Raw genomic sequence first — 113390 nt, 5'->3', positions numbered from 1 at the left:
AGCCACGGGGCGACCGCCTCGACGCGCTCCTTGGGCGTGCGGTTGTACAGGATCCGGGACCCCTCGCCGATCGCGCCGGAGTACAGGATCTGCGGCTCGCCGAGCGCCACCGCGTACGCGGCCCGGTTGACCGGGCTGGAGAGGTTGACCCCGCTGTCGCCCTTGTAGCTGGTGGTCTTCTCGCCGTTGTCGTCGGAGTAGTCGATCTCCTTCTGGGGACCGCCGACGATCGAGTACGTGGTGGTCTTCTCGCCGTAGTAGACCCGCTGCTCGTACCTCGGGAGGTCACCCTCGGACGGCAGGTCGGACTCGGTGAAGACCGGGCGGCCCTGGGAGTCGGCGCTGGTGCCCTCGGCGGCGACGACGCCGTAGCCGTGGGTGTAGCGGAAGTGGTTGTTGATCCAGTTCTTCTTCGGGATGCCCGCCAGGTTCAGCTCGCGCAGGCCGATGACCGTGTCCTGCTCCTTGCCGTCCTTGGCGTAGCGGTCCACGTCCAGGTTGTTCGGGAACGCGTAGTAGTTCCTGATCTGCTGGAGCTGCTGGAACGTCGGCGAGACGATGTTCGGGTCCATGATCCGGATGCTCGCCGTGGCGTCGACGTCGTCGCGCAGCGTGGACTTGTCCTTGGTCGGGCTGGTGCCCGAGTACTCGGTGACCTTGGCCCCGTCGATGCCGTACGCATCACGCGTCGCCTTGAGGTTCTTCTCGACGTACGGCGCCTCCTTGGCCTGCTCGTTCGGCTGGACCTGGAACTTCTGCACGATCGCCGGGTACAGGCCGCCGATGAGGATCGCGGAGAGCACCATCAGGCCGAAGCCGATCACGGGCAGCTGCCAGGTGCGCCGCCACAGGGTGGCGAAGAACAGCAGCGCGCAGATGACGGCGATGCAGAACAGGATCGTCTTGGCCGGCAGGTAGGCATTGGCGTCGACGTACCTCAGGCCCGTCCAGTTGTCGGTCGCCTTGAAGTCGCTGGACTTGACCGCCAGTCCGTACCGGTCGAGCCAGTACGCGACCGCCTTCAGGGCGACGAAGATCCCTATGAGCACCGACAGGTGCCCGGTGGCCGCGGCCGTGGCGCGCGCGCCCGGGCTGGTGATGCGCAGCCCGCCGTACAGGTAGTGCGTGAGCGCGGCGGCGATCACGGACAGGATCACGGCGGCGAAGCCGAAGCCGAGCAGGAACCGGTACCAGGGCAGGTCGAAGGCGTAGAAGGAGACGTCGAGCTTGAACTGCGGGTCCTTCTGCCCGAAGGGCACGCCGTTGACCCACATCAGCCAGGTCCGCCACTGACCGGACGCGGAGGCGCCGGCGATCAGCCCCACCAAGGAGGTGATCCCGAGCAGCAGCCACTTCTTGTAGGGCGCGATGCCCATCCGGTAGCGGTCCAGGTTCTGCTGCTCCATCGACATGGCGCTCAGCGGCGGCCGCAGCCGGTGAGCCAGCCAGATGTTGAAGCCGACGGCCAGGGCCATCAGCAGACCGAAGACGAAGAAGAGCCCGATCTTCGTCCACAGGGTGGTGGTGAAGACCGACGAGTACTTCACCGACCGGTACCAGAGCCAGTCCGTCCAGAAGCCCGCGAACATGGTGAACGCCATGCCGAGGACGGCCAGGACGCCCAGCGTCATGAGCAGGGTCCGGACACGCCGGGACGGGCGGCCCACTCTCATCCGCGGCCCTGTCGGGCCTCCGCCGCGGTCCGGCATCTGGAAAGCCAAGGTGCGCACCTCGAAGTTCGCTGTCGATTCGTCAGGCCCGCGTCTTCGCGGACCCTCCGTGGCCCCCGGTGATCGTGGGCCCCCACCTATGCAACTTACTCACCGTTTACTCGGTTCCCGATTCCGGGCGGGAACGAGGCAGGATTGTGACCATGTCCAACACTCCCATGGCGGCGAGCCCGCTCACCCGGGCCGTGCTCGAGATCGACGAGTACGTCTCCGGCCTCGGCTGGGACCAGCCCGCACGCCTCTTCGCTCTCGTCGACACCGCACGGCTTCAGGCTGAGCAGCCCTCGCTCGCGGACCGGCTCGGTCTTGGCGAGTCCGAGATCTCCGGTCTCACCCCGATCGAGCAGGACGAAATTCCAACGGGCAAGCCGCTGGATGAGTTCCTGGCCACGATCGCCTGGCCCGACGCGGTGGCCGGCTGCGCGCTCACGGTGGAGCGGCTGATGCTCCCGCCGTCCGCGGAGGCCCAGGTTCCGCAGGATCTGGACGAGGCCGCGCTGACGAAGTGGGTGGCGGAGCACCCGGACCGCCAGGAGGTCCGCATGACGGTCGCGGTGCTGCGCGACGGCGCCCGCGAGTCGGCCCTGCGCCTGCGCGAGAAGGACTCCCCCACGGAGGTCCTCACCGGCTCCGACCTGGTGCCGGGGCTGGCCCAGGCGCTGGCGGCGACCTTCGAGGAGTAGCCCTCGGGGCTACCCGGCCGTGCACTTCGGCAGGTCGGCGGTGTCGCCGCTGCGGATGTCCTTGAGGGACTTCAGCGCGTCCTCGATGGTGTCGACCTTGACGAGGGTGAGGCCCTGGGGGGTGTCGCTCGCGGCGGCCGCGCAGTTGTCGGCGGGCGTCAGGAAGTACTGGGCGCCCCTGCTGCGCGCGCCGACGGTCTTCATCTCGATGCCGCCGATGGGGCCGACCTTGCCGCCGTCGTCGATCGTGCCGGTGCCGGCGACGAACTTGCCGCCGGTGAGGCTGCCCGGGGTGAGCTTGTCGTAGATGCCGAGCGCGAACATCAGGCCGGCGCTCGGCCCGCCGACATCGGCGAGCTTGATGTCGATGGTGAACGGGAAGGTGTGGTCGAGCCCGGCGGAGATCCCGACGATGGCCCGCTTCTCACCGCTGTCGTCGGAGGCCGCCGTGGTGATGGTGACGTCCTCGGTCCTGGTCGCCGTCCGCTTCTCCTTCTCGGCGGCGGCCTGCTCCTTGGCGGGCACGACCGTGAAGACGACGTTCTGGCCGGGCTTGTGCTCGGTGACCAGTTCGGCGACGTCGGCGGGCTCCTTCACCGCCTTGCCGTCGACGGCCTTGATCACGTCACCGGCGTGCAGCTTGCCCTCCGCCGGGGAACCCTTGACGACCGTCGAGACGATCACCCAGGACCGTACCGGGATGCCGAGCTCCTTCAGCGCCGCGACCTTGGCGCTCTCCTGGGACTGGCTGAACTCCTCGGCGTTCTCCTGGGTGGACTCCTCCTCGGTCTTGCCGTCCGGATAGAGGGTGTCGTGCGGCACGACCTTGTTGTCGTGCGCGAGCCATCCGTACACCGCCTCGACGAGGTTCATCCTGTAGTCGGCGCTGGTGACCCGCACGGTGGTCATGTTCAGATGCCCGCTGGTCGCATAGGTCTTCCGCCCTGAGATCTGCAGCACCGGCTCGCCGTCGTGGTCCCCGAGGGTGTTCACCGTCGGCCCCGGGGACATCTCCGCGTACGGCACGGGGATGAACACTCCCGCGCACAGGAGCGCGATCAGCATCAGGGTGGAGGCGAGCATCGTCGCAGTGCGGCGTGGCATGCATCGACAGTACGGGACGCTTCTGTCAGCGCACCGTCAGGGCCGCCCGTCCGGGGCGGCCCCATCGTCTTCTACGTCTCTGACCTGCTGTTTCCCCGGTGGTCAGCTACCCGGCCGGGACCTCTCCATGGCCTCGCGGAAGCGGGCGTAACCGATGAGCTCGGGGCCGTCGCTCCGCACCCCGCGGTTCCGGTTGGCCCAACTCCCCCACAGCCCCGCGCCGATCGCAGCCACTAGCGGAATCAGCAACCAGGCGAGCGCCGCCATGCTGACCTCCCAACCCCATTGAGCGTCCGCAACTGACTGATCAGCAGATTAACCATCCGCAGTGACAACGCTCACGCCAGGGGTGCGGTTACGCAACCGGAAGGCGGCTCCTGGCTGGTGCCCGGTCTTGCGGGCTCTAACAGGCCCCGACCCACTCCTCGGTGCCGTCGGAGAACTTCTGGTGTTTCCAGATGGGCACCTCGTGCTTGAGGTCGTCGATCAGCTTCCGGCAGGCCTCGAAGGCCTCCCCGCGGTGCGGACACGACACGCCGACGACGACGGCGAGGTCCCCGATCCTGAGATCCCCCACGCGGTGCACGGCGGCCAGCGCCCGTACCGGATACTCCGCGACGACCTTCTCGGCGATCCGCCGCATCTCGGCCTCGGCACTGGGGTGGCACGAATACCCCAGCTCGTCCACATCGGCACCCCCGTCGTGGTCGCGCACAGTCCCGACGAACAGCGCGGTCCCGCCGGCGGCGTCGTCCCCCACGGCCCGGAAGACCTCGTCCACGGACAGCGGCGTCTCCCGGATGCCGATCAGCTTGATGGGATCCTTCGCGGCCTGCTCACCGGGGTGGTCGTTCGTGGGTGCCATGGCTCCATCCTGCCCCACCCCACCGACAGCACGGAATAGCGTCATCACCCGGCACACGCGCGTGGAGGTTTGGAGTCTCCTACAGGATCTTCCGCTTCTCGGCCGCCCGCGTCGTAGGGCGGGTGGACCTGGGCCGGGAGCCACTCAGATCCGCCGCCGAGCCTTCCGCGCCCGCCGCACCACCGCCGCCGCGCCGAGCAGCGCCACCGTCGCCCCCGCGGCCCCGGCCGCCGTCGCGTCCTTGCGCCCGAGCCGCCGCCCGGCCACCGTGTGCCTCCCGGAGACCTCCTCCAGCAGCTCCGCGAGCACCTCCTCGTTCGTGTACTGCGGCCGCCACCCGGCATCGTGCAGCCGGCTCCCGCTCACCACCCAGGGGTACATCGTGTACGCCAGATCCCCGGCGGGAGACGGCGTCAGCCCGATCCGGTGCAGCCGGGCCGCCGCGCCCAGCGCGACCGCCGAGGGCAGCTCCATCCGCCGGATGCCGCTGAGCTCCTCGACCTCCTCCTGCTCCAGCCACCCGTCGCAGCCGACCGCCAGTTCCCCGTCGACCTTCTCCAGCACCGCGTACTCCAGGGCACTGCACAGGTCCTCGACATGGCAGAACTGCCACGCGGGCCGCGACCCGGCCACGACCAGCAGCCGAGGCGACTCGAAGTACCTGGTCAGCGCGGTGTCCGTGCCCCCGACCAGCACAGCGGGCCGTACGACGGTGACATTGAGGCCGGGATGCGCCCGCGGCGCCCTGCGCGCGAGCCGCTCGATCTCCAGCAGGTCCCCGACGCCCGTGGCCTCCGCCGTGGCCCGCAGCTCCGCGTCCTCGGACAGCGGCAGCTCGTTGTCCGGCAGCGCGCCGTAGACCATCGCCGAGGTGCACAGCACGACCCGGTGCACCCCGGCCGCGGCGGCCGCTGTCAGGACGGTCTGTGTCCCTCGTACGTTGTAGGCCGTTCGGGCGGCGGCGTCGGTCTCCAGGTCGAGATCGAGCGCCAGATGGACCACCGCATCGGCCCCGCGCAGCTTGTCCGCGATGGCCGGGTCCCGGACGTCCAGGATGTGCCACTGCGCCGCCGCGCACTCGCCACGCCGCTCGTCGATGGCGATGACCTGCTTGATCTCCTCGGACGCGGCGAGCCGCTCGGTGAGCAGCGCGCCGACTCCGGACGCGGCACCGGTGACCGCTACGACGGGCCCGCGCACGGTAGGACTCGCGGGACTGGTTGACTGGTTTCGCGCTGCGCGAACCTGCGGATCTGGGGAACTCACCGGGCGTCTCCAGCGGTTGTCTTCAGTACGGGCGCGAGTGACGCGTACGTACCAGGTGGCATCCATCCTGCCGCAGGCCGTCTGTCGGCGAAGCACCGAGGCCCGAACCGCCCCAGGTGTCTACGCTGGGTGGTGTTGTCGGGCAGCCAGTCCGCCGGAAAGAACCGGCGGCCCTACCAGCCGAGGAATCCCGTGAGTGACACCCCATTCGGATTCGGCCTTCCGCCGGAGGAGCCGGACGACGGCGACGAGGGCAAGAAGAAGGACCAGCAGAGCGGTGGTGGTCAGGGACCGGCCAACCCGTTCGGTTTCGGCGGCCTGCCCGGAGCCGGAGGCTTTGGTGGCGGCCCCGGTGGCCCCGGTGCGGACAATCCGTTCGCTGCCATGTTCGGTTCACTGAACCCCACTGACCTGGGCGCCGCGTTCCAGCAGCTGGGCCAGATGCTCTCCTACGAGGGCGGCCCGGTGAACTGGGACATGGCCAAGCAGATCGCCCGCCAGACGGTCTCCCAGGGCGCCCCGGACGGCTCGAAGGACGCGAGCGTCGGCCCCGCCGAGCGCAAGGCCGTCGAGGACGCCGTCCGCCTGGCCGACCTGTGGCTCGACGATGCCACGTCCCTGCCGTCCGGTGCCGCCTCCGCGGTGGCCTGGAGCCGCGCGGAGTGGGTCGAGGCGACCCTGCCCGCGTGGCAGGAGCTCGTCGACCCGGTCGCCGAGCGCGTCGGCACGGCCATGGGCGACGTCCTGCCGGAGGAGATGCAGGCCATGGCCGGCCCGCTGATCGGCATGATGCGCTCGATGGGCGGCGCCATGTTCGGCACGCAGATCGGGCAGGCCGTGGGCGTGCTCGCCGGCGAGGTGGTCGGCTCGTCCGACATCGGCCTGCCGCTCGGCCCGGCCGGCAAGGCCGCGCTGCTGCCGCTGAACGTCGATTCGTTCGGCAAGGACCTGAGCGTGCCGCAGGAGGAGGTGCGGCTGTATCTCGCCCTGCGCGAGGCCGCCCACCAGCGCCTGTTCGCACACGTGCCGTGGCTGCGCTCGCACCTGTTCGGCGCGGTCGACGGCTACGCGCGCGGGATCAAGGTCGACACGGCCAAGCTGGAGGACGTGGTCGGCCAGTTCGACCCGCAGAACCCGGAGCAGCTGCAGGAGGCCCTCCAGCAGGGCATGTTCCAGCCCGAGGACACGCCCGAGCAGAAGGCCGCCCTGGCCCGTCTGGAGACGGCTCTGGCGCTCGTCGAGGGCTGGGTGGACGCGGTGGTGCACGCGGCCGCGAAGCCCCGCCTGTCGTCCGCCGACGCACTGCGCGAGACGCTGCGTCGCCGACGCGCCTCGGGCGGCCCGGCGGAGCAGACGTTCGCCACGCTGATCGGCCTGGAGCTGCGCCCGCGCCGCCTGCGTGACGCCTCCCGTCTGTGGGCGTCCGTGACGGACGCGCGTGGTGTCGACGGCCGGGACGCCCTGTGGGCCCACCCGGACATGCTGCCGACGGCCACCGACCTGGACGACCCGGACGGCTTCGTGCACCGCGAGCAGATCGACTTCTCCGAGCTCGACAAGATGCTCGGCGAAGCGGCGGACAAGCCCGACCTGCGGAAGAAGAAGGACCAGGGCGACAGCGAGAAGGACCAGGGCGACAGCAAGGGCGACAACACCGAGTGAGCCTGTACGACGACGCGGTCCTCGTGCTGAAGAGCTACGAGGACCAGCCCGAGCTGCGCCAGGCCTACTTGGATCACCTGGCCGAGCACCCGGACGGCATGTGGAAGTCGTGTGACGCGGGCCACGTCACGGCGAGCGCCCTGGTGATCGACCCCGAGGGCGGCCGGGTGCTGCTGACCCTGCACAGGAAGCTGCGCATGTGGCTGCAGATGGGCGGCCACTGCGAGCCGGGCGACGCCTCCCTTGCGGCCACCGCCCTGCGGGAGGCGACGGAGGAGTCGGGCGTCGCCGGGCTGTCGCTGCTGCCGGGCGGCCCGGTGCGCCTGGACCGGCACCCGATCCCGCCGCCGTGCCACTGGCACTACGACGTCCAGTACGCGGTCCTGGCGCCGCCCGACGCCGCGCACGCGATCAGTGACGAGTCCCTCGACGTGCGATGGTTCGCGTACGGCGAGGTGGCGGACGTCGCGGACGAGTCGGTCGTACGGCTGCTGGAGGCGACCCGGGCGAGGCTCGGAGTCTGAGACATGGGTAAGGGGCGGCCGCCATGGCGGCTGCCCCTTACCTCTGTGCAGCCCTCGGCTGGTCAGCTCCAGGCGTTGCCCTGGTTCTGCCCCCGGGCCCCCTGCTGGCCCATGCCGTACTGCGCCGCGAGGCCCGAGCCGAGCTGGGCGTTCTGCGGCGGCAGCAGTTCGCTGGGCTGGACGAGCGCGAAGCCGGTGCCCATGAAGCTGAGCTCCCAGCCCTCGCCGGTGCTGCCGCGCCGTCGCCACACCCCTGAGGAGTGCGTCTGGGCCTGCATCTGCACGCGCAGGCTCGTGGACCAGGCGACGATCGCGTCGGCGTCGCAGTTGACGTACTTGTCGGGTGTCACCTGGAGCATCAGCGGCATGCCGGAGGTCATGAGGGCGACCTTGCCCCGGCCGGTGATGTTGAGCTGGTACTTTCCGGAGCCGGAGATGCCGTACAGGCTGTCGACGGCGATGACCTCGTGGTGCAGGGAGGAGTCCATCGCCAGGACGTAGCTGCTGTCGACGGTGAGGCCGTCCTGCTCCACGTCCACCAGGTGGATGTGCTGCTTGAGGTTGGCGAGATAGACCGTGCCCTGCCCGTGGCAGCGCATCAGGTCCAGGCCCTCGCCGGTGCGCGCACGCGCGCGTGCCTGGTCGTGGCTCTGGTACTCGGCGTCGAACTCGACGAGCCCCTGATAGGCGACCATCGTGCCCTTGCGGGCGAGGATGTCGTCGTGGCCCTCCAGGGCGACGCGCAGCATCTGCTTGTTCTGCAGGCTCCAGCGTTCCTGGGTCTGCTGCTCGTTGTAGGCGAAAATCGGGCTCTGCATGGCGTTTCTGGCTCCCCCTCAGCCCCGGACCCGGAGACGGTCGGTGCTGTCCTCGCTGGGCTGGACGACGACGATGCCCTGACCGGAGAAGGCCATCTGGTAGGCCTCGCCGCTGCCGCGGCCGATCAGCGACTGCGCCCGGAAGCTGCGCTTGCCCTTCACCTTGAGGTTCGGGGACCAGGCGACGAGCGCGTCCGGGTCGACGTACGTCTCGTCCTCGCCGCCGCCGCAGTCGACGACGATGGGCTTGCCCCGGGAGGTCAGCGCGACCCAGCCCTGCCCGGAGATCTTGGTGTTCCACAGGCCCTGCCCGGCGAACTTCGCCAGGCCCTTGACCCGCTCGACACCCCACGTGAGGTGGGCGTCGAAGGCGAGCAGGTTGGTGGCATTGACGGAGATGCCGTCGCCGTTGAGATTGATGACGACGACGTTCGCGCCGTAGTCGGCGAGGTAGAGCAGACCGTCGCCGGAGCACTTCATCAGGGGCGCGCCCTCGCCGGTCATCCAGTCCTTCGCGACCTGGCGCACGGCCGGCGGGTTGGGCTCGTACTGGACGAACCCCTCGTAGGCGACCATCGACCCCATGCGCGCGAGGAGGTCGTTTCCGGTCTGCATGGCGACCTTCAGCATGTGGTTGCCGTGGTTCTCCATGCGGGCGGTGACGGGTGCGGGGGCGTAGCCCGCGAGCTGCTGGGTCATGACGGGCTCCCTCAGACCTCGTACGGCTGGACGACGATGAAGTTGCCGGGGGCTCCCCGGAACTGGAGGTTGACGCTCTCTCCGGTGTCGCCGGGGTAGGCGTTGCGGCGCATCCGCACCTGGCTGGAGACGACCACCTGGGCAGCGGCCGACCAGGCGACGACGGCGTTGCAGTCGGCGAACGTGGTGGGCGTGACGGGCAGCACCACGGGCGTGCCGTGCGTCTTCACGACGAGCGTGCCGGTGCCCTGGAACTGCATCGTGAACAGCGCGCCGCCGGGGATGCCGTGCCCCTCGATGCGGCGGACCTCGTACTGGAGGGTCTCGTCGAAGGCGAGGACGTTCTCGGCGGAGACGCACACGGCGTCGCCCTGCAGCTCGATGGGGTGCAGCATCGTGGAGTTCTCGGCGAGGAACACCTGTCCCTGGCCCGTGCAGCGCATCAGCTGCAGCTCCTGGCCGGTCGCGTTGCCCACGATCCGGCCGGCGAAGCCGGCGCCCTTGTAGCTGAAGTCGACCTTGCCCTGGTAGAGCACCATGCTGCCCTGCCGGGCGAGGACCGGCTGTCCGCCGATGCCGAGGTCGACGCGGACCAGCTTCTTGTTCTGCTGCGTCCAGCGCTGTCCGGTGGGCGTCTCCTTGAACTGCTGGAGCGCGGCGGCGACACCAGGGCCCTGGGAACCTCCCTGAGGTGCGCCCTGCGGGGCTCCGTAGGGGGCCTGCTGACCCGGGATCTGCCCGAACGGCGGCTGCTGACCGTAGCCCGGGGGCGGGGGCGGCTGCTGTCCGTAGCCGGGCGGCGGGGTCGGTGCCTGCGGCTGGGGGTAGCCAGGGGGCGGGGTCGGTGCCTGTGGCTGGGGATAGCCGGGAGGTGGCGGGGCCGTCTGGCCGGCTGCCTGGCCGTACGGAGGCTGCGGCTGCCCGTAGGGCGCGGGCGCCGGGGCGGGGGGTGGCACGGTGCCGGCGGGCGGGGTGTTCATGGGCGCGACGATGGTCGGCGCGGCGTGCACCCCGGGCGCGGGCGCCGGGGGCGGGGTGGCACCTGGCGGAGGCGGAGTCGCGCCCGGCGGGGGCGCGAAGCCCTGCGCGGCGGGCTGCGGCGCGGGAGCAGGAGCCGGGGCGGGGGCAGGGGCGGGGGTGGGGGCGGAAGCAGGGGCGGGGGCGGGGGCGGGCTCCGGGGTGCCGGGGACGCCGAACGCGGGCGGGGCGGAGGCCTGCGCGGGCGGGGCGAAGCCCGGGGCGGCGCCGGACTGCGGCTGCTGCGGGGCGGCGGGAGCGGGAGTCTCCTCCTCCGCCACCTCACCGCCGAAGTTCTTCAGCAGCGCGTCGAGTCCGCCGTCGAAGCCCTGCCCGACCGCGGCGAACCGCCACACGTCCTTAAGGTAGAAGTCGCCCAGCATCACGGCCCGTTCGGTGGAGAACTCCGAGCCGTTGAAGGGGTACCGGGCCACCTCCTCACCGCCCGCGACGATACGGATGTATCCGGGGTCGATCTGCGACATCTGCCCGGCCCCGTCGATCGTCGCCGTGAAGGAAAGCTTCTGGATCTGCGGCGGGATCCTGTCCAGCGTCACCCGGAAGGACTCCGTGTCGCCCGCCTGGGCACCCAGCAGCTGAATGGCCTCCTCGGGAGACTTCGGCTGGTTGTAGAACACGAAGTACCGGTCGTCCGAGAGCCGTTCGTCGGCGTCGAGACCGAAACAGCTGATGTCGAAGGTCAGTCCCGGGCCGGAGATCTGCACGCCTACGTACAGATCCGTGCCCGCGGTGAGGTCACTGATCCTGGCCTTGTGGCCGCGTTGGAATTCCCTGGCCATGCGTAACGACCGTCCCCCATCCAGAACGTGAGTGCGTCGCGCCAGGCTAACGGCAAATTCGGACACCGGACGCGGTCGGTACAGAGCCGGTACAGAACCAGCGCTCAGCCGTATCTGCTGCTTGATCGCGGAAAGCGGTCACTCACCCCGAGCGCCGGGCACGTGCGGCAACCGCTCGGCGGCGACCACGCCCTCCAGGTAGCCCCGGGCCCGCTCGGTCCGCGGATACGCCTCCAGCAGCCGCCAGAAACGGGGCCCGTGTCCGGGCACCAGCAGGTGCGCCAACTCGTGGACGAGGACGTAGTCGATGACGTACTCGGGCATGCCCTGCAGACGGTGCGACAGGCGGATGCTGCCCTCGGACGGGGTGCACGAGCCCCAGCGCGTGTTCTGGTTGGTGACCCAGCGGACCGAGGTGGGCCGGGCACGGCCGTCGAAGTACTGCGCCGACAACCGCTCGGCGCGCTCGGCCAGTTCGGCGTCACCGAGTGCCCGCTTGCTCTCCTGGGCGGCCAGTTTGTCGAGCATGACGCTCACCCAGCGCTGCTCCTCCGCCTCGGACATCCGGGCGGGGATGAGCACGACGGTGCGATCGCCCTCTCGGTACGCGGAGACCGTTCTGCGTCGACGGGCGCTCCGGCGGACCTCGATCGCGCTCGCCCCCGAGCCGCTCGGCGGCTGGCTCGTCGTGCTGCGCTGTGGCTTTCCGGCGCGGTGCAGTGGGTCGGCGGGCACGCCCCGACGTTACCCGCTGTACCCGGGGAAGTCCCGGCTCCGGGACGGTTCGGTGCCGGGGCGCCCCACCGCGCGCCGGATTTGTACGACGAATTCCCCCGCCTGTGGACAACTTTCTGCAGCCAGCCTCGGATCCGGGCATGCTGGCTCTCGCCGGCTCGGCCGTGACCGGGCTCGGCCGTCGAACGGGGACGATCGAGGCAAACGGGGGCCTGTCATGCATCCGATGGTGAAACCCGCGCTCAGGCGCGGCTGGCGCGACCTCAACACCGTGCAGTTCGGGATGACTCCGGCACACGCGATGACACTCGGGCCGATGGACACCGCGACGGGCAGCTTCCTCGAGTTGCTCAACGGCACGCGGGGGCTGGAGCTGCTGCGCGAGGAGGGGCGCCGCATGAACCTGCCGGACGGTCATGTCGACGGGCTGGTGCGAGGGCTGGCGCGGGCGGGGTTGCTCGACGACGCGCGGGGCGGTGGCCCGGCCGCCGATGCCCTGCGGAAGAAGAAGGACGTCCTGGACCGGCTGCGCCCGGATCTGGCCTCCCTGTCCCTCGTCACGTCCGAGCCGGGCGACGCGATGAGGGTCCTGGCCGCCCGCCGCTCCCTGCGCGTGCAGGTGCGGGGCGCGGGCCGGGTGGGCGCGGTGCTGGCCTCGCTGCTGTCGGGTGCCGGGGTGGGCGAGGTCGATGTGCGTGACGGCGGCTGTGTCGAACCGTGGGACGTCGCGCCGGGCGGACTGCCCGCGGAGGCGGTCGGCGACCGCAGGGACGAGGCGGCCCGCCGTGCCGTGCGCCGCGCGGCCCCGGACCGGCCACCGCGCCGCGGGCCCGGCGCACCGCCCGAGGACGGTGACCCGGGTTTCGCGCTGGTGATCCTCGCCCCGCGGGACGACGTCGCCGTGCACGCGCCCGCCCCGTCCGCCGCCGAGGCCCTCATGGCCTCCGGCACACCCCATCTGTACGCCGGCGTCGTGGAGGGAACCGGTATGGTCGGCCCTCTCGTCCTGCCCGGGGAGACGGCCTGCGCGGGCTGTCTGCACGAGAACCGCACCGACCGGGACCCTACCTGGCCGCGCCTGGTCGCCCAGTGGCGTTCCGGAAGGCAGCGTCACGTGCGACCGTGTGACCTGACGCTGGCCACCACGGTGGCCGGGCTGGCGGCCGCTCATGCGCTCGCCTTCCTGGACGGCCAGGTACTGTCCAGCGCCGGCGCGCGCTGGGAGGTCTCGGTTCCCGGTCTCCACTGGCACGCGCGGCCGGTGTGGGCACACCACGCGTGCCCGTGCGGAGCCGTAGAGAAAGGTATGGGGGAACACACCTCCGAGGACGGGGAGTCACACGAGACAATGGCTGTGCAACGGCCGATGGAGCGGTTGTGTCGTAAGGCAGACGCGCAGCGGCTGGCTGGGACTTGGAGGGCGCATGTCTGATCTTCCCCGGAAGGCGGTCACCCGGACCGCCAAGCTCGCCGCGCTCCCGCTCGGCATCGCCGGGCGGGCCACCTGGGGACTCGGCAAGCGGATCGTCGGCGAGTCCGCGGAGATCGTCGGCCGCGAGCTGCAGCAGCGCACGGCGGAGCAGCTGTTCAAGGTGCTCGGCGAGCTCAAGGGCGGCGCGATGAAGTTCGGCCAGGCCCTGTCCGTCTTCGAGTCGGCGCTGCCCGAGGAGGTCGCCGGCCCCTACCGGGCTGCGCTGACGAAGCTCCAGGAAGCCGCGCCTCCGATGCCGACCCGCACCGTCCACGCGGTGCTCGGCGAGCGGCTCGGCGAGGACTGGCAGGAGCTGTTCCTCGAGTTCGAGGACAAGCCCGCCGCGGCGGCCTCGATCGGCCAGGTGCACCGGGGGGTGTGGCACGACGGCCGCGAGGTGGCGGTCAAGGTGCAGTACCCGGGCGCCGGCGAAGCCCTGCTGTCCGACCTGAACCAGCTGAGCCGCTTCGCCCGCCTGCTGGGGCCGCTGATCCCCGGCATGGACGTCAAGCCGCTGATCGCCGAGCTCAAGGACCGGGTGTCGGAGGAACTGGACTACGGCCTGGAGGCCCAGGCCCAGCGGGTTCACGCCGAAGAGTTCAGCGACGACCCGGACGTGGTGGTGCCGAACGTGGTCCACCAGTGCGAGCAGATCCTGGTCACCGAGTGGATCGACGGCATCCCGCTGTCGGAGATCATCTCGGCGGGCACACAGGAGCAGCGCGACCGGGCCGGCCAGCTCCTGGCCCGCTTCCTGTTCTCCGGCCCGGCCCGCACCGGCCTGCTGCACGCCGATCCGCACCCGGGCAACTTCCGTCTCCTGCCCGGCGGCCCGGACGGCGAGGACGACTGGCGCCTGGGCGTCCTGGACTTCGGTACGGTCGACCGCCTTCCGGGCGGCCTGCCGGTCACCATCGGCGAGTCCCTGCGCATGACCCTCGACGGCGAGGCGGAGGCCGTCTACGAACTGCTCTGCACGGAGGGGTTCATCAAGGAGTCCATAGAGCTGGACCCCGACGCCGTCCTCGACTACCTGCTGCCGATCATCGAACCGGCCCAGGTCGACGAGTTCACCTTCACCCGCGGCTGGATGCGCAGCCAGGCGGCCCGCATCGCCGACCCCCGCTCCCCCGCCTACCAGCTGGGCAAGCAGCTCAACCTGCCCCCGGCGTACCTGCTGATCCACCGGGTGACCCTGAGCACGATCGGCGTCCTGTGCCAGCTGGGCTCGACGGTGCGTCTGCGCGAGGAGTTGGAGGAGTGGCTGCCGGGGTTCGTGCCCGAGGAGCCGGAGGAGGAGTCGGTGGCGGAGGCGTGAGGACATCGGCCTTCAGCGGTCGCTCACCCACGCGGCATCGGCCGGCGGGTCGCCCGTGAGCAGAACCTGCCGGACGATCCGCAGGGCCTCGTCGAGCGGGACGGTGTCCTGGTCGGGGTACTCGTCGCACTGCCCGTTCGCCAGGACGTATCCGTCGCTCGTTCCGTCGGCGCCGGAGTCCATGGCATGTCCGCCCGGGTCGCCCTCGTGATCGAGGAGCATCACCATCGCGCGCTCGGTGTTGGTCACGACCGCGAGCGACCGGCCGGTGGCACTGCTCAGCCAGGTCTCCCGCTGGCCGGCTGCGATCCTGCCGCGGAGCAGCTCGGCTACCGCGTCGGGCGCCACCGGCACGCTGTTCTCCGCGACGACCCATGACTCAGCCACAGGCCGACCTTCTCACACCGCGGACCGCGAGTTACCACCACTCCGAGTCCAACCGGCCCTCGATCACCCTGAGGTTCTCCCGGGAGCAGGTCTCGCAGAAGTAATGGCGGGTGCCGTTCTCCACGGAGAAGGTCCAGGTGGGCTGAGGGTGCTCGGCCCGGGTACCGCAGCGGGCGCACACAAGGGGCCGGGGCTCGTCGGTGGAGCCGCCGTCGCCGTCGCCGGGGAGGCTCGTCATCCGGCGACGATAGCGCCGTGGCCGGTGGTTCGCGCCCGATGCCGTGCCCCAGCACCGGCTCCGGCACGCCCGGAAGCCCCGCGGCGAGCAGCGCGAGCATCGCCGAGGCGGGCCCTCCGGGCAGGTCGGCCCCGCGACCGGGCTGTTCGCCTGCGAGGCTCCGCGCGTCGAGAACCACCGGCCCCGCCTCGGCTTCGGACCGACCACCGCACCATCCACACGAGCGGGCGGACATGGCCCACCGCAGGGGCACAACGCCCGGCGGGGGCCGGTCCGTTCGGCACGGACCGGCCCCCGCGGGGAGAGCTTCGCCTCCCGGCCGGGAGGCCACCGCTTCAGGTGCGGACGGTTACTGCATGACCGCCATGGCGAGCGCCCTGCGGGCGCGCCGCGAGGCTCGCTCCGCCCGGCGCTGCATCCGGCGGGCGGTCGCCAGGCGCACGGCCTGGCGTTCCCGCTCCGCCTCCTGCAGTCGCTCGTGCATATGCGCACGAGCCATGGCTTCTGGGATGAGTTGCATCTCTCGGGTCCTGTTCTGACGCAAGTCGTTCGCGCCGCTGATGGTGAAGTCTTCGGTCGCGGAGCACGCGGGCTCGTGGGTGGACGGCTTCATCGGGGCCTGCTTCTGGGGGTCGTGCGTGAGGGGACGGTCGATCGTTCCTGCGGTGTTCATGCCGTGACCGGGTTCTTGCGCGGGCGGCCACGCGGCCGCTTCCGGGCGACGACAACACCCTGGACGAACAGCTCGCCACCCCAGACGCCCCAGGGCTCACGCCGCTCCTTCGCGCCGGCGAGGCAGGCCTCGATCAGCGGGCAGGTGCGGCAGAGGGACTTGGCGTACTCGACGTCCGCCGGCGACTCGGCGAAGAAGACCTCCGGGTCGTTGGAACGGCAGGGGACGGGTACGCCGAGGTTCTCGATGGCGTCGTCGAGCGCGGTGAGCGCGGTGAGCGGAGTCAAGGTGGAGTCCTCCGTGGGGCCGGGCTTGGGGATCGTTTCGGAAGGCGGTACGGACGGGGCGTGCGCTTCGAGTTGCACGGTTCGTCTTCCTCGTCTGGTCGTTCCGGCCGGTTGGCCGGGGGGCGGCTTGGTACCGGGTCTTTTCTTGTCCCGAGGCCCCTTCGCTCTGGTCTCCCCGCGTGAGGGAAAACAGAAGGGCCGCGGATCCCGGGTGGGGTTCCGCGGCCCTGAAGGCGCCGGCCTGATCGGCGATCAGGCTGGATCACTCCAGGGTTCTGGCCCACGGAAGGCCCACATCAGGTGGTGCTGCGCCGTCTGCTTCCGGAATCCGGCACCGGTCGCCGCAAAGGCATAGGCCTGCGCCTGTGCCGCTACTGCTGCCGCTTCCAGTGCCTTGGTCGGTCGCTCATTGCGCTCACGGACGACAAGGCCCGCAGGAGCAATGGAGGACGCCGGACGGACGGCACGAATGCCGGACAGACCGGTGCCCAGGTTCGAAACGCCGAGCATGCACAGGGAGACGGCCGAGCGATCGGTCATTTTCACGGTGCTGGAGCTGGTGTTGATGCTGATCACTGGACTCGCCTCCTCTCGGCGTCTCGGGGGACTGGGCTGAGCCAGTCCGACGGATATGCAAGTACAACACGAAGTCAGGGCCTCCGAGAAGGCCGCTGCTTTCGTGCCTAGAACCTATGGGGATTGCTGGGGCGTGCGCAAACTATTTTTTCGACGAGTTGGGATCAGTCTTCTTCATCGGCCCCGCTGACATGCTGGCCTGCGCAGATGGCCAGCACATCGGCTCCGTAGCGGTTGAGCTTGCGCCTCCCTACCCCGGGGATGCGGGCGAGCTCGTGCTCGTCCTCGGGGACGGCCTCGGCGATCGCCATCAGTGTCTTGTCGGTGAAGACGCAGAACGCGGGCTGTCCGCTGCGACCGGCCTGGTGGGCGCGCCAATCCCGCAGCCGCTCGTAGAGCCCCTCGTCCATGTCGGAGGGGCAGTCCTCGCAGCGCATCAGTTTCATCTCGCCCGCGTCGGTCAGGGTGCGGCCGCAGACCCGGCAGCGGGCGGGGGTGCGCTGCGTCCGTCGCGGGGCGGTTGCCCCGGTTCCGGTGGTGCCGCGCTCGACACCGGCCGAGCCGCCGGCAGCGGTACGCCCGGTGGTGGCCACCGAGCCGGGGCGCAGCCCGTCCAGGAAACGGCTGGGGCGCCGGTTCGGGCGGCCGCCGGGCGAGCGGGCGAGTGCCCAGGAGACGTGGAGGCGCTGGCGTGCGCGGGTGACGCCGACGTAGAGGAGGCGGCGCTCCTCCTCGATCTGCTCGTCGGTCTTCGCGTAGGTGATCGGCATCATGCCCTCGGCGACCCCGACCAGGAAGACGACGTCCCACTCCAGGCCCTTGGCCGAGTGCAGGGAGGCGAGGGTGACGCCCTGGACGGTCGGGGCGTGCTGGGCGCCCGCCCGCTCGTCGAGCTCGGCGACGAGGTCGGCCAGGGTGGCGCCGGGTTTGGCGGCGGCGAAGTCGTGGGCGAGGTTCACCAGGGCGGCCAGGGACTCCCAGCGCTCGCGCACGGCGCCGGACCCGGCCGGGGGCTGCGGTGTCCAGCCCTCTCCCGACAGTACGGCGCGCACCTGGGAGGGCAGGTCGACGGCGTCGTCGAGGAGGGAGTCGTTGCCACCGAAGCGGGCCGCGCCGCGCAGGGCGATGCCCGCCTTGCGTACCTCGGGCCGGTCGAAGAAGCGCTCGGCGCCGCGCAGTTGGTAGGGGATTCCGGCGTCGGCGAGGGCCTGTTCGTAGGTCTCGGACTGGGCGTTCATACGGAAGAGGATCGCGATCTCGCCGGCCGGGACTCCGGCGTCGACGAGTTCGCGGATACGGCGGGCGGCGCCCTCGGCCTCGGCGGGTTCGTCGGTGTACTCGCAGTAGACGGGCTCAGGGCCCGGGGGGCGCTGGGAGATCAGCTCCAGGCGGTGGTCGGCGGCGCGGCCCCGGGCCTGGGCGAGCAGGCCGTTGGCGAGGTGGACGATCTGGGGGGTGGAGCGGTAGTCGCGGACCAGCTTGACGACGGTGGCGCCGGGGTGGCGGAGGCGGAAGTCGAGCAGGTGGTCGGGGGTTGCTCCGGTGAAGGAGTAGATCGTCTGGCTGGCGTCGCCGACCACGCACAGGTTGTCCCGCTCGCCGAGCCAGAGATCGAGCAGCCGCTGCTGCAGGGGGCTGACGTCCTGGTACTCGTCGACGACGAAGTGCTGGTACTGGGCGCGGACCTGTTCGGCGATGTCGTGCCGGTCCTGGAGGATGGCCACGGTCAGCAGGAGCACGTCCTCGAAGTCGATGACGGCGCGCTCGCGCTTGAGGTCCTCGTAGGCGGAGTAGAGCTGGGCGATTTCGGCCGGGTCGCGGGGCGCGACCCGGCCGGCCTTGGCGGCCGCGAGCGCGTAGTCGGCGGGCACGGTCTGGGTGACCTTGGACCACTCGATCTCCGCGGTGACGTCCCGCAGCTCCCCCCGGTCGAGCCGGATGCGGCAGGCGGCGGCCGCGTCGGCGACGAGCTGGATCTTGCGGTCGACGAGCCGGGGCATGGAGCCGCCGATTGCTTTCGGCCAGAAGTACTGGAGCTGGCGCAGGGCCGCCGAGTGGAACGTACGGGCCTGGACGCCGACGGCGCCGAGCTGGCGCAGCCGGCCCCGCATCTCCCCGGCGGCACGGTTGGTGAAGGTGACGGCGAGCACGCTGGAGGGCTGGAGGATCCCGGCGCGCACCCCGTAGGCGATGCGGTGGGTGATCGCCCGGGTCTTGCCCGTGCCGGCGCCCGCCAGCACGCACACCGGGCCGTGCAGGGCGGTGGCCACCTCGCGCTGCTCGGGGTCGAGCCCTTCGAGCACCGCGTCGGCAGAGTCCGGTACCTGCGGGAAGAGGGTGGAGTGCGTTGCTGCTGTCACACGGCCATGCTGCCAGGTCGCCGGAGACGGGTGAGCCAGTTGTCCACAGGCAGGCACTGATAGTCGTACTAATGCGGCAGGCGTCACGTGCACCGGCACCGCCGACGGGAATGGTGACGCTTTCAAGTACGTTCCACCACTGCGAGCAACGCATCCCCGAGCCGCTGAAGGAGCACGAAAGACATGCCGGGCACTGTGACGATGTACAGCACGACGTGGTGCGGCTACTGCCGTCGGCTGAAGAGCCAGCTGGACCGCGAAGGTATCGCGTACACCGAGATCAACATCGAGCAGGACCCGGAGTCCGCGGCGTTCGTCGAGAAGGCGAACGGCGGAAACCAGACGGTGCCGACCGTGCTCTTCCCGGACGGTACGACGCTCACGAACCCGTCGCTGGCTCAGGTGAAGCAGAAGATCGGCGCGTAAGCGCCACCCGGCGGTACGGAAGCGGCCCCTGAGGTGTATCCCAGGGGCCGTCTTTCGTGGGCCGTCTCTCACACGGCCGGCTTGTCCCACTCCACGGTGTGACGCCATAGCGGCCGGCGGCGGAACCGGCAGCAGGCGGTGCGCGGCGCGCCGGACCTCGCCCCAGGACATGTCCGCGTCCTGGACCGGCATACCGGCCGGGCACCGCTTGCCGCCGCGCAGGCGGGTGAGCAACAGGCTCGCGGGCAGTCCGCAGCCGCTGATCACCCAGTCCAGGGGCGTCCGGTTGGCCGCCATGCCCACGATCATCAGGCGGCCGCCGGGCGCGACCAGCCGTACCAGGCGGCCGACCGCGTCCTCGAAGCCCGTGTGGTGGACGACGGCGACCGCGCTGACGAAGTCGTAGGCGCCCTCGGGCAGACAGCCGTCGTCCAGGTAGTCCGCCTCCAGGAACGTGACGTCGGCGGGCGCGTTCGCGCGCGCCAGCCGGATCATCTCCGGCGAGCGGTCCACGCCGACCACCGTTCCCGCCCGCGTGGCGAGCTTCCGGGCGAGCAGGCCGTCGCCGCAGCCGACGTCCAGGGCCGCGCGGTAGCCGTCGGGGACGGCGGCGAGGACCAGGCGGTGGTGGACGTTGTGGTTCCAGTACGGGTCGGGCATCGCCAGGCGGTGCGTCAGGCGACGCTCCGCGTCGGCAGCGGCTTGCCGTACCAGAGTTCGATCAGGCGGGCCGCGATCGATATGCCGTACGGCGGGAGGACCTCGCCGGACTCGAAGGCGGCGGTCAGTTCGTCGCGGGAGAACCAGCGGGCCTCGTGGATCTCGTCTCCGTCGACGTCGATGTCGGTCGAGGTCGCGCGGGCCATGAAGCCCAGCATGAGGCTGGACGGGAAGGGCCAGGGCTGGCTGGCGATGTACTCGACCTGGCCGACGGTGATGCCGACCTCCTCGTGGACCTCGCGGCGCACCGACTGCTCGATGGACTCGCCGGGCTCGACGAAACCGGCGAGGGTCGAGAAGCGGCCTTCGGGCCAGTGGACCTGGCGGCCCAGCAGGATGCGGTCGTCCTCGTCGGTGACGGCCATGATCACGGCGGGGTCGGTGCGGGGGTAGTGCTCGGCGCCGCAGGCGGGGCAGCGGCGGATGTGGCCGGCCGCGGCGATGACGGTGCGTTCGCCGCAGCGGGAGCAGAAGCGGTGGGTGCGCTGCCAGTTCTCCAGGCCCACCGCGTGCACCATCAGGCCCACGTCGCGCGGGGACAGCAGCAGTCCGGCCTCGCGCAGGCCCGCCGGGCGCGCGGAGTCGTCCATGCGGCCGGGCAGGGAGTCCTTCTGGAGGGCGAAGTAGCTGACGCCGTCCTCGTCGATGCCGAGGAAGTACCGGTGCGCCTCGGTGAGCGGGGCCTCGAAGGAGGGGGTCATGACGAGCTCGGTGCGCCCGTCCGGCGTCTCGTCGATGAGGACCTGGCCGCCGGAGACCACGAAGCAACGCGTCGACGGGTGGCTCCACGCCGCCGCGAGCCAGGCCTCGTCGAGCCTGTGGTGCGCGGCCCGGTCGATGCCGCTCGGGGCGGTCAGCGAGATGGGGCGGTCGGCGGTGTGGTCGGTCCAGGTGGTCACAGGTGCTTCCAACTCCCCCGGTGGATGGGTGGGTTTCGGCGGGCGGTTCAGCGGGACGTGCGGCGGGAGCCGACCGGGTGGGGCCGGGCTCGGCGGTGCGGGGCGGTTCCTCCAGTGTGCCCCGCCCGCGCTGCCGGTCCGGACGGCGCCAAGCGCTCAGGGCGCATGGCGCCAGTGCTCGGCGAGGTCGCCCCACAGGTGGGCGGTGGTCTCGACGCCCTTGAGGAGAAGGCCGAGCTCGACCTTCTCGTTCGGGGCGTGCCAGCCGTCGGACGGCACGGAGATGCCGAGGAAGAGCACCGGTGCGCCGAGGACGTCCTGAAGGTCGGCGGCCGGTCCGGAGCCGCCCTCGCGGGTGAAGCGGACCGGTTTGCCGAAGGCACGGCCCATGGCGCGGACCACCGACTGCAGGGCGGGGTGGTCCAGCGGTGTCAGGCACGGGCGCGTGGCCGCACCGAACGTGATCTCGCAGCGGATCCCGGTGGGCACCTGCTCCTCGGCCCAGGCGCGGACGGCCTTCTCCACGTGGTCGGGATCCTGGCCCGCGACCAGCCGGAAGGACAGCTTCACCAGGGCGGAGGAGGGGATGATCGTCTTGCTGCCAGGGCCCTGATAGCCACCGCCGATGCCGTTGACCTCGGCGGTGGGGCGGGCCCAGATCCGCTCCAGGGTGGTGAACCCGGCCTCGCCGTGGGTGGCGTACGACTTGGCGGTACGCAGCCACCGCTGCTCGTCGAAGGGCAGCTGGGCGAACAGCTCCCGCTCACGGTCGGTGAGCTCGACGACGCCGTCGTAGAAGCCGGGGATCGCCACGCGCGCGTGCTCGTCGTGCAGGGCGGCGACCAGGCGGGCGGCGGCCGTGGCCGGGTTGGGGACCGCGCCGCCGAAGGAGCCGGAGTGGATGTCCTGGTCGGGGCCGAACAGCCGGATCTCGCACTCGGCGAGGCCGCGCATGCCGGTGCACACGGTGGGGGTGTCCTCGGACCACATGCCGGTGTCGGAGACGATCACGGCGTCGGCGGCGAGCCGGTCGGCGTGCTTCTCGACGAGCGCCCGGAAGTGCGGCGAACCGGACTCCTCCTCGCCCTCGATCAGCAGCTTCAGATGCACGGCGGGGGTGGTGCGGCCGGTGGTGGCCAGGTGGGCGCGGACGCCGAGGGTGTGGAAGAACACCTGGCCCTTGTCGTCGGCCGCCCCGCGCGCGTACAGACGGTTTTCCCGGATCACCGGCTCGAAGGGCTCGCTGTCCCAGCCGTCCTCGCGGGCGGCGGGCTGCACGTCGTGGTGGCCGTAGACGAGGACCGTGGGCGCCCCGGGGTCGGCGGAGGGCCACTCGGCGAAGACGGCGGGGGCGCCCGGCGTCTCCCAGACCTCGGCGATCGGGAAGCCGGTCTCCTTCAGCTTGGCGGCGAGCCAGCCGGCGCTGCGCCGGACGTCGGCGGCGTGCTCGGGCTGCGCCGACACCGACGGGATGCGCAGCCACTCGGCGAGGTCGTCGAGGAAGGCGGCGCGGTGCTGCTCTATGTATGCACGGACGGCGCTGACGGCACTGTCAACGGGCTGGCTCATGTCCACGAGCCTATCGGCCCGCGATGACGTCCCGATCGTGCGGTTCGTCACCGGCCGGCTCCCCCAGCAGCAGCCGCTCCAGCGCCGCGCGGTCCGGCAGGTCGTCCGGCCGTACGACCTCGCCTGTGCGCACGTACAGGAACGCGGCCGTGACCGACTCCAGGGGCACGCCCTGCTGCTCGGCCCAGGCCAGCCGGTACACGGCGAGCTGGAGCGGGTCGGCGGTGCGGCTGCGGCCGGTCTTCCAGTCGACGATCTCGTACGTCGCCTCCTGCCCGTCGCCTTCCTTGTAGACGGCGTCGATACGGCCCCGTACGACGCGGCCGGCGAGCGTGAGCTGGAAGGGGGCCTCCACGCGGTAGGGCGTGCGATGCGCGTACTCGGTGCGCTCGAAGGCGTCCTTGAGGGCCTCCAGGTCGCGTTCGTCGGCGATCTCGGCCTCGCTGCCGGGCAGTTCCTCCGGCTCCAGCATGGGCAGGGTCAGCTCTTCGAAGCGGGCCTCGACCCAGGCGTGGAAGCGGGTGCCGCGGCGGGCGGCGGGCTGCGGCGGGCGGGGCATGGGGCGGGCCAGCTCCTGGGCGAAGCCGTCCGGGTCGGCGGCCAGGCGCAGCAGCTGGGAAGCGGTGAGGGAGGCGGGCAGGGGCACCTCGGTGACGCTCTCGCGGGCGCGCAGGAGCTCGCCGGTGAGGGCGTCCAGGTCGCGGTCCCAGGAGGCCACGGTCCGGGCCTCCTCGGGGGTGAGGGGCAGGTGATCGGGCTCCCTGGGGTGCGGGCGGGCGCTGGAGGGCTCCGACGGCGCCGCCTGGTGGGGGACGGTGGGGCGGTCCGCCGGCCCCGCGTCCCATTCGGCGGAGTCGTCCTCGAAGGCATCGAAGGGGTCGGGCTCGTCGTACAAAGGCTCGTCGTACGAAGGCTCGTCCTCGTCCGGGGGCGGCGGCCAGTCCGGGTCGTCGTAGGTGTCCGGGTCGTGAACGGCGGCAGGGTGGGAGGACTCGCGGGAGGCGAGGGCCTCCAAGTGGGCGAGCACGATCTCGGCGGCCGCGCGGCGTCGGGCCAGGGCCGCCTCGTCGAGGGGCAGGGGCCAGACCTGGTCGGCCGTCGCCCGGTGCAGGGCGGGGTTCTCCTCGTCCTCGGCGGGTTCGCCCGCCCAGGCCTCGATCTCGCCGTATCCGGCCGCGCAGTGGTCGTGGAGGGCCTGCAGGAACGCGGAGGGTCCGCGCGGCTTCTTCTGGGTGGGTCCCCACCAGTGGCCGGAGCCCAGGAGCAGGGAGCGGGGCCGGGTGAAGGTGACGTAGCCGAGGCGGAGTTCCTCGGTGTGCTGGTGCTCCTTCATGGCCTCGTGGAAGGCCTTCAGGCCCCGGGAGTCCCAGGACTCGACGTCGGGCAGGGTGTCGGCGTCGCCGCGCAGGTCGTGCGGCAGCACCTTGCCCTGCGCGGTCCATTTCTCGCGTCCCTGAGTGCTGGGGAACGTGCCGGTGACCAGGCCGGGGACGGCAACGACGTCCCACTCCAGGCCCTTGGACTTGTGCGCGGTGAGCACCTTGACGGTGTTCTCGCCGCCGGGGAGGGCGTTGTCGAGGCCCTTCTCGTACTGGGCGGCGGTGCGCAGGAAGCCGAGGAAGGCGAGGAGGGTCGCCTCGTTATCGCCGGCGGCGAAGGAGGCGGCGATGTCCAGGAAGTTGGAGAGGGTCTCGCGGCGGCGGGCGGCCAGGGCGTGCGGGGACGCCGACAGCTCGACCTCCAGGCCGGTGACGGCCAGGACGCGGTGCAGGACGTCCATCAGCGGGTCGGACAGGGAGCGGCGCAGCTCGCGCAGTTCGGCGGCGAGGCGGGCGAAGCGCACGCGCGCGTCGGGCGAGAAGGGCAGTCCGTCGTCGTCCCCGTGGCCGTCCAGCGGGGTCTCCAGGAACGTGTCGAGGGCGTCGGCGAGCGAGATCACCTCGGACGGGTCGACCCCCTCGACGGCCTCGGCGAGCCGGCGGTCCGGGTCGTCGTCGCCGTCCACGCGCGCGTGGGACACGAGCAGCCGGGCGCGCCGCCCCAGGAGGGCGAGGTCGCGCGGGCCGATGCGCCAGCGCGGGCCGGTCAGCAGGCGCACCAGGGAGGCGTTGGCGCCGGGGTCCTGGAGGACCTCGCAGACGGCGACGAGGTCGGCGATCTCGGGCAGGTGCAGGAGCCCGGACAGGCCCACGACCTCGACGGGGACGTCCCGGGCCACCAGGGCGCCCTGGATCTCGGCGAAGTCGGCGGCCGTGCGGCACAGGACGGCGATCTCTCCGGGTGCCTTGCCGGTGTTCACGAGGTGGGCGATGGAGTCGGCGACCCACTCGATCTCCTCGGCGTGGGTGCGCAGCAGGGCGCAGCGCACCAGGCCGTCGCGTTCGGCGCCGCGGGCCGGGCGGAGGGCCTCCACGCCCGCGTGCATGGCGCGCAGGGGCTCGGCGAGGCCGTTGGCGAGGTCCAGGAGGCGGCCGCCGCTGCGGCGGTTCTCGCTGAGCGCCTGGCGGGTGGCGGGGCGGCCGTCGGCGTGGGCGAAGTGCTCGGGGAAGTCGTCGAGGTTGGCGACGGAGGCGCCGCGCCAGCCGTAGATCGCCTGGCAGGGGTCGCCGACCGCGGTCACCGGGTGGCCCGTGCCGCCGCCGAACAGGCCGGCCAGGAGGACGCGCTGGGCGACCGAGGTGTCCTGGTACTCGTCGAGGAGGACCACGCGGAACTCGTCGCGCAGGATGCGGCCCACCTCGGGGATCGCGGCCAGCCGGGCCGACAGGGCGATCTGGTCGCCGAAGTCGAGCAGGTCGCGCTCGCGCTTGGCCGCCCGGTAGCGGATCACCAGCTCGGCGAGTTCCCGGCGGGCGGCGGCCGCCTCGGGGACCTTGCGCAGGTCGGCGTTGGTCAGCTTGGCGCCCTCAAGGGTGCGCAGCAGCTCGGCGTCGTACGCGCGCAGGTCCTCGGGTCGTACGAGGTGTTCGGCGAGCTCGGCGTCCAGGGTGAGGAGGTCCCCGACCAGGTCGGGGAAGGAGCGGGTGAGGGCCGGATAGGGCCCGGGTGCTTCGCGCAGTACGCGCGCGGCGAGCTGGTAGCGGGTGGCGTCGGCGAGCAGGCGGGACGTCGGTTCGAGGCCGATGCGCAGCCCGTGGTCGGTCAGCAGGCGGCCCGCGAACGCGTGGTACGTGGAGATCACCGGCTCGCCCGGCGGGTTGTCCGGGTCGAAGGCGTCCGGGTCGGTGACGCCTGCCTTGATCAGCGCCTTGCGGACGCGCTCGGCGAGCTCGCCGGCAGCCTTGTTGGTGAAGGTGAGGCCGAGCACCTGCTCGGGGGCGACCTGGCCGGTGCCGACCAGCCACACCACGCGCGCCGCCATCACCGTCGTCTTGCCCGATCCGGCTCCGGCCACGATCACCTGCGGGGCAGGCGGCGCCGTGATGCAGGCCGTCTGCTCCGGGGTGAAGGGGATGCCGAGGAGCTCCTTGAGCTGATCGGGATCGGTGATACGAGCAGGCACCCAAGAGAGGCTAGCGGCGGGCACTGACAGTCGGTGCCGGATCGGCCTCGGTGAGCAAAGAAGCGGAGGTCAGCACATGTGGTGCCGCTGATCACACCTGCTACTCGACCACATGCCGTCCCTCCGGCCGCGCGCTGCACGACGCCTGGAAGGCGCAGTGGGTGCAGTGCTGGCCGGCGGTGGGCGTGAACCGTTCGTCGAGGACCTTGCCCGCAGCCGTGGCGAGCAGTTCGCCGACCCACTCCCCCTCCAGCGGCTGCTGGGCCTGCACCTTGGGCACGGTCTCGCCGCCGTCCCGTTTGGCCGCGCCCTGGCGCAACTGCACGAGTTCGGCGCCGCCCGGCTCGGGACGCACGCCGTCGAAGACCTCGTCGACGGCGCCCTCCCGAACGGCGAGCTGGTAGACGGCAAGCTGCGGATGACGGGCCACCTCGGCGGCGCTCACCGGCTGCTTGCTCGTCTTGAAGTCGACGACGTAGGCGCGTCCCTCGCCGTCGGCCTCGACGCGGTCCATCTGGCCGCGGATGCGCACCTCGTAGTCGCCCGCCTCCAGGGTCACGTCGAAGTCGTGCTCGCTCGCCACCGGGGTACGTCCCGCGCGGTCCATGACGTGCCACTTCAGGAAGCGTTCGAGCGCCACGCGCGCGTGCTCCTTCTCCTGCGCCGACTTCCACGGCGCGTCGAAGGCCAGCGCGTTCCACACGGAGTCGAGGCGCTCCATGAGGACGGCGAGATCGGCCGGGGTGTGCCCGGAGGCGACCTCGTCGGCGAGGACGTGCACCACGTTGCCGAAGCCCTGGGCGGCGGTCGCCGGCGCGTCGGCCTTCACCTCGCGGCCCAGGAACCACTGCAGGGCGCAGGTGTTGGCGAGCTGGTCGAGGGCGCTGCCGGAGAGCACGACGGGCTGGTCGCGGTCGCGCAGCGGCACCTTGGACTCGGTCGGCTCGAACATGCCCCACCAGCGGTAGGGGTGCGCCGACGGCACCAGAGGGCGGCCGTCCTCGTCGGCGAGGGCGGCGAGCCGGGCCAGGCGGCGGGCGGCGGCCTCGCGCAGGGCGTCCGACACGCGCGGGTCGACCGTCGTGGCGCGCAGCTCCGCGACGAGCGCGGCGACGGACAGCGGGCGGCGCGGGCGGCCCGTGACGTCCTTCGGTTCGACGCCGAGCTCGGTCAGGAAGCGGGAGGGCTGGTCGCCGTCGTCGGCGGGGGCCTTCACGGCCGTGACGACGAGACGTTCACGCGCGCGCGTGGCCGCCACGTAGAACAGACGGCGCTCCTCGGCGAGCAGCGCTCCCGGGGTGAGCGGTTCGGCGAGTCCGTCACGGCCGATGCGGTCGGCCTCCAGCAGGGAACCGCGGCGGCGCAGGTCCGGCCACAGGCCCTCCTGGACACCCGCGACCACGACCAGGCGCCACTCCAGTCCCTTGGAGCGGTGCGCGGTCATCAGACGCACGGCGTCGGGGCGCACGGCATGCCGCGTGAGGGTGTCGGCGGCGATGTCCTCGGCCTCGATCTCCTCCAGGAAGTTCAGGGCGCCCCGGCCGCCGGTGCGTTCCTCCGCGCGCGCGGCCGTCGCGAACAGCGCGCACACCGCGTCCAGGTCCCGGTCGGCGTTGCGGCCCGCCGCGCCGCCGCGCCGGGCGGCCCGTTCCAGGCGCGCGGGCCACGGCGTGCCCTCCCACAGGTCCCACAGCGCCTCCTCGGCCGTGCCGCCGCCCGCCAGGCGCTCGCGGGCCTGGCGGAGCAGGGCGCCCAGGCGCTGGGCGCCACGCGCGTATGTGGGGTCGTGCACGGCCAGCCGCTCCGGCTCGGCCAGGGCCCGCGCGAGCAGTTCGTCCGAGGGCGGCGGCAGCGGGTTGCCCGCGGCCCGCTCCTCCTCGCGCAGCGCCCGGCCGAGGCGGCGCAGATCGGCGGCGTCCATGCCCGCGAGGGGGGAGGTGAGCAGGGTGAGGGCGGTTTCGGTGTCGAGCCAGCAGGTGTCCTCGTTTCCGGAAGGCACGTCGGTTCCCGCCGCCTCCGCGGTGCCCACCGCTTCTGTAGCGTCCTCGGTCCCGGTAGCGTCCGCGGTCCCCGGCGCCTCAGCCGCGCCCACCGCCTCCGTGGCCCCCGCCATCCCCGACGCCTCCGCAGTCGCCACCGCCCGCAGTGCCGTCAGCAGCGGTGCCACCGCCGGCTCGTGGCGCAGGGGCAGGTCGTCACCGTCGACGTCCAGGGGAACGCCCGCCGCCGTGAGGGCACGGCGGACCGTCGGGATGGTGCGGGAGCCCGCGCGCACCAGGACGGCCATCTCGCCCCAGGGGACGCCGTCCTCCAGGTGGGCCCTGCGGAGGATGTCGGCGATGTTGTCCAGCTCCGTGCCGGGCGTCGGGTACGTGAACACCTCGACGCGACCGCCGTCCCGGACCGCAGCGAGCTCCCGGTGGGCGCGGACCTTCTCGGCGGGCAGGCGGGGCAGTGGCATGCGCTGGGTCAGCAGCCGGGTGGCGGCCAGCAGGGCGGCGCCGGAGCGGCGGGAGACGCGCAGCACCTCGACGGGGGCCGGGCGGCCGTCCGCGCGCGGGAAGGCGTACGGGAACTCCAGGATGCCGTTCACGTCCGCGCCCCGGAACGCGTAGATCGACTGGTCGGGGTCGCCGAACGCGACGAGGGTGCGCCCGCCGCCCGCGAGGGCGTGCAGCAGCCGGACCTGGGCCGGGTCGGTGTCCTGGTACTCGTCGACGTAGACGGCGTCGTACCGGGCGGCCAGTCCTGCGGCAACCGGGCCGCGGTGGGCGAGGAGGACCGCGCGGTGGACCAGCTCCGCGTAGTCGATCACGCCCTGGAGGTCGAGCACGTCGAGGTACTCGGCGAGGAAGGCGGCCGCGGCGCGCCAGTCCGGGCGTCCGATGCGGCGGGCGAAGGCGTCCAGGGCGTCGGGGCCGAGGCCCAGTTCACGGCTGCGGGCGAGGACCGCGCGGACCTCGTCGGCGAAGCCGCGGGTGGTCAGGCAGGCGCGCAGCTCGTCCGGCCAGCGCACGTGCGCGAGACCGAGCCGCTCCAGGTCGGGCTGGCCCGCGAGCAGCTCCCGGACGGTGACGTCCTGCTCAGGGCCCGACAGCAGCCGCAGCGGCTCCACGAACAGGTCGCTGTCCTGGTGCGCGCGGACCAGGGCGTAGCAGAACGAGTGGAACGTGGTCGCCTGGGGGGCGCGTGCCGCTCCTATGCGCATTGCCATGCGGTCCCGCAGCTCGACTGCCGCCTTGCGGCTGAACGTCAGGACGAGGATCCGCTCGGGGTCCCCGCCCCGGGCGATGCGGGCGGCCACGGATTCGACGAGCGTGGTGGTCTTTCCGGTGCCCGGACCTGCGAGAACCAGCAGCGGCCCGGTCTCGTGGTCAACCGCGGAGCGCTGTGCGGCGTCCAGACGAGGGGGATCCACTCGGGCCGGCGGGGTACGTACCAGTCGGTAAGCGCCACGGTTCCCCCGTCGCACCTGGGGGTGCGACAGGCCGCTGGTGGAGGAAAAGGAGCTCACGTGGTTCGCCGGTCCTGGTGGATGTACTGGTTGGCCGACCACCTCGCGTGGAAGGTGGTGGCTGCGGGGTGAGGGGGACGGGTGCAGCCGACGCTACGCCGACGGACGGGACGGAAGCAGGGCTTCCGACTCTTCCCTCCAGGCACTCGTGGCACGCATGCCCCTCGACCCACGAACGTACGTCATGCCACGGATGTGCCCCGATTCCCCCAGAAGGATCACAGGTCACACCGCGATCCGCGCAATGGCGGAAGCTGTCAGGTGTGACGCTCCGCGTGTTCGCCGCCATCCCACCGCGCCCGCTTCAGATCGAGGCGCGGCAGGTGGCCCTCGGCGGCCCTGCTCGCCTCCTTCAGCGGTGTGCCCTCCGCGCGGTAGCGGTCGAGCGCCCTCAGCTCGTGGCCCGGGAGCAGGACGCCGTCCGCGCGCACGACGCGCCACCAGGGCACGCCGCCCCCGTAGAGGGACATCATTCGCCCGACCTGGCGGGGACCACCCTCCCCCAGCCACTCGGCCACGTCCCCGTACGTCATGACGCGGCCCGGCGGTATCAGTTCGGTGACTTCGAGGACCCGCTCGGCGTACTCGGGCAGGGCGTCGGCGTACTCCGCGCGGGCGTCGTCGGGAAGGCTCTCCTCGCTCATCCGTCCCATCCTGCCCCACCCCACCGACAATGTGACGCGCTCGCCACCGTGCGTATCCCTCGCCCGGGAGCAGCGCTTCGGGCAGACTGTCCGCCCCCGCATGTGCACCCTGATGCCCCCGTGTGTCGGTGCGGCATGCCACCATCGTGCGGGCGGTGACCGGTGATACGAGACCAAGAAGAGACGATGAAGCAGCAGGGTGCGCACCCCGAGGGCACGGAGAGCACCTCTGACGCTTCGTCGCGCCCGGACCCCGCGGAGGCCGGCCGCAAGGGCACCGGCGAGGAGGCGGCCGCGAAGAGGGCCGCAGTGGACGCCGACGGCCCCGACACGACGCACGTCGACGAGGTGGAGGGCGACGAACCGCTGCTCCCCGCGCGCGTGCACCGCCCCTCCGATCTCATGCGGCTCCTGGTGGGCGTGCTCGCCGTCATCGTGCTGCTCGCGATCGCCGCGTTCGCGCACGGCACCACCTCGGGCCTGGAAAAGGACATCAACAAGGGCACCGGTCAGGCACCCGACCTGTTCAGCAATCTCGCGGGCCTGGTGTCCAGCATCGCGATCCTCCTGGTGCCCGTCGCCTTCGCGATCGAGCGGCTGATCAAGCGGGACGGGCTGCGCATCGCCGACGGCGTGCTCGCGGCGGTCCTCGCGCACGGCGTGACGCTCGCCACCGACCTGTGGGTGGCGCGGGCCGCCCCGGACTCCATCCAGGACGCGCTCACCCAGCCCTCCCCCGGCGACATCGGCTCCCTCACCGACCCGGTGCACGGCTATCTCGCGCCGGTCATCGCGTACATGACGGCCGTGGGCATGTCCCGCAGACCACGCTGGCGCGCGGTGCTCTGGGCGGTCCTGCTGCTGTACGCCTTCTCCATGCTGGTCACCGGCTACACGACACCGTTCTCGATCATCCTGACGCTGCTGATCGGCTGGACCGTGGCGTACGGCACGCTGTACGCGGTGGGCTCCCCCAATGTCCGTCCCACCGGGCGAACCCTGATGGCGGGTCTGCGGACCGTCGGGTTCCGCCCGGTGACCGCGTCCCGTGAGGAGGCCTCGGACACGCCGGAGACCGGGGACCGCGGCCGGCGCTACTTCGTCACCCTGGAGGACGGGCCGCCGCTGGACGTGACGGTGGTCGACCGGGAGCAGCAGGCGCAGGGCTTCTTCTACCGCGCGTGGCGCAACCTGACGCTGCGCGGCTTCGCCACCCGCAGCAGCCTGCAGTCGCTGCGCCAGGCCCTGGAGCAGGAGGCCCTGCTGGCGTACGCGGCCATCGCGGCCGGCGCCAACGCCCCCAAGCTGATCGCCACCTCCGAACTCGGTCCCGACGCCGTGATGCTCGTCTACGAGCACAGCGGCGGGCGCTCCCTGGACGCGCTGCCGGACGAGGAGATCACCGACGAGCTGCTGCGGGACACCTGGCACCAGGTGAAGGCCCTGCAGTCCCGGCGTATCGCGCACCGCAGGCTGGTGGGCGACGCGATTCTGGTGGATCGTTCCGGCAACGTGATCCTCACCGATCTGCGCGTCGGCGAGATCGCGGCCGGCGATCTGTTGCTGCGCATGGACATCTCCCAGCTGCTGGTCACGCTCGGCCTGCGGGTGGGCGCCGAGCGCGCGGTGGCCTCGGCGGTGAGCGTGCTCGGCCCCGACGCCGTGGCGGACTGCCTGCCGATGCTGCAGCCCATCGCGCTCAGCCGCTCCACGCGCGCGACCCTGCGCAGGCTGGCCCGGGAACGTGCGGAGCGCGAACGTGAGGCGGTGCTGGAGGCGTCCCGGCACGCCAAGCAGGCCCGTCTGGAAGCGGCCGGTGAGGCCTCGGTGAGCGAGCTCGACAAGCCCGACAAGAAGGCCGTACGCGCGGAGCAGCGGGCCGAGAAGCGGGCCATAGACGAGGCACTGGAGGAGGCCCGCGAGGAGGACCTGCTCAGCCAGATCCGGCACGAGGTGCTGCGGATCAGGCCGCAGGCGCCCGTCGAGCCGGCCCGCCTGGAGCGGGTGCGGCCGCGCACACTGATCAGCTTCATCGCGGGCGCGATCGGCGCGTACTTCCTGCTGACGCAGCTCACGCACATCGAGTTCGGGCCGCTCATCGCCAACGCCGAGTGGGGCTGGGTCGCCGCGGCCGTGCTGTTCTCGGCGGGGAGCTACTTGGCTGCGACGCTGGCCCTGCTGGGGTTCGTGCCGGAGCGGGTGCCGTTCCTGCGGACCGTGGCGGCACAGGTCGCCGGGTCGTTCGTGAAGATCGTCGCCCCTGCGGCGGTGGGCGGTGTCGCCCTCAACACGCGCTTCCTGCAGCGCGCCGGGGTGCGGCCGGGGCTGGCGGTGGCGAGTGTCGGCGCGTCACAGCTGTTCGGGCTGGGCTGCCACATCCTGATGCTGCTGGCCTTCGGCTATCTGACCGGCACCGAGAAGACGCCGTCGCTGTCGCCGTCCCGGACGGTCATCGCCGGTCTGCTGACGGTGGCGGTGCTCGTGCTCGTGGTGACCTCGGTGCCGTTCCTGCGGAAATTCGTCGTCACGCGCGTGCGGTCGCTTTTCGCGGGTGTCGTGCCGCGCATGCTCGACGTGCTGCAGCGGCCGCAGAAGCTGATCACCGGCATCGGCGGCATGCTGCTGCTGACCGCGTGCTTCGTGATGTGCCTGGACGCCTCGATCCGGGCGTTCGGCGACGAGTCGACCTCGATCAGCCTCGCCAGCGTCGCCGTCGTCTTCCTCGCGGGCAACGCGCTGGGCTCCGCGGCACCGACGCCGGGCGGTGTGGGCGCGGTGGAGGCGACCCTGACGGTCGGCCTGATCGCCGTCGGGCTCCCCAAGGAGGTCGCCGCTCCCGCGGTGCTGCTGTTCCGGCTGCTGACGCTGTGGCTGCCGGTCCTGCCGGGCTGGCTGGCGTTCAACCACCTCACGCGCAAGGGGGCGCTGTAGTACGCGGTCGGCGTCGAGCGCTGTAGTGCGCGGTCTCCGCCGGCCGCTCCCCTATACGCAGGGTTAGGGCTACACGTAGGGCTGTACGTACGGCCGTACCTCGGACGGCCCGTGCCCCGCGCGTCCCGCCTCACGCGGCCGCAGGATGGGAGCATGCCCACCCCCTTCCGGAGGCGCGCCTCCGCCCTGTCCGTCACCGCCGTGCTGCTGTCCGCCCTGCTGGCGGGCTGCGGCGACGACGGCGAGGACGAGGACCTGACGGAGCAGAAGCTGAGCTGGGAGGACTGCCCGGAGCCGTCCGACGAGCAGGGCGGAGGCAACGCTCCCTCACCGCTGCCGAACGACGGCGAATGGCAGTGCGCCACCATGAAGGCGCCCCTCGACTGGGACAAGCCCAAGGGCGACACGATCAAGCTCGCGCTGATCCGGGCGAAGGCCAGCGGCGACGCGAGCGAACGCATCGGCTCGCTCGTCTTCAACTTCGGCGGCCCCGGAGGCTCGGGCGTCAAATCGTTGCCCGCCCTCGCAGAGGACTACGCGCAACTGCGCACCCGCTACGACCTGGTCAGCTTCGACCCGCGCGGGGTCGGCCGCAGCGCCCCCGTGGTCTGCCAGAACGACGAGCAACTCGACGCCTACTTCCAGCAGGACTCGACACCCGACGACGCAGCCGAGCGCACCGAGTACCTGGACGGCATTCAGGAGTTCAACGAGGCCTGCGAGAAGAACTCGGGGCGGATGCTGCCGCACGTGCGCACCACCGACGCGGCCCGCGACCTGGACCTGATGCGCCAGGTCCTCGGCGACGACGAGCTGCACTACTTCGGCATCTCCTACGGCACCGAACTCGGCGGCGTCTACGCCCACCTGTTCCCCGGAAACGTGGGGCGTGCCGTCTTCGACGCCGTCGTCAACCCGGCACAGACGCCCGAACAGGGCTCGCTCGCGCGGGCCAAGGCCTTCCAGCTCGCCCTCGACAACTTCGCCGAGGACTGCGTGTCCAAGGCCGAGGGCTGCCCCATCGGCGACAGTGCGCAGGACGTGAAGGACCGCATCGCCAGGCTGCTGAGGGACCTCGACAGCAAGCCGCTCCCGGGCGTCTTCCCCCGCGAGCTAACCCAGAGCGCGGCGGCCAGCGGCATCGTGCAGGCGCTGTACTCGCAGGACTTCTGGCAGTACCTCACCGACGGGCTGCAGCAGGCCTACGACGGTGACGGCAGGGTCTTGATGCTGCTGTCCGACTCCCTGAACGGGCGCAACGAAAACGGCGAGTACAGCAATCTCGCCGCAGCCAACATCGCCATCAACTGCGCCGACAGCAAGCCGCGTTACGACATCGCGTACGTGGATCGGAAACTGCCCGAGTTCCGGGCCGCCTCCCACCTGTTCGGCGACTACTTCGCCTGGGACATGATCAGCTGCACCGACTGGCCCGTGCAGGGCACCGCCGACCATCCCGACGTCAGGGCCCCCGGCGCGGCGCCGATCCTGGTCATCGGCAACACCGGCGACCCGGCCACCCCCTACGAGGGGGCGCGGAAGATGGCGCAGGAGCTGGGCAAGGGCGTGGGTGTCGAGCTGACGTACAGGGGGCAGGGGCACGGTGCGTACGGCAGCGAGAACAAGTGCGTGCAGGACGCGGTGAACGGCTACCTGCTGGAGGGCAAGGTGCCGCCGACCGGGACCGTGTGCACCTGACAACAGATCCGCTTCGGCGACAAATCAGCAGGCCAGAACGTTATCCACAGGCTCCCACGGTCGGCGTGCGATCTGTCTACCATGGCCTGACCGCCATCCGCGGCACGTGCGGGGGCATGCGAGGGGGGGAAGGACACATGACGCGTTTCGCACGCGGGGCGGCTCTGGCGGTCGCCACCGCGCTCCTGGCCGCGGGCTGCAGCGGCGGCTCGTCCGATGACGGCAAGGGAGGCGGGTCACCGACCTCCCAGAAGCTCGACTGGGGGCGCTGCAAGCCCACCGGGGACTCCCCCGCGCCGAGCAGCGACTGGCAGTGCGCGACGCTCAAGGTGCCGCTCGACTGGTCGAAGCCGGACGGCGAAACGATCGGGCTCGCGCTGATCCGCGCCAAGGCCCGCGGGGACGACCGCATCGGCTCGCTGCTGTTCAACTTCGGCGGCCCCGGTGGCTCGGGCGTGTCCATGATGCCGTCGTACGCCGCCACCGTCTCCGAGCTGCGCGAGCGGTACGACCTGGTGAGCTGGGACCCGCGCGGGGTGGGCGCCAGCGAGGGCATCCGCTGCCGCGACGACAAGGAGATCCAGTCCGCCGAGTCGGTCGTGGACACCACCCCGGACACCCCGGCCGAGGAGAGGGCCTACCTGCGCGACGCCGCCGACTTCGGCAAGGGCTGCCAGAAGGCCGCCGGCAAGCTGATGGCGCACGTCTCGACCACGGACACCGCCCGCGACATGGACCTGATGCGCCAGGTCCTCGGCGACGACAAAATGCACTACTTCGGCATCTCCTACGGCACCGAACTCGGCGGCGTCTACGCCCACCTGTTCCCCAAGAAGGTGGGCCGGATGGTCCTCGACGCGGTCGTCGACCCCGGCGCCGACACGGTGGGCCACGCCGAGAACCAGACCCGGGGCTTCCAGCGCGCGCTCAACGACTACCTCCAGTCCACCGGCCAGGACCCCGCGCAGGGCTCGCGCAGGATCGCGGACCTGCTGAAGCGGATCGACGCGCGGCCGCTGCCGACGTCGTCGCCCGGACGGAAGCTGACGCAGACCCTCGCGCTCACCGGGATCGTCCTGCCGCTGTACAGCAAGGACAGCTGGCCGACGCTGACCAGTGCCCTGCGGGCGGCGGAGCGGGGAGACGGCTCGGAGCTGCTCGCCCTCGCCGACGGCTACAACGAGCGCGACCCGGCTGGGCGCTACGGCACGACGACCCACTCGCAACGGGTCATATCGTGCCTGGACGACAGGCAGCGGCCGTCAGTGGAGGAGACGAGGAAGCTACTGCCGCGGTTCGAGAAGATCTCTCCGGTGTTCGGAGCCTTCCTCGGCTGGGACATGGCCGGCTGGTGCCACGACTGGCCGGTGCCCGGACAGCACGACACGCCGGAGGTGAGCGCGCCCGGAGCGGCACCGGTCCTGGTGGTCGGCAACACCGGCGACCCGGCCACCCCCTACGAGGGCGCGCGGAAGATGGCGGACGAGCTGGGCAAGGGCGTCGGAGTGATGCTCACCTGGCAGGGCGAGGGACACGGGGCGTACGGGAGCGGGAGCGACTGTGTCGACTCCACGGTGAACGCGTATCTGCTCAGCGGCTCGGTGCCGAAGGACGGCAAGGTCTGCTCATGACGACGGCGGGGCGCCCGGGCACCTGCGGTGCGCGAAGCCCCCGCCGTTCGACGAGCGGGACCGGGTGCTGCCCGGTGCCCTGCCCTGCGTGTTCGCCCTCACCCCTTCTGTGCCTTCGTGGGGCCATCGGTGTCCGAGCCGTCCGCGAAGGCGCGCTTCTCCTTTGCCATCACGCAGGGCGTAGCAAATGTTGCGGACGGTGATCAGCGGAGGTGAAGCTGAGCTGGATGCACCGGATCCCAGTGAGCGCGGACAGAACCGCGCAGGTCGCGGTGCGCGAGGAGAGCGTGCGATGCGGATGATGATGAAGGCCCGCATGGACACCCAGATGTCGAATCAGGTGACGAAGGGCGGAACGGTGCCCAACTCGGTGAAGTCAGCCATCGAGCGACTGAAGCCGGAGGCCGCCTACTTCACCCCTGAGGGCGGGCGCTGCATGATTCTCGTATTCGACATGCAGGACAGCTCAGAGTTGCCCTCCATCGCCGACCCGTTCTTCCAGGAGATGGGCGCGGAAGTCACATTTGAGCCGGTCATGAACCTCGACGAACTGCAGAGGGGCCTTGCTGCCCTGAAGTAGCAGAGCTGGCCAGCTGGCCTCAGCGACCGCAGAAGGTGGGACAGGCCGAGCGCGACGCGGTGCGTGTCCGACTGCGTGACAACGCCGACGCACTCCGACGCACAACGACAGAAGCCCACGGCATCCGACCTGGTCAGAGCCATGGGCTTCTTCAGTCCCGCTGGTCAGCGGAAGGGCCGATCAGTACACCGGCTTGTGCGGCTCGATCTGGTTCACCCAGCCGATCACGCCACCGCCGACGTGCACGGCGTCCGCGAAGCCCGCGGACTTCAGGACCGCGAGGACTTCCGCACTGCGGACACCCGTCTTGCAATGCAGGACGATCTTCTTGTCCTGCGGGAGGCCCTCCAGGGCGGTGCCCATGAGGAACTCGTTCTTCGGGATCAGGCGGGCGCCCGGGATGGAGACGATCTCGTACTCGTTCGGCTCGCGGACGTCGATGATCTCGATGCTCTCTCCGTCGTCGATCCACTCCTTGAGCTGCTTGGGAGTGATCGTGGAGTCGGCGGCCGCCGCCTGGGCCTCCTCGGAGACGACGCCGCAGAAGGCCTCGTAGTCGATGAGCTCGGTGACGGTCGGGTTCTCGCCGCAGACGGCGCAGTCGGGGTCCTTGCGGACCTTGACCTGGCGGTACTGCATCTCCAGGGCGTCGTAGATCATCAGGCGGCCGACCAGCGGCTCGCCGGTGCCGGTGAGGACCTTGATGGCCTCGGTGACCTGGATGGAGCCGATGGACGCGCACAGCACGCCGAGCACGCCGCCCTCGGCGCAGGAGGGGACCATGCCGGGGGGCGGGGGCTCCGGGTACAGGCAGCGGTAGCAGGGACCGTGCTCGGACCAGAAGACGGAGGCCTGGCCGTCGAAGCGGTAGATCGAGCCCCACACGTACGGCTTGTTCAGCAGCACGCAGGCGTCGTTGACCAGGTAGCGGGTCGCGAAGTTGTCCGTGCCGTCGACGATCAGGTCGTACTGGCTGAAGATGTCCATCACGTTGTCGGCCTCGAGCCGCTCCTCGTGAAGGATCACGTTCACGTACGGGTTGATGCCGAGGACGGAGTCACGCGCGGACTCGGCCTTGGAGCGGCCGATGTCGGCCTGGCTGTGGATGATCTGGCGCTGCAGGTTCGACTCGTCGACCTCGTCGAACTCCACGATGCCCAGCGTGCCCACGCCGGCGGCGGCCAGGTACATCAGCGCCGGCGAGCCCAGGCCGCCGGCGCCCACACACAGCACCTTGGCGTTCTTCAGCCGCTTCTGCCCGTCCATCCCGACGTCGGGGATGATCAGGTGGCGGGAGTACCTGCGGACCTCGTCTACGGTGAGCTCGGGGGCCGGCTCGACCAGGGGTGGCAGCGACACGGGGACTCCGTTGGTCGGTCAATCACTACAGTTGTTCTCCCCGTAACACTGCCACGGCCTTTTTCATTCCGAGACACCCATTCCGACACGCGAGACGAGATCGTCCCAGTAGCCGGGCATGGTCTCCCAGGGGTCGGCGCGGCCGCCGCGGTCCGTGCGGTCGGTGAGGTAGATCGTCGCCGCGCCCTGCCAGCGGGCGATGCGCAGCGCCTCCTCGAGGTGCGGACGGGGCACTCCGTGGACCAAGTGGCAGAAGCGCTCGGGCGGATGGTCGGCGGTCCACTCGGCCGCCTGCGACCAGCGGTAGTCGCTCCACGGGCCGGAGAAGGTGACCACCTGGTCGGCGACCTCCGCATAGCCGGGGTCCGGGTGGCTGCCGTGACCGAGGACGATGTGGGCCTCGTCACGGAGCGTGCGGAGCGCGGCGACCGTGCGGCGGACCTCGGGGAGCACGGCCCGGTCGGTCGGGCAGCGGTCCAGGAGGAAGCCGTCGACCCGGTACCACTCGAGGTGGCGGTGCGCGTCGGAGACCAGGTCGGCGAAGGCGCGGGCGCCGGAGGTGACGGCGAGGTGGCCGAGGACACGGATGCCCGCGTTGCGGAGGTGACCGGCCGCCTCCAGGCAGTGCGGGTCGGGGCGGGTGCCGGGGCCGTCGGCGACGTTGAGGACGACCCAGTCCAAGGGCGTGCGGGGGCGGGTGAGTTCGGCCCACTCGGTGCGGGCGAGGAGGGGGTGCGCGTAGCCGGGGATGCCGAGGGCGGTGCGGGTCCCGGTGCCGACGGTGGTGTCGGGGTACGCGGTGGGCGTCGCCGTGCCGGTCGGCCGGTGCGGGTGGCGGGTCAGGCGGTGGGTGAGTCTCCTGGTCAGATGCGGCATGCCGCCTCCATCCAGATGTCGGCGAGGGACTCTTCGAGGTTGATGCGGGGCCGCCAGCCGAGCCGGTCGCGTGCGGTGCGCACGTCGGCCTGCTGCCAGCTGCCGCAACCGTCCGGGTACGGGTACGCGACGGGCGCGACATGGTCCGGGTCCGGGCGGGGGTGGCCGATGACCGGGCGAAGGGCGCCGGGAGGCGCGTCGAGTTCGTGGAGGGCGCCGCCGTACCCGGCCACGCGGGCGAGGATCGCGGCGGCGTCGCGCAGGCGCACGGCGCGGCCCGAGCCGATGTTGATGACGCCCTGCGCGGCGGAGAGGGAGGCCGCGTGGACGGCGCGGGCCACGTCGCGGACGTCGACGAAGTCACGCTGGGCGCCGAGGCCGCCGAGTTTGAGCTCGCCGTCGCCGGACTGCATGGCGCGGCGCAGGGCTTCGGCGAGGCGGCCGAGCGGGGAACCGGCGGGGGTGCCGGGGCCGACGGGCGAGAACACGCGCAGGACGACGGCGTCCAGGCCGGAGCCGAGGACCAGTTCGGTGGCGGCGAGTTTGCTGACGCCGTACGGACCGCCGGGGCGGGGGACGGCGTCCTCCGCCGTGGAGGAGCCGGGCTGGCTGGGGCCGTACTCCGCGCTGCAGCCGATCTGCACGAGGCGGGCGCCGCACCCGCTGCGGCGCAGGGCCTCGCAGACCGTGGCGACGGCGACGGTGTTGTGGCGGGTGAGTTCGCGGGCACCGCCTCGGGTCGCGCCGGCGCAGTTGATGACGACGCCGGGGTGGACGGCGTCCAGGAAGCGGGTGAGGGCTCCGGGGCTGCCGGTCGCGAGGTCGAAGCGGACGTCGGCGTCGTCACCTCGGCCGAGTGCGGTGAGCTGGACGGCCGGGTCGGCGAGCAGGCGGTCGGCGACGAAGCGGCCGAGGTAGCCGTTTGCTCCGATCAGCAGGACTCTCATCGGGCGGCTCCGGTGATCGGGGTGCCTGGGTGGGCGATCATGTGGAGTTCTCCTTCGGATGGTCGGAGGGGGTGTGGTGTGAACGAGGTCGGTGGCGGACCGCCGGAGCACCGGTACCGCGGGCTCGCGGGGCGGACTGCCGGGGCACCGGCGCGGTCACCATGAGGGCTCCGCCGGTGCGTGGGCCGAGGCTCTGGTCAGCCTGCGGGTCGCGTGGACCAGGAGGGCCAGCGCCGCTGCTCCGCAGGTGAGGGCGGGGAGGCTGCCGGGGCCCCAGGTGGTGACGAGGGTGTCCGCGGGGATGGCCAGGGGGGCGCAGCCGGGGAGGCGGGCCGCGAAGACCGTGGCCAGGGCCGCCGCCTGCGCCGTGACTGTGGCGACGAGAACCATGGCCGGGGCATGGGTGAAGCCGTGGACCGTGAGGAGGCGGGCCAGGAACAACAGGGCGCCCAGGGTGAGGGTCTCGGCGTAGGCGGGCGGTTCGTCGAGGGCTGCGGCGCAGGCGGTGAGCAGGGCGGTCAGGGCGCCCAGGAACAGGGCGACCGTGCCGAGCAGGAGCGGTCGTACGGCGGCCGCGAACTCCTCCAGGCCACGGCTGGCCGCGAGTCTGCGGCGGGCGCGTGCGGCGAAGAGGTGGGCGGTCCAGGCGGCCGGGGCGCAGGACAGGGTGAGGGCCAGGACCGGGGCGGTGGTGACGGGCCAGGGGCCGTCGGCCGTGCCGGTGGGCAGGGCGTCGGGGCCGCCGGTGATCGCTGCGTGGAGCAGGCCGTTGCCGAGGAGGGCGTAGCCGACGAGCCAGTACGTCCAGGTGGCGGACGCGCCGTGTGGGGTGCGGGCCGTGGTGGCCAGCGGGCCTCGGCGCAGAGCCGCGCGTACGGACAGGGCCACGGCCAGGGCGCCGATCGCCGCCGCGATGAGGCGGGGCCGGCCGTCGGTGAGACGCAGGGCGGCCACTGTGGCGGCGCAGGCCGCACCGGGCAGCAGGGTGAGCAGGATCCAGTCGGCGCGTGGCCGGGAGGCCGTGGTGGGTGTGAGGCGCGGGGGTGTGTCCCCGTCACGGGGTACGCGCGCGTACATCTCCTCCGCGAGGGAGAAGACGTCCCGGTGGCGGAACCGGGCGGCGGTCCGGTCGGTGACGCCGTGGGCCTCCAGACCCGCCGCGATCTCCAACGGGTCCACCGCGCGTTCGCACAGCTCGCGATGACGGTGCATCAGCGCCTTGACGGGGTCGGCACCGCGGCGGGGAGTGTGGGGCCTGCGGTCGGCGGCCGTGTCCGGGACGGGCCTCTCGTCGTCCCGGATGCCGGCGGTGCGCGCCTCGCGCGCGTCCGTCTCCTCCGCCGGCCAGTCCTGCTCCTGTGCGTCCCACGGCCCCGGGCTGCTCGGGGTCCCGTGGCGGTCCAGTTCGCCGAGGCCGCTCATCGGACTCCCTCCGTCGCGGACACCGGAGGCGCCGGAGTCGTGGCCCGTACCGGCGTGTCCGTCGCCCAGCCGGGGCCGCCGTGAGGCCTCGGATCGGTCCCGCCGCGCGGCGTCGGTCCGGTCCCGCCGCGCGGCGTCGGCTCGGTCCAGTGGCCCGGGACGTGGGACTCGGCCGGAGTGGCGAACGGCAGGGGCTCTCCCGTCTCGTCGAGGACGACGCGACGGACCGGGCTCTGCGCGACGATCTCCAGGTAAATGCCGTGAAATGCCGCGATGTTCTGCTCGACGGTGAACAGTTCGAGTGCGCGGGCGCGTGCGGCGGCGCCCAGGCGCTCGCGGCGCTCGGGGTCGCGCAGCAGCGCCAGGCACGCCTCGGCGAGCGCCCGCGGGTTGCGCGGGGGTACGACGAGTCCCGTACCGCCGATGACCTCCACGACCGCGCCGACGTCCGTCGAGACCGTCGCGCACCCGCAGAACATGGCCTCGACCAGACCGATCGGGAAGCCCTCGACCACGCTGGACAGCACGGTCACGGCGCCCGAGGCGTACGCGTCGGCGAGCGTCGGGAGGTCCGGCCCACCGATCTCCTCGAAGGAGACCGGGTTGTCGCCGACGGCGTGCGGACCCTCGGCCTCGTCGGGGAAGAGCTGCGCGGCCAGCGCCCTGCAGTGGCCGAGGTAGGCCGCGCCCTCGGGGCCGGAGGGGGGGCCGATGATGCGCAGGCGCGTCCTCGGCTCCTCCTTGCGGATCTCCGCGAAGGCGTGCAGCAGCGAGACCAGGTCCTTGGCGGGCTCGACGCGGCCGACCCAGACGAGGGTGTCCGGGTCCGCGCGCTCGGGGGACTCGCCGGCCTCCGCGAAGGGCGAGGCGTCCATGCCGGGGTAGACCGTGCGGATCTTCGCGCGGTCGGCACCGCAGCGCTCCTGCCAGCGGCGGGCGTGCGTGTTGCCAGGTGTGACGAACGCGGCCCGGGCGTAGATCTCGGCGGCGAGTCTCCCATGGAAGGCGGCGATCAGGGACCGTACCGCCGGCGCGGACTCGGTGCGGGTCAGGTAGTGCGTCCGCAGCTGCACCCCGTACTCGGTGACCAGGAGCGGTACGCCGCAGAAGTGGCGGGCGAGCAGGCCCGGCAGGGCGGCCATGCCACCGGACGCGGCGTGGCACAGGTCGACCGCTCCGAGGCCGTCGTCCTCGTACCAGTCGAGCGAAAGGGGCCGCAGGGCGCGTTCGACGTAGGCGGCGACGGTGAGCAGCTCCGGTACACGCGCCTCACGCGCCGCGCGCAGGGCGCCGGGCGCACGACAGGCGCGCTCCAGGGCGCGTACGGCGGTCTCGGAGCGGAGTGCTCCCACCAGTCCGCCCTCCTCGCGGGCGAGGTCGGCGAGGCCGTACAGAGCGTTGCCGAAACGGTCCGCCTCAGGGACCGACGTGCCCTCCGAAGCGTCCGTCGGGCCTGCCGCGCACAGCGCGGCCGCCAGTTCGCCGTAGCACTGCGCGAACCGTCGGCGCGCGCGTCGCCCATAGACCACACCGTCGTCCTCCGCCATCCACAGGGGTGCGGTGCGCACGCGGCTGACCTGCGGTGGCAGCGGGACCCAGCCGTCGTCCTCCTGGCGTTCGCTCCGGCTGAGCGCGTAGACGTGGAACTCGTGCTGCCCGAGCCCGCGCACGAGCCGATCGCACCAGAGCCTGGCGTCACCGCTCACGTACGGATAGCCACCCTCCGTAAGCAGTCCTATGCGCACGAGTGCACCCCCGATCTCCCGTATGGGGAGCCGCCGTTGCCCCGGCGGCTCGCAGCGGAACGAACGTATGCGGACAAGGCGGTGGCGCGACGGACGGTTGTCCATCGCGCCACCAAAAGGGGTGAACGGTCGTAACTTTCCCGTGCGGGTCGCGTTCCGTCGCGCCAGGAGATCGAACGGATACGGATAGTCATGCTCTGGCCCGGTTCACGCGCCGGAAGGACGGTCTCCCGGACGGGTCCCGGTCCCGCCCGCGGCGCACCGCTGGACGCGACCCCGTCAGACCCGGTCAACTCCCGGGATAGGGCCAGGGGTTGGCGCGGCAGCGGATCCCGTCGTGGTCGAGGAACTTGGTCTGCTGCTGCATGACCGGGGCCAGGTCGCCGTCCTTGTCGCAGGTGACATGGCTGTAGCCCAGGCGGTGGCCGATCTCGTGGTTGATCAGCATCTGCCGGTAGGCGTGGATCTGGTCACCGTAGGTCTCCGACCCCTGCGCCCACCGGAAGGCGTTGATCATCACGCGCTCGGTCGCGGCCGAGTCGCAGGAGACGTTGTCCACGGTGGTGTCCAGACCCGACTTGGCACACCAGTCGGCGGTGGTGCCGGGGCTGGCGAGGGTGATCACGAAGTCGGGTCGGCCGGAGTACACGCGCTCGAAGGTGCGGGCGCCGTTGTGGGCCCAGCTGCGGTCGTCGTTGAGCGTCTTCTGCACGGCCTCGGCGAACAGTTCACCGTCGAGCCCGAGCCCCTGCTCCACGTCCACGCGGTAGGTGAACTTCTGCCCCGTGCCGGGTGCCCTGTCGATGCCGGGGATCGCGTCGAACTTCCCCGAGCCCTTGAGCGCGGCGCTGAGCGGGTACTTCTTGTCCATCTTCTGCTCGTACGTCAGCTGCTCGACGGCGGGCGCACCGGAGGGCGCCGCCCGCTCGTCCCCGCGCGAGGCGGAGTCGCGGGCGTCGCGGGCCTGGTCGGTGGCGGACTGCGACTGCACGGCGGCGTCGTCGCGGGCGTCGGCGACCTGTCCGGCGACGATGACGGCCAGCACGGTGGTGACGGCGGCGGCCGCGATCCCGGTGAACGTCCGCCCCTTGGCGCCCTTGACCGGCGCGGGCGCCCCGGTGGGCGGCGCGTCGTCGGCGTCGGTCGGGGTGCCGGTACCGGTCGCGGGGCGGGCGGTCCAGTCGGCGACGGAGGCGTAGGCGTCCGCGGGCGTACGGACCGTGGCGGTGCCGGTACGGCGGGGCGCGAAGACGTCGTCGTCCTCGGTGAAGGCGTCGAGGTAGTCCTGCCGCGGGCCCGGAGGCGCCTGCCGCTGCCGCGGTATGGGAGCGGCGGTCCCGGCGGGCGCGCCGTACCCGTCCCCGGGCCACCCTCTCAACTCACCCCAGCCGCCACCGGGTTCACGCTGCTCGGGGTGGCCACCGCGGGCCTGGGGGAAGCCGTGGGCGGGGGTGCCGTCGAGCAGGCGCGGGACACCACGCGCGGGCGTGCCGTCCGCCAGACGGGGCACACCGGGGGCGGGAGTGCCGTCCGCCGACGGTCCGCCCGGGAAGCCCGGCACACCATGAGCCGGCGTCGCGTCAGCAACCCTCGGTACGCCGCGCGCCGGCGTCCCACCCACAGGCCCGGACGCCGGCCGCTGCCCCTGCGGCGGCCCCGGCACCTCTCGGGGACCGGCCCCATGCGGCGACCAACTCCCCTGCCCCGTGACGGGGACCGCTTCCGGCACCGCCTGGCCTCCCCGCCCCTGCCCCGGCTCCGGCCGACCATCCCGTACTGCAGTTGTGTGCGCGGCATCGCCCTGGGGAGCGGGCCCGCGACGGCTGTGGCGTCCCACGTCGCGCCTCAGCCCCCCACGTTCTCGGCAGCGGCCCCGCCGCCGACGTCCCGGCCCGCACGGGCACTTGACTCACGAGCGCGCTGCACACCGTCGGAACCCGACTCCCCCACCTCCGCAAGGAGTTCACGAAAAGCCATGGCCACCGTCTCGGGGTACTCCATCATCGCCACGTGCCCGGCGTCCGGCAGGGTGAGCAGGCGGGAGTCGCGGAAGGCGCGGGCCGCCCTCTGGGCCATGCGGAAGCCGACGAGTTGGTCCCGGCCACCGTAGATGAGCAGGGTCGGGGCGAGAACGCGTTCGGCCTGGCGCCACAGCCCGTGCTGGCCGCCCAGCGTGTACGCGTTGACCAGCCCGCGCGCGGAGCGCGTCATCGCGTCCCAGAAGTACGGCAGCCGCAGCCGCCGCTCCATCTCCTGCACGGCGTTGCGGAAGGCTTCCGGCGAGACCCGTCCGGGATCTCCGTAACACAGCGTGAGGACGCCACGGACGCGCTGCTCCGCCGTCCATTCCTTGGTGATCCGGGTGAAGAGCGGAGCCACGCCGGGCACCGCCAGCAGCCCCGTCGGCACGGCGGTGCGCTGGACACGGATCTCCGGAAGCGCGGGTGACACGAGGGTGAGCGTACGCACGAGATCGGGCCGCACCGCGGCGACGCGCGTGGCGACCGCACCGCCCAGCGAGTTCCCGAACAGGTGCACGGGACCGCGTCCGGCGGCGTCGAGATAGCGGATCACGGCGCGCGCGTGCCCGGTGATCGAGTAGTTGCCGTCGTCCGGTGGCGGGGAGTCGCCGAAGCCGGGCAGATCGACGGCCTCGCAGTCGACCACGTCGTCCAGCTGCTCCATCAGCGACGACCAGTTCTGCGAGGAACCGCCGAGTCCATGGACGTACAGCGCGGGCGGCAGCCCTTCACGCGCGGGTCTCGACCGCACCGTGAGCGTGACGCCGGGCAGTTCCACCGACCTGAGCCGCTCACCCTCCGCCACCCTGACGGCCGCCACCTTGGGGAGGACGGTTGCGGGCGGCACGGACGGCAGCTCGGTCGAAGACATGCGGCAATGTTACGAGACGATCACGCAGTGGTTCATGTGTTCGCCGTCACAGGTACCTGTCAAGTTTCAGGAGACGGTTTCAAGGTCACCGCAGGGGAACACAGCATCCCGCGCCACCCGCCCGGTGTGCGCACCCGGTCACGTCCCGGACGCGGATCGCATAGCGTCCGGATCGGGTGTCTCCTAGGCTCGTACAGAGGGCACCCGCGTGTGGCCCCTGCATGCTTCAGGGACGTTCGTAGGAAGGGAGCCCAGCATGGCCGTAGACCCCACCGACCCCGAGACGTTCGAGGACGAGGACGCCCAGGAGGCCCAGGAGTTCGGCGTCGAGGCTCCGGAGGTGGACGCGGCCGAGCAGCACGCGGACATCAGGCCGGACCGCGACGATCCGCTGACCCGCGTGGACCCGGACCGCGCCAACGAGGCCGACTTGGCGGAACAGGCCCGGATCGTCGAACTCGACGAGGACGACTACCGGTGACGCGTGGCGACGGGCGGCGGCGCGGGGCGCCGCTGAGCAGGAGAGAGGCCGCGCCTTGCCCGCCTTGATCCCATTTGAAACCTTCTGTGCCGCTTCGTTCACCGTCCGGTCCGTGAAATTCTGCGCTCGCACCGCGCACACCACGGTTACCGAAAAGTACGATGGCGACGCGGCCCAGACCGCACGTGGACGACTATGGGAGGCGGCGTGACAGCCATCGAGCAGACAGAGGCGGTACGCCCGCGGGGCACGCGCCTGCCGCGCCGTGCCCGACGGAACCAGCTGCTGGGAGCCGCCCAGGAAGTCTTCGTGGCCCAGGGCTACCACGCGGCCGCGATGGACGACATCGCCGAGCGCGCGGGCGTCAGCAAGCCGGTGCTCTACCAGCACTTCCCGGGCAAGCTCGACCTCTACCTCGCACTGCTGGACCAGCACTGCGAGTCGCTCATCCAGGCCGTACGGAACGCGCTGGCGTCGACGACCGACAACAAGCAGCGCGTCCGGGCGACGATGGACGCCTATTTCGCGTACGTCGAGGACGACGGCGGAGCGTTCCGCCTGGTCTTCGAGTCGGACCTGACGAACGAGCCCGCCGTGCGCGAGCGCGTCGACAAGGTCACCAACGAGTGCGCGGAGGCGATCTGCGACGTCATCGCCGAGGACACGGGCCTGTCCCGCGCCGAGTCGATGCTCCTGGCCTCCGGCCTGGGCGGCCTCGCCCAGGTGGTGGCGCGGTCCTGGCTGCACAGCGACCGCAGCGTGCCGCGCGACCAGGCGGTACAGTTGCTGACCTCGCTGGCGTGGCGCGGCATCGCGGGCTTCCCGCTGCACGGGAGCGAACAGCAGCACCACTGAGGCGCGACCGAGGCGCGTTTGTTCCCGCCCGTTGTTCGCTCGTGGCGTTCTCGTGCGGAGCGTGCACGTCCCCTCACCGGGCTAATGTGTGCTGGTACGGCGCGGAAGGTCGCGCACTTCACTGACCGTCGGAGGGACATAGCCGTGGAGGTCAAGATCGGCGTGCAGCACGCGCCGCGCGAGATCGTTCTGGAGAGCGGTCAGAGCCCCGAGGAAGTCGAGCGCGTGGTGGCCGAGGCACTGGCCGGCAAGGCACAGCTGCTGAGCCTCGTGGACGAGCACGGCCGCAAGGTCCTGGTCCCGGCCGACCGCCTCGCCTACGTCGAGATCGGCGAGCCGGCCCCGCGCAAGGTGGGTTTCGGCGCGCTGTAAGCGACGCGGGCGCGGTGGCTTCAGCGCGCTGTGCGCAGACGCGGGAATGCCAGAAGGGCCCGGCGGTTCGAGACCGCCGGGCCCTTCCGCGTTCCCGCGTCCTTGGCGCCCTTCCGCGTTCCCGCGTCCTTGGCGCCCTTCCGCGTTCCCGCGTCCTTGGCGCCCTTCCGCCCCTCCGCGTTCCCGCGGCCTTCGCGACCTTCCGCGCTGCCGCCTCCGTCGCACCCTTCCGCGTTCCCCCAAGCGTCGCGGCCTTCCGCGTCCCCGCGCCCTCGCACACTTCCGCACTGCCGCGTCCGTCGCGCCCTTCCGCACTGCCGCGTCCGTCGCGCCCTTCCGCACTGCCGCGTCCGTCGCGCCCTTCCGCACTGCCGCGTCCGTCGCGCCCTTCCGCGTTCCCGCAGCCGTCGCGGCCTTCCGCGCTGTCGCGTCCGTCGCGCCCTTCCGCACTGCCGCGTCCGTCGCGGCCTTCCGCGTTCCCGCAGCCGTCGCGGTTTTCCGCGCTCCCGCGCCGTCCACGACCTTCCGCCCCTCCACCCCTTCCGCGTTCACGCATCCTCGCGCCCTTCCGCGTTCCTGCGGCCTTCGCGGCCTTCCGCGTTCCCGCAGCCGTCACGGCCTCCGCTTTCCCGCAAGCGTCGCGTGCCGTTTCCCCGCCGTACGCCCGCCCGTTTCTCCCGGTTCCCCCAGTCCTCTCGCCGCTCTCCGTTCACAGGTGGAGCACAAGTCACCCACAGGGGAGGATTGGATTCCGCAGGTCAGGGGTAAACCGGGCTACGACCGTTGTGGGCAGGCCGGCCATGTGGGAGGGACCCCTGACATGCTCTTGGAAGCGCTCAGCTCCGCGATCCTCGGCCTCGCTCTGGCGTGGGCGGCCGCGCACCGGCTGCCGCACCGTCTCCCGGCCCGTGCGCTGGTCCTGCCGACGGGTGTCGCCGGAGCCCTCTTCGGCGCGTTCGTCATGCACAGCGCGCTGGACGCCGGGAGCCTGCTGCTGATCCTGCTCGGCGCGGCGATCGTCTCGGTGGCCTCGCTGTCGCTGCTGCTGCGCCCCTCGGGAAGACTCCGCCGCCGATCGGCGACGGCGTGAACCGCCGCCGACGCCGGCGGAGCCGCTGACCTGATCAGGCCGCGAGTCCCAGCGCTGCCATCCGCTTGGTGTGGGCCTCGGTGATCCGGGAGAACATCTTGCCGACCTCGGCGAGGTCGAAGCCGTCCGCGACACCGCCCACCAGCATCGTCGACAGCGCGTCCCGGTCCGCGACCACCCGCTGGGACTGCGACAGGGCCTCGCCCATCAGCCGCCGCGCCCACAGCGCGAGCCGTCCGCCCACGCGCGGGTCGGCGTCGATCGCGGCGCGCACCCGGTCGACGGCGAAGCCGGCGTGGCCGGTGTCGTCGAGCACCGCCAGCACCAGGCCGCGGGTGTCGGAGTCCAGCCGGGCCGCGACCTCGCGGTAGAAGTCGCTGGCGATGGAGTCGCCGACGTACGCCTTGACGAGCCCTTCCAGCCAGTCCGAGGGCGCCGTCTGCTTGTGGAAGCCGTCGAGCGCGGCGACGAACGGCTCCATCGCCCGGGTCGGCTCCTCGCCGATCTCCTTGAGCCGGTCGCGCAGCCGCTCGAAGTGGTGGAACTCGGCGGACGCCATCTTCGCCAGCTCCGCCTTGTCCTCCAGCGTCGGCGCCAGCTTGGCGTCCTCCGCGAGGCGCTCGAACGCCGCCAGCTCCCCGTACGCGAGCGCGCCGAGCAGGTCCACGACCGCGGCACGGTACTGCGGGTCGGCGGAGGCCGCCGCCCAGTCCCGGGCGGAGACTCCGGTGTGTTCGGCGGAAGTGTCGGGGGTGTCCGCGGCGTTCTCAGGCTTGTCAGAGCTCGTCATGCAGCGCACAATAGTCCGCTCGCCGCCGGGCGTAAGGCCCTGGTCAACCAGTGTGACGACGACTACGTGACCAAATCGGCCATCGCATGTGCGCGAATCCGGGGTATGGTGGTAATGCGCCTGCTGAGTACGGTCGTCCATGGAGACGATGTATTCGACGGGCCGCATGTATGAGGATGCCCGGTCGGTGGCCCGATCGGCTCCGACCCGACAGCCCTCCTCGTCCGTACGGCACAGTGCGTACGGAACCCGGAGGGGGACACCCTCAGCGGTACGAGCGCTAGAGCGTCGGCAGTGGTCCCGTGCCCTACGGCCCACCCGTAAGGCAGCCGACGTCCCCGGCACGGTCTGACACGACCCCCGCGCTCGCCTCGCGCCGCGCACACAGAAGAGGCAGCACCCTGACTACCACATTTCGAGCACTCGGGATCCTCCCCGAAACCGCCGAGGCTCTGGAAGCCGTCGGCATCACCACCCCCTTCCCCATCCAGGAGATGACGCTCCCCGTGGCCCTCTCGGGCTCGGACGTCATCGGCCAGGCCAAGACCGGCACCGGCAAGACGCTGGGCTTCGGCCTTCCGCTCCTCGAGCGCGTCACCGTCCCCGCCGACGTGGAGGCCGGACGCGCCCGGCCCGAGGACCTCACCGACGCCCCGCAGGCGCTTGTCGTCGTCCCCACGCGCGAGCTGTGCACACAGGTCACCAACGACCTGCTGACCGCGGGCAAGGTGCGCAACGTGCGCGTCCTCGCGATCTACGGCGGCCGGGCGTACGAGCCCCAGGTCGAGGCCCTGAAGAAGGGCATCGACGTGGTCGTCGGCACCCCGGGCCGGCTCCTCGACCTCGCCGGGCAGAAGAAGCTCAACCTGAGCCATGTGAAGTGCCTGGTCCTCGACGAGGCCGACGAGATGCTCGACCTGGGCTTCCTGCCCGACGTCGAGAAGATCATCAACATGCTTCCGGCCCGCCGCCAGACCATGCTGTTCTCGGCGACCATGCCGGGCGCGGTCATCGGCCTGGCCCGCCGCTACATGTCGCAGCCCACGCACATCCGCGCCACCGCGCCGGACGACGAGGGCGCGACGGTCGCGAACATCAAGCAGTTCGTCTACCGCGCGCACAACATGGACAAGCCCGAGATGGTCGCGCGGATACTGCAGGCCGAAGGCCGAGGACTGGTCATGGTCTTCTGCCGCACCAAGCGCACGGCGGCCGACCTCGCCGACCAGCTCAAGCAGCGCGGCTTCGCCTCCGGCGCGGTCCACGGCGACCTCGGCCAGGGCGCCCGTGAGCAGGCCCTGCGCGCCTTCCGCAACGGCAAGGTGGACGTCCTCGTCTGCACCGACGTCGCCGCCCGCGGCATCGATGTCGAGGGCGTGACGCACGTCATCAACTACCAGACGCCCGAGGACGAGAAGACGTACCTGCACCGCGTCGGCCGTACGGGCCGCGCGGGCGCCAAGGGCATCGCGATCACCCTCGTCGACTGGGACGACATCCCGCGCTGGCAGCTGATCAACAAGGCGCTGGACCTGGGCCTCAGCGACCCGCCGGAGACGTACTCCACCTCCCCGCACCTCTTCGCCGACCTCGACATCCCCGAGGGCACGAAGGGCGTCCTGCCGCGCGCGGAGCGCACGCGCGCCGGGCTGGACGCGGAGGAGCTGGAGGACCTGGGCGAGCCGGGCGGCCGGGGGCCGCGCGGCCGGGGCGGCCGGAACGACCGGGACGATTCCCGGTCCGCCGACCGCGAGCGCCCGGCCCGTACGCCGCGACGCCGCCGCCGTACGCGCGGTGGGACGCCGCTGGACGGAGCGCCGGAGTCCGCGGGGACGGCCGCGCCGGAGACCACGGCCACGGAGGGCGCTGCCGGGACGGAGGCCGTCACGGCTCCCCGCACCCCGCGCCGCCGTCGCCGCATGCGCGGCGGCGTCCCGGCCGAGTCGGCGCCGGCCACGGCAGCGGCCGTCGAGTCCGCGGTCCCCGAGGCCGCGGGGACCGCCGTGGCAACGGCGGAGGGCACGACGCCGGAGGCCCCCGAGGCGGCCCCGGCCACGTCGCGCCGCCGCCGCACCCGCCGGTCCGCGGAGACGGCCGCTGAGGCCGTCGAGGCGGGGGCCGCGGTCGTCCCCGACGCCGCGACCACGCCGTCGACCGAGGAGACCCGACCGGCCGCGGACACCTCCTCGGCCACGGTCGCCACGAACGCCCCGTCGATCGCGGACGCCGCGGTGGCCACGGAGCCCGAGGCTCCCGCCGCCAAGCCGCGCCGCCGCACCCGCAAGGCCGCATCCGCCGCCGAGACGGCGGTCGACACGGCCGAGGGCACGAGCGCGTCCGCCCCGGAGGCGACGGAGACCAAGCCGCGCCGCACCCGCAAGGCAGCGGTGCGGGCCGAGGCCCCCGCCGAGCCGACCGAGGAGACCGCGCCCACGCCGCGCCGCACGCGCAAGGCCACCGCCAAGGCGGAGGACAGCGTCGACACGGCCGAGGCAGCGGAAGCCAAGCCGCGCCGCGCCCGCAAGGCGACGGCCAAGGCAGCGGAGGCGGCCGCCGAAGCCGCCGTCGACACGGCCGAAGCCGCCGAGGCCAAGCCGCGCCGTCGCACCCGCAAGGCCACCGAGCCCGCCGCCGTCGCCGCCGAGATCCCGGCCCAGACGGCTCAGGAGCCGGAGGCCGCCGAGACCAAGCCGCGCCGCACCCGCAAGACCGCCGCCACCGCCAAGGCGGAGGACAGCGTCGACACGGCCGAGGCGACGGAAGCCAAGCCGCGCCGGACGCGCAACGCGGCTGCCGCCGTCCAGGAGCCGGAAGCCGCCGAGGCCAAGCCCCGCCGGACCCGGAAGACCGCCGCCGCGGCCGAAGCCGCCGTGGACACGGCCGAGGCGGCGGAAGCCAAGCCGCGCCGCCGCACCCGCAAGGTCACCGACCCCGCGGGCATCCCGGCGCAGTCCGCACCGGAGCCGGAGGCCGCCGAGGCCAAGCCGCGCCGCCGCACCCGCAAGGCCACGGCCAAGACCGAGCCGAGCGCCGACACAGCGGAGGCGACGGAGGCGAAGCCCAGGGCCCGCCGCACCCGCAAGGCCACGGTCGCCGCGGAATCCACACAGGGCTGACGACCCACCCGACGGCCCGGACCCACCCCGCGTGGGCCCGGGCCGTCGGCATTCCCGGGGCCATTCCCGCCCTCCGCCCATTCCGCGTCGGCCCGGGCCAACCCGTACGGCGAAAGCGCGCCTCCCACCGAACCCGTACGGCGAAAAGCCCCCGTCGCCCCATCGAGCCCCGTACGGCGAAAGCCCCCCTCGCCCCTCGCCCCATAGAACCCGTACGGCGAAAGCACGCCCGCCCCATCGAAAGTCACCCCGCCCCATCTCCAGGCCACCTCGCCCCCGTACGGCGAAAATCCCCCTGCCCCGACACCACCCCCCACCCGCTACCCTCGCCCCGTGACCAGCCACCCCACGCCCTCCCCCTCCCCCACGCCGCCTCCCCACGCCCGCGCCCACCCCCTGCACACCCCCCGCGGCGACTTCGCCGTCGTCGACTGTCCCGCAGCCCCCGGCACAGAGCCGAAAGGCGTCGCTCTCCTGCTCCCCGGTTTCACCGGCAGCAAGGAGGACTTCACGCTGATGCACGAGCCGCTCGCGGCGCGCGGGTATCGCAGCGTCGCCGTGGACGGGCGGGGGCAGCACGAGTCGGACGGGCCCGAGGACGACGAATCCGCCTACGCGCAGAGGGAACTGGCACGGGACGCACTCGCGCAGGCCGAGGCGCTCGGCACCCCCGTGCACCTGGTCGGGCACTCCCTCGGCGGGCAGATCGCCCGTGCCGCCGTTCTGATCGACCACTCCCCCTTCCGCTCGCTCACCCTCATCGCGTCGGGCCCGGCGGAGATCTCCGTCTCCCAGCAACAGCGCGTGAAGCTGCTGCGGGACGCGCTCGCGGTGATGTCGATGGCGGAGGTCTGGGAGGTCATCGAGGCCATGGGACCGCCCGAGGAGGTCGGCGGCCCGGCCCGCGGCATCGGCGGCCAGGACTATCTGCGCCGCCGCTGGCTGGGCACCAAGCCCGCCCAACTCCTCGCCACGGGACGCCAGTTGTGCACCGAGCCGGACCGCGTCGCCGAACTGGCCGCCGTACCGCTGCCGTTCCACGTGCTGTCGGGCGCGCACGACGACACATGGCCGGTGGCGGTCCTGGACGAGATGGCCGTACGCCTGAACGCGCGCCGCACGGTCATCGAGGGGGCCGAGCACTCCCCCAACATGGACCAGCCCCTGCCGACCGCCCACGCCCTCGCCGACTTCTGGGACGCCGCGGCCCCGCACAAGGACGGCACACCCGCATAAGCGGCCTGGTACTCCGCCCTAGTACTGCGTCTGCAAGTGATCCCAGAAGCCGTCCCGCAGCGCCCGGCGCAGATCCGCCTGCCCGCGCAGCGAATACTGCAGCAGGCCCTCCGCCTCCACCAGGAGGTCCTGGTCCACCGAGCCGGGCAGATAGGGGTGCCCGGGCAGCAGTTCCACCAGCGTGTCCCGGCCGCGCGCCGCCAGCCACTTCGCGGCGATCTGGGCACCGACGAAACGGACGTCCTCGCGGGTGGGCCGGCCCGCCGCCGGCTCGTAGGCGGGGGCCGTGCGCCGGGAGACGTACGGCTTGAAGAAGTCGAGGTCGAAGGTGCGCTGGCTGTCGACCTCCCACAGCAGTGGCTCGGCCTGGTTGCGGCCCTCGGGCGCCTCGATGCCCCAGAGGTGGACCCGGGCGCCGTACCCCTGCGCCGCCTCCACTGCCGACACCAGGTCCTCGTCGCCGCCGAGCAGCGCCGCGTCGCTGATGGCGCGGTGCCGGGCGAGTGACTCGAGGTCCGTACGGATCAACGAGTCGACGCCCTTCTGCTGGTTGTTGGCGTTGAGGTTGCCGAGGCGGACCTTGACGTCCGGCAGTTCCGCGATGGACTGCTGCTCCGCCGTGTGGATGCGGCGCCGGGCGCCGTCGTACCAGTAGACCCGCAGCAGCCGGCTGTCCGCGAAGATCGTGCGGGCCCGGTCGATGAGCGCGTCGATCAGCCCCTCGGCGTCGAGGTCGAACGCCCGCCGGTCCTCCGTCCCGGCCACGAGCCGCCCCGCCGCCGCGTACAGGTAGCCCGCGTCGACGAAGATCGCATGCGTCGAAGGCGTCTTCGCCACCTCGGCGAGCATGCGCTGCAGCAGCTCGTTGGTGCGGTCGATGCGGGCACTCAGCGCCGCGAGGTCGTCGTTCATCGCCCTCCATTGTCCCGGCGGTCACGCTGCGAACACAACCGGTCCCGGTCGGTCCCGCTCCGGACACTACCGGTCAGTAATTAGACGTTCGAAAAATTTCGTTAGCGTAGGGAATGTTTGTAACGCGCAGCTCGTTGAATACGAACGGAACCGGGGGCACCGCTGCCCCTGGGGCCATCCACCAGTAGTTCTCCTCAGGGAGGATGACCAGACGAAGGGAGAAGCCATGCGCTTCGAAATCATGCGACTCGACGACGTCGACGGCACGCCCGTGGACACCACCGTCGTGGACGCCGCCTCCGTCAACCGTATCGTTCAGCAGGCCGCCGCCATCGGGCAGCGCCTGTGGATCCGCCCGGCCGAGACCTCGGCGTCGTAACCCGCGGAGCCCTCTTTTCACGCTTGAGCGCCATACGTTTGGGAGCCCCTGTACGGAAGTGCCGTACAGGGGCTCTGTGGTGTCCGGGGGCGGCCGTCAGCTGCCCTGGACGACCTGCGTGACCCCGTTGATGATCTGCTGCACGGCGATCGCGGAGAGCATCATGCCCGCGAGCCTGGTCACCAGGACCACGCCGCCGTCCTTGATGACCCGGATGATCAGCAGCGAGTACCGCATGACCAGCCACAGCACGATGTGGATGGCGAGGATCGCGGACCACACCGACACCTGCGTGGCGACGCTGTCGGCCTTCTGCACGGCGAGGATGACCGACACGATCGCGCCCGGCCCGGCCAGCAGCGGCATGCCGAGCGGCACGAGGGCGACGTTGACGTCCTTGGTCTGCTTCGGCTCGTCCGTCTTGCCGGTGAGCAGGTCGAGCGCGATCAGCAGGAGCAGCAGCCCGCCCGCGATCATCAGCGCCGGGACGGAGACGTGCAGGTAGTTCAGGATCTGGTGGCCCAGCAGGCCGAAGACGGTGATCACGCCACCGGCCACACACACGGCCTGCAACGCCATCCGCTTCTGCACCCTGGCCGGGCGTCCGCCGGTCAGCGCGAGGAAGATCGGGGTGATCCCAGGGGGATCCATGATGACAAAAAGGGTCAGAAAGAGAGAGCCGAAGACGGCGACGTCGAACATGATTGCCTTGCAGAGAAAGGAACGGAGACGGGCGTGAGCGGCGTACGGGCCTCAGGCCCCGCCGGCCCCCGGAACGGGAAACGCCCCGAACGCCCGGCGCGTGATCTCCCCGTACACCTCGGGATCCGTCGTGAACTCCCCGAGCGCGCAGGTCTTCCGGCTGCCGTGGTAGTCGCTGGAGCCGGTCACGAGCAGCCCCAGCTCCTTCGCGAGGCCGCGCAGCCGCGCCCGGGTGTCGGCGTCGTGGTCCATGTGATCGACCTCGATGCCGTCGAGCCCGGCGGCGGCCATCTCCGCGATCGCGGACTCCGGGACCGTACGGCCCCGCTTGCTCGCGGCCGGGTGCGCGAACACCGCGACCCCGCCAGCGGCCTTGATCAGCCGGATCGCCTCGAAGGGATCGGTCTCGTGCTTCTCGACGAAGGCCCGCCCGCCGTCGGCCAGCCAGTCCCGTGTGAACGCGTCGCTCACGGACGGCACGACGCCCAGCTCGACGAGCGCGGTCGCCACGTGCGGGCGCCCGACGGAACCGTCCCCGGCGATACGCGCCACCTGCTCCCAGGTCACGGGCACACCCAGGTCCCGCAGCTTGGCGATCATGCCCTTGGCCCGCGGCACCCGGTCGTCCCGGACCAGCTCCCGCTCGGCGAGCAGGGCGGGCTCCTCGGGGTCGAAGAGGTAGGCCAGCATGTGCATGCTGATGCCGTCGATACGGCAGGAGAGCTCGGCGCCGGTGACCAGCGTGAGCCCCTCGGGCAGCGCGGCGATGGCCTCGGCGTGCCCGCGGGTGGTGTCGTGGTCGGTCAGCGCGACGACGTCCAGGCCGGCCGCGGCGGCCTTGCGCACCAGGTCGGCCGGGGTGTCCGTGCCGTCGGAGGCGGTGGAGTGGGTGTGCAGGTCGATGCGCACGACGCGGACTCCAGGCGGTGACGGAAGGGACGGGGACGCTCAAGGATAACCGGATTTTCGGCCACCGCTGTCACACCCGAAACCGCACAGCGCCCCCTACAGATCCTCAGCCGGCACTCAGGGCCGAGACCCGTCGGGCGCCAGCAACCGCGGCGACAGCGCCCCGCACGGCACCAGCTCCACCTCGGCCCCGGCATCCCGCAGGTCGGTCAGCACCAGCTCGTCGTACAGCAGCAGCCCGGACTGTTCGGGCCACACCACCGCCCACAGCCACATGCCGAGCGCCTCGCCCGCGAAGACGGCTCGGTCGTCCGGGGTGCCGGAGACCAGCCACAGGGGGGTCGGGCGGCCGGCGGCCAGCACCTTGGTCTGGGCCGGTTTCTCGACGTCCAGGTACGGTCCCGGGTCCGGGCCGTCGATGCCCGCGTAGCGCGCGCCGAGACCCACGCCGAGTTCCTCGGCCACCAGGATCAGCTCACCCGCACCGCCGAGCGGCCCGGGCCCCGAGCAGGCCACGGCCGTCGCGCGGCCACCGCTGCGGTCGTCGCCCGCGCAGGCCACGCCCGTGAACAGCCAGCCGACCGGCAGCGGCCACGGCATCCAGACCGGCACCCGCGTGCGGTGCACCACGACGGTGAGGGCGTCGACACTGGGCGGTATCACGGGCTGCACCGGATGCACGGTGCCGTGCAGGTCGCACTGCCACGAATCGGAGAAGAGGCCGGGAGCCCTGACCCGGCCACCACACTTCGGGCAACTGGGTTCGCCCCTCATAGGCCCCCACGGTCCTACCCCTACTCCGTCACGTCAAGGACGATCACCCATCCGGGCGGAACCGGCCGACCAGAACGTGCCCGCGAGCCGGCGAAGACCACGACGAACGCGAGGCCGAGCAGCAGGGTCCCGCGCCCGCCGATCCGGCTGGAGACGAAGCCGGTCACCGGCATCGCGACCGCGGTGATCAGGAAGTACGACGTGAAGAGCAGGGAGACCTGGCCGGCCCTGGCGTGCAGGTCGGGGACGCCAGCTGGCGCTACCCCTTCTTCGGCACCGCGTTCCTGATGGCGGTCGGCTTCCTGTGCATCGCGGCGTTCCTGAAGGAGCAGCCGAAGCCGGCCCGCAGGACCTCGCTGCTGGACCCGGTCACTGGTGCTCGGCTACGGCGACCACACCACGGCCGTCGTCTGCACGGTCCTGTCCGCGCCTTCATCGGCGTGAACAACACCGTCTACACCGAGCTGGCGCTCGGCGTCTCGGACGCCCCGCGCCCCGTGGCGAGCGCGGGCTACAACTTCGTGCGCTGGTTCGCGGCGGCCGCCGCGCCCTGCTTCGCGCCGAAGATCGAGGAGTGGAGTGACATCCGCATCCCGTTCGTGGTCGCGGCGGTCACGGCGGTGGCGGTCGCGCTCGTGGTCGTCGTCCGGCGAAAGGCGCTGACGCACGAGGCCGAGGAGCCGGCGACGAAGCACGCGACCGAGGACGGTGTCGCCGTCTTCGTCAACTGATGGCTTTCAGCCACGCGTTGGTGAGATCGGTCACCCCGTCTCAGTCCAGCGGGACGGACGTGCGGGCCGGATCCCTGAGGTCCGTCCCGTGTGTCAGCCAGCGCTCCTGGAGGGCCTGGGCGCCGTGCACCCGCTTCCAGGCGGCCTCGTTGGGGGTCATGGGAAGCAGCGGCAGGAACCGTACGGGGTCCAGGGGCGCGTCGAGTTCGAGGTCCTCGACCAGGCCACCCGGCTCGGCGACCAGGACCGAGGTGAAGGGGGCACCGGGCCACAGGGGCTCCCCGACGTCGAGGGAGGCGCCGGGGGCCACGACCACGCCCTCGACCTGCGGAGACGCGGCGAGCACGGCGAGCGGGCGGAGCACCTTGTCAGTGTCCGCGAGGCCCGCCCGGACGGAGAGGACCAGCTCGGCGCGCGGGCCCTTGACCGGGTCGGCGAGCACTGCCGTGGGGTCCGCCATGGGCTGCGCGGACATGCCGAGGGTGGCGTAGCGGACGATGTCGCCCTCGTGGAAGCGGAGCACCTCGATGCGGTCGGTGCCGAGGAAGGTGACCGCCGCGCGCGCGTCCGGTTCGCCCAGCGCGGTGCGCAACCGGGCCTCGACCAGAGGAAGAACATCTGCCATGCGGCGAGCATAGAACTCGTCAGTACCGGGCAAAGCAGCGCCTTGACACCATGGTCGGCTGATACTCTTGCCCGGTGGTTCGGGGCAGCACGCAGAAGCGTCGCGATCGAGTCCCGACGCCGATGTGACACTCCCCCTACGGGGGAACCCCCCAGGGGATAGGAACGTCCCTTACGAGGGACCGGCCGGAGGAGGTGGGGCTGTTATGGATCGAAGTCGACCGTGCAGTACCACCCGCTCTTCCGGCCGCTGATGTCGCTGCTCTGGCTCTAGCTGGCTGCCACCTCTCGCATTCGCGTCTCCGTGTCGCGTCTTCGTACGGAAGAGCACTTCGTTTCGTTCTGCCTGATCTGCCTCAGTAGCCGAATCAGTAACGAAGCCCGCCACCGCGACGGTGCGGTGCTCCCCGCTTTGTGGACGCGCCAAACATCCGCATCCAGGACGTCCCCATTCCGGGTAGTTCCACCCGTCGCCGGCGCCTTTCGTTGCTCGTTGCGAAGGAGCCCTGCCCATGTCGATGATCCGCGACCTGCGCGCCGTGGTCCGTCCCTCCCGTGTGTCGCTGCGCAAGGAGAGCGGCACGTACGACACCACGCGCGACCCCGCGACGACCTCCGCGGTCGTCGACTGCGCCGTCTACCGCGACGGCCGGCGCCTCGTCACCGACACGCCGCTCAGCCCGCAGGAGGCGATGCGGCTGGTGCGCCGCGACGGAGGGTTCGTGTGGATCGGTCTGCACGAGCCGACCGAGGGCGAGTTCGCCGGTATCGCCCGGGAGTTCGGGCTGCACCCGCTGGCCGTCGAGGACGCCGTCCAGGCCCACCAGCGCCCCAAGCTGGAGCGCTACGACGACTCCCTCTTCACCGTCTTCAAGACCATCCACTACATCGACCACGACCGGCTCACCTCCACCAGCGAGGTCGTCGAGACCGGCGAGGTGATGTGCTTCACCGGCCGGGACTTCTTCATCACCGTCCGGCACGGCGGGCAGGGCTCGCTGCGGGCCCTCAGGCACCGCCTGCAGGACGACCCCGAGCTGCTGTCCAAGGGCCCCTCGGCCGTGCTGCACGCCATCGCCGACCACGTCGTCGACGGTTACATCGCGGTCGCCGACGCCGTGCAGGACGACATCGACGAGGTGGAGACGGAGGTTTTCTCGCCGGGCCGCAAGGGCACACCGCGCGGCACGGACGCCAGCCGGATCTACCAACTCAAGCGCGAGGTACTGGAGTTCAAGCGGGCGGTCTCGCCACTGCTGCGCCCCATGCAGCTGCTGAGCGAGCGGCCGATGCGGCTGATCGACCCGGACATCCAGAAGTACTTCCGGGACGTCGCCGACCACCTGGCCCGGGTGCAGGAGCAGGTCATCGGCTTCGACGAACTGCTGAACTCCATCCTCCAGGCCAACCTCGCCCAGGCGTCCGTCGCGCAGAACGAGGACATGCGGAAGATCACGTCATGGGCCGCGATCATCGCCGTACCGACGATGGTGTGCGGGGTCTACGGCATGAACTTCGACCACATGCCCGAGCTGCACTGGCGCTACGGCTACCCGCTGATCATGGGCATCACGGTGACCATCTGTGTCGGCATCCACCGCACGCTGAAGCGCAACGGCTGGCTGTGAGAGCGCCCGGATCCCGCCTGGTTAGGCTGGCCCCATGACTAGCGAGCTGCTCGACCGGGCCCTGATCGAGGAGGCCACGAAGAAGTCCGGCCTCATCTGGGTCAAGGGGGCCGGGGCCCCCGCCCGCGCGCTGTGGCACGTGTGGCACGAGGGTGCGGCGTGCGTGATCGGCGACGGGCCGGGCGAGCAGCCGCTGCCGGGGCTGGCCGACGGGGCCGAGGCCGAGGTGACGGTCCGCAGCAAGGACAAGGGCGGCCGGCTGGTGTCCTGGACCGCGAAGGTCGTGGAACCGGCGCCCGGGTCCGAGGCGTGGGAGGCGGCGGTCGCCGAGCTGAAGGGCAAGCGGCTGAACGCCCCCGACGGCGAGGCGATGACGGAGCGCTGGGCCCGCGAGTGCCGGGTGCTCCGCCTGGAGCCGACGGGTGCGACGGCAGCGCTGCCGGACGGCTCCCTGGCCGAGGCACCGCGGCCGACGCCGGCGACGACGCGGCAGCCGATTCCCGCGGGGCTGCCCCGTCTGCTGCTGAAGAAGCGCAAGCGGCGGTAGCGGGGGCTCTGAGCCCTAGGACGTCGGCAGCTGCTTGCCGTAGTCCACGGTCTCGTTCTTCGCCGGCCTCTCCAGGGCGAAGTCCTTGCCCCAGGCCGTGAAGCGCAGCGTGCCCGCCCCGCCGCCGCGCACCAGGACCAGGGGATACGGCTTGCCCTGCAGGGACACGTCCAGCGTGCCGCCGGAGCCCTTGTCGCCGGTGATGCGGATCGTGCGGACGCCCGCCTGCTCGTGGTGGCCGTCCGTCTCCACCGTGCCGTGCAGGGTCAGCAGACCGTCGAGGAGGACGTCCTTGTGTGTGAAACCGCTGAACTTCTTGTAGGAAGGGTCGCCCTGCGGCACCTTCACGTACTTCCCGTCGAGCTTGCCGGCGGCCGCCGCGTCCGCCTTGCCCTGGCCGTCCCCGTCACTCCAGAACTCGGCGTCGGCCTTGAGGTAGAGCTGCTCGCCGATCCGCAGCAGCTGGAAGGTCGCGCCCTTCGCGGTGACCGTCCCGGTGGCGCCGTCGGACTTCAGCCGCATGTCGAGCGTGTACGTACGCCCGCTGCTGACCACGGTGCCGTGCAGGCGGACCGCGGCGGCGGACTCGGCGGCCGCACGGGTGCGGCTCTGGATCTGGTCCGCGGGGAGTCTGCCGACGCCGTTGGTGCCCTCGTTGGGGTCCTCGGCGCACCCCGCGAGCCCCGTCCCCGCCACGAGCAGCGCGCACATCGCGCGCACCAGCGCGGCCCTGCGATTACGGCCCTGGGGAATCGGAGTCACAGGTGGGGCTGCCTCTCTGACGGGGATCCTCGACGGCGTACCGCAGAGTACCGGGGCCTCACCGGCCGGGCGGAGCCAGTCCGTCCGGACCGCTCACCAGCGCACATCCGATCGGGACGGGCTAGCCTGAAGCCCATCCGAGCGGGCAATTCGGAAAACAGGCACAGGACACCACACACCACGAACCCCGCACGTAAAGGAAGCACAGCCATGGCAGCGGGCGCCCCCCGGATCTTCGTCTCGCACCTCTCCGGTGTCGCCGTCTTCGACCCGGCCGGCGACCAGGTGGGGCGCGTGCGCGATCTGGTCGTCATGCTGCGGGTCGCCCGGAAGCCGCCGAGGCTGCTCGGTCTGGTCGTCGAACTCGCCACCCGCCGCCGCATCTTCCTGCCCATGACCCGGGTGACGGCCATCCAGTCCGGCCAGGTCATCACCACCGGCGTGCTCAACGTCCGGCGCTTCGAGCAGCGGCCCACGGAGCGGCTCGTCTTCGGCGAGCTCCTGGACCGGCGCGTCACGCTGGTGGAGACCAACGAGGAGGTCACCGTCCTGGACCTGTCGGTGCATCAGCTGCCGGCCCGCCGGGAGTGGGAGATCGACCGGGTCTTCGTACGCAAGGGCAAGAAGGGCGGCGCCTTCCGCCGCGCCAAGGGCGAGGCGCTGACCGTCGAGTGGTCCGCCGTCACCGGCTTCTCCCTGGAGGAGCACGGACAGGGCGCCGAGAACCTGCTCGCCACCTTCGAGCAGCTGCGCGCCGCCGACCTGGCGAACGTCCTGCACCACCTCTCCGCCAAGCGCCGCGCCGAGGTCGCCGCCGCCCTCGACGACGACCGTCTCGCCGACGTGTTGGAGGAACTGCCGGAGGACGACCAGATCGAGATCCTCGGCAAGCTGAAGGAGGAGCGCGCCGCCGACGTCCTGGAGGCCATGGACCCGGACGACGCGGCCGACCTGCTCGCCGAGCTCCCGGAGGACGACAAGGAACGGCTGCTGAGCCTGATGCAGCCCGCCGACGCGGCCGACATGCGGCGCCTGATGTCGTACGAGGAGCACACCGCCGGCGGTCTGATGACGACCGAGCCGGTCGTGCTGCGGCCGGACGCCACCGTCGCCGACGCCCTCGCCCGCGTCCGCAACCCCGACCTGTCCCCGGCCCTCGCCGCCCAGGTGTACGTCTGCCGACCACCGGACGAGACCCCGACCGGCAAGTACCTCGGCACGGTCCACTTCCAGCGCCTGCTGCGCGAGCCGCCCTACGCCCTGGTCAGCTCGATCGTCGACAGCGACCTGCAACCGCTCGACCCCGACGCGGCGCTGCCCGCCATCGCCGGGTTCTTCGCCACGTACGACATGGTCGCGGCGCCCGTGGTCGACGAGTCCGGGTCGCTGCTGGGCGCGGTGACCGTGGACGACGTGCTGGACCACATGCTGCCCGAGGACTGGCGGGAGACGGAGTTCGAGATGGACGAGGGGGTGCCGACCGATGGTTCCTGAGCGCGAGACCGTACGCGAGCGCGTCCCGGCCGGTGCCACGGCCGCGACCCGCCACCGTCCCCGGCTCGACCAGCCGCGCCCGCAGCGGCGCAGGCTGCTGCCGGAGTACGACCCGGAGGCCTTCGGACGGATGTCGGAGCGGATCGCCCGCTTCATCGGCACCGGGCGGTTCCTGGTCTGGATGACGGTGATCGTCATCGTCTGGATCGGCTGGAACACTCTCGCGCCGCGCCACCTGCGGTGGGACGAGTACCCGTTCATCTTCCTGACCCTCGCCCTTTCCCTGCAGGCCTCGTACGCGGCCCCGCTGATTCTGCTCGCGCAGAACCGGCAGGACGACCGCGACCGGGTCAATCTCGAACAGGACCGCAAGCAGAACGAGCGGTCGATGGCGGACACCGAGTACCTGATGCGCGAGGTCGCCGCGCTGCGCATCGGCCTCGGCGAGGTCGCCACCCGCGACTGGATCCGCTCGGAGCTTCAGGACGTGGTCAAGGAGCTGGAGGACCGGCAGAACGGCCACCACCAGCACAGCGCATTCCACGCAGTCCGGGCGGAACGGCCGCGGGGACGTGACGCAGACGACCGCTGACAGGCTTACCGGGCGCCACCGGGAGCGCCGTACCATCGTCCTTATGGCTACGGAAGACGCGGTGCGCGAGGCACTGGCGACGGTGAACGACCCCGAGATCAACCGGCCCATCACGGAACTCGGGATGGTCAAGTCGGTGGAGATCGGCGCGGACGGGGCGGTCGCGGTCACCGTGTACCTGACGGTCTCCGGCTGCCCCATGCGCGAGACGATCACGCAGCGCGTGACCGAGGCGGTCTCGCGGGTGGAGGGCGTCACCCGCGTCGACGTCACGCTCGACGTCATGAGCGACGAACAGCGCAAGGAACTGGCGGCGGCCCTGCGCGGCGGCCAGGCCGAGCGCGAGGTCCCCTTCGCCAAGCCGGGCAACCTGACCCGCGTCTACGCGGTCGCCTCCGGCAAGGGCGGCGTCGGCAAGTCCTCTGTGACGGTGAACCTGGCAGCGGCGATGGCGGCCGACGGCCTGAAGGTCGGTGTCGTCGACGCCGACATCTACGGCCACTCCGTCCCGCGCATGCTGGGCGCGGACGGCCGTCCCACCCAGGTCGAGAACATGATCATGCCACCGTCCGCCAACGGCGTGAAGGTCATCTCCATCGGCATGTTCACCCCGGGCAACGCCCCGGTCGTCTGGCGCGGCCCGATGCTCCACCGCGCCCTCCAGCAGTTCCTGGCGGACGTCTACTGGGGCGACCTGGACGTGCTGCTGCTGGACCTGCCGCCGGGCACGGGTGACATCGCGATCTCGGTCGCCCAGCTGGTCCCGAACGCCGAGATCCTGGTCGTGACGACCCCGCAGCAGGCCGCCGCCGAGGTGGCCGAGCGCGCGGGCTCCATCGCCGTCCAGACCCACCAGAAGATCGTCGGCGTGGTCGAGAACATGTCCGGCCTGCCCTGCCCGCACTGCGGCGAGATGGTCGACGTGTTCGGCACGGGCGGCGGCCAGGTCGTCGCCGACGGCCTGACCAGGACCACGGGCACGAACGTCCCGGTCCTCGGCAACATCCCGATCGACGTCCGCCTGCGCGAGGGCGGCGACGAGGGCAAGCCGGTGGTCCTGACGGACCCGGAGTCTCCGGCGGGCGCGGCGCTGCGCGCGATCGCGGGGAAGCTGGGCGGTCGGCAGCGGGGTCTTTCGGGGCTGTCCCTGGGGATCACTCCGAAGAACAAGTTCTGACGTTTCACGCCGTCGGGGGCAGCGTCCCCCGGGGCGCGGGGCTGTGGCGAAGGGGCGCCGAATCTACCGGCGCCCCTTCCGTCATGCGTAAGCCGCGATGTCCTTCACCACGGCAAAGCCCAACCCGTACGCACTCATGCCCCTCCCATAAGCCCCGAGGTGCACACCCTCCGGCGCGGACCCCGCAAGGACCCACCCGAACTCGGACTCCCGGTAGTGGAACGACGTCGGCACCCCGTCCACGGGAAGCGACAGCGTCGACCAGTCCGGCCCGTCGAGATCATCCGCGAGCACCCACGCCGTCTCCGTCTGCTGCTCCAGCCAGTCGTCCCGCAGCGAGTGGTCCATCTGCCAGGGCCAGGTGAAGGACAGCAGCCCCACACCCGCCAGCCAGGCGGCCGAGGACACCGAGGTGGCCTCCAGCACCCCCGTGCCGTCCGGACTGCGACGCACGGGATGGGACGCCACGGTCACCACGACCGCGAACTTCTCCTTGGCGTCTTGCTCGCCCCCGGCCGCGTACTCGCTGCGCACCGAGGGTTCGTCACCGTGGCCGATCGATCCGTGTTCCACGGCGCCGTCGGCCGCCGTTCCGACCTGCATCAGCCAGCGCGGCCCCGTGAAGGCCTCGTCGAGGCCGTACCACGGGAAGGGCGCACGCAGGTAGCCGTCGACCGTACGCCGGGCGGAGGGAACCTGCTGCTGTCCCTCCGCGGCCGGCGCCTGCGCGACTGCCCGACTCGTCGTCTCCATGTGCCCGGACGCCTCCTCGCTCTCGTCGGACCGGACGGCCCGCCCCCCTTCGGGCGGCGTTGCTCGTTCGAGTACGGTCCGCACAACAACTCGGCAGCATAGCCACACCGCTCCGAGCAGCAGGGAATCCGCCCGGCGCGTGGGTCGCTCAGGAGCCCGGTTCAGGCCGTACGCAGCCCGTGCGGGGTATGAAACGCGTCACGCGCGCCGGGGGGCGTACGCCGCCTGACGTGCGGATGAAGTGGCCCTGCCGTGCGGGTCAGGTGGCGTCCGCGTCGAAGGGCGGGCGCTCGTCGAGGCTCGGAGTGTCGGGCTTCTTGACCATGTCGACGCGCCCGCCGGAGGAACCGGAGGCGGCGGAGACGGACGGCTCCGGGTCGCGGCCGTGGACGGCGTCCGTGACCTCGGCCATCTCCTTCTTCAGGTCGAAGCCGTTGCGGATCTCCTTCAGCCCCAGGTCGTCGTTGTCCAGCTGCTTGCGGATGAACGTCTTGGGGTTGAGGTCCTCGAACTCGAAGTCCTTGAACTCCGGCCCGAGTTCCTGCCGGATGTCCTGCTTGGCGCTCTCCGAGAACTCACGGATCTTCCGGACCGTGCGCATCACGTCCTGGATGACCTTCGGGAGCTTTTCCGGACCGAAGACGAGCACGGCGAGGACAATGAGCGTCACCAGCTCGAGCGGTCCTATGTCATTGAACACCTGAAGCTCCTTGGCTGTCCTCGGTCCTCGGCCCTCGGTGGTCTGTGCGGGTCTTGCCGTGGTCCGGGCCGGGTCCACGGTACCCGGCGATCCCGTACGACCGGTACTGTCCCGAGACCTCCGGGCGCGTGGATGTGAGCGCTTTCCCGTTTGTTTGCCTGCTGGGTCCCTGGTGACGCGGGGCGCGGGGGCGGTGCCGTGGGCCCTCTGTGAGGTCCCTGTGCGTCTCAGTCGCCATCGGAGGAGCCGAGCGACAGCGAGACCTTCCGTTCCTTCCCGTCGCGCTTCAGGGTCAGTTCCAGGCGGTCGCCGGGGCGGTGGGCGCGGGTCTTGACGATGAGTTCCTCGCCGGAGTGGATGCGCTGGCCGTCGACCTCCGTGATGACGTCGCCCGCCCTGATCCCGGCCCTGGCGCCGGGGCCGCCCGGGGTGACCGGGGGTCCGCCGTCGCTGCTCTTCGTGCCGACGCGGGCGCCGTCGCCGGTGTAGTCCATGTCCAGGGTGATGCCGATCACGGGGTGGGTCGCCTTGCCCGTGTTGATCAGTTCCTCGGCGACGCGCTTGCCCTGGTTGATCGGTATGGCGAACCCGAGCCCTATCGAGCCGGACTGGCCGCCGTCCAGGTCGGTGCCGCTGTCCGCGGAGCGGATGGCGGAGTTGATGCCGATGACCCGGGCCCGGGAGTCGAGCAGCGGGCCGCCGGAGTTGCCGGGGTTGATGGGCGCGTCGGTCTGCAGGGCGTCGACGTACGACACATCGCTCCCGTCGCCCTTCTCGCCGCCCGCCGTGATGGGCCGTTCCTTGGCGCTGATGATGCCGGAGGTGACGGTGCCCGCCAGGTCGAAGGGCGCGCCGATCGCGACGACGGGGTCACCGACCCGCACGTTGTCGGAGTTGCCGAGGGGCAGGGGCGTGAGCCCGCGTACGCCCTTGACCTTCACGACGGCGAGGTCGTAGCCGCTGTCACGGCCGACGACGGTGGCCTCGGCGGTGTCTCCGCTGTGGAAGGTCACGGTGATCTCACCGCCGGTCCCGGCGGGATCCACGACGTGGTTGTTGGTGAGGATGTGGCCGCGCGTGTCGAGCACGAAGCCGGTGCCGGTGCCCTGCTCGCCGGAACCGCTCACGTGCAGCGTGACCACGCTGGGCAGGGCCTGGGCGGCGATCCCGGCCACGCTGCCCGCGGCCCGCCCGGCGGGCTCCCTCCCGGCCTGCGGCAGCTCGACGGTCCCCACTCCGCCGTTCCGCTCCAGATACGCACCTACGACGCCGCCGACGCCCCCGGAGACGAGCGCGAGGAGTGCGGCACCGACGAGGAGCACCCTCCTGGTCCGCCGGCGCCGCTGCTCCGTGGTGACCACGGCCGCCCCGTTCTGCTGCCACGGTGCTGCGGCTGTGGAGGCCGCCCAGGGGTCGTAGCGGTGCCAGGGGTCGGTGGTGGGGGGCGGAGCGTCGGCGTAGGGGGGTGTGGGGGCGTTGGGGGGCGTGGGTCCTGCCGGAGCGGGGACGGCCGCGGCGGTCGGTGTGGTGGGCGGTGTGGTGGGTGGAGGCACGGGAAGGGGCGTGCCCGGTGCCGGAGGCTGTGCCGGCGTCGCCGTCCCGTGCGCGGGTGTCGCCGCCGGGTGCCGGACGGGCGGCGCGGGTGCCCAGGGGCCCGGTTCGCCGTACGGCGGAGTGCTGTACGGGTCGGGGGCGTGCAGCGGCTTGGGACGCTCGGCGTCGCCGCCGGGCGCGGCGGTCACAGCGTCCGCGCCGACCGGTGTTCCGGACACGGCTTCGGGAGCATGGCCCAGCCCGGCCGCAGGGGTCGTCATGGAGCCACCCGGCTCTGCCTCACCGCCGGCAGGAATGGCTCCCCTGCCGCCCTCGGCCGCAGCGGGCCGCTCCAACTCGTAGTCCGCGTCACCGCCCTGAGGCACCGCGGGCCGCGCCAGCTCGAAGTCGCCCTCGTCACGGTCCTTGCCGCGAGCCGCCCCGGGCCGCGCCAGCTCGAAGTCACCGTCGGTGTCCTGCGAGCGGCCCGGTCCCCTCTCGGCGGTTGCGGGTGCCGCGTCCTGGACTTCACGCGGCATCACGTCACCGGGCACCGACGCCATCTCCTCCGGCTCCCCCGAAGCCCCCTGCGTCCGAGGACGGCTCCACCACTTCGCCTTCGTGGGCTTCCCCTCGTTCATGCTCTCCCCACAGCTGGCCGCGGCACGGCTCGTCGGCGGTGGCCGCAGTTGATCGACTCCGCACCCGGCCGACCGCCTGGCCGTGGGCGCATCCCGGATTCAATCAGGTTCCCGAGCCGGTGCGCAGAGGGCCGGTCAGGGGCCCGGGCGGATGGAGGCGGAGGGAGAGGGGGACGAGGCCGGGCCGGGGACCGGTGCGCCGAACAGGTCGGGGCCCTTGATGCCGGGGGTCGTGGACCACGCGGACAGGGCGAGCGGCTCGGTCGCGGTCAGCGGACGTATGAGCGGGGACATGGCTGCGGCGCCCGCCACCACCGGGGCCGTCAGGGCATGCAGAGTGCTCTGGTGGTGCCGGGCGGCGGGATGCGGCAGTCCCGGCAGCAGCGGGGCGGAGACCCCGGTCGGGGCGAGGGGGGTGTCGCCGAGCGTGCCCTGGCCCTGCAGCTGCCCGAGCAGCGGTCCGACGCCGCGGCGTCGCTGGGACTCGGGTGCCGTCGCGGCTCCCGTGCCCTGCGTGCGCATCGGCGTGACGTTACTCCCGGTTCCGGAGCCGCCGCGTGCCTCCGTGTCGGTCGGTGTTCCGGCGGTGACTCCGCCCAGCGCGATCGCGGCCAGCGACACCGCCCCGGCGGCCACGAACGCGAAGCGCAGCCGCGAGGACGACCGGTCCGTCTCGTGACGGCCGGCGTCGTGGATACGGAGGCCCCGGTTCTCCGAGGAGGACGGCAGGACGGGGGCGTGCCGGCGGGTCGGGACGTAATCGAACTCGAACCGCTCGCCGCGCTTCACCCCGAAGACTCCCGAGGATCCGGACTGCCCGAAGCGTCCGGACAGTCCGCCGGGGAGTCCTCCCCCGCCCAGCGGCGTGCCGTCGCCGTCCGGGTCACCTCCCGCGGGAAGGCCCTGGAGGCGGGCCAGGAAGCTCTCGGAGGGCGGTGGAGGGGCCGCCTCCGCGAAGACGTTCTTCAGACGGCGCTGCGCGTCCACCTCCGCCTTGCACTTCGCGCAGGTGGCCACATGCGCCAGCACGCGCTCACGCGCGTCATGACCGAGCTCTCCGTCCACCAGGGCGGAGAGTCGGTCTCCCAGGTGCTGCTCTGCGAGGTGTCCCTCGGATTTCGGCCGTGAACCGCTCACGCGCTCGCGCCCCCTCCTCCCAGTGCGGGAACACGGGGCACGAAGGTGCGGCGCTCGGCGCGCGCCTCCGGGGAGCGGTGCGCGAGGGCCTTGCGCAGCTGGGAGCGGCCGCGGTGGATCCGCGAGCGGACCGTCCCGAGCTTGACGCCGAGGGTCGCGGCGATCTCCTCGTACGACAGCCCCTCGATGTCGCACAGGACGACGGCGGCCCGGAACTCCGGGGCGAGGGTGTCGAGGGCCTGCTGGACGTCCGCGTCGAAGTGCGCGTCGTTGAAGACCTGCTGCGGTGTGGGCTCCTTGCTGGGCAGCCGCTCGGCCGCGTCCTCGCCGAGCGCGTCGAAGCGGATGCGCTGCTTGCGGCGGACCATGTCCAGGAACAGGTTCGTGGTGATGCGGTGCAGCCAGCCCTCGAAGGTGCCCGGCGTATAGGTCGACAGGGAGCGGAAGACGCGGACGAAGACCTCCTGGGTGAGGTCCTCGGCGTCGTGCTGGTTACCGGTGAGACGGTAGGCGAGCCGGTAGACCCGGCCGCTGTGCATGCTGACGATCTCCTCCCAGGTGGGCGGAGTCCACGCCTGCCCGTCCGCGTCGGTGGAGAAGGTCGCGGTCTGGGCGTGGTCAGCGGCGTGACTGTGGTCAGCAGCGGTGTCGTTCACGGATCTCGGCCTGCCCGCCGATCCGAGGAAGCGCCGCAGCACTCCTCTCCGATCCACAGGTGCGGCCGCACCTCCCCTGTCAGCTCTGGTGGTGTCCAGTGGAGCCCCTACCATAGCCACCTCGCCCGTTAGCACCGGATAAGCGGTTTTACGAGAATTTGATCTGGGCTGATACGGCTCGTGCGGCTGCGTCAGCATGTGCTCGGCGTCCCGATCCATCCACTGTCCCCCGTCACGGCCCGCGCCTCTCGCTCATCCCCTTAAACGACCGGTCCCATCTGCGGGTTCCCGCCGCCAACGGATACAGTCACGCCCAGGCAACCACGGGGACAGGAGAGGGTCATTACCGGCAACCGGCAGACGAGCTGGGCGTTCGCCGACGCCTATGTCGCCGAGGACGAAGCGCTGCGCTGGGCTCGCGACCGGGCCCGTGAGGCAGGGCTGCGCTCGGTGTCGCCCGGCACGGGCGCCGCGCTGCGTTTGCTGGCCGCCTCCGTGGACGCCAAGGCGGTCGCGGAGATCGGCACCGGCTGCGGTGTCTCCGGGATCCATCTGCTGCACGGCATGCGGCCCGACGGGGTCCTCACCACGGTCGACCCGGAGCCGGAACACCAGCAGTTCGCCCGCCAGGCCTTTCGCGCCTCCGGCTTCGCCAGCAACCGGGCCCGCTTCATCCCGGGCCGCGCCCTGGACGTCCTGCCCCGGCTCGCGGACGCCGGCTACGACCTGGTCTTCTGCGACGGCGATCGCCTGGAATATCTCGACTATCTCGCTGAATCGTTGCGCCTTCTGCGCCCCGGAGGGCTGGTCGCCTTCGAGGGTGTCTTCGCGCACGGCCGGACCGTGGACTCCGGTCCGCAGCCCACGGAGGTGTTGCGGCTGCGGGAGCTGCTGCGCGCGGTGCGCGAGAGCCAGGAGCTGGTGCCGTCGCTGCTGCCGGTGGGGGACGGGTTGCTGTGCGCGGTGAAGCGGTAGCCACGGCTTCCTGCCGCTGAAGGGCCCGCCACTGAAGGCGGGAAGCTGCGGAGTCCCCGCCGAAAAGGTGGGAAAACAGCTGCCCCGGCACCGCGTGCGATGCCGGGGCAGCTGAAAGGGTATGGTCGCGCTTGCGCGTCAGCCGACGACCTTCTTGAGGGCGTCGCCCAGGGCGTCGGCCTCGTCCGGGGTCAGCTCGACGACGAGACGACCGCCGCCTTCGAGCGGAACGCGCATGACGATGCCCCGCCCCTCCTTGGTCACCTCGAGCGGGCCATCACCCGTCCGCGGCTTCATGGCCGCCATGCTCGTTCCCCTTCCTGAAACCCAGCTCAACCGTCAAAGCCGACGGCCCACTGAAGGGCACGCGTGGTCCCTTGAGCAGGACACGCGTCACCGGCATCGAACACATTGCTTCCAAGCCATTATCCCGCATCTCACGACCCGATGACCAACATCAGTCGGCATCGCTTGAGCAACGCGCGCGAGCAAAACCGCTCAATTCGGCGATGTGACTGCGATACTGCGCCGCCGCGCACAGTTCCACCGAACGGAAACAGGCGGGAATTCTTTGACGCAGGTCACACGTCCCCTCCGGTCCGTGACCGGCGATCTCCGTCATGCTGTCCTCCAGACCCGGGACGTACCAGCCGGTACGTCCCCGAGCCGCGACACGGAGGGGATACGCCATGGCCGACACCGTGCTCTACGAGGTGAGCGACGGACTCGCGACCATCACGCTGAACCGCCCGGAGGCGATGAACGCGCTGAACATCGAGACCAAGGTCGCCCTCCGGGACGCGGTCCGGTCCGCCGCGGACGACGCCGCCGTACGGGCCGTGCTGCTGACCGCGGCCGGTGACCGGGCGTTCTGCGTCGGGCAGGACCTCAAGGAGCACATCGGGCTGCTGGCCACCGACCGGGAGACCGGCTCGGGGCAGACCATGAGCACCGTACGTGAGCACTACAACCCGATCGTGCGGGCGCTGGCCGGGGCGGCGAAGCCCGTGGTCGCCGCCGTGAACGGGGTGGCGGCCGGGGCGGGCTTCGGTTTCGCGCTCGCGGCGGACTACCGGATCGTGGCGGACACGGCGGCGTTCAACACCTCGTTCGCGGGCGTCGCGCTGACCGCGGACTCCGGCATCTCCTGGACGCTGCCGCGGGTCGTCGGCCCCGGCCGGGCCGCCGACCTGCTGCTCTTCCCGCGGAACATCAAGGCCCAGGAGGCGTACGAGCTGGGGATCGCGAACCGCGTCGTGCCGGCCGCCGAGCTGCGCGCCGAGGCCGAGAAGGTGGCGCGGGCGCTGGCCGAGGGTCCGACGGTGGCGTACGCGGCGCTGAAGGAGGCGGTGGCGTACGGGCTGACGCACTCGCTGGAGGAGACGCTGGAGAAGGAGGACGAGCTGCAGACGCGGGCGGGGTCGTCGGAGGACCACGCGATCGCCGTCCAGGCCTTCGTCAACAAGGAGAAGCCGAGGTACCTCGGTCGCTGACCGGCTCCGGGGACGTCAGGCGCGGCGCGCTGTGCAGGCCTGAAGGTGGTCGTCGACCAGGCCGCAGGCCTGCATCAGCGCGTACGCCGTCGTCGGGCCGACGAAGCACAGGCCCCGTTTCTTCAGCGCCTTGGACAGGGCCGTCGACTCCGGGGTGACCGCGGGGACGTCGGCCAGGGTCTTCGGGGCCGGGCGGGTGGCCGGGTCGGGTGCGTACGACCAGATCAGTTCGTCCAGCTCGCCCGGCGCCCACTCGGCCAGCACGCGCGCGTTGGCGAGGGTCGCGTCGATCTTGGCGCGGTTGCGGATGATGCCGGCGTCGGCGAGGAGCCGCTCGCGGTCCTCGTCGGTGAAGGCCGCGACGGCGGCGATCTTGAAGTCGGCGAAGGCGGCGCGGAAGCCGGGGCGGCGGCGCAGGATGGTGATCCAGGACAGGCCGGACTGGAAGGCCTCCAGGCTCAGGCGTTCGTAGAGCGCGTCGTCGCCGTGGACCGGGCGGCCCCACTCCTCGTCGTGATACGTCACGTACTCCGCGGCGGACAGGGCCCAGGGGCAGCGCAGGGCGCCGTCCGGACCCGGGAGGGCGGTGCCGTCGCTCACCGCTGGTCCTCCTGCTCCCGGTCGGGCTTGTCCATGGAGACGTGGGACGCGGCGGCGCGGGCGCCCGCCAGCGCGGACTCCAGGTCGGCGATGCGTGCGTCGCGCTCGGCGAGTTCGGCGCCCAGGCGGTTGAGGGCGTCGTCGACGTCCGCCATGCGGTAGCCGCGGGCGGCGAGGGGGAAGCGGAGGCGCTCCACGTCCGCGCGCCCCACCGGGCGGTCCGGCGGCAGGTGGTCCTCCAGCCGCTCGGGGGCCGCCTCGGGCAGCGGGCCGTTCTCGCCGCCGCCCACCACGGCGAGGGTCACCGCGGCGACCACGACGGCGAGCGCGACGACCAGGAACAAGAACATAACCATCGCTGGGGTCCCCACGGTCGGTGCCGGCGCGCTGGGCGCCGACGCGGATGTCTCGAGTCGGATGTGTCAGGCTCCGATCGTGCCATGCGACTGTGACAGTTAGGGTCGCAGGCGGCCGAGGACCGGAGGTAACCCGGGACGTACCGGGACGCACAAGGAGAGGTCACAGGGGATGCTCAGGCTGGGCAGGCGGGAATTCGAGCCGCACGAGCCGGTGATCATGGCGATCGTGAACCGGACCCCGGACTCCTTCTACGACCAGGGCGCGACCTTCCACGACGAGCCCGCCCTCGCGCGCGTGGAGCAGGCGGTCGCCGAGGGCGCCGCGATCATCGACATCGGCGGGGTCAAGGCCGGGCCGGGGGAAGAGGTGACGGCCGAGGAGGAGGCGCGGCGCACGGTCGGGTTCGTGGCGGAGGTGCGGCGGCGGTTCCCGGACGTCGTGATCAGCGTGGACACCTGGCGGGCCGAGGTCGGCGAGGCCGTGTGCGAGGCGGGGGCGGACCTGCTGAACGACGCGTGGGGCGGGGTCGACCCGCGGCTGGCGGAGGTCGCCGCGCGGTACGGGGTGGGGCTGGTGTGCACGCACGCGGGCGGCGCCGAGCCGCGGACCCGGCCGCACCGGGTCGAGTACGACGACGTCATGGCCGACATCCTGAAGGTCACGGTCGGGCTGGCCGAGCGGGCGCTGGCGCTGGGCGTGCCGAGGGAGTCGATCCTGATCGACCCCGGGCACGACTTCGGCAAGAACACGCGGCACAGCCTGGAGGCGACGCGGCGGCTGGACGAGATGGTCGCCACGGGGTGGCCGGTGCTGGTGTCGCTGTCCAACAAGGACTTCGTGGGAGAGACCCTGGACAGGCCCGTGAAGGAGCGGGTGGTGGGGACGCTGGCGACCACAGCTGTGTCGGCGTGGCTCGGGGCGCAGGTGTACCGGGTGCACGAGGTCGGCGAGACGCGGCAGGTGCTGGAGATGGTGGCGGCGATCGCGGGGCACCGGGAACCCGCGGTGGCCCGGCGTGGACTGGCCTAGGGCGCTGCCCTGAGGTACCAGGGGGGGGGCCGCCCCTGGCCCCCGGCCTCGCCCGCCACCACCCCAAGCGGTCGGCCAGGTGGTGTGCCCCCTACCGCCCCGCCTCCTTCGACACCAGCGCCACCGCCTCGTCCACGTCGTCCGTCACGTGGAACAGCAGCAGGTCCTTCTCCGCGGCCTTGCCCTGGGCGATCACCGTCTTGCGGAGCCAGTCGACCAGGCCGCCCCAGTACTCGCTGCCGAAGAGGACGATGGGGAAGCGGGTGACCTTCTGGGTCTGGACCAGCGTGAGGGCCTCGAAGAGCTCGTCCAGGGTGCCGAGGCCGCCGGGCAGCACGACGAAACCCTGCGCGTACTTGACGAACATCATCTTCCGGACGAAGAAGTAGCGGAAGTTGAGGCCGATGTCGACGTACGGGTTCAGGCCCTGCTCGAAGGGCAGCTCGATGCCGAGGCCCACCGAGATGCCGCCCGCCTCGCAGGCGCCCTTGTTGGCGGCCTCCATGGCGCCCGGGCCGCCGCCCGTGATCACCGCGAAGCCCGCCTCCACCAGGCCCCGGCCCAGCCGCACGCCCGCCTTGTACTCCGACGAGTCCACCGGCGTACGGGCCGAGCCGAACACGCTGATCGCGGGCGGGAGTTCCGCCAGCGTGCCGAAGCCCTCGATGAACTCCGACTGGATGCGCAGAACGCGCCAGGGGTCCGTGTGGACCCAGTCCGACGGGCCGCCGGCGTCGAGCAGACGCTGGTCGGTCGTGCTCGCCGTCACCTGGCTCCGCCGCCGGAGGACCGGGCCCAGGCGCTGTTCCTCCGGCGGCTGCTTCTTCCCCTCGGGGTTGCCGGTAGCCATGTGAGTTCCCTCCGTTGGCAGTGGTTCCAGCTCAGCGTAGATCTACGCGGGTTACGGACGGGGGACGTGAGCATGTCCGCCTTGAAGCGCCGTAAAACACGGTCGCCCGCGCCGCCGCTCCGGCGCACGTCAGGCCGTCAGCCACGTCCTCAGGCGTTCCTCCCCCGCGAGGATCTTCGCCACCTCCACGCGCTCGTCCCGCTTGTGCGCCAAGTGCGGGTTGCCGGGGCCGTAGTTGACCGCCGGGATGCCCAGCGCCGAGAAGCGCGAGACGTCCGTCCAGCCGTACTTGGGCGCCGGGGTGCCGCCCACCGCCTCGATGAAGGCGGCCGCCGCCGGGTGCGACAGGCCCGGCAGGGCTGCGCCGCTGTGGTCGTCCACCACGAACTCCGCCACCCCGCAGTCCGCGAAGACCTCCATGACGTGGGCCACCGCCTCCTCGGGCGTACGGTCCGGCGCGTAACGGAAGTTGACCGTCACCACGCACTCGTCGGGGATGACGTTGCCCGCCACCCCGCCCGAGATGCCGACCGCGTTCAGGCCCTCCCGGTACTCCAGGCCGTCGATCACCGGGTAGCGCGGTTCGTACGCCGCCAGGCGCGCCAGGATCGGGGCCGCCGCGTGGATCGCGTTCGAGCCCATCCAGCCACGCGCCGAGTGGGCCCGCTCGCCCTTGGTCTTCAGCAGCACCCGCAGCGTGCCCTGGCAGCCGCCCTCGACCTGGCCGTCCGACGGCTCCAGCAGCACCGCGAAGTCGCCCTGGAGCCACTCGGGGTGCGCCTCGGCGATGTGCTTGAGGCCGTTCAGCTCGGCGGCGACCTCCTCGTTGTCGTAGAAGACGAAGGTCAGGTCGCGGTTGGGGGCCGGGACGGTGGCCGCGATACGCAGCTGCACCGCCACGCCCGCCTTCATGTCGCAGGTGCCGCAGCCCCACAGCACGCCGTCCTCGTCCAGCCTCGACGGGACGTTGTCCGCGATCGGGACCGTGTCGATGTGGCCGGCGAGGATCACCCGCTCCGCGCGGCCCAGGTTCGTCCGGGCCACGACGTTGTTGCCGTACCGGTCGACCGTCAGGTGGGGCAGCGCACGCAGCGCGGTCTCGATCGCGTCCGCCAGCGGCTTCTCGGTGCCGCTCTCGGAAGGGAAGTCGACGAGCTGTGCGGTGAGCCGCGCGGCGTCCAGCGTGAGGTCAAGCGGGGTATCGGCCATGCCGTCGACCCTAACGCGCCAGGGCCGCACACATTGTCCACACCGGGCTCAAGCACCCCACTACTCTCCAGTACCTTGTTGTGCGTGCCAGAGCCGTCCCCTTCTTCCAAGCGTCGTGGCCGCCTCTTCCGTATCGGGGCGGCCTTCGTGGTCCTGCTCGCGGTCGCCGGTTACCTCGCGGTGCAGTACGTCACCGGAGGCACGGGCGGGCCGGGCTGCAAGGTCGTCTCCGGCAAGGGCGACGGAGCGACGTACGAGTTCACGCCCGAGCAGGCGGTGAACGCCGCGACGATCACCGCCGTGGGCACCGCGCGCGGCCTGCCCGAGCGGGCCGTGACCATCGCGCTGGCGACCGCCCTGCAGGAGTCGAGCCTGCGCAACATCGACTACGGCGACCGGGACTCGCTGGGCCTGTTCCAGCAGCGGCCCTCGCAGGGCTGGGGCACGCCGAAGGAGATCATGGACCCGGCCTACGCGTCGGAGCAGTTCTACGAGCACCTGGTCAAGGTGCCCGGCTACACCCGGCTGCCGCTCACCGTGGCCGCCCAGCGCGTGCAGCGCAGCGGCTTCCCGCAGGCGTACGCCAAGCACGAACCGGACGCCACGCTGCTCGCCGCCGCCCTCACCGGGCGCTCGGCGGCGACGCTGACCTGCGAGGGGCGCCCGGCCGCGACGCGGGCGGCGGGTCCGGACGCGGTGCGTGCGGCGCTCGTGCGGGACTTCGGGCGCGATGTCGTGGAGCCGGCCGGGGCGGAGGTGAGCGGCGCAGAGGCGGGCGCCGCGACGGCCACGCCTGCCCCGAGCGGCCCGGACGGGGCCGACGGGCGGACCGTGACCCTGCCCGTCACCGCCGACACCGGCTCCGCCACCCAAGGCGGCCTCCGGCAGCGCGGCTGGCAGCTGGCGCACTGGGCCGTGGCCAACGCCTCCGAGCTGCACATCGCACGGGTCTCGTACGCGGGCCGGGAGTGGACCGCCGGGAACACCGACAGTCAGTGGCGGCCGATCGAGGGCGAGGGGGCCGCGGGTGCGGAGCGGGACGCGGGCGCGGTCCGTATCGTGACCGCGCAGTAGTGCGGGGACCCACTCGCGCGGGTTACCCGGATCACGTACCGGTGACGGTGTGCGCAGGTTTTCGCGTCCTCACCCCGGCACAGTGAAAACTCTTGGGGACAAAGGGCTGTAAGGATTCGGCGGACTTTCGCGCCGGGCACTCTTTGCCCGTTTTCATCCGCAGCCGATCATGCGGCCCATTGCCAACTCTTTACGTTGCGCCGCCGCAACCTTCCCGGGCTTCGAGCGGTAGTCACTGCGTCCGAGCCCGGACGATCAACGGCGAGTCGACCGTCGGCCGATCACCGCCGGGCCCGGCTGGACACTTCACCGTTCTCTCCCGTCGAAGGAGCACCATGTCCCTCCCCCTGACCCGCCGGATCGCCCGTGCCGCGCTGCTCGTCGCTGCGGGAGCGGCTGCCGGGGTCAGTGCGGCCGGCTCCGCCAGCGCGGCTCCCGAGCTGCCGGCCACCCCGAACCTCGGTGGGCTGACCGCCCTGGACGGGGCCGACGCCGTCGACACGGTCGACGGCACCGCGCAGAAGGTCACCAAGTCCACGGGTGTCACCGGCGGCAAGGCGGTCAAGAAGGCGGTGCCGGCCGCGGGCAAGACCGGCAAGACCGGCAAGGCCGTCAAGAAGGCCACGCCGGCCGCGCAGAAGGCCGCCGGTGACACGGCGGGGTCCGCCGGGGAGCTCCTCGAGGACACCGCCGGCACGGCGACCAAGGGCGGGCTGCCGACGGACTCTCTCACCAAGGGCGGGGTGCCTGCTGCGGACACCCTGCCGGCGAAGGGGCTGCCGCTCGGCTGAGCACCGGTTTCTCGGCCGGCTGACAGGGTCCAGGGTTTTCCTGGGCCCCGTCGCTTTGTGTGCCGGTGCCGGTGCCGGGGTCGGCGGAGGAGGCCGATTTCGTTACTCGCCCAGCCGTGCCACGGCCGCCCGTACCCGCTCGTCCGTCGCGGTCAGGGCCACGCGTACGAACCTCTCGCCCGCCGGGCCGTAGAAGTCGCCCGGTGCGACGAGGATGCCCCGGTCGGCCAGGTGGGCCACCGTGTCCCAGCAGGACTCGTCCCTCGTGGCCCAGAGGTAGAGGCTGGCCTCGCTGTGCTCGATGCGGAAGCCGTGGCCGAGCAGGGCCCCGCGCAGGGCCTCGCGCCGGGCCGCGTACCGCTCCCGCTGCTCGCGGACGTGCGTGTCGTCGCCCAGGGCCGCCACGACGGCTGCCTGGGTCGGCGCGGGCGTCATCATGCCGCCGTGCTTGCGGATCTCCAGCAGGGGGCCCAGGACGGCCGGGTCGCCCGCCAGGAAGGCCGCGCGGTAGCCCGCGAGGTTGGAGCGCTTGGACAGGGAGTGCACGGCGACCAGGCCGTCGTACGAGCCGCCGTTCACGTCCGGGTGCAGGACCGAGACCGGGTCGGCCTCCCAGCCCAGCTCGATGTAGCACTCGTCGGAGAAGACCAGGATGCCGTGGGAACGGGCCCAGGCGACGATCCGGGTCAGTTCCTCCTTGGAGAGGACCTTGCCCGTCGGGTTGGACGGGCTGTTCAGCCACAGGAGCTTGAGCCCCTGGGGGTCCAGCTCGGTCGGGTCGTCGTAGACCTCGTAGCCGGCGCGGGCCAGGCGGGCACCGACCTCGTACGTCGGGTAGGCCAGGCGCGGGTGGGCGACCTTGTCGCCGGGGCCCAGGCCCAGCTGGGTGGGGAGCCAGGCGACCAGTTCCTTGGAGCCGACCACCGGCAGGACGTGGCGGTGGGTGACGTCCCGGGCGCCGAGACGGCGCCGCACCCATCCCGTGATCGCGTCGCGCAGTTCCGGGGTGCCCCAGACCGTCGGGTACCCCGGGGAGTCCGCCGCGGCGATCAGGGCCTTCTGGATCAGCTCGGGGACCGGGTCGACGGGCGTGCCGACGGACAGGTCGACGATGCCGTCGGGGTGCGCTGCGGCCGTCTTCTTGTAGGGCTCCAGCTTGTCCCAGGGGAAGGTGGGCAGCCGGTCGGAGACTGCGGACACGGGTACTCGCTCACTTTCTGGTACGGCAAACGCCTCGGCCCCGTACGGCGATCACGGTGCTAGGGGCGATCAGGCCGTACGGGACCGAGGCGGCACGGATGTGCGGGCCGCTGACGGTTTTACTCGCCCTGCGGCGGCAGCGCGGCGACGAACGGGTGGTCGCGCTCGATCAGCCCCAGCTTGCTGGCGCCACCGGGCGAGCCGAGCTCGTCGAAGAACTCGACGTTCGCCTTGTAGTAGTCCTTCCACTCCTCCGGCACGTCGTCCTCGTAGAAGATGGCCTCGACCGGGCAGACCGGCTCGCAGGCCCCGCAGTCGACGCATTCGTCCGGGTGGATGTACAAGGACCGCTGGCCCTCGTAGATGCAGTCGACCGGGCACTCCTCGATGCACGCCTTGTCCTTGACGTCGACACAAGGCTGCGCGATGACGTAGGTCACGCTGTCGTTCCTCCTCGATAGGGCGCTGGCGGGCCTCCTCAGGCTCCGCCGCCTGGCGCGCGGGAGCGCGGCGTCGTCGATGCCCGCCCCTAGTATCTCCGTTCCTGGGCATGATCCGAACAGGAGGGGTGAACTGACCTGTGGAAATCTCTGCCGCCGGGCGCCTCGAGGTCCGTATCACCGCTGCTGACGTGGGAAAACGGGTCTCCGTACGGAGCTTGATCGAACACGCGGCTCCGGGTGAGAAGTTCACCGACACGGTCGGTGTTCTCACATCATGGGACAAGGGTGTGCTGCTGGTCACACGGAAGGACGGCGAGTCCGTCCGTATTCCGGAATCCGCGCTGGTCGCGGGCAAGGTGGTTCCCTCCGCTCCGGCGCGTCGCCGGGGTCCGGCCGCCTCGTACGAGGAGCTGGCCCGGGTCACGGCGCGGGCGTGGCGGCCCGTGGAGAGCGAGCGGCTGGGTGAGTGGGAGCTGCGGGCCGCCGGTGGCTTCACCCGGCGGGCCAACTCCGTGCTGCCCCTCGGCGACCCGGGTGTGCCGCTCGACGAGGCGCTGACCGCCGTGCGGCGCTGGTACGGCCGGCGCGGCCTGCCCGCCTACCTCCAGACCGCCACCGGGGCCGAGGGCACGCAGGAGCTGCTGTGCGCGGAGCTGGAGAAGCGGGGGTGGGTGCGGGAGGTGACCGCCGAGCTGTGGGTCGGGGCGCTCGCGCCCGTCGCCGACCGGGGTGAGCCGGATCCGGTCGTGTTGTCCCGGACCGCCGACGAGGCGTGGCTGGCGCGCTACCAGCGCAAGGGTGTGAGTGAGGTGGCGCTGCGGGTGCTGGGGAGCGGGCCGTCGGTGTGGTTCGCGACCGTGCCCGGACCGGGTGCTCCGGCCGCGATCGGGCGGTGTGTCGTCGACGGGCGGTGGGCCGGGTTCGCCGCAGTCGAGGTGGATCCGGCGCTGCGGCGGCGAGGGCTGGCCACCGCGGTGATGGCCGCGCTGGCACGGCAGGCCCTGGACGAGGGCGCGTCGGCCGCCTGGCTCCAGGTGGAGACCGACAACGCGGCGGCGCGGGAGCTCTACGCCGGGATGGGTTTCGCGGCGCATCACGCGTACCACCACTACCGTGCGCCGGACGGGCCGGAAGCACCGGGTCCGGCCTGACGTACCGATCGCCGTGAGAGGGCACCAGCCAGCTATGCGTCCCCCCTATCCCCCACCGCCGGAGCGGTCCGCCGAGCTGCGGCGGCGGTTCGCCGAAGAGGCCCGGTCCGAACGGCCCGATCTGTCGACGCTGTGCCTGCTGGTGGCCGCGGAGGCGGACGGGGCGCTGGACGAGGCGGGCCTGGACGCCGCGCAGGTCGAGCTGGACCGGCTGGCCGGGCAGGTGCCGTACCGGCCGGGCGGGCCGCGCGCCTGGGCGGTCGCGCTGCGGGAGCTGCTGGGCGAGCGGTACGGGTTCCACGGCACCCCCGCCGACTACCGGCGCCTGGAGTCCTCGCTGCTGCACGAGGTGCTGCGGCGGCGGCGCGGGCTGCCGATCCTGCTGTCGGTGGTGTGGATGGAGGTGGCCCGGCGGGCCGGGGCGCCGGTGTACGGGGTGGCTCTGCCGGGGCACTTCGTGGTGGGGTTCGGGGCCGCGGAGGAGCAGGTGCTGGCCGATCCGTTCGACGGAGGGCGGGTGCTGACGGGGGCCGACGCGGAGTTGCTGGTCGTGGGGGCCACGGGGGCGCCGCTGGATCCGTCCATGCTGAGGCCGGCCGATCCGCTCGATGTGGTGCTGCGGATCCTGAACAACGTCCGGGCGTGGGCGGCGGCGCGGCCGGAGCGGTCGGACGTGTCGTTGTGGGCGGTGGACCTGTCGCTGCTGCTGCCGTCGCATCCGGCCCGGTTGCGGTACGAGCGGGCGCAGTTGCTGGTGCAGCGGGGAGATTTCCTCGCGGGAGCCGCGGAATTGGAGGCGTACGCCGACGTGGTCGCGGCGGTGGACCTGCCGGCGGCCGAGCGGATGCGGGGGCAGGCTCGGGCGGCTCGGGCGATGCTCAACTAGGCCGGCGTGACGAGGGCGCCCGGGAAGCTCCGGGCGCCCTCGTCCTGCCGTGCCGTTCGGGCTAGTTGGGGTTCGTGTCGATCACGGCGACGCGGTCGGTCTTGCTCTTCAGCGCATCGCGCAGGGCGAGGTAGACGTCCTGGACCGTGACGGGCGTCTTCTTGCCGTTGCCCCGGGTGATCAGCACGCCTTCGAAGGTGCTGCCGTAGAGCTGCTTGAGCGCGGCCTCGTCGGGGCTGTCGACGAGCTTGCCGTCGACGGCCTTCACCCGGAGGAACTTCCACAGCGACTTCTCCGGGCTGAACGTGATCTCGGCCCCGGTGTCCGCCCGCACGATCACCTTCGCCGACATCGCCGGCTCGGCGAACTCCTTCATCATCCGGTCGACCTCGGAGTTCGGGACCGTCGGCTGCTGGGTCGTCGTCGGTACGGCCACCGGTGTGGACGAGCCGGTCTCGACCTGGGTGCGGTACGCCTCCTCGATCGCCTCGGTGGACTTGCCGACGTCGATACCCTTGCCGGCCTTGCCGTAGACGGGGACGGCCTTGCCGGGCTGGAACGTGATCGTGCCCTCGGTGACCGAGCCGGAGCCGCCCGCGAGGTTCCTCAGCGCGGCGTGCAGCTTCTCCTCGTCGACGGGCATGTCCGGGGCGACGACCCGGTGGTTGCCGAAGAGCGAGCCGACCACCGAGACCGGGTTGTAGTCGCTCTTCGCGGCCGCGTCGACCGTGGACTGCATGTCGAACTGGAGCCCCGCCTGCTCGGGCTCCAGCGTGACGGTCCTGCCGCCCACCGACAGCTTCAGCGGCTTGTTCACCCGGCCGTCGAAGGCGTCGTTGAGCTTCTTGACGGCCTCGTCGCGGGTGCTGCCGCCGATCTCGACGCCGAGCACCGCGGTGCCCTTGGGGACGTCGGTGCGGTTCATCAGCAGGCCCGCGCCGTAGGCACCGCCGGCGATGACGATCAGGCCGACGCCGAGCAGCACGAGCTTGTTGCGGCCCTTCTTCTTCGGCTTCGAGGAGCCGCTCGCCGGGGGCGGCGAGACCGGCTCGGGCAGCTTCGGGGGCGTGTGCGCCAGCGGTCCGTCGGCCGGGGCGCCCGGGCCGAACGGCGCGTTCGCGCCGGACGGAACGACCGGGATGCCGCTGGTGACGGTGTGTCCGGAGACGTTGTCGTGGCGGGGGCCGTAGCCGGTGCCGTCCGGTTCGGGGACCGGCTTCTGCGGGGTGAGGATCGCGGTGTCGTCGCTCATCCCGCCGCCGGGGCCGTGGCCGGGAGTGCCGTGAGCGGCAGGGGCGCCGGAGGCATGCATGCCGGGCGCGCCGGGGCCGCCGGGCCGGCCGGGCTCGTCGAAGCCGGCGGGAGCGCCGGGGCCACCCTGCTCGCCGAAGCCGCCGGGTGCCCCCGGGGCGTCGAACTCGTCGAAGCCGGAGCCGCCCGGCCCGCCGGGCCGACCCGGCCGGCTGAAGCCACCGGAGCCGCCGGGACCGCCCTGCTCCGGGTAGCCGCCGGGGCCCGCGGCCCCGCCGCCCATCGGCGGCGCCATCGGACCGTCCCCGGTGACCGGACCGGTCGTCGGGCCCGCCGGGCCGCCCTGCGGTCCGCCCTGGCCGTCGTATCCGCCGGACTCGTGGAACCCGCCGGGACCGCCCGGACCGCCGTAACCGCTCTGGCCGCCCTGCCCGTTCTGCGCGTGCCGCCCGTTCGGCGCGGCCTGTCCGCCACCGTTCTCCGAGAAGTACGGCAGGTCGTCGCGGCGCGGCTCGCCGGCACCGCCCGTACCCGTTCCCGGGCCCGGGCGCGAGCCGTTGCCCAGCGGGCCCGCCGCCAGCGCCTCGGTCACGTCGAAGGAGCCGGTGCCGCCGCCGTGCCCGGGCGCCACGGGACCGCCGGTCGCGCCGGGGAGACCGGCGCCGTTCGTGCCGCCGGGGCGGGAGGTGCCTCCGGCACCGCCGGGCCTGGCTCCGTTCGCGCCGCCGGGCCGGGAGCCGCCCGGCACGCTCATGGAGCCGACCACGCCTCCGGGACGCCCGGCGCCCGGACGCGCGCCACCTGCCGCACCGGAACCGGCACCGGACGCACCCGCACCGGAATTAGAAGCGCCCGCACCGGAACCGGATGCGCCCGAACCCGTGGACATCCCGGACCCGTTGGTGGAGCCGCCGCCCTGACCGCCTTTGCCGGCCGGGGACTTGCGGGGCGCGAACCAGTCGCTGGTCGCCTTGTCCTCGGCCGACTGGCCGGACTGGGAGGGCTGGCCGGGCTGGCCCGACTGCCCCGGCTGGCCGGACTGAGTGGACTGCGTGGGCTCGGCGGGAGGTTCGACGGTGCCCGTGGAGGTGGCGGCACCCGGCGCCGACGCCTCGGCGTCGGTGCCGCCCGCGCCGTCCTCGGCGTCCGCGACGGGCTTGCGCACGACGACCGGCGGAATGGGCCGCGATCCGGGGATGTTGATCCGGATCCGGGTCGTCAGCGTGGTCTCGGTCTTGCGCTCCTCCGGCCGCGTGCCCGAACGGCCCGCGTCCGTACCGTCGCCGGAAGCCGTCGGAGTCCCGTAGGGCGGCGTACCCGACGGGTAGGCGGCTCCGCCGCGCCCGTTGGGCCCGGAGGACGGAGTGTCAGTTTCACGACTCAAGGCAGGTTCTCCCGGTTGGCTCCGCCGCCCGTCACGATCTCACGATGGGGGTGCCCCCTGCACGAGCGAAGTCGAGCGCTTGGGGGAAGCTCGGCGGCGCGCACCACCATACTGGCCACTTCTCGCCCGTATCCCAGGACCGCTGGGGAAACCACACGGGACCCGCACGCGCACGCCGTGGCGAAGTGGTACGTCACTTGCCAAGTCGGACGGGCCCGCCGTCCGGTTGCCGCCCCGGCGCGAGGGTGGCGCACATCACAGCGACGGCGATGCCGCCGAGCAGGAAGAGATAGGAGCCGCTGCCCGCGGAGAACACGAAGTCGCCTTCGGGGCGGCTGGCGGTGAGCAGGATGACGGCGAGCATCCAGCCGCCGGCGGGTGCGACGGCCCCGGCCCGGCTGCGGGCGGCCCGGGCCGCGCCCAGGCAGAGCCCGGCCTCACCGGCGAGGGCGAGCAGCAGCCCGCCCGGGAACCAGCCGGGCTGCACGAGCGCCCCGGCCACTCCGACCACGGCACCGAGCACGAAGAGCCCCAGGTAGGCGGCGACCCGCGCGGCGGAGGGCGGTCGCAGCGGCTGGGCGAGCATCGAGGAGTTCCGGTCGCTCATGACGGCTCCCTGGTGCCGGTGGCCGGCCCGATCCCGAGGCCGAGGCCGGCGAAGAGGTCGGTCTCCCGCATGCCGGAGGCGCGGTCCCCGTGCACCAGCTCGTAGTACTCGGTGGTGAAGAGGGGCTGCGCGAGCTCGTTGGAGAGCACGAAGCCGGGCTCGGCGACCGTGATCTGGGTGGCGTGCGCACGCATCGCGGCGGCCTTGGCGGCGGCGTGCGCCGTGCCGTCGATCACGGCGGTGATCCGCTCGTCGTCGACGACGCCGGGCAGGTCGTCGATCGTGGCCGTCTTGGTGAAGGGCAGGCCGGGCAGGTCCTCCTGGAGGCGGGCGAAGGACCGCTCGGCGACGGATCGCGGCACCCGGTTCCAGTAGATCTTGGCGATCCCGCAGCCGCCCTCCTCGGCGAGCTCGGCGGCTCGCATGGCCACGCGGTGGGCCTGGATGTGGTCGGGGTGGCCGTAGCCGCCGTGGTCGTCGTAGGTGACGAGGACCTGGGGACGGACCTCGCGGATCACCTCGACGAGATACCGGGCCGCCTCGTCGACGTCGGCCTGCCAGAAGCAGGCGGGGTCGTCGTTGTCGGGCAGGCCCATCATCCCGGAGTCCGCGTAACGCCCGGCGCCGCCGAGCAGCCGGACGTCCTGGACGCCCAGCGCGCCCATCGCCGCCGTCAGCTCGCCCAGGCGGTGCCGGCCCAGGGCGGCGCCGGTCAGGTGGGCGAGCTCGGGCGGGATGACCTCGCCGCGCTCGCCGAGGGTGCAGGTGACCAGGGTCACGTGGGCACCCTCGGCCGCGTACCGGGCCATGGTGGCGCCGTTGTTGATCGACTCGTCGTCCGGGTGCGCGTGCACCAGCAGCAGACGCCGGGAGGGCAGTTCCGTCATGGACCCCACCCTACGAGGCGCCTGAGGCGCTGACCTGCGGGCCGGATCAGAACTTGATGCTGCCGATCATCCCCGCGATGTTCGTCGTGAGTTCGTTGATCGTCGGCGCGACGGTCGAGGAGGCGAGATAGAAGCCGAGCAGCATGCAGACGATGGCGTGCCCGGCTTTCAGTCCTGACTTCTTGATGAGCAGGAACACGATGATCGCCAGCAGCACCACCGCCGAAATCGAGAGTGCCACGGCGGCTCACCTCCAAAGATCCCAGGAGCTCGGGGGTTCGGACTATGGGGGCAGATAAATCCGTAAAGCAGCCAGCAGGCTCATACCCACTATGCGCTAGTGATCATAACTATCCGTACGTGCGCATCGATCGGCGCACGGCCGCACAAGGGGGCGCACTGGCCAATATGGTCGGGGCATGCAGACCGAGCCTGACTCCTTCCCCCGACGGCACGCCCGCACCCAGCGTTTCTCGCTCGGCGCGCCGCGTTCGTTCACCGTGGCGCCCGACGGTTCGCGTGTCGTGTTCCTGCGCTCCAGTTCCGGTACGGACCGGGCGAGTTCGCTGTGGGTCCTCGACATGGCGGACGGCGAAGAGCGCGTGGCCGCCGACCCGCGCGCCCTGCTGGGCGGCGCCTCCGAGCACCTCTCGCCCCAGGAGCGGGCCCGGCGCGAGCGCAGCCGTGAGGGCGGTGCCGGCATCGTCGGCTACGCCACCGACACGGCCGTCGAGTTGGCGTCTTTCGCCTTGTCAGGGCGGCTTTTCACGGCCGAGCTGCGGGTCGGGACGGCCCGTGAACTCCCGGTCCCGGGGCCGGTGATCGACCCGCGTCCGTCGCCCGACGGCCGGTACGTCGCCTACGTCGCGCAGGGTGCCCTGCGGGTCGTGGGCGCCGAGGGCGAGGGCGACCGGGCGCTCGCCGAGCCCGAATCCGGGAATGTCTCATACGGACTGGCCGAGTTCATCGCGGCCGAGGAGATGGGGCGCTCGCGGGGCTTCTGGTGGGCTCCGGAGTCGGACCGGCTCCTCGTGGCGCGCGCGGACGACACGCCGGTGCGCCGGTGGTGGATCTCCGATCCGGCGCATCCGGAGCGCGAGCCGCAGAAGGTGGCGTATCCGGCGGCGGGCACGGACAACGCGGACGTACGGCTGTTCGTCATCGGTCTGGACGGGGCGCGTACGGAGGTCGCCTGGGACCGTGCGCGGTACCCCTATCTGGCGCATGTGCACTGGTCAGCGGCGGGTGCGCCGCTGCTTCTCGTGCAGGCGCGCGACCAGCGCAGCCAGCTGTTCCTGGCCGTGGACCCGGAGTCGGGGGCGACCCGGATGGTGCACGCCGACGAAGATCCAACATGGCTTGATCTTTTCCCTGGAGTGCCGCGCTGGAGCCCGTCCGGCCGGCTCGTGCGGGTGGCGGACGAGGGCGGCGCGCGGGTGCTGACGGTCGGCGAACGCCCGCTGACCGGACCGCAGCTGCACATCCGGGCGGTGCTGGACGTCTCGGGCGACGACGTGCTGGTCTCGGCGTCGGCGGGTGCGGAGGCGGCCGATCCGGAAACGGGCCAGGTGCATGTGTACCGGGTGAACGAGCTCGGCATGGAGCGCGTCTCTCAGGAACCCGGCGTGCACTCCGCGGTGCGCGCCGGGGGCGTGACCGTGCTGGTCTCCGCCACGCTCGACCGGCCCGGCGCGAGGGTGCGGGTGCTGCGCGACGGGCAGCCGGTGGCGACCATCCCCTCGTACGCCGAAGATCCCGGTATCTCCCCGCGCGTGACCCTCACCGAGGGGGGCGCACGCCGTATTCCGTGCGCCGTGCTTATGCCTCAGGACTACGCCGGTGACACCCCGCTCCCCGTTTTGATGGATCCCTACGGCGGTCCGCACGGCCCGCGTGTCCTGGCCGCGCACAATCCGCATCTGACCTCGCAGTGGTTCGCCGACCAGGGCTTCGCGGTGGTCGTCGCCGACGGACGCGGCACCCCGGGCCGCTCCCCCGCCTGGGAGAAGGCCGTCCACCGCGACTTCACCGTCTCCCTGGACGACCAGATCGAGGCGCTGCAGGACCTCGCCGAGACCCACCCGCTCGACCTGTCCCGGGTGGCGATCCGCGGCTGGTCCTACGGCGGCTACCTGGCCGCGCTCGCGGTGCTGCGCCGCCCGGACGTCTTCCACGCTGGCATCGCGGGCGCCCCGGTCACCGACTGGCGACTGTACGACACCCACTACACGGAGCGGTACCTGGGCGACCCGGCCGAGCACCCGGCGGCGTACGCGAAGAGCTCCCTGGTCACGGACGAGGGCCTGTCCGCCCCCGCCGAGCCGCACCGCCCGCTGATGATCGTGCACGGCCTGGCCGACGACAACGTGGTGGCCGCCCACACCCTGCGCCTGTCCTCGGCCCTGCTGGCCGCCGGCCGCCCGCACGAGGTGCTGCCGTTGTCGGGCGTCACGCACATGACCCCGCAGGAACAGGTCGCGGAGAACCTGCTGCTGCTCCAGGTGGACTTCCTGAAGCGTTCGCTGGGGCCCGCGTAGACATGGCAACGGGCCGGGATGACATGGCGCATCCCGGCCCGTTTACGGCACCCGCACGGCCGTACGCTGTTCAGCCTGACGCGTCCGTATATCGGGATCGGGTCGGCGAAGTTGCCTATGTGTTAACGCAGTTGGTGCTGCTTTGTGCGGTTATGCGAAGTGGCAGGCCGAAGGGTGCGCCGCGGGTCCGGACGTGTGCCGGAACCCGGCCGGTACCTCCAGCGCCGGCACCTCCAGCGCGCAGCGCTCCCGGGCCTTCCAGCAGCGGGTGCGGAAGCGGCAGCCGGAGGGGACGGTGGCCGGGGACGGGACGTCGCCGGAGAGGATGATCCGGTCACGGTGCTCCCGGGCTTCCGGGTCGGGCACGGGTACGGCGGAGAGCAGCGCCTGGGTGTAGGGGTGCGTGGGATGGTCGTAGATCTGCTCGTCCGTGCCGGTCTCCACGATCCGCCCGAGGTACATCACCCCGACCCGGTCCGAGATGTGCCGCACGATCGACAGGTCGTGGGCGATGAAGACGTAGGACAGGTCGAACTCGTGCTGCAGCCGCCCCATCAGGTTGATCACCTGCGCCTGCACCGACACGTCCAGCGCGGAGACCGGCTCGTCGGCGACGATGATCTCCGGGCGTAGTGCCAGTCCCCGGGCGATGCCGATGCGTTGGCGCTGGCCGCCGGAGAACTGGTGCGGGTAGCGGTTGACGTGCTCCGGGTTGAGGCCGACGACGTCCAGCAGTTCCTGGACCCTGCGGCGCCGGTCGCCCTTCGGGGCCGCCTCGGGGTGGATGTCGAAGGGCTCGCCGATGATGTCGCCCACCGTCATACGCGGGTTGAGCGAGGTGTACGGGTCCTGGAACACCATCTGGATGTTGCGGCGCACCGACTTCAGCGCACGCCCGGACAGTCTCGTGATGTCCTCGCCCTTGTACAGGATCGAACCGGCCGTCGGTCTCTCCAGGTTGACCAGCATCCTGGCGACCGTGGACTTGCCGCAGCCGGACTCCCCGACGATCCCGAGGGTTTCGCCGGGGGCCAGTTCGAAGTCCACTCCGTCGACGGCCTTCACCGCGCCGACCTGCCTCCTGACCAGGATCCCCGTGGTGAGCGGGTAGTGCTTGACGAGTCCCCTGACCTCCAGAATCGGCTCAGCCATGCAGGCACTCCCTCCAGAAGTGGCAGGCGCTGCCCCGGTCGTCGCAGACCTCGTAGAGCGGTGGTACGTCGGTCCGGCAGATGTCCCGGGCCTTCGGGCAGCGGGGGTGGAAGGCGCAGCCCGGCGGGATGTTCGTGAGGTTGGGCGGCAGGCCCTTGATGGCGTCGAGCTCCCGGCCCTTGAGGTCCAGGCGGGGGATGGAGTCCAGCAGGCCGCGGGTGTAGGGGTGGGCGGTGGCCTTGTAGAGGTCGTGCACGGGCGCCGACTCGACGATCCGGCCCGCGTACATGACGGCGATCCGGTCGGCGACGTCGGCGACCACGCCCAGGTCGTGGGTGATGAGGACCAGCCCCATGCGGTACTCGCGCTGGAGCTCCGCGAGCAGGTCCATGACCTGTGCCTGGACCGTCACGTCGAGGGCGGTGGTCGGCTCGTCCGCGATGATCAGGGCCGGTTCCAGCGCCAGCGCCATGGCGATCATGATGCGCTGGCGCATACCGCCGGAGAACTGGTGCGGGTACTGCCTCACCCGCTCCTTCGCCGCCGGGATCCGCACCCGGTCCATCAGCTCGACGGCCCTGGCCCTCGCGTCCTTGCGGGACATGCCCCGGTGCACGACGAACATCTCGCCGAGCTGGTCGCCCACGGAGAGCACGGGGTTCAGGGACGACAGCGCGTCCTGGAAGATCATCGCCATCTCGGCGCCGCGGATCCCGCGCCGTTCCTCTTCCTTCAGCTTCAGCAGGTCGCGGCCCCGGAAGAGGACCTCGCCGCCGGTGATCCGGCCGGGCGGCATGTCGAGGATGCCCATGACGGCCTGCGCGGTGACCGACTTGCCGGAGCCGGACTCGCCGAGCACGGCCAGCGTCTCGCCCGCGTCCACGCCGTAGGAGACGCCGTTGACGGCCTTGGCGACCCCGTCCCGGGTGCGGAACTCCACGTGCAGATCAGTCACTTCGAGCAGCATGACGGCGGCTCACCTCAGCTTCGGGTCGAGGGCGTCGCGCACCGCGTCGCCGAGCATGATGAACGCCAGGACGGTGACCGCGAGGGCCCCGGAGGGCCACAGCAGCGCGTGCGGGGCGTTGCGGATGTAGGGCGAGGCGGCGGAGATGTCGATCCCCCAGGAGACGCTGGGCGGTTTCAGGCCGACCCCGAGGTACGACAGGGTCGCCTCCAGCGCGATGTACGTGCCGAGCGCGATGGTCGCCACGACGATGACCGGCGCGACGGCGTTGGGCGCGATGTGCCGCAGCAGCAGCCGGGAGTTCGAGGCGCCGAGCGCCCGGGCGGCCTGGACGTAGTCGTTCTGCTGGACGGTGATGACGGAGCCGCGGGCGATACGGGAGATCTGCGGCCACCCCAGCAGCACCATGAACCCGATGACCGGCCAGACGGTGTTGCTCGTGACGACGGACAGCAGCACCAGGCCGCCGAGCACCACCGGGATCGCGAAGAAGACGTCGGTGATCCGGGACAGGATCGCGTCCCACACCCCGCCGAAGAACCCGGCGAGCCCGCCCAGGACGCCGCCGAGGACGGCCACCCCGAGCGTGGCGCAGACACCGACCGTGACGGACGTACGGGCGCCGTGGACGGTGCGGGTGTAGACGTCGCAGCCCTGGCCGTCGAAGCCGAAGGGGTGGCCCGGCTGGGAGCCCTGCTGGGCCTTGGAGAGGTCGCACTTCAGCGGACTGCCGGAGGTGATCAGCGAGGGCCAGAGGGAGATGAGGACCAGGAAGAGGACCACCAGGCCCGACAGGAGGAAGACCGGGTTGCGGCGCAGGTCGTGCCAGGCGTCGGACCACAGGCTTCTCGGCCTGTCCTGCGGGCCGGGCGCCTTCTGCGGGGGCGCCGCCTCGCTCGCCGTGACGTCCGTCCCGGGTACGTACACCTGCTCAGACATAGCGGATCCTCGGGTCGAGTACGGCGTACAGGAGGTCGACGAGGAGGTTGGCGACGAGGAAGACGAGGACGAGGACGGTCACGAAGCCGACGACGGTCTGGGTGTTCTGGCGGAGGATGCCCTGGTAGAGCTGGTAGCCGACGCCGTGGATGTTGAAGATCCGCTCGGTGACGATCGCCCCGCCCATCAGGGCGCCGACGTCGGTGCCGATGAAGGTGACGACGGGGATGAGGGAGTTGCGCAGCAGGTGCCGGGTGATCACGCGGTGCCGGGGCAGGCCCTTGGCGACGGCCGTACGGACGTAGTCCGCACGGCGGTTCTCGGCGATGGAGGTGCGGGTCAGGCGCGTGACGTAGGCCAGGGAGACGGAGGCGAGGACCAGGCCCGGCAGGATCAGCTCGCCGAACGGGGCCTGCGCGGACACCGACGGGCGGATCCAGCCCCACTGCACGCCCAGCAGCAGCTGGAGCAGCAGGCCGGTGACGAAGGTGGGGACGGAGATGACGACGAGGGTGACCACCAGCGCCGACGTGTCGACCGGCCGGCCGCGCCGCAGGCCGGTGACGACGCCCAGCGTGATGCCGATGACGATCTCGAAGAGGATCGCGACGAGGGTCAGCCGGATGGTGACGGGGAAGGCGGAGCCCATCAGCTCGGTGACCTTCTGGCCGTTGAACGCCGTCCCGAAGTCGCCGGTGAAGACGTTCCCCATGTAGGTCAGGTATTGCCGCCACACGGGCTGGTCGAGGCCGAACTCCTTCCTGAGCCGGGCGGCCGTCGCCGGGTCGCACTCCCGCTCCCCGCACAGGCCCGCGACGGGATCGCCCATCACGTTGACCATGAGGAAGATCAGCAGCGTGGACCCGACGAAGACCGGGATCATCTGGAGCAGCCGTCGGACGACGTACCGTCCCATGGCGCCGCCTCAGCCGACCTTGATCTGGTCGTAGACGGGGACGCTGAAGGGGTTGAGCCTCACGTCGGTCAGGCGCTCGGACCAGCCGGCGCTGCCGTTCTGGTACCACAGCGGGATGGCCGCCATGTGGTCGCGGACGACCTCCTCGGCCTGCTGGAACAGCTCGACGGCCTTGGCCGGGTCCGCCTCCTGGTTGGCGCGGTCGACGAGGTCGTCGAACTCCTTGCTGGACCATTTGCCGTCGTTGGAGGAGGCGTTGGTGTAGTACAGCGGCTGCAGGAAGTTCTGGATCAGCGGGTAGTCCATCTGCCAGCCGGCGCGGAACGGGCCGGACATCTTGCGGTCGGTGATCTGGTTGCGGAAGTCGGCGAAGGTGCCGACCGGGTTGCCGACGCAGGCCCGGTCGTCGCCGAGCGCGTTGTTGACGCTGTTGCAGACGGCGTCGACCCACTGCTTGTGGGAGCCGGTGTCCGCGTTGTACGTGATGCTGATCCGCCCGCCGGGCAGGCCGCCGCCCTCCTGGATGAGCTTCCTGGCCTCCTCGGGCCGGTAGTCGCAGGCCTCCCCGCACAGGCCCTCCTTGTAGCCGCCCTCCGCGCCGAGGACCGGGGAGGTCCAGTCGGTGACCGGGGTGCGGGTCCTGGCGAAGATCGTGTCCGTGATCCGGGCGCGGTCGATCGCCATGGACAGGCCCTTGCGGACCTTCTCCATGCCGGGCTTGTTCCAGTTCTTGTCGTAGTAGGGGAAGGCGAGGGTCTGGATGATGCCGGCGGGGGTGTTGAGGTAGCGGTCGCCGAGGTCGCTCCGGACGTTCTTGAGCTGGGCGGCGGGCACGTCGTCGACCAGGTCGAGGTTGCCGGCCATGAGGTCGGTGTAGGCGGTGTTGTTGTCGGTGTAGACCTTCAGGTCGACACCGCCGTTGCGCGCCTTGTCCGGGCCGGGGTAGCCGTCCCACTTCCTCAGGGACATCTGGGAGCCCCTGGTGTACGAGTCGACCATGTACGGTCCGTTGCCGACCGGCTTGGCGACCCAGGCGTCGTGGTCGTCGAAGAAGGCCCGGGGCAGCGGGGCGAAGGCGTTGTAGCCGAGGGTGTCGGGGAAGCCGGAGAACTTCTGGCTGAGCTTGACGGTGAAGGTCCGCTCGCCGGTGACCTTCAGCCCGGAGAGCGTGTCGGCGCTCTGCCGGCCGCCGTCCTCGGGGTGGACCTTGTCGTAGCCGTCGATGTAGCTGAAGAAGTAGGCGTTGCGCTGGTTGTTCTTCAGGCTCGCGCCGTAGTTCCAGGCGTCGACGAAGGACCGGGCGGTGACCTTCTCGCCGTTGCTGAACGTCCAGCCGTCCTTGACGGTGATGGTGTAGTTCTGCGCGTCGTCCGTCTCGATCCTCTCGGCAAGCAGGTCCTCGGCGGCGCCGGTCTCGGGGTCGTAGCGCTTGAGCCCCCGGAAGATCATGTCGAGGACCTTGCCGCCCTGCACCTCGTTGGTGTTGGCCGGCTCCAGCGGGTTCTGCGGGTCGCCCCAGGAGGCGCTGAGCACGCCGGTGCCGTCGCTGCTGCCGGTGGCGTCACCTCCGCAGGCCGTCGCCGCGAGCGCCGCCGCCACCGTGCAGACGACCCACCTGGTGTGCGTGGCTCCGCGCATGGAGTGCCTCCTCGTACGTGCGCTGGGGGGTCAGCGCCTCGACGTTGATCCTTTATGGGTCAATATCGGGGCAAAGGGTGCGCATCGCATAGGTATGAGGGGCTGTACGGGCGGGACTCCAGCCGGATGTACGTATGTCAGCCCGGTGGGCTCTCGCCGGATGCGACGAGCTCGACCTCGAACCCGTCCGCGTCGGCGAGGTAGGCGGCGTGGTGTCGGGGGCCTCCGGCGTGGGGGTAGCGGTCGGCGAAGAGGGGGGTCCAGCCGTGCGCGGGCGCCTCCCCGGCCAGCGCGTCGACCTGCGCGGGAGTTCCCGCGTGGAACGCGAGGTGGTTGAGTCCGGGCCTCATGCGGTCGTGAGCGGTGGCGCTCATCGCCGGGGACTGCTCGACGACGAGGTACGTGGGGCCCAGACGCCAGCTGCGGCCGTGCTCCCACTCCTGGTACGGGACGTACCCGAGACGGCCGAGGAGCCAGCCCCATGCGCGGGCGGCGCGCGGGAGGTCGGGGACCCACAGTTCGATGTGATGCAGCACTGTCCTCACTCATCCGCTGAGAACGCCGGTTCCCGGCACCCCCGTGACGAGTGTGCCGGGAACCGAAAGGCGTGTCGTACGCGACGTCAGGCCGCGTGGACCACGTCCTTCTCCTCCGCGAAGTGGCAGGCCGACTCGTGGGCCGCCGGGGAGTCCGAGCCCCGGAAGCGCTCGGGGATCGCCAGCAGGGGGACCTCCTCGGCGCACTTGTCCTGGGCCTTCCAGCACCGGGTGCGGAAGCGGCAGCCCGAGGGCGGGTTGGCCGGGGACGGGACGTCGCCGGAGAGGATGATCCGCTCGCGTCCCTCACGAGCGTCCGGGTCGGGGACCGGGACGGCGGAGAGCAACGCCTGCGTGTAGGGGTGCGTGGGGTGGTCGTAGATCTCCGTGTCGGTGCCGATCTCGGCCATCTTGCCGAGGTACATCACGCCGACGCGGTCGGAGATGTGCCGGACGATCGACAGGTCGTGCGCGATGAAGAGGTAGGAGAGGTTGAACTCGTCCTGCAGCTTCTCCATCAGGTTGATGACCTGCGCCTGGACGGACACGTCCAGCGCGGAGACCGGCTCGTCGCAAATGATGATCTCGGGGTTCAGGGCCAGGCCGCGGGCGATGCCGATGCGCTGGCGCTGGCCGCCGGAGAACTGGTGCGGGTAGCGGTTGATGTACTCCGGGTTGAGGCCGACCACGTCCAGGAGTTCCTGGACCTTGCGGCGCCGGTCGCCCTTCGGGGCCACCTCGGGGTGGATGTCGAAGGGCTCCCCGATGATGTCGCCCACCGTCATACGCGGGTTGAGCGAGGTGTACGGGTCCTGGAACACCATCTGGATGTTGCGGCGGACCGCCTTCAGCGCACGCCCGGACAGCCTGGTGATGTCCTGGCCCTTGTAGAAGATCTCGCCCGCGGTGGCCTGCTCCAGGTTCATCAACAGCTTGGCCACGGTGGACTTGCCGCAGCCGGACTCGCCCACGATGCCGAGGGTCTCGCCCTGGTAGAGGTCGAAGGAGACCCCGTCAACGGCCTTGACCGCTCCGATCTGACGCTTGAACAGGATGCCCTGGGTCAGCGGAAAGTGCTTCACCAGGTTGCGGACCTGGAGGATCGGCTCCCCGCGTTCGACCGGGGCCTCGATGGCGGCGACCGCCTCGCTCTCGGACCGGGCGTCGACCACTTCCACGTCGGAGACGTTGGGCGTGGCCTCGGCCTGCTCGTCGTTCTTGCTGAGCTCAGCCATGGAGCGTCTCCTTCCAGAAGTGGCACGCCGAGCCGCGGCCCACGAGCTCCGTACCATCCTGCTCGGTCACCGGAACCAGCGCCGGGACGTCGGTGCGGCAGATGTCCTGGGCCCTGCCGCAGCGCGGGTTGAAGGCGCAGCCGGACGGGATCTGCTGCAAGTTGGGCGGCAGCCCCTTGATCGCGTACAGCTCCTGACCCTTTTGGTCGAGGCGCGGGATCGAGTCCAGCAGACCCCGGGTGTAGGGGTGCGCCGGCCGCTTGTACAGCTCGTGGACGGGGGCCTTCTCGACGATCCGGCCCGCGTACATCACGGCGATCTTGTCGGCCACATCCGCGACGACACCCAGGTCGTGTGTGATGAGGATCAGCCCCATGTTGTACTCGCGCTGCAGTTCCGCGAGCAGGTCCATCACCTGGGCCTGGACCGTCACGTCGAGGGCCGTGGTGGGCTCGTCGGCGATGATCAGGTCCGGCTCCAGGGCGAGCGCCATGGCGATCATGATGCGCTGGCGCATACCGCCGGAGAACTGGTGCGGGTAGTCACCGACGCGTTCCTTCGCGGCCGGGATTCGCACCCTGTCCATCAGCTCGATCGCCTTGGCCTTGGCGTCCTTGCGGGACAGTCCCTGGTGCGCCCGGAACATCTCACCGAGCTGGAAGCCCACGGACAGCACAGGGTTCAGTGAGGACAGCGCGTCCTGGAAGATCATCGCCATCTTGGCGCCGCGCAGCTTGCGCCGCTCGTTCTCCGGCAGTTTCAGGATGTCCTGGCCCTGGAAGAAAATCTCCCCCTTGGCGATCCGCCCGGGAGGGCTGTCCAGAATTCCCATGATCGCCTGTGCGGTGACGGACTTGCCGGAGCCCGACTCACCGAGGACGGCGAGCGTCTCGCCCGCGTTCACGCTGTAGTTGACGCCGTTGACCGCTTTGGTCACGGAGTCGCGGACCTTGAACTCCACATGCAGGTCTCGGACTTCCAGGAGCGGCGCGCTGCCGTCCGTCCCGGCGTTCATCGGAGCCATCTCCGGGCTGGTCATGCCATCACCTTTGTCTTGCTTGCTCGAGAGGGGTCGACTCATGGCTGCGCCTCACCGGAGCTTCGGGTCGAGCGCGTCGCGAAGACCGTTGCCCAGCAGGATGAAGCCCAGCGCGGTGATGACGATCGCGAGGCTCGGGTAGGTCCACATGAAGTCCTTCACTCCCATGAACCCGCGGCCGGCGGAAATCATGTTCCCCCACTCCGCGACCTCCGGGTCCACCCCGACGCCGAGGTACGACAGCGACGCCTCGGCGACGATCGCGATGCCGACGTTGCTGGTGCCGTACACCAGCACCGAGGTCAGCGAGTTGGGCAGGATGTGCTTGCGGATGATCCGGCTGCGGCTGGCGCCCAGTGCCTTCGCGGCGTGCACGAAGTCCATCTCCCGCACGGAGAGGATCTGGCTGCGCAGCAGCCGGGCGTACGTGGCCCACGAGAAGATGCCGAGGGAGAGCACCACCGGCAGCACACCCCGGCCCATGAGCAGGATGATGACGATGGCGCCGATCAGCAGCGGGAAGGCGAAGAAGATGTCCGCCGTACGCATGATCACCGTGTCTACCCAGCGGCCGAAGTAACCAGCCAGGGCGCCCAGCACGATGCCGATGGTGAGCGCGACGAGGATCGAGGCGAGACCCACGATGACCGCGATGCGACTGCCGTAGATCAGGCGGGAGAGCTGGTCCCGGCCGAGCGCGTCGGTGCCGAGGAGGTGCTCACCGCCGGGAGCCTGGAGCGTGGCGTTCAGATCCTGTTTGAGCGGGTCGTACGGCGCCAGGAGCGGAGCGAAGAGGGCGGTCAGAATGAGGACGACGATGATCGCCAGTCCGACCACGGCCAGCTTGTTGGCGAAGAAGCGGTGCCGGATGTCGGACCATTGACTGACCCGGGCGACGCTCGGCTCGGCGCCCTGCTGTGGCGCGGCGGGATCGGTCTTCGGCTCTCCCGCGCCCGTGACGAGTTCGGTCATGGTGTGACTCCTAGATGGGGGCGACCCTGCGGGTCAGGCAAGGCGGATACGCGGGTCGAGGGCGGCGTACAGCAGGTCGACGAGCAGGTTCAGCAGGACGAAGACCGCCACACTGATCGTCACGACCCCCACGATGATGGGGTTGTTGTTCTGCTGGATCGCCTGGATCAGCGCGAGACCGATGCCGTTCCAGTTGAAGATCGTCTCCGTGATGATCGCGCCACCGAGCAGGGTGCCGAAGGAGATGCCGAGGTAAGTGACCACGGGAATGACCGAGTTCCGCAGGATGTGGCGGAAAAGGACGGTCCGGCTCGGCAGGCCCTTGGCCACGGCCGTCTTGACGTAGTCGGCGCGCAGCACCTCCAGCATCGTGCTCCGGGCCAGCTGAGCGACGAGGGCGGCGTCGATGATCGCCAGCGTCACCGCCGGCAGCACCATCGACTTGAAGCTGCCGTCGGCGATCAGCGGGAACCAGCTCAACTCGATGACGAAGACCCGCTGCATGATCATGCCGAGCACGATGGAGGGCACGCCGATGGCCAGTGTGGTGATGAAGGTCGCCGACACGTCCCAGATCGAATATCTGCGCATCGCCGCCACCACACCGACGGCCACACCGATGATGATGTCGATCACGATCGCCGCGACGGCCAGCTTGGCCGTGTTGACCAGCTTCGGTCCAAGGATCTCCGAGACCGGCCTGCCCTGTGTGTAGTCCTCGCCGAGGTCACCGGTGACGAGCTTGCCGACATAGTTGCCGTACTGCACGACCAGGGGCTTGTCGAGCCCGTACTGCTTGTGCAGTTGCTCGACCACAGCCGGATCGCGTGCCTTGTCACTGCCGGCGATCTGCCCGACCGGGTCGCCGGGGAGCACGAACAGGCAGGCGAACAGGATCATCGTCGCGCCGAGCACGACCACGACCAACTGGCCCAGCCTGCGGACCACATACCTTCCCATGAAGTTGCCTCTCTGCGCCTCGCTGCCGCTTTCCGAGCAGCTTCCCAGCCCCGGATCGGGGGTACGGGGGGTGGGAGAAGGGAGGGCGGATCGCGCCCTCCCGACGGTCGTCGAGGGCCGTGGTGCCGAGTTCGACTCGGCACCACGGCCCCCGTTACCGGGCACCGCGCTGGGCGGCGCCCGCCTACTTCAGGCCGACCTCAGCGAGGTTCGGGTTCTCGTGGAAGTCCATCTCGAGGTTGGCGAACTTCTTGGTGTTGGCCAGACGCTGCTGCGTGCGGTTCCACAGCGGGATCAGGGGCAGGTCGCCCACGGCGATCTTCTCGGCCTGCTTGTAGAGCTCGTTGCGGCCGGCCTGGTCCTTGGTGGCGCGGGCCTTGGCGACCAGGTCGTCGAACGTCTTGTTGCTGTAGCGGGACCGGTTGTCGCCGATGACCTTGCCCGACTCGTCCTTGTTGATGGACGCGGTGGACAGCAGCGGGTACAGGTAGTTGTCCGGCGTCGGGTAGTCCGCGCCCCAGGCGAAGCGGTACAGGCCCGTGGCGCCCGGCTTCTGCTGGTCGTCGAGCAACTCGGCGAACGGCTTGCCGGTGGACTTCACCTTCACGCCGAGGACGTCCTCGAGCTGCTGCTTGACCGCCTGGATCCACTCCTCGTGGCCGGCGCCGCTGTTGTAGGCGAGCTCGAGGGTGCTGCCCGGCTTCAGACCCGCTTCCGAGGCGAGCTGCTTGGCCTTGGCCTTGTCCTGCTTGAGGCAGGAGGTGCACAGGTCCTTCTGGTACACGTCCTGGAAGACCGGCGGCAGGATCGTCGCGGACTTGGTCATCATGCCCTGGAAGACACCCTTGATGATGGCGTCCCGGTCGATGGCGTAGGAGACCGCCTCGCGCGCCTTCTTGTCCTTCAGCGGGCCGTTGTCGGTGATCGCCAGGAGGTAGTTCATGCCATTGGTGTCCTCCTGGATCCACTGACCCTGCGGCTCGAACTTGGCCTTGGCGGCCGGCAGCTGCGGGGTGGGCATACGGGCCCAGTCGTACTGGCCCGACTCGAAGCCCTGGTACTCCAACGTCACACCGTTGTTGGAGTTGAGGATGTCGATCTGGACCTTTTCCAGCTTGGCCTTCGTCAGACCGTAGTCGTCGTTGCGGACGAGGGTGATCGACTTGTTGTGCTCCCACCTGCCCTGCATCTTGAAGGGCCCGTTACCGATGGGGGCTTCGTTGAACGCCTTGTTCTTGCCGTCGCCCGCGACCTTGGGAACGGGACTGAAGACCGTGTGCGTCGTCTTGACGTAGAACTCGAAGTCCGGGGCGGAGAGCTTCACCTGGAGGGTGTCGGGGTCCGGGGCGCTGAGGCCCGACATCTCCTGGGACTTGCCGGACTGCACGTCCTCGAAGCCCTCGATGCCGGACAGGTGGTACGCCACGTCGGAGGCCGCCGTCTTCTGCGCCACACGGTTCCAGCCCCGGATGAAGGACTCGGCGTCCACGGCCTCGCCGTTGGAGAACTTCGTGCCCTTCTTGATCTTGAACGTCCAGGTCTTGCCGTCGGCGCTGACCTCACGGGAGGTCGCCAGGGCCGGAACGACCTCGCCGTCCTTGGTCGCGTCGTACAGCCCCGTGAAGAGGTTGTCAGCGACCAGGATGCCCTCGGACTCCTGAGCGTTGTACGGGTCGATGGCCACCGGCTCGGTGATGCCCATCCGGAAGGTGCCACCGGCCTTGGCCGAGCCCTTGCCCTCGCCGCCGCCGTTGCTGTCGCTGCCTCCGCAGGCAGTCGCGGCAAGAGCTATGACTATCGCCCCCGCGACCCACTTGGCGCTCTTGGCACCACGCATGGGTTCCTCCTCATGAGTCCTGTTGTTCACCGCAAAAGGAAGCACACGACATCCCACGGACAGTCAGAACGGGGAAAGTCGGGTGCACCCGCACGCTCGTGAGTCGGCGCCTCCTGCAGCGCATGACTCGTTGACCCGAGCTCTACGCGCCTAACTATCTGCCATGTGTCATGGCAGAACCACAGCCGCAAGGTCTCGTTTCGATCACACCTGCCTCCGACATCTTCCAAAATCCGGACAAACGGTTTGGTGAAAGATCCCTGCGAAACGGACTTGTTACACAACTATCGGGAGCATGTGTCCGAATAGCGGACAGGCGTGATGGAAAACCAGTTGCGCTCGGCGGAGGAATGCTCTACGCCGCCACGCGAGCAGGCCGACGAGAGCGCGGGCCGACCGTGGACGCGGCAACTGTAGTCAGTGGCCCCGCCGGAGTGCGCCGGGTCGAGGGGCCCTGACGGCAGTCATAGGGAAAACCCTCTATACGCCGACGGCCGGACCCTTGAAGGGTCCGGCCGTCGTGGGGTGCGTCATCGGCGCGGGCGAGAGTCCGTCACCGACGGTTCAGCAGTACTTGTCCTGAACCAGCCGGGCGATGCTCTTCTTGCTCACGGACTCGCCGCACCGAACCGTGCCGTGAATCTCCGCGCTGAAGGTCTTGGCATTGCCGTAGGCCTGCTCGATCCACTTGGTGCCGCCATCGCAGCGGAAGCCCTGCCACGTGCCGGTCGCCTTGATCGTGCCGCGGTAGAAGAAGTAGCGGCCCTTCTTCGTGAAGGTCTCCGAGAAGGAGTAGTCCTTCGTCGTGGTCTTCCCCGTCGAGTGCGTGTACGAGCCCTCGACATTGGCGTCGAGGCTGGTGAGGACCTTCTTCACACCGAAGCCCGCGGCGACGCCCCCGGTGACACTCCGCCCGGACGAGACCGTCGTCTGGTGGTTCAGCGTCTTGCCCACGGTGACGCTGCCGCCCGAGTAGCCCTTCTCGTAGCCCTTCACCTTGTGCGTCAGCACCCGGGTCCGGTCGGTCGTGACCCACTTGACGACTCGCGTACCCGGGTCGCAGATCAGCGGAGCCGCGCTCGCCGAGCCGATCGGCACGAGCACCGCGGCCGCGGCCATACTCGTGACAGCCGCCACACACATCAGCTTCTTGCTCAAGGTCCATTCCCCGTTTCATCGAGCGTGGCCACCGTTCCCCACGGCCACGCGTCACTCCGACCCGCCCTTGACGAGTCCAGATCAACCTACATCCCGACAGTCCGGGTGATCCAAGTGACTTGAGGGGAATTTGAGGTCAGCGGGCGACGGCCCCGCCCGCCTCCGGCCTTCCCGGGACAGGGGCGCGGGAACGTCGGAAGCCGCCTTCTCGCGGGATCCGTACCATGGAGTGAGGCCGTGGCATGTTCAGCCCGGCAGTGCCCGCGCACCACTGACGTCCGCGCAGGGCATTCCTCACCACTCCGGGAGTACGCCTCAATATGGCCACGCGCCACGACATCCGCAACGTCGCCATCGTCGCCCACGTCGACCACGGCAAGACCACCATCGTCGACGGCATGCTCAAGCAGGCCGGCGCCTTCGCCGCCCACCAGCTCGACCAGGTCGACGACCGCATGATGGACTCGAACGACCTGGAGCGTGAGAAGGGCATCACGATCCTCGCCAAGAACACGGCGGTGAAGTACCACCCCAAGGACGGTGGGGACCCGATCACGATCAACATCATCGACACCCCCGGCCACGCCGACTTCGGCGGCGAGGTCGAGCGCGGTCTGTCGATGGTCGACGGTGTGGTCCTGCTCGTCGACGCCTCCGAGGGGCCGCTGCCGCAGACCCGGTTCGTGCTGCGCAAGGCGCTGCAGGCCCGGCTGCCGATCATCCTGTGCATCAACAAGACGGACCGGCCGGACGCCCGTATCGACGAGGTCGTCAACGAGACCTACGACCTCTTCCTCGACCTGGACGCCGACGAGGAGCAGATCGAGTTCCCGATCGTCTACGCCTGCGGCCGCGACGGCATCGCGTCGCTGACGAAGCCGGAGGACGGCACGGTCCCGGGCGACTCCGACTCCCTGGAGCCGTTCTTCTCCACGATCCTGGAGCACATCCCGGCCCCGACCTACGACGAGGGCGCCCCGCTCCAGGCCCACGTCACCAATCTCGACGCCGACAACTTCCTCGGCCGTATCGCCCTGCTGCGCGTCCACCAGGGCGAGCTGAAGAAGGGGCAGACCGTCGCCTGGATGAAGCGCGACGGGTCCGTGCAGAGCGTGCGGATCAGCGAGCTGATGATGACCGAGGCGCTGACCCGCAAGCCCGCCGAGAAGGCCGGGCCCGGTGACATCTGCGCCGTCGCCGGCATCCCCGACATCATGATCGGCGAGACGCTCGCCGACCCGGAGAACCCGGTCCCGCTGCCGCTGATCACGGTCGACGAGCCCGCGATCTCTATGACGATCGGTACGAACACCTCCCCGCTGGTCGGCCGCGGCGCCACCGGCAAGGGCGCCGACAACAAGGCGGCCGTCAAGGACCGCAAGGTCACCGCCCGCCAGGTCAAGGACCGCCTGGACCGCGAGCTGATCGGCAACGTCTCGCTCCGCGTCCTGGACACCGACCGGCCGGACGCCTGGGAGGTACAGGGCCGCGGCGAGCTGGCCCTGGCCATCCTCGTCGAGACCATGCGCCGCGAGGGCTACGAGCTGACCGTCGGCAAGCCGCAGGTCGTCACCAAGGACGTCGACGGCAAGGTCTACGAGCCGGTCGAGCGCATGACGATCGACGTGCCCGAGGAGCACATGGGCGCGGTCACGCAGCTCATGGGCATCCGCAAGGGCCGGATGGACAACATGTCCAACCACGGCTCGGGCTGGGTCCGCATGGAGTTCGTCGTGCCGTCGCGCGGCCTCATCGGCTTCCGGACCGAGTTCCTGACGCAGACCCGCGGCACCGGTATCGCGCACTCCATCCACGAGGGCTTCGAGCCCTGGTTCGGCCCGCTCCAGACCCGTAACAACGGCTCGCTGGTCGCCGACCGCTCCGGTGCCGTCACCGCGTTCGCGATGACCAACCTCCAGGAGCGCGGCGTGCTGTTCGTGGAGCCGGGCACCGAGGTGTACGAGGGCATGATCGTCGGCGAGAACTCCCGCTCCGACGACATGGACGTCAACATCACCAAGGAGAAGAAGCTCACCAACATGCGGTCGTCCACGGCCGATGTGACCGAGTCGATCGTCCCGCCGCGCAAGCTGTCGCTGGAGCAGTCCCTGGAGTTCTGCCGCGACGACGAGTGCGTCGAGGTCACGCCGGAGGCCGTGCGCATCCGCAAGGTCGTCCTCGACCAGCGCGAGCGCGCCCGCGCCGCGAGCCGCGCCAAGCACAGCTGACACCCACCCCGGTCAGCGCGAAGCCGCCCGGACGGAGCTTTCCGTCCGGGCGACGTTTCATTGTCCGGGACGGTGACGCCTCCGCGGTGGGACGACGAGCCGTCCGGATGAAGAGCCCGGGAGGGCGGTGCTGGCGCCCTCCCGGAAGCCCCCCACCCCGGGGTGCCGGGGGAATCAGTCGTCGACGGACGGCGCGGCCGCCGGCTTCGCGCCCTTCTTCAGGAAGCCCATGTCCTCGTACACCGGTGTGCGGAAGCCGAACGCGCCGGCGTTCGCCAGGTTCTCGCGGGCGGCCACGAGCTGGGGCCGCTGGTAGAGGGGGAGGGAGCCGGCCGCCGCCCAGATGCGGGAGTCGGCCTTGCGGAGCAGGGAGCGGGCCTCGCCCTCGTCCAGCGTGGCGATGGCCTGGTCGAAGAGCTGGTCGACCTGGTCGGTGCCGACCCGGGTGTAGTTCTGCTCGACGTTCAGCGAGCCGTCGGCGGCCGGGACCGGCTTGGCGTAGACGGGCCGGGCGTCGGTGGCGGGGAAGGCGGTCGCGGGCCAGGAGTACAGGGCGAGGTCGTACTGGCCGGAGGCGATGTGGTCCTTGAAGTAGGACTGGTCGGAGACCCGGGAGATGTCCGTGCGGATGCCGACCCGCTCCAGCATGCGGGAGATGCGGTCGGCCACGGTGCGCAGCGGCTCCGTACCGGGTCCCGTGGGGAGTACGAAGCGGAGGGTGAGCGGCTTGCCGTCCTTGGCGAGCGGGGCGGTCGCGGCGCCCGCCGGGGCGGCGGTGCCCTTGGGGGCGTAGGCGCCGGGGGCCCCGCCCTGCTCCAGCTGCCCGTCCTTCTGGTGGTCGGCCTCGCGGTGCCGCTTGCCGTCGTCGCCGCCCTCACCGCCGGCGCCGTCGTCCTCGCCGACGATGTACGTGCCGTCGTCGCCCTTGGACTCGTCCTGCCCGGCGTCCTCGCCCTGGGCGCCGGCCGCCTTCTCCTCTTCCTTCTTCTTCTCCTCCTTGATCGGCCCGCCCGGCACCCACCCCGCGTCCGCGAGCAGGGCCCGTGCCTCCTCGGTGTCCTGGTCGCCGAGGGCGCCGCTGTTGTCGGCGTAGGCGGCCTGGCCCGACAGCGCGAGATGGCTGCCGACGGGCACGGCGGGCAGCCCGAGCGGTTTCAGAACGGCCTCGGCCAGGTCCTCGCGGTCCAGAGCGCGGGCCACGGCCCGCCGGACGCGCTCGTCGGCGAGCGGACCGCCGGCGCCGTTGAGGGCCAGCTGGGTGTAGGCGGGTTCCAGGGACTTGCGCACCTCGTAGCCGCGCAGGGCCTGCTGCTGACGTGCGTACCGGGCGGTGGCCCTGCGCAGCTCTTCACGGGCGGTGAGCTCCTCGTCGGCGGCCTCCTCGTCGGAGCCGTTGGCGACGGCCCAGGAGTGCAGTGCGTCTGCCGGGGACAGGTCCGCGCCGGGGCCCATGAGGGGGGTGCTGCTGCCGCGGGGCTGCGCGGCGACGGTGATGCGGCGGGCGGCGGCCGGGTCGATCTCGGCCAGGTCGATCCTTCCGGCGACCAGCGCGGCGGTCCGCTCGTCGCGGGGGACGGCACGCAGCACGATCTGGGAGAGCTTGGCCGGCTCGCCCCACCAGCGCGGGTTGCGGGTGAGGGTGACCGCGTCGTCGTCGCGGTCGACCTTCTTCACGGTGAAGGGACCGGCGGTGATCTTCAGGTTGCGGCGCGCCCCGTCGTTGAAGGAGTCCGGGGTGCCCATGACGTCCTTCGGGTACAGCGGCGAGAACAGCGACTTCCAGTCGGCGTAGGGCCGGCTGAAGGTGACCTTGACCTCCAGGTCGTTCTTGCCGCGTTCGATCTTCCCGATGCGGTCGTAGCCGGCGTTGCGGGCGGTCCAGTAGGCGGTGTCCTTGCCGGACAGGGCCCGCCACTGGGCGGCGAAGTCGGCGGCGCCGATCTCGCGGCCGTCGCTCCAGACGGCCTGCTGGTTGAGCTTGTAGAGGACGACCTGTTTGGGCTCGGTGTCGACGACCTCGGCGGACTCCAGGTAGTGCGGGTTACGCTCCGGGCGGCCGCTCGCGTTCATCCGGAACATCGACGGCAGGACGGCCTGCGCAATCCGGGTGGTGGTGGCGTCGGCGTCCGACTGGAACGTGTTCAGGGTCTCGGGCACGGAGTCCACGGCCCAGCGCAGCGTGCCGCCGTCGGCGACCCGGTCGCGGCCGGCGGGCGCGATGTCCTGCCCGGCGAGCGGCTTCCCGGCAGGGTCCTCGGAGCCGCAGCCGGCGAGCGCGGGCACCGCGAGCACACCCGCGGTCAGGAAGGCGACCGAGCGCATGACCGCGCGAGGTCTGGGTCCGACGCCGTCGTGGGACATCTCTGGGTACCTCCGGGAAGCCGCGGGCGTTACGATCACATTTGGCGGTATTTGGAGCTCATCTGATGTATGCGGCCACTGAAGAGGAAAGGGTTCGGCAACACAGGGCGACACGGCGGCCACGGGCGGCAAGCCCACCCGTGCGGCGCAACGCACCGGAAGATGCACCCACGCGCCTCGGCCAATCGGTGCACATCCCTTCACAGCACAAGGTGTGACGCGCAACACTCGCAGGCGCATGAACGTTGCCGCCTCGGTCCTCGACGGACCCGGAAGTGAGGGCAAGTCATGTCCGTGCACGACGACCTGACGTCAGTCCAGCGCTGCCTCGACGACCTGTTCCGGTCGGTGGGGCGCCTGGAGAAGCAGCTCGGCAGCGGGCTGGAGATGCGCCGCGTCCGCGCCGACGCCGATCACCTGCGGGAGAGCGTGGCTTTGCTGCGGGAGGCGGCCGCCTCCCCGGCCGCGCCGAAGCGGCCCGACCTCGTCACCATCTCCGACACCCCGTACGACCCCTCGCTGTGGGTCGACTCGGACGACGAGGGCCTGGGCGCCCGCGACCGGCGCGCTCCCTGACCCGAGTCGGGTGATCCGCAGGGGCGCGCCGGAGGCAATCGAGCCATCGAGAGGGAGCCGAACAAGTGGCCACAGGTACAGAACCCCCCGCCACAGAACCCCATCCCCGAAGCGGCGGCGTACGGGCCGGTGCGCGCGCCGCGATCGACGCCCCGCACCTGCGGACCGACCGCTGGTGGCTGGCCCCGGCCACCACGGTCGCCGGCCTGCTGGCGTTCATCGTCTACTCGACCTGGCGGGCCTTCGCGAACGCCGACTACTACGCGGCCCCGTACGTCTCGCCGTTCTACTCGCCCTGTCTGGCGGAGAACTGCGAGCCGATGAAGGCCGGGCCGAACTGGGAGATCTTCGGCAGCTGGTGGGGCATCTCCCCCGCGATCATCATCCTGATCTTCCCGCTCGGCTTCCGCCTGACCTGCTACTACTACCGCAAGGCCTACTACCGGGGCTTCTGGGCGTCCCCGCCGGCCTGCGCGGTGGCCGAACCGCACGGCAAGTACACCGGCGAGACCCGGTTCCCGCTGATCCTGCAGAACATCCACCGGTACTTCTTCTACGCGGCGATCCCGGTCGCGGGCATCCTCACGTACGACACCGTGCTCGCCTTCCGCGACGAGCACTACGAGTGGGGCCACATGGGCCTGGGCACCCTGGTCTTCCTGGTCAACATCGTGCTGATCTGGGCGTACACCCTGTCCTGCCACTCCTGCCGGCACATCGTCGGCGGCAAGCTCAAGCACTTCTCCCAGCACCCCGTGCGCTACCGGATGTGGCAGTGGGTCGGGAAGCTGAACGCCCGCCACATGCTGCTCGCCTGGTCGTCGTTGGTGAGCGTGGCGCTCGCCGACTTCTACGTCTATCTCGTCGCGTCCGGCGTCTTCGACGATCCGCGCTTCTTCTGAATCGAGTGGGGCCTACTGATGACCGTGGTCGACCGGCAGGAATGGGACGTCGTCGTGGTCGGCGCCGGCGGCGCCGGGCTGCGCGCCGCCATCGAGGCGAGGGAACGCGGCGCCCGTACGGCCGTGATCTGCAAATCCCTCTTCGGCAAGGCCCACACGGTGATGGCCGAGGGCGGCATCGCGGCGGCGATGGGCAACGTCAACGCGGGTGACAACTGGCAGGTCCACTTCCGCGACACCATGCGCGGCGGGAAGTTCCTCAACCAGTGGCGGATGGCCGAGCTGCACGCCCAGGAGGCACCGGACCGGGTGTGGGAGCTGGAGACCTGGGGCGCGCTGTTCGACCGGACGAAGGACGGCCGGATCTCGCAGCGCAACTTCGGCGGACACGAGTACCCGCGCCTCGCGCACGTCGGCGACCGCACGGGCCTGGAACTCATCCGCACGCTCCAGCAGAAGATCGTCGCGCTCCAGCAGGAGGACTACAAGGAGACCGGGGACTACGAGTCCCGGCTGAAGGTCTTCCAGGAGTGCACGGTCACCAGGGTCCTCAAGGAGGGGGAACGCGTCTCAGGCGTCTTCGGCTACGAGCGCGAGTCCGGCCGTTTCTTCGTCCTGGAAGCCCCGGCCGTCGTGATCGCGACCGGCGGCATCGGCAAGTCCTTCAAGGTCACGTCGAACTCCTGGGAGTACACGGGCGACGGCCACGCGCTGGCGCTGCTCGCCGGGGCGCCCCTGCTCAACATGGAGTTCGTGCAGTTCCACCCGACGGGCATGGTCTGGCCGCCGTCGGTGAAGGGCATCCTCGTCACCGAGTCGGTGCGCGGCGACGGGGGCGTGCTGCGCAACTCCGACGGCAAGCGATTCATGTTCGACTACATCCCCGATGTCTTCAAGGAGAAGTACGCCGAGACCGAGGAGGAGGCCGACCGCTGGTACGACGACCCGGACCACAACCGGCGTCCCCCTGAGCTGCTCCCCCGGGACGAGGTCGCCCGGGCGATCAACACCGAGGTGAAGGAGGGGCGCGGATCGCCGCACGGCGGGGTCTTCCTCGACGTCTCGACGCGCATGCCCGCCGAGGTCATCAAGCGGCGGCTGCCCTCCATGTACCACCAGTTCAAGGAGCTGGCCGACGTCGACATCACGGCCGAGCCCATGGAGGTCGGGCCCACCTGCCACTACGTGATGGGCGGGGTCGCCGTCGACTCCGACTCGGCGGCGGCGCGCGGCGTGCCGGGGCTGTACGCGGCCGGTGAGGTGGCCGGCGGCATGCACGGCTCCAACCGCCTCGGCGGGAACTCGCTGTCGGACCTGCTGGTGTTCGGGCGGCGGGCGGGCTGGCACGCGGCCGAGTACGCGGCGGGGCAGGCGTCCGGCGCGCGGCCCCGGGTGGACGACGTGCAGGTCGACAGCGCGGCGGCGGAAGCCCTGCGGCCGTTCTCCGCGGAGGGCCAGGAGCCCGCCGGAGGCCCGCCGGAGAACCCGTACACCCTCCACCAGGAACTCCAGCAGACGATGAACGACCTGGTCGGCATCATCCGCCGCGAGACGGAGATGAAGCAGGCCCTGGAGAAGCTGGCGGAGCTGCGGGTACGGGCCCGGAGGGCCGGCGTCGAGGGGCACCGGCAGTTCAACCCCGGCTGGCACCTCGCCCTGGACCTGCGGAACATGCTGCTGGTCAGCGAGTGCGTGGCGCGGGCCGCGCTGGAGCGCACCGAGTCGCGCGGCGGGCACACCCGTGAGGACTTCCCGTCGATGGACCGCAAGTGGCGCCGGATCACCCTGCTGTGCCGGCTCACCGACCCGACGGGCGGACTGGCGGCGACCGACCCGGTGCGCGGCCAGATCGCCCTGGACCGCGAGACCACCGAACCCATCCGCCCCGACCTGCTCAACCTGTTCGACAAGGAAGAGCTGGTCAAGTACCTCGCCGAAGAGGAGCTGTACGAGTGAGCAGCTACGAGGCCCGTTTCAAGGTGTGGCGGGGGGACGTGTCGGGCGGCGGCCTGGAGGACTTCAAGGTCGAGGTCAACGACGGCGAGGTGGTGCTCGACATCATCCACCGTCTCCAGGCCACCCAGGCCCCGGATCTGGCCGTGCGCTGGAACTGCAAGGCGGGCAAGTGCGGTTCGTGCTCGGCGGAGATCAACGGCCGGCCGAGGCTGATGTGCATGACCCGCATGTCGGTGTTCGACCGGGAGGAGACCATCACGGTCACGCCCCTGCGCGCCTTCCCGGTGATCCGCGACCTGGTGACGGACGTCGGCTTCAACTACCAGAAAGCCCGGGAGGTCCCGGCCTTCGTGCCGCCGCCCGGTCTCGGCCCCGGCGAGTACCGGATGTTCCAGGAGGACGTGGACCGGCCGCAGGAGTTCCGCAAGTGCATCGAGTGCTTCCTGTGCCAGGACACCTGCCATGTGGTCCGCGACCACGAGGAGAACAAGCAGGCGTTCGCCGGTCCGCGCTTCCTGATGCGGGTGGCGGAGCTGGACATGCACCCGCTGGACGCGGCGGCGGAAGCGGGGCTGGACCGCAAGACCACCGCCCAGGACGAGCACGGTCTCGGCTACTGCAACATCACCAAGTGCTGCACCGAGGTCTGCCCCGAGGGCATCAAGATCACCGACAACGCGCTGATCCCCCTGAAGGAACGGGCGATCGACCGGAAGTACGACCCGCTCGTCTGGCTCGGCAACAAGATCCGGCGGCGGTCCGCGTCCTCCTGAGGGGGCTCAGGCCCGGGCCCGCAGGGCCTCGCGGGCCGTGTGCGGGTCGCGGGCCAGGGCCTCCTGCAGGCTGCCCCCTCGCAGGTCCTCGACGACCGCCGCGTCCGCCGGGAGGTGCGTGTGCGTGGCGTCGGCGTGGAGCAGGCGGGGCGTGCGGACGCCTGCGGCGGCCAGGCGGTCGTGCGCCGCCGTGAACAGGTCGAGGCCCGTGCCGTGGAACGGGTCGTGGGGGTCGGCGGGGCCGGCGTCCCAGAACTCCTCGTCAGGGAGCGGCCCGGGCCGAGGGCGGCGCGGGCGGGGGGGGCCTCTATGTCTTTCGTCAAGCGAGGCGTGGGGTTCTGGGTTCGTAGAAGGTGCCGTCGCGGAGCATCGCGAACAGCACGCTGATGCGGTGGCGGGCCAGGCGGAGAAGAGCCTGCGTGTGGGTCTTTCCGCGGGCCCGGCAGCGGTCGTAGTAGGTGCGGGAGGCGGGTTCGTGCAGGGCTGCGAACGCGGAGAGGAACATCGCGCGTTTGAGTTGCCGGTTGCCCCCTCTGGGTGCGTGTTCGCCGTGGATCGAGGTCCCCGACGATTTCGTCGTGGGGGCGAGGCCGGCGTAGGAGGCGAGGTGAGCGGCGGTGGGGAAGCTGGTGCCGTCGCCGACGGTGACCAGCAGTACTGCGGCGGTCCTGACCGCGACCCCCGGAATCGAGGTCAGGACCTTCGAAAGAGGGTGCTCCTCCAGCAGGGCCTCGATCTGGGCCTCCAGAGCCCGGCGCTGTTCGTGAACGGCGGCGAGCGAGCGGGCCAGGGACGGGATCACGATGTCGAGGGTGCCGGTGCCCGGGACCACGACGGTCTGCTCGTCGAGCGCGTCGAAGACCTCGTCGATCAGCCGCTGGGCCATGCGTGGGGCCTTGGGCCGTATCACTTCAACGAGCCTGCGACGACCGGCCTTTCGCAGCGCGGCCGGGGAGCCGTAGCGTTCCAGCAGCCAGGTCACGGCTTGGTGGTCCAGGCGCGGCCCGAGCACGCGCTCCAGGCTGGGGTGGAATTGGGTGAGCAGGCCGCGTATCCGGTTGGAGGTGCGGGTGGCCTCGGCCGCGAGGTCCTGGTCGAAGCCGACCAGCACGGTCAGCTCGGCGGTGATCTCGTCGGTGAGTTCCAGCGTGCGCAGGGTGTGGGGCATCGTGCGGGCGGCGTCCGCGATCACGGCTGCGTCCTTAGCGTCGGTCTTCGCCTCGCCCGGGTAGAGGTCGGCGATCCGCCGCATCGCGAGTCCGGGCAGGTAGGCGACCTTGCAGCCGGCGTCCCGGGCGACCGTCAGGGGCAGGGCTCCGATGGAGGCGGGTTGGTCGACGATGACCAGCACGGTGCCGA

The 113390-nt window shown here is 71.4% G+C and carries 101 protein-coding genes and 2 pseudogenes (1 of these 103 running past the window's edge); 37 read left to right on the top strand and 66 right to left on the bottom strand.

What is annotated here, in order from left to right; translation table 11 throughout:
* Window positions 1-1709, bottom strand: the 5' portion of a protein-coding gene (locus ACYVMZ_RS12560) for a UPF0182 family membrane protein (RefSeq protein ID WP_461079108.1). It extends 1207 nt beyond the left edge of the window; 1709 of the gene's 2916 nt are visible here — the first part of the coding sequence; its start codon is at window positions 1707-1709; the stop codon falls past the left edge of the window.
* A 164-nt stretch (window positions 1710-1873) separates the two neighbouring features.
* Between ACYVMZ_RS12560 and ACYVMZ_RS12555 the strand changes: the two genes are divergently transcribed.
* The gene (locus tag ACYVMZ_RS12555; protein WP_461078730.1) at window positions 1874-2413 is read left to right on the top strand and encodes a PPA1309 family protein; all 540 of its coding nucleotides are present in this window, start codon (window positions 1874-1876) and stop codon (window positions 2411-2413) included.
* Between the two features lie 9 nt (window positions 2414-2422).
* Here ACYVMZ_RS12555 and ACYVMZ_RS12550 read toward each other — a convergent pair whose 3' ends face one another.
* The 3 genes from ACYVMZ_RS12550 to ACYVMZ_RS12540 all read right to left on the bottom strand — a co-directional run bounded on the left by ACYVMZ_RS12550 (window position 2423) and on the right by ACYVMZ_RS12540 (window position 5648).
* On the bottom strand, window positions 2423-3517 hold the full coding sequence (locus tag ACYVMZ_RS12550) for a YlbL family protein (RefSeq protein ID WP_461078728.1): 1095 nt from the start codon (window positions 3515-3517) through the stop codon (window positions 2423-2425).
* Between the two features lie 403 nt (window positions 3518-3920).
* Window positions 3921-4382: a molybdenum cofactor biosynthesis protein MoaE gene (locus ACYVMZ_RS12545; protein WP_461078726.1), complete on the bottom strand. Its 462-nt coding sequence runs from the start codon at window positions 4380-4382 to the stop codon at window positions 3921-3923.
* 144 nt (window positions 4383-4526) lie between these two features.
* A complete protein-coding gene (locus ACYVMZ_RS12540) occupies window positions 4527-5648 on the bottom strand; it encodes an SDR family oxidoreductase (protein ID WP_461078724.1) in 1122 nt (373 codons plus the stop codon).
* 192 nt (window positions 5649-5840) lie between these two features.
* Between ACYVMZ_RS12540 and ACYVMZ_RS12535 the strand changes: the two genes are divergently transcribed.
* Window positions 5841-7310: a zinc-dependent metalloprotease gene (locus ACYVMZ_RS12535; protein ID WP_461078722.1), complete on the top strand. Its 1470-nt coding sequence runs from the start codon at window positions 5841-5843 to the stop codon at window positions 7308-7310.
* Window positions 7307-7834, top strand: a complete 528-nt coding sequence (locus ACYVMZ_RS12530; RefSeq protein ID WP_461078720.1) for an NUDIX hydrolase — start codon at window positions 7307-7309, stop codon at window positions 7832-7834. The genes ACYVMZ_RS12535 and ACYVMZ_RS12530 overlap by 4 nt, the downstream gene beginning before the upstream one ends.
* A gap of 62 nt (window positions 7835-7896) precedes the next feature.
* On the opposite strand, the gene ACYVMZ_RS12525 is transcribed toward ACYVMZ_RS12530, so the two are convergent.
* The 4 genes from ACYVMZ_RS12525 to ACYVMZ_RS12510 form a co-directional block, all read right to left on the bottom strand.
* A complete protein-coding gene (locus ACYVMZ_RS12525) occupies window positions 7897-8652 on the bottom strand; it encodes an AIM24 family protein (protein WP_461078718.1) in 756 nt (251 codons plus the stop codon).
* Window positions 8653-8670: 18 nt separating this feature from the next.
* Complete coding sequence (locus tag ACYVMZ_RS12520; RefSeq protein ID WP_461078716.1) at window positions 8671-9351, bottom strand: AIM24 family protein; 681 nt, start codon at window positions 9349-9351, stop codon at window positions 8671-8673.
* 11 nt (window positions 9352-9362) lie between these two features.
* Window positions 9363-11168, bottom strand: a complete 1806-nt coding sequence (locus ACYVMZ_RS12515) for a TerD family protein (RefSeq protein WP_461078714.1) — start codon at window positions 11166-11168, stop codon at window positions 9363-9365.
* A 138-nt stretch (window positions 11169-11306) separates the two neighbouring features.
* The gene (locus ACYVMZ_RS12510; protein WP_461078712.1) at window positions 11307-11903 is read right to left on the bottom strand and encodes a M48 metallopeptidase family protein; all 597 of its coding nucleotides are present in this window, start codon (window positions 11901-11903) and stop codon (window positions 11307-11309) included.
* Window positions 11904-12120: 217 nt separating this feature from the next.
* Here ACYVMZ_RS12510 and ACYVMZ_RS12505 point away from each other — a divergent pair, with 217 nt between their 5' ends.
* Both ACYVMZ_RS12505 and ACYVMZ_RS12500 read left to right on the top strand, forming a co-directional pair.
* On the top strand, window positions 12121-13335 hold the full coding sequence (locus ACYVMZ_RS12505; RefSeq protein ID WP_461078710.1) for a ThiF family adenylyltransferase: 1215 nt from the start codon (window positions 12121-12123) through the stop codon (window positions 13333-13335).
* Window positions 13328-14692 carry an ABC1 kinase family protein gene (locus tag ACYVMZ_RS12500; RefSeq protein ID WP_461078708.1) on the top strand — a complete coding sequence of 455 codons (1365 nt, stop codon included), beginning with the start codon at window positions 13328-13330 and terminating at the stop codon, window positions 14690-14692. The genes ACYVMZ_RS12505 and ACYVMZ_RS12500 overlap by 8 nt, the downstream gene beginning before the upstream one ends.
* 12 nt (window positions 14693-14704) lie before the next feature.
* Here ACYVMZ_RS12500 and ACYVMZ_RS12495 read toward each other — a convergent pair whose 3' ends face one another.
* The 6 genes from ACYVMZ_RS12495 to ACYVMZ_RS12470 form a co-directional block, all read right to left on the bottom strand.
* Window positions 14705-15079, bottom strand: coding sequence for an Imm1 family immunity protein (locus ACYVMZ_RS12495; protein WP_461078706.1), 375 nt, complete (start codon window positions 15077-15079; stop codon window positions 14705-14707).
* Between the two features lie 31 nt (window positions 15080-15110).
* Window positions 15111-15317 carry a hypothetical protein gene (locus tag ACYVMZ_RS12490; protein WP_461078704.1) on the bottom strand — a complete coding sequence of 69 codons (207 nt, stop codon included), beginning with the start codon at window positions 15315-15317 and terminating at the stop codon, window positions 15111-15113.
* Window positions 15318-15666: 349 nt separating this feature from the next.
* Window positions 15667-15990 (bottom strand): hypothetical protein, encoded by a 324-nt coding sequence (locus ACYVMZ_RS12485; RefSeq protein WP_461078702.1) that lies wholly within the window; start codon window positions 15988-15990, stop codon window positions 15667-15669.
* Window positions 15987-16355: a WhiB family transcriptional regulator gene (locus ACYVMZ_RS12480; protein WP_381021620.1), complete on the bottom strand. Its 369-nt coding sequence runs from the start codon at window positions 16353-16355 to the stop codon at window positions 15987-15989. Before ACYVMZ_RS12480 ends, ACYVMZ_RS12485 begins: the two co-directional genes overlap by 4 nt.
* A 174-nt stretch (window positions 16356-16529) precedes the next feature.
* Window positions 16530-16853, bottom strand: coding sequence for a hypothetical protein (locus tag ACYVMZ_RS12475; protein ID WP_461078700.1), 324 nt, complete (start codon window positions 16851-16853; stop codon window positions 16530-16532).
* 164 nt (window positions 16854-17017) lie between these two features.
* A complete protein-coding gene (locus ACYVMZ_RS12470) occupies window positions 17018-19213 on the bottom strand; it encodes an ATP-dependent DNA helicase UvrD2 (RefSeq protein WP_461079106.1) in 2196 nt (731 codons plus the stop codon).
* Between the two features lie 183 nt (window positions 19214-19396).
* Between ACYVMZ_RS12470 and ACYVMZ_RS12465 the strand changes: the two genes are divergently transcribed.
* Both ACYVMZ_RS12465 and ACYVMZ_RS12460 read left to right on the top strand, forming a co-directional pair.
* A complete protein-coding gene (locus ACYVMZ_RS12465) occupies window positions 19397-19639 on the top strand; it encodes a mycoredoxin (protein ID WP_365666082.1) in 243 nt (80 codons plus the stop codon).
* A gap of 169 nt (window positions 19640-19808) precedes the next feature.
* The gene (locus tag ACYVMZ_RS12460) at window positions 19809-20045 is read left to right on the top strand and encodes a hypothetical protein (RefSeq protein WP_461079118.1); all 237 of its coding nucleotides are present in this window, start codon (window positions 19809-19811) and stop codon (window positions 20043-20045) included.
* Here the strand turns inward: ACYVMZ_RS12460 and ACYVMZ_RS12455 are convergent.
* The 6 genes and pseudogenes from ACYVMZ_RS12455 to ACYVMZ_RS12430 form a co-directional block, all read right to left on the bottom strand.
* Window positions 19997-20299: pseudogene (locus ACYVMZ_RS12455) on the bottom strand (class I SAM-dependent methyltransferase); the annotation flags it as partial. The gene ACYVMZ_RS12460 and the pseudogene ACYVMZ_RS12455 sit on opposite strands and share 49 nt — an antisense overlap.
* Window positions 20300-20313: 14 nt before the next feature.
* The gene (nudC, locus tag ACYVMZ_RS12450; protein WP_461078698.1) at window positions 20314-21258 is read right to left on the bottom strand and encodes an NAD(+) diphosphatase; all 945 of its coding nucleotides are present in this window, start codon (window positions 21256-21258) and stop codon (window positions 20314-20316) included.
* A 156-nt stretch (window positions 21259-21414) separates the two neighbouring features.
* Complete coding sequence (locus ACYVMZ_RS12445; protein WP_461078696.1) at window positions 21415-22827, bottom strand: dipeptidase; 1413 nt, start codon at window positions 22825-22827, stop codon at window positions 21415-21417.
* A 10-nt stretch (window positions 22828-22837) separates the two neighbouring features.
* A complete protein-coding gene (locus tag ACYVMZ_RS12440; RefSeq protein ID WP_461078694.1) occupies window positions 22838-26329 on the bottom strand; it encodes an ATP-dependent helicase in 3492 nt (1163 codons plus the stop codon).
* Window positions 26330-26429: 100 nt separating this feature from the next.
* Window positions 26430-29843, bottom strand: a complete 3414-nt coding sequence (locus ACYVMZ_RS12435; RefSeq protein WP_461078692.1) for an ATP-dependent helicase — start codon at window positions 29841-29843, stop codon at window positions 26430-26432.
* Between the two features lie 257 nt (window positions 29844-30100).
* A complete protein-coding gene (locus ACYVMZ_RS12430; RefSeq protein WP_461078690.1) occupies window positions 30101-30487 on the bottom strand; it encodes an MGMT family protein in 387 nt (128 codons plus the stop codon).
* Between the two features lie 186 nt (window positions 30488-30673).
* Between ACYVMZ_RS12430 and ACYVMZ_RS12425 the strand changes: the two genes are divergently transcribed.
* The 4 genes from ACYVMZ_RS12425 to ACYVMZ_RS12410 all read left to right on the top strand — a co-directional run bounded on the left by ACYVMZ_RS12425 (window position 30674) and on the right by ACYVMZ_RS12410 (window position 37327).
* Window positions 30674-33418 carry a lysylphosphatidylglycerol synthase transmembrane domain-containing protein gene (locus ACYVMZ_RS12425; protein WP_461078688.1) on the top strand — a complete coding sequence of 915 codons (2745 nt, stop codon included), beginning with the start codon at window positions 30674-30676 and terminating at the stop codon, window positions 33416-33418.
* A 153-nt stretch (window positions 33419-33571) separates the two neighbouring features.
* A complete protein-coding gene (locus tag ACYVMZ_RS12420; protein WP_461078686.1) occupies window positions 33572-35116 on the top strand; it encodes an alpha/beta hydrolase in 1545 nt (514 codons plus the stop codon).
* Between the two features lie 137 nt (window positions 35117-35253).
* Window positions 35254-36747: an alpha/beta hydrolase gene (locus ACYVMZ_RS12415; RefSeq protein WP_461078684.1), complete on the top strand. Its 1494-nt coding sequence runs from the start codon at window positions 35254-35256 to the stop codon at window positions 36745-36747.
* Between the two features lie 292 nt (window positions 36748-37039).
* The gene (locus ACYVMZ_RS12410; RefSeq protein ID WP_461078682.1) at window positions 37040-37327 is read left to right on the top strand and encodes a DUF3303 family protein; all 288 of its coding nucleotides are present in this window, start codon (window positions 37040-37042) and stop codon (window positions 37325-37327) included.
* A gap of 180 nt (window positions 37328-37507) precedes the next feature.
* Here ACYVMZ_RS12410 and moeZ read toward each other — a convergent pair whose 3' ends face one another.
* The 7 genes from moeZ to ACYVMZ_RS12375 form a co-directional block, all read right to left on the bottom strand.
* Complete coding sequence (moeZ, locus tag ACYVMZ_RS12405; protein WP_461078680.1) at window positions 37508-38686, bottom strand: adenylyltransferase/sulfurtransferase MoeZ; 1179 nt, start codon at window positions 38684-38686, stop codon at window positions 37508-37510.
* Window positions 38687-38749: 63 nt separating this feature from the next.
* Window positions 38750-39562 (bottom strand): spherulation-specific family 4 protein, encoded by an 813-nt coding sequence (locus tag ACYVMZ_RS12400; RefSeq protein ID WP_461078678.1) that lies wholly within the window; start codon window positions 39560-39562, stop codon window positions 38750-38752.
* Complete coding sequence (locus ACYVMZ_RS12395) at window positions 39550-40509, bottom strand: NAD-dependent epimerase/dehydratase family protein (protein ID WP_461078676.1); 960 nt, start codon at window positions 40507-40509, stop codon at window positions 39550-39552. The genes ACYVMZ_RS12400 and ACYVMZ_RS12395 overlap by 13 nt, the downstream gene beginning before the upstream one ends.
* A 156-nt stretch (window positions 40510-40665) precedes the next feature.
* A complete protein-coding gene (locus tag ACYVMZ_RS12390) occupies window positions 40666-41931 on the bottom strand; it encodes a hypothetical protein (protein ID WP_461078674.1) in 1266 nt (421 codons plus the stop codon).
* Window positions 41928-43676: a DUF3492 domain-containing protein gene (locus ACYVMZ_RS12385; RefSeq protein ID WP_461078672.1), complete on the bottom strand. Its 1749-nt coding sequence runs from the start codon at window positions 43674-43676 to the stop codon at window positions 41928-41930. Before ACYVMZ_RS12385 ends, ACYVMZ_RS12390 begins: the two co-directional genes overlap by 4 nt.
* Before the next feature lie 289 nt (window positions 43677-43965).
* Complete coding sequence (locus ACYVMZ_RS12380) at window positions 43966-45513, bottom strand: DUF3152 domain-containing protein (RefSeq protein WP_461078670.1); 1548 nt, start codon at window positions 45511-45513, stop codon at window positions 43966-43968.
* 8 nt (window positions 45514-45521) lie between these two features.
* Window positions 45522-46568 (bottom strand): alpha/beta fold hydrolase, encoded by a 1047-nt coding sequence (locus ACYVMZ_RS12375; RefSeq protein ID WP_461078668.1) that lies wholly within the window; start codon window positions 46566-46568, stop codon window positions 45522-45524.
* Window positions 46569-46824: 256 nt separating this feature from the next.
* Here ACYVMZ_RS12375 and ACYVMZ_RS12370 point away from each other — a divergent pair, with 256 nt between their 5' ends.
* The 4 genes from ACYVMZ_RS12370 to ACYVMZ_RS12355 all read left to right on the top strand — a co-directional run bounded on the left by ACYVMZ_RS12370 (window position 46825) and on the right by ACYVMZ_RS12355 (window position 49366).
* Window positions 46825-47049 carry a hypothetical protein gene (locus tag ACYVMZ_RS12370; protein ID WP_461078666.1) on the top strand — a complete coding sequence of 75 codons (225 nt, stop codon included), beginning with the start codon at window positions 46825-46827 and terminating at the stop codon, window positions 47047-47049.
* A gap of 207 nt (window positions 47050-47256) precedes the next feature.
* Window positions 47257-47904, top strand: a complete 648-nt coding sequence (locus tag ACYVMZ_RS12365) for a TetR/AcrR family transcriptional regulator (RefSeq protein ID WP_187823898.1) — start codon at window positions 47257-47259, stop codon at window positions 47902-47904.
* A gap of 144 nt (window positions 47905-48048) precedes the next feature.
* Complete coding sequence (locus tag ACYVMZ_RS12360) at window positions 48049-48276, top strand: DUF3107 domain-containing protein (protein WP_184817925.1); 228 nt, start codon at window positions 48049-48051, stop codon at window positions 48274-48276.
* A gap of 820 nt (window positions 48277-49096) precedes the next feature.
* Window positions 49097-49366 (top strand): hypothetical protein, encoded by a 270-nt coding sequence (locus ACYVMZ_RS12355; RefSeq protein ID WP_461078663.1) that lies wholly within the window; start codon window positions 49097-49099, stop codon window positions 49364-49366.
* A gap of 34 nt (window positions 49367-49400) precedes the next feature.
* On the opposite strand, the gene ACYVMZ_RS12350 is transcribed toward ACYVMZ_RS12355, so the two are convergent.
* Window positions 49401-50156: a ferritin-like fold-containing protein gene (locus ACYVMZ_RS12350; RefSeq protein WP_461078661.1), complete on the bottom strand. Its 756-nt coding sequence runs from the start codon at window positions 50154-50156 to the stop codon at window positions 49401-49403.
* A gap of 494 nt (window positions 50157-50650) precedes the next feature.
* On the opposite strand from ACYVMZ_RS12350, the gene ACYVMZ_RS12345 reads away from it, so the two are divergent.
* Together ACYVMZ_RS12345 and ACYVMZ_RS12340 are read left to right on the top strand one after the other, a co-directional pair.
* The gene (locus tag ACYVMZ_RS12345) at window positions 50651-53272 is read left to right on the top strand and encodes a DEAD/DEAH box helicase (RefSeq protein WP_461078659.1); all 2622 of its coding nucleotides are present in this window, start codon (window positions 50651-50653) and stop codon (window positions 53270-53272) included.
* Between the two features lie 333 nt (window positions 53273-53605).
* Window positions 53606-54508, top strand: coding sequence for an alpha/beta fold hydrolase (locus ACYVMZ_RS12340; protein ID WP_461078656.1), 903 nt, complete (start codon window positions 53606-53608; stop codon window positions 54506-54508).
* A gap of 18 nt (window positions 54509-54526) precedes the next feature.
* On the opposite strand, the gene ACYVMZ_RS12335 is transcribed toward ACYVMZ_RS12340, so the two are convergent.
* Complete coding sequence (locus ACYVMZ_RS12335) at window positions 54527-55420, bottom strand: NYN domain-containing protein (RefSeq protein WP_461078654.1); 894 nt, start codon at window positions 55418-55420, stop codon at window positions 54527-54529.
* A 226-nt stretch (window positions 55421-55646) separates the two neighbouring features.
* Here ACYVMZ_RS12335 and ACYVMZ_RS12330 point away from each other — a divergent pair, with 226 nt between their 5' ends.
* A complete protein-coding gene (locus ACYVMZ_RS12330) occupies window positions 55647-55799 on the top strand; it encodes a hypothetical protein (protein ID WP_125504360.1) in 153 nt (50 codons plus the stop codon).
* A gap of 96 nt (window positions 55800-55895) precedes the next feature.
* Here the strand turns inward: ACYVMZ_RS12330 and ACYVMZ_RS12325 are convergent, their stop codons facing one another.
* From ACYVMZ_RS12325 to ACYVMZ_RS12310, 4 genes are all read right to left on the bottom strand, one after another.
* Window positions 55896-56501, bottom strand: a complete 606-nt coding sequence (locus ACYVMZ_RS12325) for a MarC family protein (protein ID WP_461078652.1) — start codon at window positions 56499-56501, stop codon at window positions 55896-55898.
* Window positions 56502-56552: 51 nt separating this feature from the next.
* Window positions 56553-57410, bottom strand: coding sequence for a PHP domain-containing protein (locus tag ACYVMZ_RS12320; protein ID WP_461078650.1), 858 nt, complete (start codon window positions 57408-57410; stop codon window positions 56553-56555).
* A gap of 117 nt (window positions 57411-57527) precedes the next feature.
* A complete protein-coding gene (locus ACYVMZ_RS12315; protein ID WP_461078648.1) occupies window positions 57528-58184 on the bottom strand; it encodes a DUF6758 family protein in 657 nt (218 codons plus the stop codon).
* A 20-nt stretch (window positions 58185-58204) separates the two neighbouring features.
* Window positions 58205-58357: a hypothetical protein gene (locus ACYVMZ_RS12310; RefSeq protein WP_461078646.1), complete on the bottom strand. Its 153-nt coding sequence runs from the start codon at window positions 58355-58357 to the stop codon at window positions 58205-58207.
* 39 nt (window positions 58358-58396) lie between these two features.
* Here ACYVMZ_RS12310 and ACYVMZ_RS12305 point away from each other — a divergent pair.
* A pseudogene (locus tag ACYVMZ_RS12305) lies at window positions 58397-58915 on the top strand (hypothetical protein); the annotation flags it as partial.
* A 40-nt stretch (window positions 58916-58955) separates the two neighbouring features.
* Here the strand turns inward: ACYVMZ_RS12305 and ACYVMZ_RS12300 are convergent.
* Complete coding sequence (locus tag ACYVMZ_RS12300) at window positions 58956-59540, bottom strand: suppressor of fused domain protein (RefSeq protein WP_461078644.1); 585 nt, start codon at window positions 59538-59540, stop codon at window positions 58956-58958.
* Window positions 59541-60051: 511 nt separating this feature from the next.
* Here ACYVMZ_RS12300 and ACYVMZ_RS12295 point away from each other — a divergent pair.
* On the top strand, window positions 60052-61167 hold the full coding sequence (locus ACYVMZ_RS12295) for a magnesium and cobalt transport protein CorA (protein WP_461078642.1): 1116 nt from the start codon (window positions 60052-60054) through the stop codon (window positions 61165-61167).
* 34 nt (window positions 61168-61201) lie between these two features.
* Window positions 61202-61714 carry a hypothetical protein gene (locus ACYVMZ_RS12290; protein ID WP_461078640.1) on the top strand — a complete coding sequence of 171 codons (513 nt, stop codon included), beginning with the start codon at window positions 61202-61204 and terminating at the stop codon, window positions 61712-61714.
* A gap of 15 nt (window positions 61715-61729) precedes the next feature.
* Here ACYVMZ_RS12290 and ACYVMZ_RS12285 read toward each other — a convergent pair whose 3' ends face one another.
* Window positions 61730-62476: a hypothetical protein gene (locus ACYVMZ_RS12285; protein WP_461078638.1), complete on the bottom strand. Its 747-nt coding sequence runs from the start codon at window positions 62474-62476 to the stop codon at window positions 61730-61732.
* A gap of 210 nt (window positions 62477-62686) precedes the next feature.
* Between ACYVMZ_RS12285 and ACYVMZ_RS12280 the strand changes: the two genes are divergently transcribed.
* From ACYVMZ_RS12280 to ACYVMZ_RS12270, 3 genes are read left to right on the top strand one after another with little or no spacing between them, the layout of a single operon-like run.
* Entirely contained in the window at window positions 62687-63970 is a 1284-nt protein-coding gene (locus ACYVMZ_RS12280) for a magnesium transporter MgtE N-terminal domain-containing protein (RefSeq protein WP_461078636.1), read from the top strand.
* Window positions 63960-64562: a DUF1003 domain-containing protein gene (locus ACYVMZ_RS12275; RefSeq protein WP_461078634.1), complete on the top strand. Its 603-nt coding sequence runs from the start codon at window positions 63960-63962 to the stop codon at window positions 64560-64562. The genes ACYVMZ_RS12280 and ACYVMZ_RS12275 overlap by 11 nt, the downstream gene beginning before the upstream one ends.
* A 43-nt stretch (window positions 64563-64605) precedes the next feature.
* A complete protein-coding gene (locus ACYVMZ_RS12270) occupies window positions 64606-65739 on the top strand; it encodes an Mrp/NBP35 family ATP-binding protein (protein ID WP_461078632.1) in 1134 nt (377 codons plus the stop codon).
* Between the two features lie 81 nt (window positions 65740-65820).
* Here ACYVMZ_RS12270 and ACYVMZ_RS12265 read toward each other — a convergent pair whose 3' ends face one another.
* The 5 genes from ACYVMZ_RS12265 to sigE form a co-directional block, all read right to left on the bottom strand.
* The gene (locus ACYVMZ_RS12265; RefSeq protein ID WP_461078630.1) at window positions 65821-66492 is read right to left on the bottom strand and encodes a hypothetical protein; all 672 of its coding nucleotides are present in this window, start codon (window positions 66490-66492) and stop codon (window positions 65821-65823) included.
* 259 nt (window positions 66493-66751) lie between these two features.
* Window positions 66752-67192 (bottom strand): sec-independent translocase, encoded by a 441-nt coding sequence (locus ACYVMZ_RS12260; RefSeq protein WP_461078628.1) that lies wholly within the window; start codon window positions 67190-67192, stop codon window positions 66752-66754.
* Window positions 67193-67419: 227 nt separating this feature from the next.
* Entirely contained in the window at window positions 67420-69366 is a 1947-nt protein-coding gene (locus ACYVMZ_RS12255) for a S1C family serine protease (protein ID WP_461078626.1), read from the bottom strand.
* A 135-nt stretch (window positions 69367-69501) separates the two neighbouring features.
* Complete coding sequence (locus ACYVMZ_RS12250) at window positions 69502-70503, bottom strand: anti-sigma factor family protein (RefSeq protein ID WP_461078624.1); 1002 nt, start codon at window positions 70501-70503, stop codon at window positions 69502-69504.
* Window positions 70500-71201, bottom strand: coding sequence for an RNA polymerase sigma factor SigE (sigE, locus tag ACYVMZ_RS12245; protein WP_461079104.1), 702 nt, complete (start codon window positions 71199-71201; stop codon window positions 70500-70502). Before sigE ends, ACYVMZ_RS12250 begins: the two co-directional genes overlap by 4 nt.
* Before the next feature lie 234 nt (window positions 71202-71435).
* Here sigE and ACYVMZ_RS12240 point away from each other — a divergent pair, with 234 nt between their 5' ends.
* The gene (locus tag ACYVMZ_RS12240; protein ID WP_461079102.1) at window positions 71436-72134 is read left to right on the top strand and encodes an O-methyltransferase; all 699 of its coding nucleotides are present in this window, start codon (window positions 71436-71438) and stop codon (window positions 72132-72134) included.
* Between the two features lie 138 nt (window positions 72135-72272).
* On the opposite strand, the gene ACYVMZ_RS12235 is transcribed toward ACYVMZ_RS12240, so the two are convergent.
* Window positions 72273-72440, bottom strand: a complete 168-nt coding sequence (locus ACYVMZ_RS12235) for a DUF3117 domain-containing protein (protein ID WP_003966491.1) — start codon at window positions 72438-72440, stop codon at window positions 72273-72275.
* 151 nt (window positions 72441-72591) lie between these two features.
* Complete coding sequence (locus ACYVMZ_RS12230; RefSeq protein ID WP_461078622.1) at window positions 72592-72756, bottom strand: hypothetical protein; 165 nt, start codon at window positions 72754-72756, stop codon at window positions 72592-72594.
* 67 nt (window positions 72757-72823) lie between these two features.
* Here ACYVMZ_RS12230 and chcB point away from each other — a divergent pair, with 67 nt between their 5' ends.
* Window positions 72824-73627 carry a 2-cyclohexenylcarbonyl CoA isomerase gene (chcB, locus tag ACYVMZ_RS12225; protein ID WP_461078620.1) on the top strand — a complete coding sequence of 268 codons (804 nt, stop codon included), beginning with the start codon at window positions 72824-72826 and terminating at the stop codon, window positions 73625-73627.
* Between the two features lie 15 nt (window positions 73628-73642).
* Here chcB and ACYVMZ_RS12220 read toward each other — a convergent pair whose 3' ends face one another.
* Both ACYVMZ_RS12220 and ACYVMZ_RS12215 read right to left on the bottom strand, forming a co-directional pair.
* Window positions 73643-74227, bottom strand: coding sequence for a DNA-3-methyladenine glycosylase I (locus tag ACYVMZ_RS12220; RefSeq protein WP_461078618.1), 585 nt, complete (start codon window positions 74225-74227; stop codon window positions 73643-73645).
* Entirely contained in the window at window positions 74224-74583 is a 360-nt protein-coding gene (locus ACYVMZ_RS12215) for a DivIVA domain-containing protein (protein ID WP_461078616.1), read from the bottom strand. Before ACYVMZ_RS12215 ends, ACYVMZ_RS12220 begins: the two co-directional genes overlap by 4 nt.
* A gap of 172 nt (window positions 74584-74755) precedes the next feature.
* On the opposite strand from ACYVMZ_RS12215, the gene folP reads away from it, so the two are divergent.
* A complete protein-coding gene (gene folP, locus ACYVMZ_RS12210; RefSeq protein WP_461078614.1) occupies window positions 74756-75616 on the top strand; it encodes a dihydropteroate synthase in 861 nt (286 codons plus the stop codon).
* Window positions 75617-75707: 91 nt separating this feature from the next.
* Here the strand turns inward: folP and ACYVMZ_RS12205 are convergent, their stop codons facing one another.
* Together ACYVMZ_RS12205 and dapE are read right to left on the bottom strand one after the other, a co-directional pair.
* Entirely contained in the window at window positions 75708-76466 is a 759-nt protein-coding gene (locus ACYVMZ_RS12205) for an LOG family protein (RefSeq protein WP_461078612.1), read from the bottom strand.
* A gap of 129 nt (window positions 76467-76595) precedes the next feature.
* On the bottom strand, window positions 76596-77675 hold the full coding sequence (dapE, locus tag ACYVMZ_RS12200) for a succinyl-diaminopimelate desuccinylase (protein ID WP_461078610.1): 1080 nt from the start codon (window positions 77673-77675) through the stop codon (window positions 76596-76598).
* 84 nt (window positions 77676-77759) lie between these two features.
* On the opposite strand from dapE, the gene ACYVMZ_RS12195 reads away from it, so the two are divergent.
* Both ACYVMZ_RS12195 and ACYVMZ_RS12190 read left to right on the top strand, forming a co-directional pair.
* Window positions 77760-78749, top strand: coding sequence for a heavy metal transporter (locus ACYVMZ_RS12195; protein ID WP_461078608.1), 990 nt, complete (start codon window positions 77760-77762; stop codon window positions 78747-78749).
* 335 nt (window positions 78750-79084) lie between these two features.
* A complete protein-coding gene (locus ACYVMZ_RS12190) occupies window positions 79085-79540 on the top strand; it encodes an ATP-binding protein (protein WP_461078606.1) in 456 nt (151 codons plus the stop codon).
* Window positions 79541-79642: 102 nt separating this feature from the next.
* Here the strand turns inward: ACYVMZ_RS12190 and ACYVMZ_RS12185 are convergent, their stop codons facing one another.
* Both ACYVMZ_RS12185 and fdxA read right to left on the bottom strand, forming a co-directional pair.
* Window positions 79643-80740: a bifunctional succinyldiaminopimelate transaminase/glutamate-prephenate aminotransferase gene (locus ACYVMZ_RS12185; protein ID WP_461078604.1), complete on the bottom strand. Its 1098-nt coding sequence runs from the start codon at window positions 80738-80740 to the stop codon at window positions 79643-79645.
* A 119-nt stretch (window positions 80741-80859) separates the two neighbouring features.
* Window positions 80860-81180, bottom strand: a complete 321-nt coding sequence (gene fdxA / locus ACYVMZ_RS12180; protein ID WP_014674796.1) for a ferredoxin — start codon at window positions 81178-81180, stop codon at window positions 80860-80862.
* A gap of 140 nt (window positions 81181-81320) precedes the next feature.
* Between fdxA and ACYVMZ_RS12175 the strand changes: the two genes are divergently transcribed.
* Window positions 81321-82334, top strand: coding sequence for a GNAT family N-acetyltransferase (locus tag ACYVMZ_RS12175; RefSeq protein ID WP_461078602.1), 1014 nt, complete (start codon window positions 81321-81323; stop codon window positions 82332-82334).
* 34 nt (window positions 82335-82368) lie between these two features.
* On the top strand, window positions 82369-83220 hold the full coding sequence (locus tag ACYVMZ_RS12170) for a transglutaminase family protein (protein ID WP_461078600.1): 852 nt from the start codon (window positions 82369-82371) through the stop codon (window positions 83218-83220).
* Between the two features lie 61 nt (window positions 83221-83281).
* Here ACYVMZ_RS12170 and ACYVMZ_RS12165 read toward each other — a convergent pair whose 3' ends face one another.
* From ACYVMZ_RS12165 to ACYVMZ_RS12150, 4 genes are all read right to left on the bottom strand, one after another.
* Window positions 83282-85855: a hypothetical protein gene (locus ACYVMZ_RS12165; protein WP_461078598.1), complete on the bottom strand. Its 2574-nt coding sequence runs from the start codon at window positions 85853-85855 to the stop codon at window positions 83282-83284.
* Between the two features lie 193 nt (window positions 85856-86048).
* The gene (locus ACYVMZ_RS12160; RefSeq protein ID WP_461078596.1) at window positions 86049-86462 is read right to left on the bottom strand and encodes a DUF6113 family protein; all 414 of its coding nucleotides are present in this window, start codon (window positions 86460-86462) and stop codon (window positions 86049-86051) included.
* Window positions 86459-87349, bottom strand: coding sequence for an N-acetyl-1-D-myo-inositol-2-amino-2-deoxy-alpha-D-glucopyranoside deacetylase (gene mshB / locus ACYVMZ_RS12155; RefSeq protein WP_461078594.1), 891 nt, complete (start codon window positions 87347-87349; stop codon window positions 86459-86461). Before mshB ends, ACYVMZ_RS12160 begins: the two co-directional genes overlap by 4 nt.
* A 46-nt stretch (window positions 87350-87395) precedes the next feature.
* On the bottom strand, window positions 87396-87590 hold the full coding sequence (locus ACYVMZ_RS12150) for a hypothetical protein (RefSeq protein ID WP_030842840.1): 195 nt from the start codon (window positions 87588-87590) through the stop codon (window positions 87396-87398).
* Between the two features lie 178 nt (window positions 87591-87768).
* Between ACYVMZ_RS12150 and ACYVMZ_RS12145 the strand changes: the two genes are divergently transcribed.
* Complete coding sequence (locus ACYVMZ_RS12145; protein ID WP_461078591.1) at window positions 87769-89886, top strand: S9 family peptidase; 2118 nt, start codon at window positions 87769-87771, stop codon at window positions 89884-89886.
* 150 nt (window positions 89887-90036) lie between these two features.
* Here the strand turns inward: ACYVMZ_RS12145 and ACYVMZ_RS12140 are convergent, their stop codons facing one another.
* From ACYVMZ_RS12140 to ACYVMZ_RS12085, 12 genes are all read right to left on the bottom strand, one after another.
* Window positions 90037-91038, bottom strand: coding sequence for an ABC transporter ATP-binding protein (locus ACYVMZ_RS12140; protein WP_461078589.1), 1002 nt, complete (start codon window positions 91036-91038; stop codon window positions 90037-90039).
* Window positions 91031-92005 carry an ABC transporter ATP-binding protein gene (locus ACYVMZ_RS12135; protein WP_461078587.1) on the bottom strand — a complete coding sequence of 325 codons (975 nt, stop codon included), beginning with the start codon at window positions 92003-92005 and terminating at the stop codon, window positions 91031-91033. Before ACYVMZ_RS12135 ends, ACYVMZ_RS12140 begins: the two co-directional genes overlap by 8 nt.
* A gap of 9 nt (window positions 92006-92014) precedes the next feature.
* Window positions 92015-92944, bottom strand: coding sequence for an ABC transporter permease (locus ACYVMZ_RS12130; protein WP_461078585.1), 930 nt, complete (start codon window positions 92942-92944; stop codon window positions 92015-92017).
* On the bottom strand, window positions 92937-93860 hold the full coding sequence (locus ACYVMZ_RS12125; RefSeq protein WP_461078583.1) for an ABC transporter permease: 924 nt from the start codon (window positions 93858-93860) through the stop codon (window positions 92937-92939). Before ACYVMZ_RS12125 ends, ACYVMZ_RS12130 begins: the two co-directional genes overlap by 8 nt.
* 9 nt (window positions 93861-93869) lie before the next feature.
* Window positions 93870-95498 (bottom strand): peptide ABC transporter substrate-binding protein, encoded by a 1629-nt coding sequence (locus ACYVMZ_RS12120; RefSeq protein WP_461078581.1) that lies wholly within the window; start codon window positions 95496-95498, stop codon window positions 93870-93872.
* 137 nt (window positions 95499-95635) lie between these two features.
* Complete coding sequence (locus ACYVMZ_RS12115) at window positions 95636-96034, bottom strand: VOC family protein (RefSeq protein WP_461078579.1); 399 nt, start codon at window positions 96032-96034, stop codon at window positions 95636-95638.
* Between the two features lie 86 nt (window positions 96035-96120).
* The gene (locus ACYVMZ_RS12110) at window positions 96121-97269 is read right to left on the bottom strand and encodes an ABC transporter ATP-binding protein (RefSeq protein WP_461078577.1); all 1149 of its coding nucleotides are present in this window, start codon (window positions 97267-97269) and stop codon (window positions 96121-96123) included.
* Entirely contained in the window at window positions 97262-98308 is a 1047-nt protein-coding gene (locus tag ACYVMZ_RS12105) for an ABC transporter ATP-binding protein (RefSeq protein WP_461078575.1), read from the bottom strand. Before ACYVMZ_RS12105 ends, ACYVMZ_RS12110 begins: the two co-directional genes overlap by 8 nt.
* A 51-nt stretch (window positions 98309-98359) precedes the next feature.
* Window positions 98360-99280 (bottom strand): ABC transporter permease, encoded by a 921-nt coding sequence (locus tag ACYVMZ_RS12100; protein WP_461078573.1) that lies wholly within the window; start codon window positions 99278-99280, stop codon window positions 98360-98362.
* A gap of 33 nt (window positions 99281-99313) precedes the next feature.
* Window positions 99314-100240 carry an ABC transporter permease gene (locus tag ACYVMZ_RS12095; protein ID WP_461078571.1) on the bottom strand — a complete coding sequence of 309 codons (927 nt, stop codon included), beginning with the start codon at window positions 100238-100240 and terminating at the stop codon, window positions 99314-99316.
* A 184-nt stretch (window positions 100241-100424) separates the two neighbouring features.
* Window positions 100425-102077, bottom strand: coding sequence for a peptide ABC transporter substrate-binding protein (locus ACYVMZ_RS12090; protein WP_461078569.1), 1653 nt, complete (start codon window positions 102075-102077; stop codon window positions 100425-100427).
* A gap of 564 nt (window positions 102078-102641) precedes the next feature.
* On the bottom strand, window positions 102642-103235 hold the full coding sequence (locus ACYVMZ_RS12085) for a hypothetical protein (RefSeq protein ID WP_461078567.1): 594 nt from the start codon (window positions 103233-103235) through the stop codon (window positions 102642-102644).
* Window positions 103236-103555: 320 nt separating this feature from the next.
* On the opposite strand from ACYVMZ_RS12085, the gene typA reads away from it, so the two are divergent.
* Window positions 103556-105463 carry a translational GTPase TypA gene (gene typA, locus ACYVMZ_RS12080; protein WP_461078565.1) on the top strand — a complete coding sequence of 636 codons (1908 nt, stop codon included), beginning with the start codon at window positions 103556-103558 and terminating at the stop codon, window positions 105461-105463.
* Between the two features lie 174 nt (window positions 105464-105637).
* Here typA and ACYVMZ_RS12075 read toward each other — a convergent pair whose 3' ends face one another.
* Window positions 105638-107824: an ABC transporter family substrate-binding protein gene (locus tag ACYVMZ_RS12075; protein ID WP_461078563.1), complete on the bottom strand. Its 2187-nt coding sequence runs from the start codon at window positions 107822-107824 to the stop codon at window positions 105638-105640.
* Window positions 107825-108112: 288 nt separating this feature from the next.
* Here ACYVMZ_RS12075 and ACYVMZ_RS12070 point away from each other — a divergent pair, with 288 nt between their 5' ends.
* The 4 genes from ACYVMZ_RS12070 to ACYVMZ_RS12055 all read left to right on the top strand — a co-directional run bounded on the left by ACYVMZ_RS12070 (window position 108113) and on the right by ACYVMZ_RS12055 (window position 112031).
* On the top strand, window positions 108113-108400 hold the full coding sequence (locus ACYVMZ_RS12070) for a hypothetical protein (RefSeq protein WP_461078561.1): 288 nt from the start codon (window positions 108113-108115) through the stop codon (window positions 108398-108400).
* 65 nt (window positions 108401-108465) lie between these two features.
* On the top strand, window positions 108466-109302 hold the full coding sequence (locus ACYVMZ_RS12065) for a hypothetical protein (protein ID WP_461078559.1): 837 nt from the start codon (window positions 108466-108468) through the stop codon (window positions 109300-109302).
* Window positions 109303-109320: 18 nt separating this feature from the next.
* The gene (locus tag ACYVMZ_RS12060) at window positions 109321-111258 is read left to right on the top strand and encodes a fumarate reductase/succinate dehydrogenase flavoprotein subunit (RefSeq protein ID WP_461078557.1); all 1938 of its coding nucleotides are present in this window, start codon (window positions 109321-109323) and stop codon (window positions 111256-111258) included.
* On the top strand, window positions 111255-112031 hold the full coding sequence (locus ACYVMZ_RS12055) for a succinate dehydrogenase/fumarate reductase iron-sulfur subunit (RefSeq protein ID WP_461078555.1): 777 nt from the start codon (window positions 111255-111257) through the stop codon (window positions 112029-112031). Before ACYVMZ_RS12060 ends, ACYVMZ_RS12055 begins: the two co-directional genes overlap by 4 nt.
* A 319-nt stretch (window positions 112032-112350) precedes the next feature.
* Here the strand turns inward: ACYVMZ_RS12055 and ACYVMZ_RS12050 are convergent.
* Window positions 112351-113390: IS110 family RNA-guided transposase (locus tag ACYVMZ_RS12050; protein WP_461078553.1), on the bottom strand; the 1040-nt coding region annotated here is incomplete at its 5' end.

The organism is Streptomyces deserti (genome assembly GCF_054782695.1).
Note: the sequence above shows the minus strand (reverse complement) of the source record. Positions and strands in the feature narration are given on the sequence as shown.

Bases quoted from the DNA above. Each gene is read 5' to 3' on its own strand.
- ACYVMZ_RS12555 (WP_461078730.1), top strand. From the start codon at position 1,874: ATGTCCAACACTCCCATGGCGGCGAGCCCGCTCACCCGGGCCGTGCTC.
- ACYVMZ_RS12550 (WP_461078728.1), bottom strand. From the start codon at position 3,517: ATGCCACGCCGCACTGCGACGATGCTCGCCTCCACCCTGATGCTGATC.
- ACYVMZ_RS12545 (WP_461078726.1), bottom strand. From the start codon at position 4,382: ATGGCACCCACGAACGACCACCCCGGTGAGCAGGCCGCGAAGGATCCC.
- ACYVMZ_RS12525 (WP_461078718.1), bottom strand. From the start codon at position 8,652: ATGCAGAGCCCGATTTTCGCCTACAACGAGCAGCAGACCCAGGAACGC.
- ACYVMZ_RS12520 (WP_461078716.1), bottom strand. From the start codon at position 9,351: ATGACCCAGCAGCTCGCGGGCTACGCCCCCGCACCCGTCACCGCCCGC.
- ACYVMZ_RS12515 (WP_461078714.1), bottom strand. From the start codon at position 11,168: ATGGCCAGGGAATTCCAACGCGGCCACAAGGCCAGGATCAGTGACCTC.
- ACYVMZ_RS12505 (WP_461078710.1), top strand. From the start codon at position 12,121: ATGCATCCGATGGTGAAACCCGCGCTCAGGCGCGGCTGGCGCGACCTC.
- ACYVMZ_RS12500 (WP_461078708.1), top strand. From the start codon at position 13,328: ATGTCTGATCTTCCCCGGAAGGCGGTCACCCGGACCGCCAAGCTCGCC.
- ACYVMZ_RS12490 (WP_461078704.1), bottom strand. From the start codon at position 15,317: ATGACGAGCCTCCCCGGCGACGGCGACGGCGGCTCCACCGACGAGCCC.
- ACYVMZ_RS12485 (WP_461078702.1), bottom strand. From the start codon at position 15,990: ATGAACACCGCAGGAACGATCGACCGTCCCCTCACGCACGACCCCCAG.
- ACYVMZ_RS12465 (WP_365666082.1), top strand. From the start codon at position 19,397: ATGCCGGGCACTGTGACGATGTACAGCACGACGTGGTGCGGCTACTGC.
- ACYVMZ_RS12460 (WP_461079118.1), top strand. From the start codon at position 19,809: ATGTCCGCGTCCTGGACCGGCATACCGGCCGGGCACCGCTTGCCGCCG.
- ACYVMZ_RS12445 (WP_461078696.1), bottom strand. From the start codon at position 22,827: ATGAGCCAGCCCGTTGACAGTGCCGTCAGCGCCGTCCGTGCATACATA.
- ACYVMZ_RS12430 (WP_461078690.1), bottom strand. From the start codon at position 30,487: ATGAGCGAGGAGAGCCTTCCCGACGACGCCCGCGCGGAGTACGCCGAC.
- ACYVMZ_RS12425 (WP_461078688.1), top strand. From the start codon at position 30,674: ATGAAGCAGCAGGGTGCGCACCCCGAGGGCACGGAGAGCACCTCTGAC.
- ACYVMZ_RS12420 (WP_461078686.1), top strand. From the start codon at position 33,572: ATGCCCACCCCCTTCCGGAGGCGCGCCTCCGCCCTGTCCGTCACCGCC.
- ACYVMZ_RS12415 (WP_461078684.1), top strand. From the start codon at position 35,254: ATGACGCGTTTCGCACGCGGGGCGGCTCTGGCGGTCGCCACCGCGCTC.
- ACYVMZ_RS12410 (WP_461078682.1), top strand. From the start codon at position 37,040: ATGCGGATGATGATGAAGGCCCGCATGGACACCCAGATGTCGAATCAG.
- ACYVMZ_RS12400 (WP_461078678.1), bottom strand. From the start codon at position 39,562: ATGCCGCATCTGACCAGGAGACTCACCCACCGCCTGACCCGCCACCCG.
- ACYVMZ_RS12395 (WP_461078676.1), bottom strand. From the start codon at position 40,509: ATGAGAGTCCTGCTGATCGGAGCAAACGGCTACCTCGGCCGCTTCGTC.
- ACYVMZ_RS12390 (WP_461078674.1), bottom strand. From the start codon at position 41,931: ATGAGCGGCCTCGGCGAACTGGACCGCCACGGGACCCCGAGCAGCCCG.
- ACYVMZ_RS12375 (WP_461078668.1), bottom strand. From the start codon at position 46,568: ATGTCTTCGACCGAGCTGCCGTCCGTGCCGCCCGCAACCGTCCTCCCC.
- ACYVMZ_RS12370 (WP_461078666.1), top strand. From the start codon at position 46,825: ATGGCCGTAGACCCCACCGACCCCGAGACGTTCGAGGACGAGGACGCC.
- ACYVMZ_RS12355 (WP_461078663.1), top strand. From the start codon at position 49,097: ATGCTCTTGGAAGCGCTCAGCTCCGCGATCCTCGGCCTCGCTCTGGCG.
- ACYVMZ_RS12350 (WP_461078661.1), bottom strand. From the start codon at position 50,156: ATGACGAGCTCTGACAAGCCTGAGAACGCCGCGGACACCCCCGACACT.
- ACYVMZ_RS12345 (WP_461078659.1), top strand. From the start codon at position 50,651: ATGACGCTCCCCGTGGCCCTCTCGGGCTCGGACGTCATCGGCCAGGCC.
- ACYVMZ_RS12335 (WP_461078654.1), bottom strand. From the start codon at position 55,420: ATGAACGACGACCTCGCGGCGCTGAGTGCCCGCATCGACCGCACCAAC.
- ACYVMZ_RS12330 (WP_125504360.1), top strand. From the start codon at position 55,647: ATGCGCTTCGAAATCATGCGACTCGACGACGTCGACGGCACGCCCGTG.
- ACYVMZ_RS12325 (WP_461078652.1), bottom strand. From the start codon at position 56,501: ATGTTCGACGTCGCCGTCTTCGGCTCTCTCTTTCTGACCCTTTTTGTC.
- ACYVMZ_RS12315 (WP_461078648.1), bottom strand. From the start codon at position 58,184: ATGAGGGGCGAACCCAGTTGCCCGAAGTGTGGTGGCCGGGTCAGGGCT.
- ACYVMZ_RS12310 (WP_461078646.1), bottom strand. From the start codon at position 58,357: ATGCCGGTGACCGGCTTCGTCTCCAGCCGGATCGGCGGGCGCGGGACC.
- ACYVMZ_RS12300 (WP_461078644.1), bottom strand. From the start codon at position 59,540: ATGGCAGATGTTCTTCCTCTGGTCGAGGCCCGGTTGCGCACCGCGCTG.
- ACYVMZ_RS12295 (WP_461078642.1), top strand. From the start codon at position 60,052: ATGTCGATGATCCGCGACCTGCGCGCCGTGGTCCGTCCCTCCCGTGTG.
- ACYVMZ_RS12290 (WP_461078640.1), top strand. From the start codon at position 61,202: ATGACTAGCGAGCTGCTCGACCGGGCCCTGATCGAGGAGGCCACGAAG.
- ACYVMZ_RS12280 (WP_461078636.1), top strand. From the start codon at position 62,687: ATGGCAGCGGGCGCCCCCCGGATCTTCGTCTCGCACCTCTCCGGTGTC.
- ACYVMZ_RS12275 (WP_461078634.1), top strand. From the start codon at position 63,960: ATGGTTCCTGAGCGCGAGACCGTACGCGAGCGCGTCCCGGCCGGTGCC.
- ACYVMZ_RS12270 (WP_461078632.1), top strand. From the start codon at position 64,606: ATGGCTACGGAAGACGCGGTGCGCGAGGCACTGGCGACGGTGAACGAC.
- ACYVMZ_RS12265 (WP_461078630.1), bottom strand. From the start codon at position 66,492: ATGGAGACGACGAGTCGGGCAGTCGCGCAGGCGCCGGCCGCGGAGGGA.
- ACYVMZ_RS12255 (WP_461078626.1), bottom strand. From the start codon at position 69,366: ATGAACGAGGGGAAGCCCACGAAGGCGAAGTGGTGGAGCCGTCCTCGG.
- ACYVMZ_RS12235 (WP_003966491.1), bottom strand. From the start codon at position 72,440: ATGGCGGCCATGAAGCCGCGGACGGGTGATGGCCCGCTCGAGGTGACC.
- ACYVMZ_RS12230 (WP_461078622.1), bottom strand. From the start codon at position 72,756: ATGACGGAGATCGCCGGTCACGGACCGGAGGGGACGTGTGACCTGCGT.
- chcB (WP_461078620.1), top strand. From the start codon at position 72,824: ATGGCCGACACCGTGCTCTACGAGGTGAGCGACGGACTCGCGACCATC.
- ACYVMZ_RS12215 (WP_461078616.1), bottom strand. From the start codon at position 74,583: ATGGTTATGTTCTTGTTCCTGGTCGTCGCGCTCGCCGTCGTGGTCGCC.
- folP (WP_461078614.1), top strand. From the start codon at position 74,756: ATGCTCAGGCTGGGCAGGCGGGAATTCGAGCCGCACGAGCCGGTGATC.
- ACYVMZ_RS12205 (WP_461078612.1), bottom strand. From the start codon at position 76,466: ATGGCTACCGGCAACCCCGAGGGGAAGAAGCAGCCGCCGGAGGAACAG.
- dapE (WP_461078610.1), bottom strand. From the start codon at position 77,675: ATGGCCGATACCCCGCTTGACCTCACGCTGGACGCCGCGCGGCTCACC.
- ACYVMZ_RS12190 (WP_461078606.1), top strand. From the start codon at position 79,085: ATGTCCCTCCCCCTGACCCGCCGGATCGCCCGTGCCGCGCTGCTCGTC.
- ACYVMZ_RS12170 (WP_461078600.1), top strand. From the start codon at position 82,369: ATGCGTCCCCCCTATCCCCCACCGCCGGAGCGGTCCGCCGAGCTGCGG.
- ACYVMZ_RS12160 (WP_461078596.1), bottom strand. From the start codon at position 86,462: ATGAGCGACCGGAACTCCTCGATGCTCGCCCAGCCGCTGCGACCGCCC.
- mshB (WP_461078594.1), bottom strand. From the start codon at position 87,349: ATGACGGAACTGCCCTCCCGGCGTCTGCTGCTGGTGCACGCGCACCCG.
- ACYVMZ_RS12145 (WP_461078591.1), top strand. From the start codon at position 87,769: ATGCAGACCGAGCCTGACTCCTTCCCCCGACGGCACGCCCGCACCCAG.
- ACYVMZ_RS12140 (WP_461078589.1), bottom strand. From the start codon at position 91,038: ATGGCTGAGCCGATTCTGGAGGTCAGGGGACTCGTCAAGCACTACCCG.
- ACYVMZ_RS12135 (WP_461078587.1), bottom strand. From the start codon at position 92,005: ATGCTGCTCGAAGTGACTGATCTGCACGTGGAGTTCCGCACCCGGGAC.
- ACYVMZ_RS12130 (WP_461078585.1), bottom strand. From the start codon at position 92,944: ATGTCTGAGCAGGTGTACGTACCCGGGACGGACGTCACGGCGAGCGAG.
- ACYVMZ_RS12125 (WP_461078583.1), bottom strand. From the start codon at position 93,860: ATGGGACGGTACGTCGTCCGACGGCTGCTCCAGATGATCCCGGTCTTC.
- ACYVMZ_RS12120 (WP_461078581.1), bottom strand. From the start codon at position 95,498: ATGCGCGGAGCCACGCACACCAGGTGGGTCGTCTGCACGGTGGCGGCG.
- ACYVMZ_RS12110 (WP_461078577.1), bottom strand. From the start codon at position 97,269: ATGGCTGAGCTCAGCAAGAACGACGAGCAGGCCGAGGCCACGCCCAAC.
- ACYVMZ_RS12105 (WP_461078575.1), bottom strand. From the start codon at position 98,308: ATGACCAGCCCGGAGATGGCTCCGATGAACGCCGGGACGGACGGCAGC.
- ACYVMZ_RS12100 (WP_461078573.1), bottom strand. From the start codon at position 99,280: ATGACCGAACTCGTCACGGGCGCGGGAGAGCCGAAGACCGATCCCGCC.
- ACYVMZ_RS12095 (WP_461078571.1), bottom strand. From the start codon at position 100,240: ATGGGAAGGTATGTGGTCCGCAGGCTGGGCCAGTTGGTCGTGGTCGTG.
- ACYVMZ_RS12090 (WP_461078569.1), bottom strand. From the start codon at position 102,077: ATGCGTGGTGCCAAGAGCGCCAAGTGGGTCGCGGGGGCGATAGTCATA.
- typA (WP_461078565.1), top strand. From the start codon at position 103,556: ATGGCCACGCGCCACGACATCCGCAACGTCGCCATCGTCGCCCACGTC.
- ACYVMZ_RS12075 (WP_461078563.1), bottom strand. From the start codon at position 107,824: ATGTCCCACGACGGCGTCGGACCCAGACCTCGCGCGGTCATGCGCTCG.
- ACYVMZ_RS12070 (WP_461078561.1), top strand. From the start codon at position 108,113: ATGTCCGTGCACGACGACCTGACGTCAGTCCAGCGCTGCCTCGACGAC.
- ACYVMZ_RS12060 (WP_461078557.1), top strand. From the start codon at position 109,321: ATGACCGTGGTCGACCGGCAGGAATGGGACGTCGTCGTGGTCGGCGCC.